Annotated in this window: 90 protein-coding genes and 3 pseudogenes; 51 read left to right on the forward strand and 42 right to left on the reverse strand. The window is 50.9% G+C overall.

Features of this window, described 5'->3' with window-relative positions; genetic code table 11:
• Positions 1 to 739: 739 nt before the first annotated feature.
• Both SJI19_RS15645 and SJI19_RS15650 read right to left on the reverse strand, forming a co-directional pair.
• A complete protein-coding gene (locus SJI19_RS15645) occupies positions 740 to 1483 on the reverse strand; it encodes a carbonic anhydrase family protein (RefSeq protein WP_323479202.1) in 744 nt (247 codons plus the stop codon).
• Positions 1484 to 2282: 799 nt separating this feature from the next.
• On the reverse strand, positions 2283 to 3395 hold the full coding sequence (locus SJI19_RS15650) for a L,D-transpeptidase family protein (RefSeq protein ID WP_323479203.1): 1113 nt from the start codon (positions 3393 to 3395) through the stop codon (positions 2283 to 2285).
• A 294-nt stretch (positions 3396 to 3689) separates the two neighbouring features.
• Between SJI19_RS15650 and SJI19_RS15655 the strand changes: the two genes are divergently transcribed.
• Together SJI19_RS15655 and SJI19_RS15660 are read left to right on the forward strand one after the other, a co-directional pair.
• Entirely contained in the window at positions 3690 to 4301 is a 612-nt protein-coding gene (locus tag SJI19_RS15655; RefSeq protein ID WP_323479204.1) for an alpha/beta hydrolase, read from the forward strand.
• A gap of 207 nt (positions 4302 to 4508) precedes the next feature.
• Positions 4509 to 5204 (forward strand): phosphohydrolase, encoded by a 696-nt coding sequence (locus tag SJI19_RS15660; protein ID WP_323479205.1) that lies wholly within the window; start codon positions 4509 to 4511, stop codon positions 5202 to 5204.
• A gap of 86 nt (positions 5205 to 5290) precedes the next feature.
• Here the strand turns inward: SJI19_RS15660 and SJI19_RS15665 are convergent, their stop codons facing one another.
• Positions 5291 to 5761, reverse strand: coding sequence for a hypothetical protein (locus tag SJI19_RS15665; RefSeq protein ID WP_323479206.1), 471 nt, complete (start codon positions 5759 to 5761; stop codon positions 5291 to 5293).
• A gap of 645 nt (positions 5762 to 6406) precedes the next feature.
• On the opposite strand from SJI19_RS15665, the gene SJI19_RS15670 reads away from it, so the two are divergent.
• Complete coding sequence (locus SJI19_RS15670; RefSeq protein ID WP_323479207.1) at positions 6407 to 6580, forward strand: hypothetical protein; 174 nt, start codon at positions 6407 to 6409, stop codon at positions 6578 to 6580.
• Positions 6581 to 6650: 70 nt separating this feature from the next.
• Here the strand turns inward: SJI19_RS15670 and SJI19_RS15675 are convergent, their stop codons facing one another.
• Positions 6651 to 7841 (reverse strand): beta-glucosidase, encoded by a 1191-nt coding sequence (locus SJI19_RS15675; protein ID WP_323479208.1) that lies wholly within the window; start codon positions 7839 to 7841, stop codon positions 6651 to 6653.
• Between the two features lie 758 nt (positions 7842 to 8599).
• Between SJI19_RS15675 and SJI19_RS15680 the strand changes: the two genes are divergently transcribed.
• The 3 genes from SJI19_RS15680 to SJI19_RS15690 all read left to right on the forward strand — a co-directional run bounded on the left by SJI19_RS15680 (position 8600) and on the right by SJI19_RS15690 (position 13081).
• Positions 8600 to 10108, forward strand: a complete 1509-nt coding sequence (locus tag SJI19_RS15680) for a glucan biosynthesis protein G (RefSeq protein ID WP_323479281.1) — start codon at positions 8600 to 8602, stop codon at positions 10106 to 10108.
• On the forward strand, positions 10101 to 12620 hold the full coding sequence (gene mdoH / locus SJI19_RS15685) for a glucans biosynthesis glucosyltransferase MdoH (protein WP_323479209.1): 2520 nt from the start codon (positions 10101 to 10103) through the stop codon (positions 12618 to 12620). Before SJI19_RS15680 ends, mdoH begins: the two co-directional genes overlap by 8 nt.
• A gap of 230 nt (positions 12621 to 12850) precedes the next feature.
• On the forward strand, positions 12851 to 13081 hold the full coding sequence (locus SJI19_RS15690; RefSeq protein ID WP_323479210.1) for a YceK/YidQ family lipoprotein: 231 nt from the start codon (positions 12851 to 12853) through the stop codon (positions 13079 to 13081).
• A gap of 53 nt (positions 13082 to 13134) precedes the next feature.
• On the opposite strand, the gene mdtG is transcribed toward SJI19_RS15690, so the two are convergent.
• The 3 genes from mdtG to SJI19_RS15705 all read right to left on the reverse strand — a co-directional run bounded on the left by mdtG (position 13135) and on the right by SJI19_RS15705 (position 16775).
• Positions 13135 to 14361 (reverse strand): multidrug efflux MFS transporter MdtG, encoded by a 1227-nt coding sequence (gene mdtG, locus SJI19_RS15695; protein ID WP_323479211.1) that lies wholly within the window; start codon positions 14359 to 14361, stop codon positions 13135 to 13137.
• A gap of 214 nt (positions 14362 to 14575) precedes the next feature.
• A complete protein-coding gene (locus SJI19_RS15700) occupies positions 14576 to 15499 on the reverse strand; it encodes a Kdo(2)-lipid IV(A) acyltransferase (RefSeq protein ID WP_323479212.1) in 924 nt (307 codons plus the stop codon).
• A 178-nt stretch (positions 15500 to 15677) separates the two neighbouring features.
• Positions 15678 to 16775: an NADH:flavin oxidoreductase/NADH oxidase gene (locus SJI19_RS15705; RefSeq protein ID WP_323479213.1), complete on the reverse strand. Its 1098-nt coding sequence runs from the start codon at positions 16773 to 16775 to the stop codon at positions 15678 to 15680.
• Between the two features lie 243 nt (positions 16776 to 17018).
• Here SJI19_RS15705 and SJI19_RS15710 point away from each other — a divergent pair, with 243 nt between their 5' ends.
• On the forward strand, positions 17019 to 18053 hold the full coding sequence (locus SJI19_RS15710; protein WP_323479214.1) for a rhodanese-related sulfurtransferase: 1035 nt from the start codon (positions 17019 to 17021) through the stop codon (positions 18051 to 18053).
• A gap of 42 nt (positions 18054 to 18095) precedes the next feature.
• Here the strand turns inward: SJI19_RS15710 and solA are convergent, their stop codons facing one another.
• From solA to rne, 6 genes are all read right to left on the reverse strand, one after another.
• Entirely contained in the window at positions 18096 to 19223 is a 1128-nt protein-coding gene (gene solA / locus SJI19_RS15715; RefSeq protein ID WP_323479215.1) for an N-methyl-L-tryptophan oxidase, read from the reverse strand.
• A gap of 163 nt (positions 19224 to 19386) precedes the next feature.
• The gene (gene bssS / locus SJI19_RS15720; protein ID WP_323479216.1) at positions 19387 to 19641 is read right to left on the reverse strand and encodes a biofilm formation regulator BssS; all 255 of its coding nucleotides are present in this window, start codon (positions 19639 to 19641) and stop codon (positions 19387 to 19389) included.
• A 169-nt stretch (positions 19642 to 19810) separates the two neighbouring features.
• Positions 19811 to 20089 carry a hypothetical protein gene (locus SJI19_RS15725; RefSeq protein ID WP_323479217.1) on the reverse strand — a complete coding sequence of 93 codons (279 nt, stop codon included), beginning with the start codon at positions 20087 to 20089 and terminating at the stop codon, positions 19811 to 19813.
• A gap of 154 nt (positions 20090 to 20243) precedes the next feature.
• Positions 20244 to 20483, reverse strand: a complete 240-nt coding sequence (dinI, locus tag SJI19_RS15730) for a DNA damage-inducible protein I (protein WP_323479218.1) — start codon at positions 20481 to 20483, stop codon at positions 20244 to 20246.
• A gap of 75 nt (positions 20484 to 20558) precedes the next feature.
• Positions 20559 to 21605, reverse strand: a complete 1047-nt coding sequence (pyrC, locus tag SJI19_RS15735; protein WP_323479219.1) for a dihydroorotase — start codon at positions 21603 to 21605, stop codon at positions 20559 to 20561.
• A gap of 136 nt (positions 21606 to 21741) precedes the next feature.
• A complete protein-coding gene (gene rne, locus SJI19_RS15740; RefSeq protein WP_323479220.1) occupies positions 21742 to 25428 on the reverse strand; it encodes a ribonuclease E in 3687 nt (1228 codons plus the stop codon).
• Between the two features lie 565 nt (positions 25429 to 25993).
• Here rne and rluC point away from each other — a divergent pair.
• Entirely contained in the window at positions 25994 to 26950 is a 957-nt protein-coding gene (gene rluC, locus SJI19_RS15745; protein ID WP_323479282.1) for a 23S rRNA pseudouridine(955/2504/2580) synthase RluC, read from the forward strand.
• Positions 26951 to 26967: 17 nt separating this feature from the next.
• On the opposite strand, the gene SJI19_RS15750 is transcribed toward rluC, so the two are convergent.
• Entirely contained in the window at positions 26968 to 27552 is a 585-nt protein-coding gene (locus SJI19_RS15750) for a nucleoside triphosphate pyrophosphatase (protein ID WP_323479221.1), read from the reverse strand.
• A 140-nt stretch (positions 27553 to 27692) separates the two neighbouring features.
• Between SJI19_RS15750 and yceD the strand changes: the two genes are divergently transcribed.
• The 22 genes from yceD to SJI19_RS15860 all read left to right on the forward strand — a co-directional run bounded on the left by yceD (position 27693) and on the right by SJI19_RS15860 (position 46639).
• Complete coding sequence (yceD, locus tag SJI19_RS15755; RefSeq protein ID WP_323479222.1) at positions 27693 to 28214, forward strand: 23S rRNA accumulation protein YceD; 522 nt, start codon at positions 27693 to 27695, stop codon at positions 28212 to 28214.
• A 17-nt stretch (positions 28215 to 28231) separates the two neighbouring features.
• Positions 28232 to 28402 (forward strand): 50S ribosomal protein L32, encoded by a 171-nt coding sequence (gene rpmF / locus SJI19_RS15760; protein ID WP_162364591.1) that lies wholly within the window; start codon positions 28232 to 28234, stop codon positions 28400 to 28402.
• Between the two features lie 15 nt (positions 28403 to 28417).
• Entirely contained in the window at positions 28418 to 29452 is a 1035-nt protein-coding gene (gene plsX / locus SJI19_RS15765) for a phosphate acyltransferase PlsX (protein WP_323479223.1), read from the forward strand.
• A gap of 6 nt (positions 29453 to 29458) precedes the next feature.
• The gene (locus SJI19_RS15770) at positions 29459 to 30412 is read left to right on the forward strand and encodes a beta-ketoacyl-ACP synthase III (protein WP_323479224.1); all 954 of its coding nucleotides are present in this window, start codon (positions 29459 to 29461) and stop codon (positions 30410 to 30412) included.
• 18 nt (positions 30413 to 30430) lie between these two features.
• Positions 30431 to 31360, forward strand: coding sequence for an ACP S-malonyltransferase (gene fabD / locus SJI19_RS15775; protein ID WP_323479225.1), 930 nt, complete (start codon positions 30431 to 30433; stop codon positions 31358 to 31360).
• 14 nt (positions 31361 to 31374) lie between these two features.
• Entirely contained in the window at positions 31375 to 32109 is a 735-nt protein-coding gene (fabG, locus tag SJI19_RS15780) for a 3-oxoacyl-ACP reductase FabG (RefSeq protein WP_323479226.1), read from the forward strand.
• Between the two features lie 154 nt (positions 32110 to 32263).
• Entirely contained in the window at positions 32264 to 32500 is a 237-nt protein-coding gene (gene acpP / locus SJI19_RS15785; RefSeq protein WP_323479227.1) for an acyl carrier protein, read from the forward strand.
• Positions 32501 to 32580: 80 nt separating this feature from the next.
• Complete coding sequence (gene fabF, locus SJI19_RS15790; protein WP_323479228.1) at positions 32581 to 33822, forward strand: beta-ketoacyl-ACP synthase II; 1242 nt, start codon at positions 32581 to 32583, stop codon at positions 33820 to 33822.
• A 79-nt stretch (positions 33823 to 33901) separates the two neighbouring features.
• A complete protein-coding gene (gene pabC / locus SJI19_RS15795; protein WP_323479283.1) occupies positions 33902 to 34705 on the forward strand; it encodes an aminodeoxychorismate lyase in 804 nt (267 codons plus the stop codon).
• A 12-nt stretch (positions 34706 to 34717) separates the two neighbouring features.
• A complete protein-coding gene (mltG, locus tag SJI19_RS15800) occupies positions 34718 to 35731 on the forward strand; it encodes an endolytic transglycosylase MltG (RefSeq protein ID WP_323479229.1) in 1014 nt (337 codons plus the stop codon).
• Positions 35721 to 36362: a dTMP kinase gene (gene tmk / locus SJI19_RS15805; RefSeq protein WP_323479230.1), complete on the forward strand. Its 642-nt coding sequence runs from the start codon at positions 35721 to 35723 to the stop codon at positions 36360 to 36362. Before mltG ends, tmk begins: the two co-directional genes overlap by 11 nt.
• On the forward strand, positions 36359 to 37363 hold the full coding sequence (gene holB, locus SJI19_RS15810) for a DNA polymerase III subunit delta' (protein WP_323479231.1): 1005 nt from the start codon (positions 36359 to 36361) through the stop codon (positions 37361 to 37363). The genes tmk and holB overlap by 4 nt, the downstream gene beginning before the upstream one ends.
• Positions 37364 to 37374: 11 nt before the next feature.
• Complete coding sequence (locus tag SJI19_RS15815; protein ID WP_323479232.1) at positions 37375 to 38172, forward strand: metal-dependent hydrolase; 798 nt, start codon at positions 37375 to 37377, stop codon at positions 38170 to 38172.
• 322 nt (positions 38173 to 38494) lie between these two features.
• Positions 38495 to 39934 carry a PTS glucose transporter subunit IIBC gene (gene ptsG, locus SJI19_RS15820; protein WP_323479233.1) on the forward strand — a complete coding sequence of 480 codons (1440 nt, stop codon included), beginning with the start codon at positions 38495 to 38497 and terminating at the stop codon, positions 39932 to 39934.
• 199 nt (positions 39935 to 40133) lie between these two features.
• Positions 40134 to 40484, forward strand: a complete 351-nt coding sequence (gene hinT / locus SJI19_RS15825; RefSeq protein ID WP_323479234.1) for a purine nucleoside phosphoramidase — start codon at positions 40134 to 40136, stop codon at positions 40482 to 40484.
• Entirely contained in the window at positions 40481 to 40903 is a 423-nt protein-coding gene (locus tag SJI19_RS15830; protein ID WP_323479235.1) for a YcfL family protein, read from the forward strand. The genes hinT and SJI19_RS15830 overlap by 4 nt, the downstream gene beginning before the upstream one ends.
• Positions 40904 to 40920: 17 nt before the next feature.
• Positions 40921 to 41493 carry a penicillin-binding protein activator LpoB gene (gene lpoB / locus SJI19_RS15835; RefSeq protein WP_323479284.1) on the forward strand — a complete coding sequence of 191 codons (573 nt, stop codon included), beginning with the start codon at positions 40921 to 40923 and terminating at the stop codon, positions 41491 to 41493.
• A 4-nt stretch (positions 41494 to 41497) separates the two neighbouring features.
• Positions 41498 to 42340, forward strand: a complete 843-nt coding sequence (locus tag SJI19_RS15840) for a phosphotransferase (protein WP_323479236.1) — start codon at positions 41498 to 41500, stop codon at positions 42338 to 42340.
• 43 nt (positions 42341 to 42383) lie between these two features.
• Positions 42384 to 43427, forward strand: a complete 1044-nt coding sequence (gene nagZ / locus SJI19_RS15845) for a beta-N-acetylhexosaminidase (RefSeq protein ID WP_323479237.1) — start codon at positions 42384 to 42386, stop codon at positions 43425 to 43427.
• A gap of 157 nt (positions 43428 to 43584) precedes the next feature.
• Positions 43585 to 44127, forward strand: coding sequence for an alpha/beta hydrolase YcfP (gene ycfP / locus SJI19_RS15850; RefSeq protein WP_323479285.1), 543 nt, complete (start codon positions 43585 to 43587; stop codon positions 44125 to 44127).
• Between the two features lie 234 nt (positions 44128 to 44361).
• A complete protein-coding gene (locus SJI19_RS15855; protein WP_323479238.1) occupies positions 44362 to 45666 on the forward strand; it encodes an NAD(P)/FAD-dependent oxidoreductase in 1305 nt (434 codons plus the stop codon).
• Between the two features lie 433 nt (positions 45667 to 46099).
• The gene (locus SJI19_RS15860) at positions 46100 to 46639 is read left to right on the forward strand and encodes a glycine zipper 2TM domain-containing protein (RefSeq protein ID WP_323479239.1); all 540 of its coding nucleotides are present in this window, start codon (positions 46100 to 46102) and stop codon (positions 46637 to 46639) included.
• Between the two features lie 81 nt (positions 46640 to 46720).
• Here the strand turns inward: SJI19_RS15860 and mfd are convergent, their stop codons facing one another.
• Positions 46721 to 50170 (reverse strand): transcription-repair coupling factor, encoded by a 3450-nt coding sequence (mfd, locus tag SJI19_RS15865; protein WP_323479240.1) that lies wholly within the window; start codon positions 50168 to 50170, stop codon positions 46721 to 46723.
• A gap of 211 nt (positions 50171 to 50381) precedes the next feature.
• On the opposite strand from mfd, the gene lolC reads away from it, so the two are divergent.
• The 6 genes and pseudogenes from lolC to pepT all read left to right on the forward strand — a co-directional run bounded on the left by lolC (position 50382) and on the right by pepT (position 56874).
• Positions 50382 to 51584 carry a lipoprotein-releasing ABC transporter permease subunit LolC gene (gene lolC, locus SJI19_RS15870; protein WP_323479241.1) on the forward strand — a complete coding sequence of 401 codons (1203 nt, stop codon included), beginning with the start codon at positions 50382 to 50384 and terminating at the stop codon, positions 51582 to 51584.
• A complete protein-coding gene (gene lolD / locus SJI19_RS15875) occupies positions 51577 to 52284 on the forward strand; it encodes a lipoprotein-releasing ABC transporter ATP-binding protein LolD (RefSeq protein WP_323479242.1) in 708 nt (235 codons plus the stop codon). The genes lolC and lolD overlap by 8 nt, the downstream gene beginning before the upstream one ends.
• Positions 52281 to 53528: a lipoprotein-releasing ABC transporter permease subunit LolE gene (gene lolE / locus SJI19_RS15880; RefSeq protein WP_323479243.1), complete on the forward strand. Its 1248-nt coding sequence runs from the start codon at positions 52281 to 52283 to the stop codon at positions 53526 to 53528. Before lolD ends, lolE begins: the two co-directional genes overlap by 4 nt.
• Positions 53529 to 53561: 33 nt before the next feature.
• On the forward strand, positions 53562 to 54392 hold the full coding sequence (gene cobB, locus SJI19_RS15885; RefSeq protein WP_323479244.1) for a Sir2 family NAD+-dependent deacetylase: 831 nt from the start codon (positions 53562 to 53564) through the stop codon (positions 54390 to 54392).
• A gap of 876 nt (positions 54393 to 55268) precedes the next feature.
• Positions 55269 to 55442 (forward strand): annotated as a pseudogene (locus tag SJI19_RS15890) (transposase); the annotation flags it as partial.
• Positions 55443 to 55632: 190 nt separating this feature from the next.
• Positions 55633 to 56874: a peptidase T gene (gene pepT / locus SJI19_RS15895; RefSeq protein ID WP_323479245.1), complete on the forward strand. Its 1242-nt coding sequence runs from the start codon at positions 55633 to 55635 to the stop codon at positions 56872 to 56874.
• Positions 56875 to 56963: 89 nt separating this feature from the next.
• On the opposite strand, the gene SJI19_RS15900 is transcribed toward pepT, so the two are convergent.
• From SJI19_RS15900 to rluE, 8 genes are all read right to left on the reverse strand, one after another.
• The gene (locus SJI19_RS15900) at positions 56964 to 58085 is read right to left on the reverse strand and encodes a cupin domain-containing protein (RefSeq protein WP_323479246.1); all 1122 of its coding nucleotides are present in this window, start codon (positions 58083 to 58085) and stop codon (positions 56964 to 56966) included.
• Positions 58086 to 58238: 153 nt separating this feature from the next.
• Complete coding sequence (phoQ, locus tag SJI19_RS15905; protein ID WP_323479247.1) at positions 58239 to 59705, reverse strand: two-component system sensor histidine kinase PhoQ; 1467 nt, start codon at positions 59703 to 59705, stop codon at positions 58239 to 58241.
• Between the two features lie 5 nt (positions 59706 to 59710).
• The gene (gene phoP / locus SJI19_RS15910; RefSeq protein WP_323479248.1) at positions 59711 to 60382 is read right to left on the reverse strand and encodes a two-component system response regulator PhoP; all 672 of its coding nucleotides are present in this window, start codon (positions 60380 to 60382) and stop codon (positions 59711 to 59713) included.
• A gap of 177 nt (positions 60383 to 60559) precedes the next feature.
• Positions 60560 to 61930: an adenylosuccinate lyase gene (gene purB / locus SJI19_RS15915; protein WP_323479249.1), complete on the reverse strand. Its 1371-nt coding sequence runs from the start codon at positions 61928 to 61930 to the stop codon at positions 60560 to 60562.
• A gap of 24 nt (positions 61931 to 61954) precedes the next feature.
• The gene (gene hflD, locus SJI19_RS15920) at positions 61955 to 62581 is read right to left on the reverse strand and encodes a high frequency lysogenization protein HflD (protein WP_323479250.1); all 627 of its coding nucleotides are present in this window, start codon (positions 62579 to 62581) and stop codon (positions 61955 to 61957) included.
• 218 nt (positions 62582 to 62799) lie between these two features.
• Entirely contained in the window at positions 62800 to 63921 is a 1122-nt protein-coding gene (gene mnmA / locus SJI19_RS15925) for a tRNA 2-thiouridine(34) synthase MnmA (protein ID WP_323479286.1), read from the reverse strand.
• Between the two features lie 99 nt (positions 63922 to 64020).
• Positions 64021 to 64467 carry an NUDIX hydrolase gene (locus tag SJI19_RS15930; protein WP_323479251.1) on the reverse strand — a complete coding sequence of 149 codons (447 nt, stop codon included), beginning with the start codon at positions 64465 to 64467 and terminating at the stop codon, positions 64021 to 64023.
• 59 nt (positions 64468 to 64526) lie between these two features.
• Positions 64527 to 65168 (reverse strand): 23S rRNA pseudouridine(2457) synthase RluE, encoded by a 642-nt coding sequence (gene rluE / locus SJI19_RS15935; protein WP_323479252.1) that lies wholly within the window; start codon positions 65166 to 65168, stop codon positions 64527 to 64529.
• A 467-nt stretch (positions 65169 to 65635) separates the two neighbouring features.
• Here rluE and SJI19_RS15940 point away from each other — a divergent pair, with 467 nt between their 5' ends.
• The gene (locus tag SJI19_RS15940; RefSeq protein WP_323479253.1) at positions 65636 to 65908 is read left to right on the forward strand and encodes a YdgH/BhsA/McbA-like domain containing protein; all 273 of its coding nucleotides are present in this window, start codon (positions 65636 to 65638) and stop codon (positions 65906 to 65908) included.
• Between the two features lie 116 nt (positions 65909 to 66024).
• On the opposite strand, the gene SJI19_RS15945 is transcribed toward SJI19_RS15940, so the two are convergent.
• The 4 genes and pseudogenes from SJI19_RS15945 to SJI19_RS15960 form a co-directional block, all read right to left on the reverse strand.
• Complete coding sequence (locus SJI19_RS15945) at positions 66025 to 67149, reverse strand: mechanosensitive ion channel family protein (RefSeq protein ID WP_323479254.1); 1125 nt, start codon at positions 67147 to 67149, stop codon at positions 66025 to 66027.
• Between the two features lie 116 nt (positions 67150 to 67265).
• Positions 67266 to 67412: pseudogene (locus SJI19_RS15950) on the reverse strand (IS110 family transposase); the annotation flags it as partial.
• Positions 67413 to 67546: 134 nt separating this feature from the next.
• Positions 67547 to 68665, reverse strand: a complete 1119-nt coding sequence (locus SJI19_RS15955) for a nickel/cobalt efflux protein RcnA (RefSeq protein WP_323479255.1) — start codon at positions 68663 to 68665, stop codon at positions 67547 to 67549.
• A 15-nt stretch (positions 68666 to 68680) separates the two neighbouring features.
• Positions 68681 to 68950 (reverse strand): metal-sensing transcriptional repressor, encoded by a 270-nt coding sequence (locus SJI19_RS15960; protein WP_323479256.1) that lies wholly within the window; start codon positions 68948 to 68950, stop codon positions 68681 to 68683.
• Between the two features lie 400 nt (positions 68951 to 69350).
• Between SJI19_RS15960 and SJI19_RS15965 the strand changes: the two genes are divergently transcribed.
• Both SJI19_RS15965 and SJI19_RS15970 read left to right on the forward strand, forming a co-directional pair.
• A complete protein-coding gene (locus tag SJI19_RS15965) occupies positions 69351 to 70307 on the forward strand; it encodes a 2-hydroxyacid dehydrogenase (protein WP_323479257.1) in 957 nt (318 codons plus the stop codon).
• Positions 70308 to 70406: 99 nt separating this feature from the next.
• On the forward strand, positions 70407 to 70943 hold the full coding sequence (locus SJI19_RS15970; protein ID WP_323479258.1) for a GNAT family N-acetyltransferase: 537 nt from the start codon (positions 70407 to 70409) through the stop codon (positions 70941 to 70943).
• A gap of 50 nt (positions 70944 to 70993) precedes the next feature.
• On the opposite strand, the gene SJI19_RS15975 is transcribed toward SJI19_RS15970, so the two are convergent.
• The 4 genes from SJI19_RS15975 to SJI19_RS15990 form a co-directional block, all read right to left on the reverse strand.
• Entirely contained in the window at positions 70994 to 71851 is an 858-nt protein-coding gene (locus SJI19_RS15975) for a toxin glutamine deamidase domain-containing protein (protein WP_323479259.1), read from the reverse strand.
• 697 nt (positions 71852 to 72548) lie between these two features.
• Positions 72549 to 73886 (reverse strand): argininosuccinate synthase, encoded by a 1338-nt coding sequence (gene argG, locus SJI19_RS15980; protein ID WP_323479260.1) that lies wholly within the window; start codon positions 73884 to 73886, stop codon positions 72549 to 72551.
• 880 nt (positions 73887 to 74766) lie between these two features.
• On the reverse strand, positions 74767 to 76554 hold the full coding sequence (locus SJI19_RS15985; RefSeq protein ID WP_323479261.1) for a sensor histidine kinase: 1788 nt from the start codon (positions 76552 to 76554) through the stop codon (positions 74767 to 74769).
• The gene (locus tag SJI19_RS15990) at positions 76554 to 77204 is read right to left on the reverse strand and encodes a response regulator transcription factor (RefSeq protein ID WP_323479262.1); all 651 of its coding nucleotides are present in this window, start codon (positions 77202 to 77204) and stop codon (positions 76554 to 76556) included. The genes SJI19_RS15985 and SJI19_RS15990 overlap by 1 nt, the downstream gene beginning before the upstream one ends.
• Before the next feature lie 431 nt (positions 77205 to 77635).
• On the opposite strand from SJI19_RS15990, the gene SJI19_RS15995 reads away from it, so the two are divergent.
• Complete coding sequence (locus SJI19_RS15995) at positions 77636 to 78058, forward strand: DoxX family protein (RefSeq protein ID WP_323479263.1); 423 nt, start codon at positions 77636 to 77638, stop codon at positions 78056 to 78058.
• Positions 78059 to 78142: 84 nt separating this feature from the next.
• On the opposite strand, the gene ppk1 is transcribed toward SJI19_RS15995, so the two are convergent.
• The 7 genes from ppk1 to opgB form a co-directional block, all read right to left on the reverse strand.
• Complete coding sequence (ppk1, locus tag SJI19_RS16000; protein ID WP_323479287.1) at positions 78143 to 80185, reverse strand: polyphosphate kinase 1; 2043 nt, start codon at positions 80183 to 80185, stop codon at positions 78143 to 78145.
• Between the two features lie 488 nt (positions 80186 to 80673).
• The gene (locus tag SJI19_RS16005; RefSeq protein ID WP_323479264.1) at positions 80674 to 81840 is read right to left on the reverse strand and encodes a permease; all 1167 of its coding nucleotides are present in this window, start codon (positions 81838 to 81840) and stop codon (positions 80674 to 80676) included.
• A gap of 401 nt (positions 81841 to 82241) precedes the next feature.
• Positions 82242 to 82925 carry an amino acid ABC transporter permease gene (locus SJI19_RS16010; protein WP_323479265.1) on the reverse strand — a complete coding sequence of 228 codons (684 nt, stop codon included), beginning with the start codon at positions 82923 to 82925 and terminating at the stop codon, positions 82242 to 82244.
• A complete protein-coding gene (locus tag SJI19_RS16015; RefSeq protein WP_323479266.1) occupies positions 82922 to 83737 on the reverse strand; it encodes an amino acid ABC transporter permease in 816 nt (271 codons plus the stop codon). The genes SJI19_RS16010 and SJI19_RS16015 overlap by 4 nt, the downstream gene beginning before the upstream one ends.
• Positions 83737 to 84519 carry an amino acid ABC transporter ATP-binding protein gene (locus tag SJI19_RS16020; protein WP_323479288.1) on the reverse strand — a complete coding sequence of 261 codons (783 nt, stop codon included), beginning with the start codon at positions 84517 to 84519 and terminating at the stop codon, positions 83737 to 83739. Before SJI19_RS16020 ends, SJI19_RS16015 begins: the two co-directional genes overlap by 1 nt.
• Positions 84520 to 84567: 48 nt before the next feature.
• Complete coding sequence (locus SJI19_RS16025) at positions 84568 to 85362, reverse strand: ABC transporter substrate-binding protein (RefSeq protein ID WP_323479289.1); 795 nt, start codon at positions 85360 to 85362, stop codon at positions 84568 to 84570.
• A gap of 341 nt (positions 85363 to 85703) precedes the next feature.
• Positions 85704 to 87575 (reverse strand): phosphatidylglycerol--membrane-oligosaccharide glycerophosphotransferase, encoded by a 1872-nt coding sequence (opgB, locus tag SJI19_RS16030; protein ID WP_323479267.1) that lies wholly within the window; start codon positions 87573 to 87575, stop codon positions 85704 to 85706.
• A gap of 1189 nt (positions 87576 to 88764) precedes the next feature.
• Between opgB and SJI19_RS16035 the strand changes: the two genes are divergently transcribed.
• Both SJI19_RS16035 and SJI19_RS16040 read left to right on the forward strand, forming a co-directional pair.
• The gene (locus SJI19_RS16035; RefSeq protein WP_323479268.1) at positions 88765 to 89034 is read left to right on the forward strand and encodes a helix-turn-helix transcriptional regulator; all 270 of its coding nucleotides are present in this window, start codon (positions 88765 to 88767) and stop codon (positions 89032 to 89034) included.
• A gap of 293 nt (positions 89035 to 89327) precedes the next feature.
• Positions 89328 to 89967: pseudogene (locus SJI19_RS16040) on the forward strand (TonB-dependent receptor plug domain-containing protein); the annotation flags it as partial.
• Between the two features lie 118 nt (positions 89968 to 90085).
• Here the strand turns inward: SJI19_RS16040 and SJI19_RS16045 are convergent.
• Positions 90086 to 91420 carry an MFS transporter gene (locus tag SJI19_RS16045; RefSeq protein WP_323479269.1) on the reverse strand — a complete coding sequence of 445 codons (1335 nt, stop codon included), beginning with the start codon at positions 91418 to 91420 and terminating at the stop codon, positions 90086 to 90088.
• A gap of 633 nt (positions 91421 to 92053) precedes the next feature.
• Positions 92054 to 93460, reverse strand: coding sequence for an NAD-dependent succinate-semialdehyde dehydrogenase (locus SJI19_RS16050; protein WP_323479270.1), 1407 nt, complete (start codon positions 93458 to 93460; stop codon positions 92054 to 92056).
• Positions 93461 to 93674: 214 nt separating this feature from the next.
• Here SJI19_RS16050 and SJI19_RS16055 point away from each other — a divergent pair, with 214 nt between their 5' ends.
• From SJI19_RS16055 to SJI19_RS16080, 6 genes are all read left to right on the forward strand, one after another.
• The gene (locus SJI19_RS16055) at positions 93675 to 93950 is read left to right on the forward strand and encodes a metal/formaldehyde-sensitive transcriptional repressor (RefSeq protein WP_323479271.1); all 276 of its coding nucleotides are present in this window, start codon (positions 93675 to 93677) and stop codon (positions 93948 to 93950) included.
• 53 nt (positions 93951 to 94003) lie between these two features.
• On the forward strand, positions 94004 to 95113 hold the full coding sequence (locus tag SJI19_RS16060) for an S-(hydroxymethyl)glutathione dehydrogenase/class III alcohol dehydrogenase (RefSeq protein ID WP_323479272.1): 1110 nt from the start codon (positions 94004 to 94006) through the stop codon (positions 95111 to 95113).
• 436 nt (positions 95114 to 95549) lie between these two features.
• Positions 95550 to 97694 carry a methylmalonyl-CoA mutase gene (gene scpA / locus SJI19_RS16065; RefSeq protein ID WP_323479273.1) on the forward strand — a complete coding sequence of 715 codons (2145 nt, stop codon included), beginning with the start codon at positions 95550 to 95552 and terminating at the stop codon, positions 97692 to 97694.
• Positions 97687 to 98682, forward strand: a complete 996-nt coding sequence (meaB, locus tag SJI19_RS16070; protein ID WP_323479290.1) for a methylmalonyl Co-A mutase-associated GTPase MeaB — start codon at positions 97687 to 97689, stop codon at positions 98680 to 98682. The genes scpA and meaB overlap by 8 nt, the downstream gene beginning before the upstream one ends.
• A 12-nt stretch (positions 98683 to 98694) precedes the next feature.
• Positions 98695 to 99480: a methylmalonyl-CoA decarboxylase gene (gene scpB, locus SJI19_RS16075; protein WP_323479274.1), complete on the forward strand. Its 786-nt coding sequence runs from the start codon at positions 98695 to 98697 to the stop codon at positions 99478 to 99480.
• A 35-nt stretch (positions 99481 to 99515) separates the two neighbouring features.
• On the forward strand, positions 99516 to 100994 hold the full coding sequence (locus SJI19_RS16080) for a succinate CoA transferase (protein WP_323479275.1): 1479 nt from the start codon (positions 99516 to 99518) through the stop codon (positions 100992 to 100994).
• Here the strand turns inward: SJI19_RS16080 and srsR are convergent.
• Positions 100989 to 101903 (reverse strand): LysR family transcriptional regulator SrsR, encoded by a 915-nt coding sequence (srsR, locus tag SJI19_RS16085; RefSeq protein ID WP_323479276.1) that lies wholly within the window; start codon positions 101901 to 101903, stop codon positions 100989 to 100991. The genes SJI19_RS16080 and srsR overlap by 6 nt on opposite strands.
• A gap of 204 nt (positions 101904 to 102107) precedes the next feature.
• The gene (locus SJI19_RS16090) at positions 102108 to 103292 is read right to left on the reverse strand and encodes a sugar transporter (protein ID WP_323479277.1); all 1185 of its coding nucleotides are present in this window, start codon (positions 103290 to 103292) and stop codon (positions 102108 to 102110) included.
• Positions 103293 to 103521: 229 nt separating this feature from the next.
• On the opposite strand from SJI19_RS16090, the gene SJI19_RS16095 reads away from it, so the two are divergent.
• The 3 genes from SJI19_RS16095 (at position 103522) to SJI19_RS16105 (ending at position 105376) form a co-directional block, all read left to right on the forward strand.
• Positions 103522 to 103668: a hypothetical protein gene (locus SJI19_RS16095; RefSeq protein ID WP_323479278.1), complete on the forward strand. Its 147-nt coding sequence runs from the start codon at positions 103522 to 103524 to the stop codon at positions 103666 to 103668.
• A gap of 227 nt (positions 103669 to 103895) precedes the next feature.
• A complete protein-coding gene (locus SJI19_RS16100) occupies positions 103896 to 105128 on the forward strand; it encodes an MFS transporter (RefSeq protein WP_323479279.1) in 1233 nt (410 codons plus the stop codon).
• A gap of 11 nt (positions 105129 to 105139) precedes the next feature.
• Positions 105140 to 105376 carry a hypothetical protein gene (locus SJI19_RS16105; protein ID WP_323479280.1) on the forward strand — a complete coding sequence of 79 codons (237 nt, stop codon included), beginning with the start codon at positions 105140 to 105142 and terminating at the stop codon, positions 105374 to 105376.
• The last annotated feature ends 271 nt before the right edge of the window (positions 105377 to 105647 follow it).

The following is a 105647-nucleotide window of genomic DNA, read 5'->3' on the forward strand; positions in this document are numbered from 1 at the left end:
TGTCCATGGGGGCAGATGTCGGTATGGGAAGGTACTACCCGAAGGAATGACGCGGCACCATCGCTACAGCCGGTGCTCATCAATAGGCATAGTGATAGGAAAACCATGCTTAATTTCATCGGCACTCCGTAATGTAATGCGGGTAGTTGAGCAAATTATAGCACGTCTGGTATTATTGAATGTGGCGATCCGTAGGAAGTGGAAATAGTTGGGAAATTATATTTACTGATAGCTAACATCCACTATCGGTATGTTCCACAACCTTCAGAGCATTGCACTAAAGTGACTGTATATCATGGCTAATAAAATGGCCAGAGGCTAAAAATAAATCAACGTATTACCAATACATTTTCAACAAAACACCACAAAAAATTATCCCGAACAAAACTAAGAACCAACAAACTTTTAACAACCGATCATCCGTTTTTTGTGTCACGTCCATATTTTTCCCCTTACAATAAATGTGATGTACATCACGCATTTTACGTGTCACATGACCATTAAATAGTGATGTTCATCACATTTATAAGATTCATCATACAAATTTTTGGGAATGTGTTTGCGAAAGCACCTGTGGTTTAGGTGAACTATACCTCATGAAGTTAAGTGTTAAAACCTAATGCCAATGATGAATGCAAAGAAATAGCTAGCATGATAAATAAAATCATTTAATTAACTATTTATGAAATTAATATTTTGGGGTGGGTTAACAGTCTGGTCAGGCTGTTAACCACCGTGTTTACGCGAAAAAATCTACTTTTCCACCGGCTAAATTATACATGGCACCAATTATTTTTATTTTACCATCAGCTTCAAGTCTATTAAGAATATCGCTTTTGCGTATTTCCTCAATGGTAAGGTTTACATTGGTTTTAGCCACGGCATCCACAAATTCCGGATTATTACCGGTCCTTTCTTTGTTGTATTCCGTTTTTTCGATGGCGGGTTTAATTTTATTTAACAATCCGGTCAAATGACCCAATTCTACGTTATCAATCGCGCCTCTTACCGCGCCGCATGCGGTGTGCCCCATGACCAAAATGACTTTGGCTCCGGCCGCTGCGCATGCGAACTCTAAACTACCGAGAATATCATCATTGGAAATATTGCCGGCGATCCTACCATTGAATGCTTCACCAATACCGGTATCAAGCACTATCTCAGCGGGTGCTCTGGAGTCGATACAACTGAGTATCGCTACGGACGGAAATTGTCCGGTCTGGCTGGCGCGTTTTTGCGCGAGATAATCATGTTTTTGTGGTTTACCCGTATGGAAACGAATATTACCTTGCTTTAATCCTGCAATGACTTGATCCGGTGTCAGCTTATCGCGTGCTTCTTTGGTCATTGCAGCGGCGTAAGTAATAGAGGCAGAACCCAAGGCTGCCATACCGACGATACCTAAAATAGAAAGTCCGGCTGCCCCCTTTAACAGTCTACGGCGTGCGGGTTCTGGTGATTGCTGTGTCGTCTTTTGCATCATTAGCTCCTATAACGTGGAGATTCCCAACGACTCATACTTGCGGATGGGATAGTGAAAAGCAATTGGCTAGGTACATATATTCATGCACATATAAACCTTAATCGAAATAACCGCGACAATAAGTGATAAAGGTTGTTTTTTTGATATTTTTTTTGCGTATGCGTCGGTGAAAAAAAAGTGGTTTTACTGTTTGCCGGCTTTGCTATCCATTAGTACTAAAGATATCTACTGTTTTGATGTGATTATCTTAATTATCATTGATAGCTAACAATTAAGATAATTAATTATATTGTATGCATTCTATTAACTTTTTTTTACGTTTCGAACCGAACCATTAACCGATTTGTGAAAAATATCTTGAGGTAATAGGGTTTGATGTCACGGCTGCTTATGTGGGGCTATTTTATCAGGTTGATTTTTTTTGATGATTAAATAAAATTAACTAAAAAAATTACTATATCCAATAGATTTCGAGTTGCAGGAAGGCGGCAAGCGAAAGGCAAATCTGTCGGGAACAGATTTGTCTTTCGCTTGCGCTGGCTTGAAGGGTGAGCCTCAGGATGAGGCTTATAAATCCCGATGAGCTTATATAAGAAAGTGATTCAGGTGAACGAGTGCAGCCAACGCACCTGCGGCTTGAAAGATGATGGGTATATGGCATTAGATGTAATAAGGGCGTTTTTTGTGGTTTATCACGACGAGGGTGCAGAGATAAAGTGTATAGAGAACGCGGGATAGGTCAGTGGAAACGACTGACGACGCGTCGTTTCCACTGGAGCAGGCCTAGACCTGATTCACACTATTGTTGTTGCGCGGCGACAGGCGCTACGGTCGAAGCAGGATTGGCTGCCTGAGTGTTAGTGGCCACAGGGGTGGCAACTGCTGGCGTCACTGTGGCTGCATCAGCGGCCGGTGTTGTCGCGTTTGTGGCGGCATCCGGGGCTGTTGTTGCGGTATTTTCCGAAGCGATGGTCGGCTCATTAGCGGTAGGCGCGGTAATATTTACTGGCATACCAGAGCGATTTTGCAACGCGACGTTAACCGTATTCTGGTTGACGAGCTGGCTCACAATGACTTTGCTGACCATGGCAGGAATAGTAATGGGTACCGGCACGTCCGAATGAAATTGTTCTTCGGTGGAAGACAATGGGTCATGTACCTCCAAATAACGCGTACCGTCCGGCTCGATGGCCGCTTTCACCGGTTCGTCGATAAACTGTACTCGGGTACCCACCGGCACATGGTCGAATAAATATTTGATGTCAGCGGCGCGTAAACGTACACAGCCATGACTGACGCGTAGTCCGATGCCAAAATTGGCATTGGTGCCGTGGATGGCGTACAGGCGACCGACATACAACGCGTATAGACCCATAGGATTATCGGGACCTGCGGGGAACACTTCGGGCAGTGATTCACCTTGGGCGGTATATTCAGCGTGCATCGCTTTGGTCGGGGTCCAGGTTGGGCCGTTTTTCTTGCGTTGAACTGAGGTCACCCAGTTCACCGGGGTATCTTTGCCTAATTGACCGATACCAATAGGCAATACCACGACGGTCTTGGTGCCTTTAGGGTAATAATAAAGGCGCATTTCGGCGCTGTTAACCACAATACCTTCATGAGGCGTGTCAGGCAGGATGAGCTGTTGTGGAATGATCAGTTTACTGCCCGGTTTTGGCAGGTAGGGATCGACGCCCGGATTGGCCTCGAGCATATTGCTCAGGCCCATTTGGAACTGTGCGGCAAAATGCTCCAGCGGTAATTTGCTATCCTGAGGAATATCAATTTCCAGATTTTGTCCCACCAATCGACTGTTGCCGGCTGGGAGGGGGTATACCACGGCAAATGCCGACTGGCTGATCGCAGCCAGTGCCAGAATCACCGTATAGATTGCGCGCATATTCATTTTCATAGTTATGTCAGATGTAATCGCCACACAGGCAGTAATAAGAGAGTTTATGTCAGGTCGGGAATGACCGGATGGGCATTATATGTTCACAAGGGGCTCGGAGGGAAATAATATGTGTAACCTTGGGTACAAAAAAGGTAACGGTATTAAGACCGTCGTGTCCGCAGAACCTTCGCCATTAATTTATCACGTCCGGTGGGCACCTTTGATATGCTGAGTGCTTTGGTGCAGCAGGCGTCGGGGCGTGCCCTGGCTGTTTACGCCTGACCACGCTGACCATAATAAAGGGGTAGTTTGATGAGTAAGAGTTTAGTGATTATGTTGCACGGCGTTGGTAGCTGTGGTGACGATTTGGTACCGCTTGGCCAACTGTGGCGTGCCGAATTGCCGGATACCGTGTTTGCCGCGCCGGATGCACCGTTTCCTTTTGACCCGGGTACCGGTCATCAATGGTTCAGCATTGCCGGCGTTACCGAAAGCAATCGCCCGGCAAGGGTGGCGGACGCGCGCGCCGCTTTTGATGCGACGCTGTTACGACTGATGGCAGCGAATGGGCTGGCTGACTGCCCACAACGGGTGGTATTGGTGGGGTTTTCGCAAGGATCGATCATGGCTTTGGATGCGGTGGCTTCCGGACGCTGGCCGTTAGCGGCCGTGGTCGCCTTTTCTGGTCGATTGTCTTCTCCCTTGCCGTTGGCTCCTTCTTCTGGTGTGCCGGTTTTATTAATTCATGGTGCGCAGGATCCGGTTATCAATTCGCTGGAAACCGAGCGTGCTGCGGCCACACTGCGAACCTTGGGTGTGGCGGCACAAGACATTATTTTGCCCGGACTTGGGCATAGTTTGTCCAGTGAGGGTGTGGCGCTGGCCGGACATTTTATCGTGCAGACACTTGCGGAAGTGGGATAATCGTTAAACACGCTTCTTGTATGATGTATTCCGCTTGAAGCACACAACCCGATGTGGCTTAGTACAGTGTGTACCACCATCATGTTTAAACGCCGTGGTTACAGGGAGACGTCATGGGGGACCCACATCGCACAGGTTTAACCGGGTTCCCTAATGACGGGACACTGGCGATACATGACATAACGGCTTACAGCTGCAGGAGAAGTTATGGAATTAGAACAATGGGAACGACGATTCAAGGCGTATCTGGAACGCTATTTTTCACAGGATGACAAAGCGCACGATGTAGCCCATTTCAGCCGTGTTTGGCAAACCGCCCGTAAACTTATGCAGGGTTCATCAGCCAATGAATTATGTGTACTGACAGCCTGTTATTTCCACGATATTGTCAATTTGCCGAAAAATCATCCTGAACGTCATCTGGCCTCAACACAGGCGGCGCAAGAAACATTGAGAATTCTGGCAGCACATTTTGCTGATTATCCGGTCGCCAATTATCCCGCAGTGGCGCATGCCATCGCCGCCCATAGTTTTAGTGCTGGTATCGCGCCCGAGACCATTGAAGCGAAAATAGTTCAGGACGCCGATCGACTTGAATCACTCGGTGCCATTGGCTTGGCCCGAGTATTTCACGTTTCTGGCCAGCTCGGCCGCGGGTTGTTCAATGCGCAGGACCCTTTGGCCTTGCATCGTCCGCTGGATGATGTCCAGTATACCTTCGATCATTTTCAAACCAAATTATTAACCTTGGCTGACACGATGCAAACGGAAATGGGCCGAAAAATGGCGGCTTACAATATTGACTATCTCGTGACATTCATGAGTAAGCTTTGTGCTGAGCTAAAAGGGGAGTATTGCCAGTTAGATAGCGAAACCCTGGCACGATTCAGAGTTAAATGCTAATACACCAATGATAAGCCATGAGGCCACAAAGGACGTTTATTCCGTCCAGCGCGTGGCCTAACGCAAAAGCGAATTCATCACGAATTTTATTTAAGCAGTGGGGGTAATTGATGATTTAACGGAGCATTGGATAACCCAGATAGCACGGAGACCCACCGATCGCCATTCCAGGTGTCGGTGGCTTGTTGTGGGGCGTTAAGCGTCACCGAAGCCGGTAGCTCCGCAAGAGAATTGATGTGGACAACACTGCCGTCGCTGATCAGGTAGCCGGTTTTACCACGCAAATCCGTCACCGCTTGCCAGTGTTGGCCATTGGGTGAACGAATTACGGCCAGGTCACCTTGAGGCAGTTCGGGTTTGTCCTGGTAACTGTGGCAAGGAAGGTGCGCACCAGCGCATAAAAATTCCATCGTGGCGCAGAGATATTCCTGTGTAATCGGATGGCAGCAGTAGGCCACTATCCAACCAGAGTGCAAAGCGAAACCGTCGCAATCCAAGGTAGCGCGGGCAAACTGGGTGGAGTATTTATTTGCGTGTCGCAGGGGCTTTAGTATCATCGTATATTACGCTGAGGGTTATTAGCCCACCGCATCACCGAAAAAGTATAAACATGACTTAAGTATCTGGCTAATTAACAACTCTGTCATTAAATAATTAGCGATAAAATCGGGTTATTCAAAAATAGTATAATCAACCCAATGCCACTGAGTGTCCTTACTGCGCCAACAACAAGTTAGTTCTTCGTAATGATCGGTTTTTCAGCAGATTTATTCAACCAGGCAGTCAATAGTTTACCTTACCTTTAGTTAACAACGTCCAGAAGGTATTGACATACACTGGCAACGTTTTTACGTTGAGGAATAAAGGGGGTGGGTGGTGTGTGCTGCGCAGCAATGTCCCTGGAGATCAATATCCATGACATCAGTGGCGCTACTTGCAAAAAACTAAGGATTCGCCTATTTTGTAAGCAGGTTTGTACGGGATTTTTTTGCTCAGTAGCATTGTTGAAATTTAATCAATTATTCTCACTCAAACCGTATTTTTGTGAAAAGAAACGCCATGTTCATCGCGACAGAATGTATCGGGAAACACGAAATGATGGCCACGTTGCCGCCTTCCTGACACGCGAATTATGTAGACTATATCGTTTTAGTGACACTGTGGATGAGCTGATGTCAGAGGGCCGAAAGGAGGGAGTAGACATGGAAAACAGTAGACTGGATGATACCAAATTACTTGCCATTATCGGGTTATTACTCTCGTTCTTAATCGTCGTGTCGGTATCGTTTGGGCTTGCCTATTTTTATGATGTTAAACATAACGGCGGCGTGGATGTGGGTTCCTGTATTTCTGTGTCAACGTCGCCTTCACCGTAAGCCCGAGACGGATACGTACCCTACCGGCACAACCGTCATGGGCGAAATACACCTGCTGGATTGGCGAAGACTAAGCTGGTTGAGCTTTAGGATCAGGCCGCCCGTCTTCACGCAAACTCTTTAAGCGTATTTGCTGACTGTGGATTTCCAGGGCCAGTGGTTCAAACAGCGAGCGGTTTCCATTCACATCCTGCATGCCCAATAAACCGAACGGCAAGTGTTTTTCCCCGCTCCAACTACGATAATCTGCTACCGGGTAGATACAGATGCCTTCAATGGCGACACCGTTTTTCATGCTCTGAACGCATTGCTCAAAGATATACCGCATCCATGGCACGCGTAAATCGCTATTGGCGCCGGTTTCGGCAATGAGCAGTGGGCGATGGTAACGCTGGTAGACTTCCTTGAGGATCGCGGTGAAAGGGCGATAATGCGTGTCATCGAAAGGAATCAACCCACCTTCATAGAACCATTGATTGTCTGGGTGATAGCTAATGCCGATGATATCCAGATAGTCGTACCGACCGCCCAGTTCGGGCAGAGATTTGCCGCAGATCATATCCCAAACCTCAAATTGCGCCATCCGCAGGGCCTCAGCGGCGACTTCCATCTCCGGCTGGCCTTCTGGTGCGTTGATATGTACGACGGGTTCCGGTTGCAAAAAGCGGGCAGTATTGTCCACTGCGCGAATGGCATCAATAGCGGCCAGGGTAGCGCGCACCATTTGCAGCTTCAACGCTCGGCCTTGTTTCGACGCCATGGGTTGGATATGGGCGATATCGCCGCCGGCCCAAGCCAGGAAGGATATGGCGTTGATTGGCGTAAAATACTGTCCGGTGACACCCTCATCGCGCATCTTGGCCGCCACCGCCCCGGCAAAATGGGCAAATTGCGCAACAAATTCTGGCTTCCATACATCAACATGATCCGGCCAGCCAAAATGGCAGAGGTCCCAAATTATCTGCAGGTGATTCGCCTGAGCAGCATGAAACATTGATAGAAAGCTAGACCAGTCATAGTGTCCTGGACTGGGCTCGATCAAGTGCCAGCGCACGCCGTCACGTACGGTGGTTATATTTTGCTCAGCCAATTGGGCATAGTCTTTTGATGCCAGCATTTCATGTCCGCTGGCATTGATGATATCAATGCGTCGCCCGTCGCCCCGGGTTTCCGTTGAACAATCGAACCCGCCCTGGAAAAAGCTTTGGAAAATTGAGGGTTGGTAGATGGGTGATATCCCATGATTGATTTGATCCTGCATTGGGCTTCCCCTTTTTTTGTGTGTGTAAGGCCGTGGGTGCCAGTACTGGCCGAACCTCTTACCCTTTAAAGATAGTTAGGCAAGGTATAATTGATGTTGCTAAACGCGGATTTTGCGGTATTGATAGCAATCTTAATAGATCAGAGAACCGCAAAAAATCAGGTGAGTCAACGTTTGACTTTTCAGCAACGTGAAGATGGGCAACTCGTCACATATTCCACAACGTCATTTAGCGCCTGAAATTTGTCATTTTCTGGTGGGCTGGTTATTCGTGAGACAAAAGATTTTTCATCAATTTTAATAAGTTAATGTAATAAGAATTTTCCTATAAAGCCGATAAAATTAATTTATGTTTCGCTACTATCCCGGTTAAGGAAAACACTTTGCAACTGTTTTTTGCCTTAACACATCAAATGGAGCCCTTAAACATGCTCTTTTTTAATAAGATCAACTTTAGTGTGAAAAATGATTAACCCCCCGCTGATGGCTAATGTAAAATCAGCGGGCGGTACTGATTGTTGGAATCTGCGGTTATGGACTATCTTTTACCGGTAGATGCGCTTGCTTTTTAGCCTATGGATTACACATTGGGTCGGTAGGGTTAAGGTGAGTCACCATCGTTGTATCACGTGTCTGGAAAGTGATTTATCAATTAAAATTGCTTTGAATGATTAAGAGCACAAGCATAGGGGGGGGATGTGCCAGATAATAAATTTTTAGGTAAGCTACCTAGAGTGAGTTTCCGTTTGCTAGGAGCAATGGTGTTATTGTCGTTATATGCATTGCCTGCATCGGCGTTTTCTATTGACGATGTGGCTAAACAAGCGCAAGAACTGGCTAGTAAGGGGTACGAGGCACCAAAAAGCAATTTGCCTTCGCAATTTCGTGAAATGAAATTTGCTGATTACCAGCAGATTCAGTTCAATCATGACAAATCTTACTGGCATGACGATCCCACCCGCTTCAAGCTAGAGTTTTATCATCAGGGCATGTATTTTGACACGCCGGTCAAGATCAATGAAGTGACCGCCACCACGGTTAAGGATATTAAATATTCTCCCGATTTATTCAACTTTGGCTCGGTAAAGCACGATCCTGATCTAGTGAAAAATCTGGGGTTTGCCGGATTTAAAATCCTTTATCCGATCAATAAAGCTGACAAAAGCGACGAAATCGTCAGTATGCTGGGCGCTAGTTATTTCCGCGTTATAGGTAAAGGTCAGGTCTATGGGCTTTCCGCGCGTGGTCTGGCTATCGATACCGCGCTGCCCTCTGGAGAGGAGTTCCCGCGTTTTCGTGAGTTCTGGATTGAACACCCCCATCCAAATGATAAACATTTGGTGTTTTACGCACTGCTTGATTCGCCACGCGCCACAGGCGCCTATCGTTTTGTGGTCTATCCTGGGCGCGATACCGGCGTAGAGGTACAGGCCAAAATATTCCTGCGTGATAAAGTAGGTAAACTGGGGATAGCGCCATTAACCAGTATGTTTCTTTTTGGCCCGAACCAGCCTTCTCCGACCATGAATTATCGCCCGGCTTTGCACGATTCCGATGGTTTATCTATTCATGCCGGCAACGGTGAATGGATTTGGCGTCCGTTAAATAATCCGCGGCATTTATCGGTCAGCACCTTTCAAGTTGAAAACCCGCGCGGGTTTGGTCTGCTACAGCGTGGCCGCGCCTTTTCGCAATATGAGGATCTGGATGAGCGCTATGATTTGCGCCCAAGCGGTTGGATAGAGCCTCATGGTGACTGGGGTAAGGGACACGTTGAGTTGGTTGAAATCCCTACGGCGGATGAAACCAATGATAATATTGTGGCGTTTTGGACGCCGGAAAAATTACCTGAAGTGGGTAAACCGTTCGATATTGCCTATCGGATGACCTTTACCCGTGATGAAGAGAAGATTCACTCCCCGGACGTAGCTTATGTTCAGCAAACGATGCGTTCAGCCGGAGACGTAAAACAGTCCAATCTGATTCGTAAGCCGGATGGCACCACCGCATTTGTGGTGGATTTTATGGGTCCGGTGCTTAAAGCGCTGCCCGAAAATACCCCAGTGGCGTCCCAGCTAAGTGTGGGCGCAAATGCTGAAGTGGTAGAAAACAATGTCCGTTACAATCCAGTGACGCATGGCTGGCGTCTGACCCTGCGCCTGCGCGTGAAAGACGAAAAACAACCCACCGATATGCGTGCCGCATTGGTAAACGGCGATAAGACATTGACTGAAACCTGGAGCTATTTGTTACCTGCTAATGAATAAATCAACTGAATCAAGCCTCGATTATATCGAGGCTTTGCCTCTTTCTGCCGAGCAGAAAAGCACGTTGCGCGCCAGTGTGCCGTCGGATGGCGGTCAGTCTCTCGGGGCGCTGCATGCCGATATCGGGGGCGTGACACCCGCAGTTAACCCTAATCCGGCACCGGATGATGCTGCGCTGGATTCGGTCAAATCGCGGCTGAGCATGGCCTGGCCGGAAACCGCCACTCAACAGGATTTGGTGGTAGCGGATAGCCAGGGTCGTACGGTGATTAAAGCCATGCCGACGGTCACTCGAACGCCAATGTTTCCCGAACCTTGGCTAACCAACCCGATAGTGCGGTATTGGGACGCCCTGCGCGGTCACACCCGCGCGCCGCGTCACAAGCAAGAAGCTGCCCGGGAAAAGGGTAACTGGCGCCGGGTCGGTACGATGCGTCGCTATATTCTGTTGGCACTCACGCTGTTTCAGACCGCCATCGCGACCTGGTATATGAAAACTATCCTACCCTATCAAGGGTGGGCGCTGATTGATCCCATGGACATGCTGCACCAGAATTGGTGGCAGTCGGTGATACAGTTATTGCCGTATGTCCTGCAAAGCGGCATTTTGATTCTGTTCGCGATTCTTTTTTGTTGGGTCTCCGCCGGTTTTTGGACCGCCTTGATGGGGTTTCTCCAATTACTTATTGGTCATGATAAATACAGTATTTCGGCCAGCACTACTGGCGACGAGCCGCTGAACATCGAGCATCGCACCGCGCTTATCATGCCCATCTGTAACGAGGATGTGGAGCGGGTATTCGCTGGGCTGCGCGCTACGTATGAATCGGTGAAAGCGACCGGCCAAATCGAGCATTTTGATTTCTATGTTCTCAGTGACAGCTACAACGCCGATACCTGCGTCGCAGAACAAAAAGCCTGGATGGAAATTTGCCAGGAAACCGGTGGTTTTGGCCGGATATTTTATCGTCGCCGTCGTCGTCGGGTGAAACGCAAAAGCGGCAATATTGATGATTTCTGCCGTCGTTGGGGCAAGCAATACAGTTATATGGTGATCTTGGACGCCGATAGCGTGATGAGCGGAGACTGTCTAACCAATTTGGTGCGGCTGATGGAAGCCAATCCCAATGCGGGGATTATCCAAAGCGCGCCCAAGGCCTCCGGGATGGATACGCTGTATGCCCGCTGCCAGCAGTTCGCCACGCGGGTTTACGGGCCGCTATTCACTGCAGGTTTGCATTATTGGCAATTAGGTGAGTCCCATTATTGGGGCCATAATGCCATTATCCGGGTAGAGCCCTTTATCAAGCATTGCGCATTGGCCCCCTTGCCTGGAGAAGGTTCTTTTGCCGGTTCAATCCTGTCTCATGACTTTGTTGAAGCCGCGTTAATGCGACGTGCTGGCTGGGGCGTGTGGATCGCCTATGATTTGCCGGGCAGTTATGAAGAACTGCCGCCTAACTTACTTGATGAGCTTAAACGTGACCGTCGGTGGTGCCAGGGCAACCTGATGAATTTCCGTTTGTTCTTGGTTAAAGGAATGCATCCGGTTCATCGAGCAGTATTTCTAACCGGCGTTATGTCCTATTTATCTGCACCATTGTGGTTTATGTTTTTAGCCTTATCCACCGCGTTGCAGGTGGTGCACAGTTTAATGGAGCCGCAATACTTTCTGCAGCCTCGCCAGCTGTTTCCTGTCTGGCCGCAGTGGCGTCCCGAGTTGGCGATAGCGCTGTTCTCCACGACTATGGTACTGCTATTTTTGCCCAAGCTTTTGAGCGTTATCTTGATTATCGCCAAGGGTGCCAAGGAGTATGGCGGGGCGGTGATTCTGTTTTGTTCTATGCTATTGGAAATGTTATTTTCGGTACTGCTGGCGCCGGTACGCATGTTGTTCCATACGGTGTTTGTCGTGAGTGCGTTCTTGGGGTGGTCGGTGCAATGGAACTCGCCACAGCGGGACGATGATGCCACACCTTGGAGTGAATCCTTCGTACGCCATGGCCCACAAATGCTGCTGGGGTTGGTCTGGGCTGGTGGTATGGCCTGGCTGGATTTACGTTTTCTCTGGTGGCTGTCGCCGATTGTATTTTCACTGATCTTGTCGCCTTTGGTTTCAGTGTTCTCGAGTCGCGCCAACTTGGGGCTGGCTTGCCAGCGTGTCAGCCTGTTCCTGATACCGGAAGAGTATTCGCCGCCGAAAGAGCTGGTGGATACGGAAAATTACCTGCGCTTCAACCAGGCGCGGGCGCTGGCGGATGGTTTTCGCAAGGCTGTAATCGATCCGGCTTACAATGCATTGGCGGTAAGCATGGCCACCGCCCGACATGGTATCAGTCCGGCTATCGAAAGTGTGCGTGAGGACCATGTGGAACGGGCCCTGGAAAGTGGCCCGGCCGAATTAAACGGCGCGCAGCGCTTGGCGATAATCAGCGATCCGGTGATATTGTCACGGCTGCATCTGCGGTTGTGGTCACTGCCGGCCACGTTGGCGGCCTGGAATAAGAAATAACGCTTTAGAGTATGATCTTGATAAGAGCCGCCCCGGTTTCGAGGCGGTTTTTTTATGTTTCGCTGTTCATTATTTTTCGCTTATACCCGAAATAATCCGAGTTGCAGCAAAACCAACGCGCATGCAACATCAAGCATCACGGGGATATATCCGTTATGCTCGTGTCGCCGGGTGGGGCAGGGTGTCGTTGCTATAGCCGATGTATGTCAACTCTAGGGGTGGTAAATCAAATGCGTAGGATGTGTTTACTGATGGTGGCCGTTTTAACCCTGACCGGGTGCGGTAGCATTATCAGTCGTACGTTCCCAGGTCAGGGACATGGCCACCAGTATTATCCAGGCGTGCTGTGGGATCTGCGTGATACCCCTTGGAAATACATCACCATTATTGACCTGCCCTTGTCGATGGTGGTTGATACCATCTTATTGCCAGTGGATATGCGACACGGACCCTACCGATAAGTCTTTAGGGGAGTGGGTGCGACCAGACGCACCTGCGCCTAAGGGCAAAAGGATCATTCGCTCGGCAGATGTAGCCTAGACGGCCCATGCTGCAGGCTCCACCATGAATAAATCACGTTAAACAGCACCACTAATGCGGTGACACAAAATACTGCACGATAGCCATAGCTGGCAGAGACTACGGCACCAATCAGCGGGCCGCTGACGTTACCTACGTCACGGAACGACTGGTTGTAGCTAAAAATGCGGCCAGCGACTTGGTTGGTGCAGTTATAGATCAGTAGGGTCTGCACCGCCGGCAGCAATGCGCCGTCAGTGGCACCTAACAAAAAGCGCAGAACACCCAGTTGCCAAGGAGATTGGACAAACGCCATCGGAATCAACAACAGGATAGACAAGGCCAGCATAGCGATGAGAATCCGCTCCGGGCCGATTCGATCCCCAAGGCGGCCGAGTCGAGGTGCGCTGATCAATGCGGCGACACCGGGCACAGCGGCGATTAAACCGCTAACAAACGCCAGATTGTGAATATTACCCGCCAGTTCGCGCACATAAAGCGTCAAAATGGGTGCGATGGAGCCGGTGGCAATCTGGATGATCATGGTGGTAACAAACAGGCTTAAGACCAGACGCGGTTTAGTCAGCGATGCAAACACCTGCCGTCCGCTGAGCATGTCCTTTTTCAGTACCGGGGTAAATCGTTCATCGACGTAAATTAACGTAGTGATAAAACAGATAAATAGTACGAGTGCCGTAATATAAAATACCAGCCTCAGACCATAATGGTCGGCGAGAAAACCGCCGATCAGCGGCCCGATCAATGCGCCGCTAACCGCGCCGGTGGACAGCGTACCTAAAGCCCAGCCGCTTTTATTGCGCGGTACTTGGGTGGCGATCAGGGCATTGGCGTTTGGTACAAAACCGCCCAACAGGCCTAACAGCGCCCGCAGCGCTAAAAATTGCCAGATATTTTGCGCCATGCCCATCAGGGCCATTACGATGGACATGCCCAGCGCTGATCGTAGCAACATCAGCTTACGCCCGCGGCGATCGGCCAGACTACCCCAAAATGGCGACGCGATGGCGGAAAACAAAAAAGTGATGCTAAATACCGCCCCGGACCAGATATTCAATTGCTTGGCATCGGTAACACCGAGCATTTCCACATAAAGTGGCAAAAAAGGCATAATCAGACTAAAAGCTGCACCGGTAAGGAAACAACCAAGCCATGCGATGTAGAGATTACGCTTCCAATTAATGGGTTCTGGTACCGACGTCATGACATCCTAATAAGAATTGATAATAGCTGACAAGTGTCTATACCCACGGTGAGCGGCGGAGTAGGGGAATGTGTTAATTATGCCGTGAAAGTGGTGTAGCGGCAATTTTAGCGGCATGTTTTGCACCAATCGACCGGCTAATACCCGATATAACTGCTTTTGATCAATGAGCATAACCACGTCCCTGTAACTTGAATGATAAAGGGTATGGCGATCATGAGTATAACGAGGGCTGTCCAGGGGGCCGGGTCTTAAAACGGCGATGCAACCACATATACTGATCGGGCGCCAGCAGGATGGCTTTTTCCAGCACTTTATTCATGTAGGTGGCTGTGGCGATATCGCTCTCGAGTGGCACGTCGATTTGATCGGGCTGGATGATAAGTTCATAACCCTGGCCGTTGGGTAATCTACGGGGAACAAACGGAATAACGGCCGGCTTGGCCAACCGGACCAGCACATGGGTCCCGGCAGTGGTGGCGACTTGCTCCATGGCAAATAGCGGGGCGAACACACTGCTTTTCGGGCCATAATCATGATCAGGGGCATACCAGATAATTTCGCCATTTTTCAATGCGCGGATCATGCCTTTGATATCGGACCGATTTAGCATGGATTTATTGGAGCGCATCCGTCCCCAGGTTTGCAGCCAATCCAGCAGCCTATTGTTATTGGGGCGATAGACCCCGATACCGGGATTTTTAATCCCAAAGATGCGTGCGCCTAATTCCAGCGATAGAAAATGGAGCCCAATTAATAACACGCCTTTATGCTGTTGCTTGGCCAACTGTATGTTTTCCAAGCCTGAAATGTTGAACCAGCGCTGTACCCGCCGATCTGACCAGAACCAACCCATGCCAGTTTCTATCAGCCCCATACCCACTGATTCAAAATTTTTGATCAACAGTGTTTCCCTATCCTTAACCGAACAATGGGGAAAACAAAGCTCAATATTACGCCGGGCGATCTTAACCCGCCGCGGGAGAAAACGCATCGAAAGGCGACCCAAGGAGGTACCGATACGGTACAACCAAGGATAAGGCAACAATACAACAAGATATAACAAGCCTATGCCAATCCATATCGGCCAATAGCGCGGATGCAGCAGAGATCGAGTAAATGTTGGTATATTTGTCATGGGTTCTCTTTTTTATAAGGTGTAGACGGCAAAATAAGGGATTAAAAGCCGTTTTTTTTCCAATACTAGATTTATTTTGGCATCATTTTTAAAAATGAGAAATAAAGTAGCGCGCAAAAAAATTAAAAAATTTCGAATGTGCACGCTAATTATTTGTTTAACAATGCTATTGTTGGGTTTATTCCTTTAAAAAAAGATCTTTTATATAATGAGGTTCACAGCGCCAGTATTGTCGTGGTCCATTTACCTTTGCACCGAGTTTAACCGCCGCATGCCAAGGCCAGCGGGGGTCGTACAATACGGCGCGTGCCAGGGCGACCAGATCGGCATCCCCGGTTCCCACGATGGCTTCTGCCTGCTCGGGTTCGGTGATCAGCCCGACGGCAATGGTGTTAAGTCCAGTTTGTTCTTTAATCCGCCGAGCGAGCGGGACTTGATAGCCGGGGCCAACCGGGATGTGTTGTTGAGCTGATAATCCGCCGCTCGACACGTGGATATAGTCACAGCCTTGCGTTTTTAATGCGTTGGCCAGCACCACCGATTGTTCAATATCCCACCCGCCGTCAACCCAATCGGTTGCGGAAATCCGTACTCCGATGGCAATCTGTTTTGACACGGCCTCACGTATCGCGTGGAAAATATCTAGCGTCAGACGTATACGATTTTCCACGCTGCCGCCATAATTATCTTGGCGGTGATTGGCCAGTGGTGAAAGGAATTGATGCAGAAGATAACCATGGGCCGCATGCAGTTCGATAACGTCAAAACCAATATGCTCGGCGCGTTTGGCCGCAGCGACAAAATCCGCTTTTAAGGCACTGATATCGTTTTGGTCCATCACCTGCGGCGGAAAATCGGTGCTGGCATAAGGAATGTCCGATGGCGCCAACGTTTGCCAGCCACCGTCGTTTGGGGCAATATTTTTCCCCCCTTCCCAAGGAACGTGAGTCGATGCCTTACGCCCAGCGTGGGACAGTTGTATGCCCAGTGCAATGGGTGAATGCTGCTTAATGTGTTTAACCACGTCCGCCAGGGCGTCGTGTGTGTCGTCATCCCATAAACCTAAATCCCGGGGCGAAATACGTCCAGCGGGGCTAACCGCAGTCGCTTCAACAATCATCAGGGCCGCGCCTGACAGGGCCAGATGGCCGAGGTGGATCTGATGCCAAAAGGTCGCTTTACCTTCATCGGCTGAATACTGGCACATAGGCGCGATCACTATGCGGTTAGGCAGCGATAGACTTCCTATGGTGAAACCTGAAAATAACTGACTCATTACATTGCCTCGACGTTGGCAGTTGGAATACCCATAGCGGGTTAACAGCGTTAGCCATATAGGTATAACGACAATTTATTAATCTGATGATAACTAACGTTAGCAATTTAATCGGCTGTTAACTCAGCGATAAATGCTATTTATTGTTAAATTTTGGCAAAAAAAATAAGGTGTATTTTGAAAAATGTTAATCAATTGCGGTATGATTCGCCGCAACCTCAACCACCACCAGGAACGAGCACCATGCCAGTGTTACATAACCGGGTTTCCAATGACGAGCTCAGAGCACTGATGCTGGCCGAGACCGAACCACGTATCACCCTATCGTTTTATAAATATTTCCGATTGGACGCGCCTCAGGCATTTCGCGATGCGCTTTATTGCGCCATGACCAAGTGGGGGGTTTTTGGTCGAGTCTATATCGCCAGCGAAGGTATCAACGCCCAAATCAGTGTGCCGCAGAGCCATTTTGAGATCGTAAAAACCATCTTGTACCAAGCCCATCCGGCATTGGATGGGCTTAGGTTGAATGTGGCGCTTGATGACGACGGAAAATCCTTCTGGGTTCTGCGTATGAAGGTGCGAGAACGCATTGTCGCCGACGGTATCGACGATCCGTCTTTTGACCCATCCGATGTGGGTCACTATCTCACCGCTGAGCAGGTGAATGGCATGGCCGACGATCCGAATACACTTTTTGTGGATATGCGTAATCACTATGAATATGAGGTGGGTCATTTTGACCATGCCGTGGAAATTCCTTCCGATACCTTTCGCGAGCAGTTGCCGATGGCTGTGGAAATGCTAACGCCGGATAAAGACAAAAATATTGTCATGTACTGCACCGGTGGCATTCGCTGTGAAAAAGCCAGCGCCTATATGCGACACCATGGTTTTGCCAACGTCTATCATGTGGAGGGCGGAATTATTGAGTATGCACGACGCGCCCGTGAACAAGGTCTACCGCTGAAATTTACCGGTAAAAATTTCGTCTTTGATGAACGGCTCGGTGAACGTATCACTGATGATGTGATAGCGCACTGTCATCAGTGCGGTACCTCGTGTGACACCCATGTCAACTGCGCCAATCAAGGGTGTCATTTGCTGTTTATCCAGTGTTCGAGCTGTGCGGAACAATACCAGGGTTGTTGCAGCGCCATCTGTTGTGATGAGTTGGCGCTACCGTTTGAACAACAACGGGCGCGTCGGGCTGGGCGTGAAAATGGTATGAAAATTTTCAATAAATCCCGACAGAGGCTGTCGTTAAAGCGCTCCTAGGCAGCGTTCTTGCGGTTTTATGAGCGCTGCGGCGCTCATGGGTTAAGCTAGCGAAGCAAAACGGCTTAAGGCGAAGGGGGCAAGATCAAATGCACAGCGATGACCTGCGGCAAAACCGGCGGCAATTTCTCCCAGCACGCTGGCAAATTTAAATCCGTGACCGCTCAAACCGGAGACAATAAGCATATCGGGATTATCAGGCAGGGTGTCGATAATAAAATCCTCGTCTGGAGAGAGGTCGTAGGTGCAGCTATCCCCGTTCAAACACACCCCGACGCCCGGCAAAAAATGGCGCAAGAAATCGAAATTCTCGCTGCCGTCGGTGGGGTGGCTGCCGAAAGGTGTGCGTTGCTCCGCACGGTCAATGGGCTGTCCACCGTCGTGCTTACCTATTTTTAGCGCGTTTTTATCTGCCGGAAATCCATAATAGTGGCTATGATCGGGCGTTTCTAGGGTAAATGCCGGGAAATGGTTATCTTCGCTGAACCGACCGTCTGCCTGATGCCATGAAAAAACCTTTCGCACTGGGGTGATCGGCAGGGAAGGGATGAGTTTTTTCACCCATGTGCCAGCTGAAATCAGCAGCTTATGTCCCTGATAGTGGCTGCCGTCGAGAGTGGCAATGTCAAACTCGCGGCCTTGGCGTTCAATAGCGGTGACTGCGCAATTAAATAACTGCGCGCAGCCCGCTTGTTCTGCCAAACGGATATAGTTGGCGATGGCCAGTTCGGATTTTAAATATCCCGCTTGCGGTTCAAATACCCCAAGATAGTCTTTCGGCAGGGTAAATTCTGGCCAGCGGGCGGTGATTTGGGCGGTATTTAATATATCGCAATCGAGCTGATATGCCTGGCTGCTGCTGATGGCATTGGTAATAAAATCGGATTGGTGCGGGCCAAGATTCAACACACCACTGCGATGAAATAGCCGGGTATCGCTACGAATTGCCAGCTCGTCCCATAAGGTTTGTGCACGGAGCAGTAGCGGGACATACTTTTTCCCTTCGCCGTAGGCGTGGCGAATAATCCGGGTCTCCCCGTGATGGCTGCCAGCGTGATGTGGCGGAAACGCAGCATCAACCATCAGGACATTCAAACCGGCTTCTGTAGCGTAAAAACCCGCGGCTGAGCCTACTGAGCCGCTACCGATAATAATTAAATCATAAACCATGCGGATTATTCCTGCTAAGTCCCGTTTACCGGTGAAGATGAACGCGAGTAGTGCGTGCTGCCACGGCGGGACATTGTGTCATCAGGCGGTAACAATGGATTAAGATGATAATAAAAAAAACACCCGATGCAAAGCAGCGGGTGCCTGTGGACTAGCGTTAAGATTAATGCCTTTTGCGATCAACATCTTGGTATTCCGTCGATTCAATTTTTGCGATGCCCGCTTCCAAAATGGATATCAGCTGTTTCGCAACATCGGTGGTCAGCCACAAAGTTCTGTCAACCTCAGCATCCTCTTCGGGCTGGTTGGTTGAATTGATGTAGTGCAGGCGGATCATCATGGCGCTGTAAGCGTCTACGGTGCTGATGTCCCATCCGACCAGTGGGTGGGTATGGATAATTTCGTTTTTGCTGTCCATAAATACCCCTTTTCTGACTCGTTTAACAACAAGAGTAACTTTGAGGTTTAATGCGGCTCCTTTTAAGCAAGCCCTTTAAGTATACCTCTCTTCTTGTCACTTTTTTTGCTAATTAACCGATTTTTTTTAACTTATTTGTGGGGGCATTGTCGGCTAACCCTATCCCGACTTAGTCATCTTGTTGCGCGATGGGGGAGGTGTCGGCATTCATGCGTTGAGCCATGTCATTGGCCAACTGAGCAAAACAGGCTTGCGTACTGGCGTCACGGGTTTGGTTCTTGGCTTCAAGCGACAGGTTATGTATAAGCAACTGGGTAGCCTTCTCATCGAGGCTGAACGAGAGGTAGGAAAAGGCAACCTCCAATACGCTAAGTCGGCGTTGTTGCTCACTGATGACGTCCAGTAATTCGCCGAAGGTCATCGCTTCTTCCGGCTTGTTGGTGACCATGATCAATCCCTCCTCAGGCAGTTTATGTTACGTGTCTGAAATGAATTACAGTCTAGAATGCACCGTTTGCCAATAGAGAAACGGCTTATTTTGTGGTATCGGCCCATAAAAAAACCGGGGTTAACCCCGGCTAAGCGACAGTACAGACAGTTTATTATTGGGGATCAAACCAGTCATCGGCACTTTCCCACGTTTCCTGCAGGATGTCGGTAATGAGCACCTTGTCTTCTTTAGAGCCACCCAAAACACTGATGCCGTTTGCGCCAGCGTAGCGCACCTGTACCTGGGAGTCGGAAAATTGTTTATCTATTCTTGTGGTAAATTCTTTAGTCAATGCCTCAAGCGCGCCTGCGGGCAGCGGTGACGCTTTGGCAAGAGTAATTTCGATACGCATAATTTTTTCTCATAGTATCAACGCCTGTTTATATATACAGTATAACCATTTGCAGCGCAAGTACCAGCGATTTCTTTACGCCTTAATGGTCCAATTGAGCGTTTGGCCAGCCAGGAAAGGCACTAACGTGTCGTTGCTCAACGCGATATTCTCCGGCTGTATTTGCGCAATGCGGTGCAATTCAATGAAATCCTCGTTGACCGGCAGACCGTAAAAACGAGGGCCATTGAGCGAGCAAAATGCTTCAAGATGGGCGAGTGCGTCAAGTTCCTCAAAAACCATGGCGTAGGCAGCTAAGGCGCCAGGGGCATTAAATACGCCGGCACAGCCACAGGCGGATTCTTTATTGTGTTGCACATGTGGCGCGGAATCGGTACCGAGGAATAAGCGATCACACCCGCTGGCGACTGCCGCCCGCAGCGCGGCCTGGTGGATATTGCGTTTTAAGATCGGCAAACAATACAGATGAGGGTGTACGCCACCTACCAACATATGGTTGCGATTAAACATCAGGTGCTGGGGCGTAATGGTCGCCGCCAAAAAGGGGTCTCCTTCCAGTACATATTGCGCGGCTTCCCGGGTGGTGATGTGTTCGAACACTATTTTTAATGCTGGGAAATGCCGGCGAATAGGATCCATGACCCGATCGATAAATACCGCCTCGCGATCGAAAATATCGACATCCGGCGCTGTGACTTCGCCGTGGATCAATAATGGCATGCCGATCTGCTCCATGGCGGCAAACAGTGGGTATATGGCAGTGATTTGTGTTACGCCGTGGCTGGAATTGGTGGTGGCATTAGCAGGATATAATTTGGCAGCGGTAAAAATACCTTGGGAAAATCCTTCAATCAACTGTGATTTTTCCAGCGTATCAGTGAGATAGCAGGTCATCAGCGGCGTAAAAGTATGGTCGGTCGGCACGGCCGCGCGGATACGTTCACGATAATCTACAGCCTGCGCCATGGTGGTGATCGGCGAGGAAAGATTCGGCATCACGATGGCCCGGGCAAAAACCTGGCTGGTATAGGGCAGCACCGCACGTAGCATGTCGTGATCGCGCAGATGCAAATGCCAGTCATCGGGACGGCGCAGGGTGAGAACGTTTGGCGTTGAGGTCATTGGACATGGCTCCGGCTAGGAATGTGCGAATCAAAGATCAAACTCAGGGTAACGGCGGGTTATAAGAATAAGCGTATAGGAGGGAAGTTGCATCATAAAAAAACCCGCCGAAGCGGGTTTGTTAGTTGAGCTTTAATCAGTTGTCGTCTTGTTGAGCCGGTTTGGTCGCCGGTGCCGCAGCCTGATTGGCAGCCGCATGGCCACCGGCGGAGCCGCGTCCTTCAAAATGGTACCCCGGGCGCTGCCATTCACCGGTTGTGTCCGGTTCAGGAACATAATCCGGCGCCGGGGCCTTAGTCATAGGCGCACTGGCATGGTGTTTGACCGGTAGCGGTGCGTCATTGACCGGGCTGGCAGCGTCGGGCGCTGGCGTTACGTCCGCGTCGTGGTGCTGTTCCGTCTGACTTTGTGCGACAACAGCCGATGCGGTCGATGTCACGTCTTGACCGACAACCTGAGCGGCTGGTGTGGATTGGTCCAACGCGGCCAAGGTAGCAGTTTTTAAGGCTTGGAGCGCGGCGAGCACATCGTCGGACAGCAGGGAAACAGACTTTGACGGCTGTTGCTGTGGTGCCACAGTTTCAGTCACGTCTGCTTCATACTGTGACGGCGTGGGTGCCACGCTGTCATCCGGTGTGGCACGGGGGGTCATATCAGTCAATGAGCTGCTCCCGTCAGTCTGGGTGCTGCTCTCGTGGATGACTGTATTATCCGCAAGCGTAGCAAAGGAGACATTTTCAGCGACAGGTGCCGTGACGTCCGCAGCTTGAGTCGGCTGCGTTTGGACCGGGCGGGCAACAGGAGTTGATGCTTCGCCAGGGATTGCCGCCGCAGAGTGAGCATGTTCCGTTTGCTGTTTGGCTACCGCCCTATCCGCAGGCTCAATCACCTCAGGCACTGCGTCAACAGCAGCTTCCTGGGCGACGGAAGTCTCCAGTGGTACCGGTGTGGTATCAGGTTGGTTTTGCGGATCGAGTGCCTCGGAGTGTGCTACACCCAATGCGTCAGGTGTGTGCTCCACTGCGTGCTCGCTCACCGGCATTGCAGTCGGTGCATCGGCAACCGGCGCCTGGGTGGCCACCGGGGCTTGCGTCGCGACAGGCTGCGGTAATTCGCTGACCGGCGATGGATTTTGTTCAAAACGTTCGATTGGGGTGATGGGATAGCTGACCCACACCTTACCCGACGCCATCTCAGGAGACGCTACCGCGCTGTACAGCGGTGCGGGCGACTGACTGAGATAACGTTCGTCACGATAGCGGCGGCGACGCTGACCGCTGACGCGCAGATGACGCGGTGAACGGCGCGAACGACGTGGCAGACCTGCTTCATTACCGCCATTGCGGTTGTTATCGCTGTGATTGTCGGTAACCGGGTTTTCATGAACTTCCGTGACGTTGCCGCTTTCCTGAGGTTCAGTTGGTGCAACAATCAGCGGCAGCGTGCTAACCTCGTTTGGTGCCTGCTCACTCACTGAGGCCGGGGCGGCGTTTTGCGCCGCGTCATCAGTATAACGGACTTTTTGCGTCAGAGTACGCCGCTGGCGGCGGGGTATGATCGGCGTGGGTTTATCTTCATCGGCGCTGACCTCGGCAACCACCGGTTCCTGCGGTTCGACGATCTCTTCCGGTTGGGGTTTCACCTCGGCCTGCGGACGTTTATCCTCTTGGCGACGGCGTGGACGATCGGCGCGCGGCTCGCGACGCGGTGCCGGTTCGTTGTCAACGAGCTGCGGCTGTTCTACGATATTGCTATCCAGCGTTTCCAGTTCAGCCGGCGTATTTTGGCGTTTGCCCCTGCGCTGATCGTCTCGAGGTTCGCGACGTTCGCGTGGCTCGCGTGGTTCTCTTGCCTCACGTGGTTGGCGTCCTTCCTGCGGTGCTCGCTGCTCGCGTTCGCCGCCGCGTTCACCGTTACGATCCCGGCGAACATTTTGACGACGCTGACCACGTCGATCCTGGCCTTGGCCTGCACGGCGCGGAGTTTCTGTCGTTTCTGCCGCTTCTGCCGCAATCTCTGCCGGTTGTTTGGCGGGCTCGACACGAATGTCATCCTCTTCAGGTACGCTAAACCAGCCTTTTAGTTTGCCGATGGCACGAGTAAATAGGCCGGGTGTCGCGGGAGCAACTGAAACCGGCTGGCTAATCGGGGCGATGGTGCTTTTGGCCGCGACCGGAGACTCAGCCACGGCCGTCTCGCTGGGCTGCGGTGGGCTATCTGGCATCACAAAGGCGGCCAGGGCCGGTTGTTCCGGTAATTTACGCTCGGCCAACGGCTCTTCCGAAGGTTGGAGCATCTCCGCTTCGTGCAACTGCGGCAGCAGATAGCTCAGCGTCGGTACTTCCTCACCCTTGCGTACGCGCAATACCGCATAGTGCGGCGTTTCCATTTGATTGTGCGGTACAATGATCGCACGAACTCCGCCTTGGCGGCGTTCGATAGCATTGACTGAATCACGCTTTTCGTTAAGCAGATAAGACGCAATCTCCACCGGCACGATAGCATGTACTTCATGGGTGTTCTCTTTTAGCGCCTCTTCTTCAATCAGGCGTAAAATAGACAGTGACAGCGACTCGTTATCACGGATGGTTCCGGTACCACCGCAGCGTGGACAGACGTGATGACTCGATTCACCCAGCGAAGGACTAAGCCGTTGGCGAGAAAGTTCCAGCAGGCCGAAACGCGAAATACGGCCAATTTGAATGCGCGCGCGATCCTGGCGAACGGACTCGCGCAGACAGTTTTCCACTTCACGCTGATGGCGTACCGGGGTCATATCGATGAAATCGATAACGATCAGCCCGCCGAGATCGCGCAGTCGTAACTGACGGGCAATTTCATCAGCAGCTTCGAGATTGGTGTTAAATGCGGTTTCTTCGATATCGCCGCCGCGGGTGGACCGGGCTGAGTTGATATCAATGGCGGTGAGTGCTTCGGTACTATCAATAACGATAGAGCCGCCGGAAGGCAGGCTCACTTCACGTTGAAAAGCGGATTCAATCTGTGATTCGATTTGATAATGGCTGAACAGAGGAATTTCACCACTGTAAAGCTTAATTTTGCTACTGAAATCAGGACGACCCAGCGAGGCAATATGCTCTTTGGCCTTTTCCAGCACGATGGGGTTGTCTATCAGAATCTCGCCAATGTCTGGGCGCAAATAGTCACGAAACGCACGGACGATAACGTTACTTTCCTGGTGGATTAGAAACGGTGCCGGGCGCCCTTCGGCGGCCTTCTTGATCGCTTCCCAATGTTTGAGGCGAAAGGCTAAATCCCATTGCAACGCGTCGGCGGATTTACCCACCCCGGCGGTGCGGACAATCAGTCCCATACCGTCAGGCAATTCGAGGGATGACAAGGCTTCTTTGAGTTCGGTGCGATCGTCGCCTTCGATGCGGCGTGAAATCCCACCAGCTCGTGGATTATTTGGCATCAATACTAAATAACTGCCGGCGAGGCTGATAAATGTGGTTAGTGCCGCGCCTTTGTTACCGCGCTCTTCTTTGTCAACCTGGACAATAACTTCTTGGCCTTCACGCAGCACGTCTTTGATATTCGGACGGCCATGGGAGGCATATTGTGCTGGAAAATATTCACGGGAAATTTCCTTTAAGGGAAGAAATCCGTGGCGTTCTGCTCCGTAATCGACAAATGCTGCTTCCAGGCTAGGTTCTATTCGGGTGATTTTACCCTTGTAAATATTAGCCTTTTTCTGCTCATGACCCGGACTTTCAATGTCCAGATCATATAATTTCTGGCCATCTACCAGAGCAACCCGCAACTCTTCCTGCTGAGTTGCGTTGATTAACATTCTTTTCATCTTAACTTACTCTTTTTTATGCATTGGCATCAGAGCTGCGGGCAAAAAAACGCATGACCGGGCAATCACCGACGGCCCCGTGACTTGTCGCAAAACCGTCAACCTCACGGTTGTCGCTCGCAGAGGGGCGCATTATTTCGGTAGCCTGTTATTCTGAAGGAAAAACAGCGCATTTACAGGGGGAATAGCGTCTGATAACGTACGCCAGAACGAATTCCTTTTACCGGTCAAGCTGCAATCCGCAGCCCGCTAACTGCCTGATTAATCAATACGTCTTACGCCATTGCTGCGTGTATGGTTAACCCGGCAAATTTAAAAATTCCACAAATTTTCGCCTTTAATAAGCGCAGTGCGGAAAGTTACTGCATTATTCCACTGCTGGTACTCATATAGCAAGGCGACTTTACCTCTTGGCAACAAGATTCCGACTAACGGTTGCCCTCCTTTCCGACCTACTGACTGTCGCAGCGAAATCAACCCGAAAAACTTTCTTACCAATTAAAGCACAGTTAAGCACAGAAAAAGGAGTGGCGCTATGCTGGCGGTATATTTAGAATCGCCTACCATGAATGAAAATAATGTTAGCGTACAGTTTGTAACCATTTCTGCCGATGAAGCCGGTCAGCGGATCGACAATTTTTTGCGTACCCGATTAAAAGGGGTACCGAAAAGTATGATTTATCGCATCGTGCGTAAAGGAGAGGTGCGCGTCAATAAAAAACGGGTAAAACCGGAGTATAAATTACTGGACGGGGACGAGTTACGCATCCCTCCGGTGCGCCTGTCTACGACAGAGCAAACCCCAGTATCTCCACTGTTGGGCAAGGTCGCGGCCTTGACCGACGCGGTGTTGTACGAAGATGATCACCTACTGATCCTCAATAAACCCTCCGGAACGGCGGTGCATGGTGGTAGTGGGTTAAGCTTTGGTGTCATCGAGGGGCTACGCGCCCTGCGTCCCGATGCGCGTTTTCTGGAGTTGGTTCATCGCCTTGATCGCGATACCTCCGGCGTGTTGTTAATCGCGAAAAAACGCTCGGCCCTGCGTTTGCTCCATGAGCAGCTGCGCATGAAAGGCATGCAAAAAGATTATTTGACGCTGGTGGCTGGAGAATGGCCGTCGCAGACCAAACTGGTTTCTGCACCGCTGTTGAAAAATATTCTAGCGAATGGTGAACGTGTGGTCCGGGTGGGCAATGACGGTAAACCCTCGGAGACACGTTTCAAAGTGGAGGAACGGTTTCTCCACGCGACCTTGCTCAGGGCCAGCCCACTCACCGGGCGAACTCATCAAATCCGGGTGCACGCGCAGTATGCCGGTCATCCCATTGCGTGTGATGACCGTTACGGTGATCGGCAATTTGACCAGCAGCTAAAAGGCAGCGGTTTGCATCGTTTATTTCTGCATGCCGCCGCTTTGCGTTTCGAACATCCCGCCACGGGCGAGACGATGCGCATAGAAGCACCGTTGGATAAGGCGCTACACCACTGCCTGCTGTATCTGCGGGCCAATGATAAATAGTCCTCCTACGAACATGCTTAAGGCGTTAATGGATTGACGCCTTCGTTGCGCAGCATGCGGGTCAGGGCGATAAGCGGCAGGCCGATGAGCGTGTTGGGATCCCGGCCGCTGAGGGAGTCGAAAAGGGTAATGCCCAACCCCTCACATTTAAAGCTGCCGGCGCTGTACCACGGTTGTTCTTGACTGACATAACCTTCTATTTCGCGATCGCTGAGGGTGCGAAATACCACATGGTAGGGTTCCACCAGCGCCTGTAGATGCCCGGTGCGGCTATTGAGCAACGCCAATCCGGTATAAAAAGTGACCCGTTTTCCGCTGGCCTGGCGCAGTTGTTCGATGGCGTTGTCATGGGTATAGGGTTTGCCGGTTATCCTACCGCCCAGTACGCAGCATTGATCCGAGCCGATAATCAAATGTTGGCTATAATGACCCGCCAGCGCCTGGGCCTTAGCACCCGCGAGACGCAGCACCATAGCATCGGCTGCTTCCCCTGCCAGCGGCGTTTCGTTGATATCCGGTGCCTGGCACTGAAACGGCAAATTCAGTTTTTCCAATAAGATTCGGCGAAACGGCGACGAGGATGCTAAAACAATTTCACACATATTTTTTATTCCGGTAATGGCGTATTTCCGCGCGCCATTTTAAACTGTTCATCGCTTAAGAAGCGAATATTGCTGAAAGGCCGGCAAAATCGGCCTTTTTCTTTGACTCTATGTCGTTACAAAGATAATATGCGCGCCCTATGCAAAAAGTAAAATTACCCCTGACCATTGATGCGGCACGTACTGCACAGAAACGCCTGGACTATGTTGGTGTCTATGCCCCTGAGCAGGTTATGCGTATTGCCGAATCCGTGGTAAGTGTGGACAGTGATGTCCAGGTTGCGTTGTCATTTAATATCGACAACCAGCGTCTGGCGGTGATTGACGGCAGCGCCGACGTAGCGGTAACGCTAACGTGCCAGCGCTGCAGCCAGCCGTTTGCTCATCAGGTACACACGACATTTTGTTTCAGCCCGGTTGCCACTGACGAGCAGGCTGAGGCATTGCCGGATGCGTACGAAGCGGTCTATGTCGATGGTTTTGGCGAAGTAGACCTGCTGGCGATGATTGAGGATGAGGTGATTCTCTCTCTGCCTATCGCTCCGGTCCATGATAATGAACACTGTGAAGTGTCCGACGCGGAACAGGTATTCGGCAAATTGCCGTCTGAGGTTGAGAAACCTAACCCGTTTTCCGTATTAGCCAGTTTAAAGCGAAAGTAATTTAAGGAGTAAGGTCCATGGCCGTACAACAGAATAAACCCACCCGTTCTACCCGTGGCATGCGCCGTTCACACGACGCGCTGACCACTTCCACTGTGTCTGTGGACAAAGTCTCCGGTGAAACCCACCTGCGTCACCACATCACTGCCGACGGTTTCTACCGCGGTCGCAAAGTTATCGCCAAGTAATCCAAAGGCGATACATTGACACGTCTAACCCTGGCGTTAGATGCAATGGGCGGCGACTTCGGTCCCGCCGTGACAGTGCCTGCTGCATTGCAGGCACTGGCTTATCATCCGCAATTAGAATTGCTGCTTGTCGGCAGCCCCGCTGCGATTAATCCTTTACTGGCAAAAACAGATTCCGTTCTGCTAGAGCGATTGACGGTAGTTCCCGCCGAATCTGTTATTGCCAGTGACGCCAAACCTTCGCATGCAATCAGGGCCAGCCGTGGTAGCTCCATGCGCATCATGTTGGAGCTCGTTAAAGCGGGTCGGGTTCAGGCGTGCGTCAGCGCTGGCAACACCGGTGCATTGATGGGCCTGGCGAAAATGTTGCTCAAGCCCCTGGAGGGCATTGAGCGTCCGGCGCTGATGACAGTGTTACCCCAGCAACACGGGGGTAAAACCGTCGTGTTGGATCTGGGTGCCAATGTGGAGTGTGATGGCGCCATGCTGGTTCAGTTCGCCATTATGGGTGCCGTGGTGGCAGAAGAGATCGTGGGCGTCGTCAATCCGCGGGTGGCCTTGCTGAATATTGGCGAAGAGGAGACCAAGGGTCCCAGTAATATTCAACTGGCTTCAGCCCTGTTGGGACGTATTTCGTCGATCAACTATATCGGTTATCTTGAAGCCAACGAATTGCTGACAGGGAAAACCGATGTGCTGATATGCGATGGGTTTGTCGGCAATGTCACATTAAAGACCATGGAAGGGGTGATAAGACTTTTTCTGTCTTTGCTAAAATCCTCAGGGGATGGCGGCAGGCAGAGTTGGGTGATGAAAATTGTTAAGCGTTGGGTGCAAAAGCGCCTGGCGCGCCAATTCGGCCATCTTAATCCTGACCAGTATAATGGCGCTTGTCTGTTAGGTTTGCGTGGCACAGTGTTTAAAAGCCACGGGGCGGCAAATCAGCGCGCGTTTGCCGTCGCTATCGAACAGGCAATGCAAGCGGTGGAGCGGCGTATTCCCGAGCGGATCGCCGCACGCCTAGATGCGGTATTACCCAAGAGTGATTAAGCGTACATGTATACAAAGATTCTCGGCACCGGCAGTTATCTACCGGTACAAATAAGGTCCAATGCGGACCTGGAAAAAATGGTGGACACGTCTGACGAATGGATTGTGAGTCGGACGGGTATTCGCGAGCGCCGTATTGCCGGCGTCGAGGAGACCGTGTCGACCATGGGGTTCACCGCTGCTCAGCGTGCGTTGGAAATGGCGGGTATAACGGCGGATAAAATCGGTCTGATCATCGTCGCCACGACCTCGTCAAGTCACGCTTTCCCCAGCTCGTCATGTGAAATTCAGCAACATTTGGGTATTCGCGACGCTGTTTCTTTCGATTTAGCCGCCGCTTGCGCCGGTTTTGCCTACGCCCTGAGCGTGGCAGACCAGTATGTCAAACATGGCACGGTAGATTATGCGCTGGTCGTGGGTTCGGATACGCTAAGCCGTACGCTTGATCCCTCCGATCGCGGTACGCTGATACTGTTTGGCGACGGCGCCGGTGCCGTGGTCCTGGGCCGTTCAGAACAGCCGGGGATCCTCTCGACCCACATTCATGCCGACGGCCGTTATGGCGATTTGTTGACCCTGCCGTATCACAATCGGCTCGATCTCACCCAACCGGCCTATTTAACCATGTCGGGCAATGAAGTCTTCAAAGTGGCGGTGACTGAACTGGCGCGTATTGTCGATGAGACGTTGGACGCCAATCACCTTGACCATGCCGAGCTTGACTGGTTGGTGCCGCACCAGGCCAACCTTCGGATCATCACGGCCACGGCCAAACGCTTACATATGAGCATGGACAAGGTGGTGATAACCCTGGACCGGCATGGTAATACTTCTGCCGCCTCGGTACCGCTGGCGCTGGACGAAGCCGTGCGTGATGGTCGGATAAAACCGGGCCAGTTGGTCTTGCTCGAAGCGTTCGGCGGCGGATTTACCTGGGGTTCGGCACTGTTTCGGCTTTGATTTTACAGGAACATCAACATGACAGAATTGGCAATGGTATTCCCGGGACAGGGATCCCAGAACGTCGGTATGCTGGCCGACTTGGCGGCGCAAAATCCGTTAATTGAGGCCACTTTCGCAGAAGCATCGGCTGCGTTGGGGTATGATTTATGGCAATTGACCCAACAAGGGCCGATAGAAGAACTGAATAAAACCTGGCAAACGCAGCCTGCGCTACTGACTGCCTCGGTGGCCTTATGGCGCGTCTGGCAACAGCAGGGCGGCAGGCAGCCGTCATGGTTGGCGGGGCACAGTCTAGGTGAGTATTCGGCACTGGTGTGCGCCGGAGTGATGGATTTCGTCCCGGCGGTTAAGTTGGTGGAACTGCGCGGTAGATTGATGCAAGAGGCGGTGCCAGTCGGTGTGGGGGCGATGTCGGCCATTATTGGCCTGGATAACGACGCCATTGTGAAAGCCTGTGCTGAATCAGCTCAGGGGCAAATCGTCTCGCCGGTGAATTTCAATTCTCCCGGGCAGGTGGTTATTGCCGGCCATAAAGAAGCCGTTGAGCGTGCCGGTGCAGCCTGCAAGGCCGCTGGTGCCAAGCGTGCCTTGCCGTTGCCGGTCAGCGTGCCGTCCCACTGTGCGTTGATGAAACCTGCAGCGGATAAGCTGGCGTTGGCACTGAAAAAACTGACTTTTTCAGTTCCAACCGTGCCGGTCATCAATAATGTTGATGTACGGGCTGAAGTTTCCCCCGACGCCATACGTCAGGCTTTAGTGCGTCAACTGTACAACCCGGTGCGCTGGACTGAAACCGTGCAATATCTCGCCGCCGAGGGTGTTGAGGTTTTACTGGAAGTCGGGCCTGGCAAGGTGCTTACCGGCTTGACCAAACGCATTGCCGACACCGTTTCCGGTACGGCGGTTAACGATCCTGCGTCGCTGGCAGCGGCACTGGAACTGTAAAAATGAGGAATGCAATGAGCTTCGAAGGTAAAATTGCTCTGGTAACCGGCGCAAGTCGGGGAATTGGCCGAGCCATCGCTGAAATGTTGGCTGAACGTGGGGCCAAGGTTATCGGCACCGCTACCAGTGAGCAGGGCGCCGACGCTATCAGCGCCTACCTCGGCGATCGGGGCAAAGGTTTGCAGCTGAATGTCTCGGACATCGCATCTATTGATATTCTTTTAGATAAAATGCGGGTAGAATTTGGCGAAGCTGATATTTTAGTGAATAATGCCGGCATCACGCGTGATAATCTGCTGATACGCATGAAAGATGATGAATGGCAGTCTATTCTAGATACAAATCTGACATCCGTGTTCCGCATGTCGAAAGCGGTCATGCGAGCGATGATGAAAAAGCGCTACGGCAGGATCATAACCATTGGTTCGGTTGTAGGCTCTATGGGCAATGCAGGGCAAGCTAATTATGCCGCGGCCAAGGCTGGATTGATTGGTTTTAGCAAATCGTTGGCTCGTGAGGTCGCTTCGCGCGGTATTACGGTTAACGTGGTTGCCCCCGGATTTATTGCCACCGATATGACCAACGCGTTGACAGATGAGCATCGTGCGGACATTCTGTCCCAGATTCCGGCAAATCGTCTCGGCGATCCGAAAGAAATAGCCAGTGCTGTTGCTTTTTTCGCCTCTGAAGAGGCGGCATACATTACGGGTGAAACGATACATGTCAACGGCGGCATGTATATGCTGTAAAAAGCACGAAAATCATTTGCGTTATTTGTGGTAAAAACCGCAAAATAGCATAAAATCGTGGTTTGACCAGCCGGGATTTAGTTGCATCTTTTTCAACATTTTATACACTACGAAAACCATCGCGAAAGCGAGTTTTGATAGGAAATTTAAGAGTATGAGCACTACAGAAGAAAGGGTTAAGGAAATCATCGCTGAGCAACTGGGTGTTAAGAAAGAAGAAGTCGTGAACAAGGCTTCTTTTGTAGATGACCTTGGTGCTGATTCTCTCGATACCGTAGAGCTGGTAATGGCGCTGGAAGAAGAATTTGATACTGAAATTCCGGACGAAGAAGCTGAAAAAATCACTACTGTTCAGGCAGCGATTGATTTTATTCAGGCAAGCCAGCAGTAAGCGAACATCCCTAGGCGGTCACTCGACCGCCTACGTTTTTTGTCCCACAGTGTCCTATTTTCCCTCCGTGGAGGACAAACGTGTCTAAGCGTCGAGTAGTTGTGACCGGACTTGGCATGTTGTCTCCTGTCGGCAATACCGTAGAATCTACGTGGAGCGCGCTCCTAGCCGGACAGAGTGGCATCATACCGATCGACCATTTTGATACTACTGCCTATGCAACACGTTTTGCTGGCTTAGTGAAAAATTTTAATAGTGAAGATTATCTTACGCGTAAAGAAGCACGCAAGATGGATATTTTCATTCAATATGGCATTGCCGCAGGGATTCAGGCAATGCGTGATTCAGGGCTGGTTGTCACCGAGGAAAATGCGCCGCGTATTGGTGCGGCAATAGGTTCTGGCATCGGGGGACTGGGTCTTATCGAAGACAACCATTCCGCATTGATGAGTGGTGGTCCGCGTAAAATAAGTCCATTTTTTGTGCCCTCAACCATTGTCAACATGATCGCCGGTCACCTGACAATCATGTGCGGGCTGCGAGGCCCCAGCATCTGTGTGGCCACCGCCTGTACCACTGGCGTGCACAATATTGGCCATGCTGCACGCATCATCGCCTATAACGATGCGGATGCCATGCTGGCCGGCGGCGCTGAAAAGGGAAGTACTCCTTTAGGCGTCGGCGGCTTCGGCGCCGCCCGGGCGCTGTCCACCCGCAACGATGATCCTCAGGCGGCCAGTCGTCCGTGGGATCGGGATCGCGACGGTTTTGTTCTGGGCGACGGCGCCGGCGTCATGGTGCTCGAAGAATATGAACACGCTAAACGACGCGGTGCAAAAATATACGCAGAAGTGGTGGGTTTTGGTATGAGCAGCGATGCCTATCATATGACTTCTCCACCGGAAAACGGTGCCGGTGCGGCACTGGCCATGGTGAACGCGCTGCGGGACGCGAATATTGTTCCGGCGCAAGTGGGTTATATCAATGCCCATGGCACCTCTACGCAGGTGGGTGACAAAGCCGAAACCCACGCGGTCAAATCAGTATTTGGCGAACATGCCTATAACGTCATGATCAGTTCCACCAAATCCATGACCGGTCATTTGTTGGGGGCCGCAGGGGCGATAGAGTCGATTTTCAGTATCTTGGCGTTGCGTGATGGCGCTGTGCCACCCACCATCAATCTGGATAATCCTGACGAAGACTGCGACTTGGACTTTGTGCCCAATGAAGCGCGTCAGTTGCCCGGGCTGGAATATACGCTTTGTAACTCATTTGGTTTTGGCGGTACTAACGGTTCGCTGGTATTCCGCAAGATATAAACGTAGAGTTAATCCTAATGGCCCGTATATCGGGCCATTTTTTTATTATCTTTTTAGGCTGTGACCACGGAGGAAAATGATGTTCTGGATCAACGGACAGCCGCAGCAGCACTTGCCATTGGACGATCGCGCCATTCAGTTTGGCGATGGTTTTTTTACCACCGCCCGGATTAACCAGGGGCGCATTGAACATTTGCCCTACCACATGGAGCGCCTGATAGATACGGCCAAACTGCTATTGTTTACCACGGTTGACTGGTCGTCTTTAATCCAAGAAATGCTCCGGTTTGCGGAACTCCAGCAGGAGGGTGCGCTCAAAGTTATCATCAGCCGCGGTAGCGGCGGGCGAGGTTACAGTCCGGCAGGCTGTACCGAGCCAGTCCGTATTCTTAGCCATCGCCCTATCCCGGCAGAGTATGCCACGTGGCGCGACGAAGGGGTGATGTTGGCGAAAAGTCCTGTCCGGCTGGGCCGTAGCTCAATGTTGGCTGGGGTAAAACATCTTAATCGTTTGGAGCAGGTGATGATCCGCGCTTACCTGGACCGCCAAACCGAGGCGCAAGAAGCCCTGGTGCTGGACGACGAGTGTAATGTGATCGAGTGCTGCGCGGCCAATATTTTTTGGCGTACCGGCGATGATGTCTTCACGCCCGACCTGCGCTTCGCCGGTGTGGCTGGTATCATGCGCAACCATATACTGCACCTGCTTCGCGGCTCGCCTTTTGACGTGCATATGGGGGAGGCATTTATGTACCAAATTAAAGAAGCTGATGAAGTGATTATTTGCAACGCGCTGATGCCGGTATTGCCGGTGAACCGTATTGATGAACAATGTTACACGGGTGCCAGGACCCTATTTGATTTTATCAGTCCAAACTGTTAATAGAGTTATTGCATGAAGAAAAAGTTGTTGTTGATTGTCGTTATCCTACTGGCTGCCGGTGCGTTTTGTTTGTTCCAAATTAAGCATTTTGCCGCTTCTCATTTGACCATTCGTGAAGATACCCTATTTACCTTGCCCGCCGGTACCGGTCGTGATGGGCTTAAAATCGCGCTGAGCAAGCAACATATCGTCAAACGTACCCGGTGGTTACCCGGCCTGTGGCTAGTTGATCCGAAACTGGCCAACTTCAAAGCCGGCACCTACCGTTTTACCGTTGGCATGACGGTGCGCCAGATGTTGGAGCTGCTGGTAAGTGGCCGTGAAGCGCAATTTTCCATTCGGTTTGTCGAAGGGTCGTCGCTCAAGGATTGGCTGGCAATTTTGGACCAGGCGCCTTATCTTGAGCATAGCCTGCGTGACGTGGCGTTAGATCAACTGGCCAGCCGACTGGGCGAGTCGCCATCAACCTCACTGGAGGGCCGTTTTTATCCCGATACCTATCTTTATACCGCGAAGACTCAAGATGTCGCGCTGTTAAAGCGCGCCGAGCAGCGGATGGATAGCATCTTGGAGCAGGTTTGGCACGATCGGGCTGAGGGTTTGCCTTACAAAACGCCAGCGGATTTGCTGACGATGGCCTCCATTGTGGAAAAAGAGACCGGCGAGCCTGACGAACGGGCCAAGGTGGCATCGGTATTTATTAATCGGCTACGCCTTGGCATGCGGTTGCAAACGGATCCGACCGTGATTTATGGCATGGGGGAGCGTTATCGCGGTACTATTGGCAAACAAGATTTGATCACGCCGACGCCGTATAACACCTATGTCATTACCGGGCTGCCTCCTACGCCGATTGCTATGCCGGGCCTGGCCGCGCTGGATGCTGCCGCGCACCCTGCCAAGACCTCCTATCTATATTTTGTCGCCAGCGGCAAGGGTGGCCATGTATTCAGCAACAATCTGGCCAGCCATAACCGGGCAGTACAGCAATATCGTGAAAGCGTTAAGGAAAACAATGGACAGTAAATTCATCGTGATCGAAGGGCTAGAAGGGGCCGGTAAAACCAGCGCCATCAATGTGCTGGTCGAAACGCTTGCTCGCCATGGTGTGCATGATGTGGTTTTTACCCGCGAACCCGGTGGTACGCCGTTAGCTGAGGTGTTGCGTCGGTTAATCAAGGATGGTATCGATAACGAGAAGGTGACGGATAAAGCGGAACTGCTGATGTTATACGCCGCACGGGCCCAGTTGGTTGATAATGTGATAAAACCGGCATTAGCACGCGGTGCGTGGGTCATTGGCGATCGACACGATCTCTCGTCCCAGGCGTATCAGGGCGGCGGGCGAGGCATCGATCCGACGTTGTTGTTAGCCCTGCGCGATTTGGTCCTGGGTGATTTTCGTCCCCATTTAACCTTGTATCTCGACTTGCCCCCTGCGCTGGGACTACAGCGGGCCAGAGCCCGGGGTGAGCTTGATCGTATCGAGCAGGAATCGCTGGCTTTTTTTGAACGCACTCGGTTGCGCTACCAGGCGCTGGCCGCAGGTGACCCCACTATTGTCACCCTGGATGCTAGCCAATCGCTGGCCCAGGTGAGCGATGCTTTGCGTGAACGACTCAATACCTGGTTTCTCCTGCAGGAGTCGGGTTCGTGAAATGGTATCCTTGGCTGAATGCGCCATATCGGCACATTCTGGCCCGTTACCAGGAAGGGCGTGGTCACCATGCCCTGCTGATCCATGCAGCCAAAGGCAACGGCGAACCGTCGCTGTTTTATGCCCTGGCGCGTTGGCTGATCTGCCAACAACCGCAGGGCATTAAAAGTTGTGGTCACTGTCATAGCTGCAGATTGATGTTGGCCGGCAATCACCCTGATTTTTATCAGCCGGAGCCGGAGAAAGGTCGATTGAGCTTAGGGGTGGACGCCATTCGCCAGATCATCGACCCCTTGTACAACCATGCCCAGCAGGGAGGGGCGAAAGTGGTATGGTTGCCACAAAGTGAGTTACTTACCGAGCAGGCGGCTAATGCGCTGCTAAAAACGCTGGAGGAACCCCCCGAGCGGACCTATTTTTTGCTGGGATGTCGCGAACCATCCCAGTTGCTGCCGACGCTGCGTAGCCGCTGTCTTTATTGGCATTTGGCGCCGGTGGACGAAGCAACGGGACTACTGTGGCTACATCAGCAAGGTATTGCATCCGAAGAGCAGGCACGTACCGCGTTGCGTCTGTCGGACGCGGCACCCCTTGGCGCCCTTGAACTGCTGCAGCCCGCGCGGTGGACGGAACGTTTGGCTTTGTGCGCGGGTCTTGAGCAGGCCATCACCCAGCAGGATTTCCTGCTGTTATTGCCCTTGCTGAACAAAGACAAGGATGATGAACCGTTGTATTGGTTGCTGAGTTTGCTTACCGATGCGTTGAAATGGCAACAAGACGCCGGGCGTTTTATAATTAATCAGGATCAAAAGCGCTTGGTGAGTGAACTGGGTGGCCGTTATCAGGCCGGGACCTTGCATCATCAGCTGCAACAATGGCTGCACTGTCGCGGCCAATGGCAAGCCATCGCGGGAATCAACCGCGAACTGTTGTTAACCAATCAATTGCTTAACTGGGAAAATGATGCGCTGCACGAGCGTATGCATCCCTGGACTTTATAAAAGGTATAGTCATGTTTTTAGTCGATTCCCACTGCCATCTGGATGGATTGAATTATGAGACGCTGCATCGCGACGTGGCCGATGTGGTCGCTAAAGCTGGCGCACGTGATGTCCATCTGATGCTAGCGGTGGCCACCACCTTGGCGGGTTTTTGTCGTACGCGTGATCTGATTGGCAAGCGTGACGACGTTTTACTCTCCTGTGGCATTCATCCCCTTAACCTGGATGAACCCTATGATTTTGCAGAATTACTGAAATTGTCCGCTGATGATGAGGTGGTTGCTTTGGGGGAAACCGGGCTAGATTACTATTATCAGCAGGATAATAAAGCCGAGCAACAGACGTCTCTGCGTGAGCATATCCGCATTGGCCGGCAACTGAATAAGCCGGTGATCATCCACACCCGCGCAGCGCGGGAAGACACCCTGGCAATCCTGCACGAAGAGCGCGCTGGCGAGTGTGGTGGGGTATTACATTGTTTTACCGAAGACATTGAAACAGCCAGAATTTTGTTGGATTTGGGATTCTATATCTCGTTTTCCGGCATGGTAACTTTTCGTAACGCCGACGCGTTGCGCGAAGCTGCACGTTATGTGCCGTTAGATCGTCTGCTGGTGGAAACCGATTCACCCTATTTGGCGCCGGTGCCTTTTCGCGGTAAGGAAAATCAGCCCGCCTATGTGCGTGATGTGGCCAATTTTATGGCCGAGCTTAAGGGCGTGACGATCGAGACATTGGCTGAGGCCACCACGGCTAATTTTGGTCGTCTGTTCCATATCGATTCCGTTCGTTTAACCCGCCAGGTTTGAACCTTCGGTTACGCCATATTTTCCTCTCGTAATCCCCGTTAATTCGCGTTACTCTTGCGCCGCCAAATAGGGGCGCTGGCATGAAGTTGCCGCCAGTCTAGCTCAACGCTTCGTCTCATTGAGTGCGATGATGCCCTAAAAAGCAAGCGCTTAGGCGCGAAACGTGACTGGTATCAAATACTGTCTTAATGATTTATTTTACTCTCCATAATAAATATAAAGGCCATGGGGGCCTGCAGATCAAAAGTCCCAAGAGGCTTTTGCACCCGTAGCATTGCGCACTAACTTCAGCATTATTTTATCTTCAGGAGTAACACTTATTATGTTCAAAAACGCATTTGCCAACCTGCAGAAAGTCGGTAAATCGCTTATGCTGCCGGTATCGGTATTGCCTATCGCCGGGATTCTTCTAGGGGTCGGTTCAGCCGATTTCAGCTGGATACCTGCGGTCATTTCCCATGTAATGGCCGAGGCCGGCGGATCGGTATTCAGCAATATGCCACTGATTTTTGCCATCGGCGTGGCGCTTGGTTTTACCAATAATGACGGCGTAGCGGCATTAGCTTCGGTGGTTGCATACGGCATTATGGTGAAAACCATGCTGGTGGTTGCACCATTGGTGCTGCATTTACCACCGGCAGAGATCGCCGCTAAACATCTTGCCGATACCGGCGTATTGGGCGGTATTATTTCCGGTGCCATCGCGGCCTACATGTTTAATCGCTTTTATCGCATCAAATTGCCGGAATACCTGGGGTTTTTTGCTGGTAAGCGGTTTGTGCCGATTATTTCAGGGTTGTGCGCCATTGTGCTGGGCGTGGTGCTTTCCTTCATTTGGCCGCCTGTCGGCTCAGCAATCCAGGATTTCTCTCAGTGGGCGGCGTACCAGAATCCGGTGGTTGCTTTTGGCATTTATGGCCTGGTTGAACGCGCACTGGTGCCTTTTGGGTTGCACCACATTTGGAATGTGCCGTTCCAAATGCAGGTAGGTGAATTTACCAATACCGCCGGTCAGGTATTCCATGGCGACATCCCGCGCTATATGGCGGGTGATCCGACTGCAGGGAAATTATCCGGCGGATTTTTGTTTAAAATGTACGGCCTGCCCGCCGCCGCGATTGCTATATGGCACTGCGCCAAACCGGAGAATCGCGCGAAAGTTGGCGGTATCATGATTTCCGCGGCACTGACCTCTTTCCTGACGGGCATTACCGAGCCGATCGAATTCTCGTTTATGTTTGTGGCGCCGATCCTGTATGTCATCCACGCCATCTTGGCCGGGTTGGCATTCCCGTTGTGCATCCTGTTAGGCATGCGTGATGGCACCAGCTTTTCCCACGGTCTGATCGATTTTATCGTACTCAGTGGTAACAGTAGCCGGATCTGGCTGTTCCCGCTGGTTGGGGTTGGTTATGCCCTGGTGTATTACACCATTTTCCGGGTACTGATTATCAGGCTGGACCTCAAAACACCCGGACGGGAAACCACCAGTCAGCAGGTCACCCAAGCTCAAGGCGGCAGCGAAATGGCTGGTGCGCTGGTTAAGGCGTTTGGTGGCAAGGAGAATATTACCAATTTAGATGCCTGCATCACCCGGCTGCGGATAAGCGTAGCGGATATCTCTAAGGTTGACCAAGCCGGTTTAAAACGCCTGGGCGCGGCGGGAGTGGTGGTAGCGGGGTCTGGTGTACAGGCGATCTTCGGCACCAAGTCCGATAATCTGAAAACCGATATGGACGAGTATATCCGTCAGTTTGCCTGAGCAACGCGCGCATGATGGGCAAAATGACGAGATGCCGTAAATCCATTTCTGGGTGTTAGGGCGCGAGAGGGGGGTTCTTATCAAGAGGAACCTCCCTCTGATAGCATACCCGTTAATAAAACCATCCTGAGGTTGAAAGAAAGGGCATAAGTCGCTCATACTCCATGCACTAACCTGTTTTGATACAAGGAAAGATGTCATGGCCGAAGAAACTATTTTCAGTAAAATTATTCGCCGGGAAATTCCCGCAGATATCGTTTATCAAGATGAACTGGTTACTGCCTTTCGCGATATCTCCCCCAAAGCACCCAGCCATATTGTCATTGTGCCCAATGTTCTGATCCCAACCGTTAATGACGTCACCGCCGTGCATGAAGCGGCGTTGGGACGGATGTTTACCGCCGCAGCGAAAATCGCCGAGCAGGAAGGCATTGCCAAAGACGGTTTTAGGCTGATTGTTAATTGTAACCGTGATGGTGGCCAAGAAGTTTATCATTTGCATATGCATCTGTTGGGTGGTCGCGCGCTTGGCCCATTGGTCTCGTTTTGAGTGCAACCCTGCGCCTGAACATTACCGGGTCGGGTCGAACCCTGCGTTTTGTACTGCCGTTATTGACCGTATTGCTGACGCTTGCGGGCTGCGGGCAAAACCCAAAAGACACGCTGATGATTAACGATCGACAGACGCTGATTATGGATCCTTCGGTCATGACCGCAGGTATCAGTGTTGGCAAGCCGGAAATGAGTGACGATAAGGGGCGTCTGCGGGCGCAGTCGGTTATCCATAACCGGCAACATCATGCTGTCACGATACATTATCGGTTTTATTGGTATGACGAGCAGGGGCTGGATATTTTGCCTTTCGCCGATGTTCGTACGGTGACGGTTCCCGCCGGTGCTGATGTTAGCCTGGATTCTGTCAACGGTAATCTTGAGGCTAAGCGTGTGCGCCTGTCTCTTTTCTTATGATTTTTGAGTGCAAGATGATGAAAAAGTCTCTATTTATCTTATTGGCCACGTTGGTGTTGACCGGCTGTCCAACACGTACGCCGGAACCTCAGCAGCCGCCCGCCACCGTGGAGCCGATTCAAACACCGCCACCTGCGCCGCCAGAGTCGACGCCAGTACCGATGCCGCCTAAGATGCATACCCTCGACTGGCAGGCGAGTGTCGCGCCGCTGATTCAGCAGATGCTTGGCGTGCAAGGGATAGCGCCTGGCAGCGTACTGTTGATCAATTCGGTGAAAAATAACACCAACGGCAGTGTTCAGACCGACAAAGCCACCGCGGCGTTGTATAGCGCACTGGACTCTAATCACCAGTTCACCTTGATTGGCCAGAATCAACTGGTCTTGGCTAAGCAGACTCTTGGCCTGTCGGTGGACGATAGCCTGGAGTCGCGTTCCAAGGCGATTGGCTTGGCGCGTTATGTGAATGCGCAATATGTGTTGTATAGCGACGTCAGCGGCGATGCCAAGCTGCCAGAGCTTGAGCTACAGCTGATGCTGGTGCAATCGGGCGAAATTATCTGGTCGGGTAAAGGGCTTGCGCAAGAGTGACGTTATGCTCGATGAGCTGCTAAGTCGGATGTGGCCTGGGGTTAATCGTAACCAGTACCATATCGAACCGGTAAACGGACTGACGGGAGAAAGCTGGCGGGTTCGCGCACCGGGCAACGACTGTCTGGCGCGCGAAAACACGCCGCAAAAGCGGGTGCTTGGGGTCGAAAGGCAGCGAGAATACCGTATCTTGCGCCAGTTGCTGCCCAGCAAACTGGCGCCGAGGCCACGCGGCCGCTGGGCGCAATGGCTGCTGGTGGATTGGCTGGCGGGAGAAAACCTGTCGCCCGCCCTATGGCAGGACGAGCTGAGCGGCGGCGGACTGGCGCGCCGGTTACGGCAGCTCCACCGGCGTCCTCTTTATGGTTATCCCCTCAATCTACGTGCCCGTTACGCCGTTTACTGGCAGGCCAGCGACCCGGATCGCCGCTGTCCTGCCTGGTTACGCTTGCAGCAGCGATTTATGCGCCAAAAGATGCCAGCGGCTTTGCATATCGCCCCTTTGCATATGGATCTGCATCCTGGCAATGTGCTACGCAGCGTTGACGGCGATCTATTACTGATCGATTGGGAGTATGCCGCAGATGGCGATATTGCCCTGGAATTAGCGGCATTGGTTCGAGGTAACGACTTGAATGCGTGCGAGCAACAGGCTTTGCTGCGCACCTATTGTGCCAGCGGGGCCGGTTATGGCGCACCGGTGCTGCAACAGCGGATCGCTGCATGGGCGCCTTGGGTCGATTATCTGATGATGATGTGGTACGAAGCTCGTTGGGGGCAGACCCGCCAACAGCAGTTTGTGACGGCAGCTACGCCGCTGCGACGGCGTTTGGGGCTGCCGTTTTGATCGGCAGGTAAGTTTTATCAATACGTTAAGGGTTGAGGTCGGTGTGGGTCCATTGATGTTAGATGTCGCCAGCTATGAGCTGGATAACGAAGAACGCGAAATACTGCAGCACCCTACGGTGGGCGGTGTCATTTTGTTCACCCGTAATTACCACGATCCCGAACAGTTGGCGTCGCTCATCAAACAGATCCGCCAGGCGTCTCGCCAGCGGCTGGTGGTGGCGGTGGATCAAGAGGGCGGCCGGGTACAGCGTTTCCGCGACGGGTTTACCGCGTTACCGGCCGCCGAGTCCTATGCGGCGCTGCATCCGATGCCGGAAGCCATCGCACTGGCGCAGGATGCCGGTTGGTTGATGGCGGCTGAAATGATCGCCATGGATATCGACATCAGCTTCGCGCCGGTGCTAGACATTGGCCACGGCAGTGCGGCCATTGGCGAGCGCGCCTTTCATCACTTGCCGGAGCCGGCCATCACGCTGGCGGAAAGCTTTATTAGCGGTATGCATCTGGCGGGAATGAAAGCCACCGGCAAGCATTTCCCTGGCCATGGTGCAGTCAGCGCGGATTCGCATAAGGAAACGCCGCGGGATGGCCGTTCGCTGGCAGAGATTCGCGCTAAAGATATGCAGGTGTTCTCTACGCTTATTGCGCGTGGTGCACTTGACGCTATTATGCCGGCCCATGTGATCTATACCGAAGTCGATGATTTACCCGCCAGTGCGTCGGCAAAATGGCTAAAAGAGATGTTGCGCCAGGAATTAAAATTCAACGGCATCATTTTTTCCGATGATTTATCGATGGAAGGGGCGGCAATAATGGGTGGGTACGCCGAACGAGCCCAGGCGTCGCTGAGCGCCGGTTGTGACATGATACTCGTCTGTAACAATCGCGCCGGCGCAGTAACGGTGCTTGATAATCTGTCTGCGATCAATGTTGAAGGCCTCGATGCGTTATATCATCAAAGAGTCTATATTTGGAAAGAATTGCTGGCATCCCAGCGCTGGCGGGAGACTCACCAACGGCTGACCCGGTTAACGCAGCACTGGGCTGAAGAAAAGCAGCGACGAGAAGACCTCCACGGCCGTTGAGGCCAGCGGTCAGACTTATTTATCGACCTATTGGATTTTGAGGCGCGGGTAGGCGGCAAGCGTAAGGTGCTACGACTTACTCAGGTAAGTGGTTAGGTACATAAGCGTTGCCAACCCACCTGCAACTTGGAGATAACGGGTAAAGGCGAGGATAGTGATGATCATCTATTTGCACGGTTTTGATTCGAACAGTCCCGGTAACCACGAGAAAGTGCTGCAACTGCAGTTTATCGATCCGGATGTGCGTTTGATTAGCTACAGCACTCTTCATCCACGCCATGACATGCAGCATCTACTCAAAGAAGTGAATAAGATGCAGCAATTGACCGATGACGAGCGTCCATTGATTTGCGGCGTTGGTTTAGGCGGCTTTTGGGCGGAACGTATCGGTTTTTTATGTGACATGCGTCAGGTGATCGTTAATCCCAATTTATTTCCGCAGGAAAATATGCCGGGTAAAATCGATCGGCCAGAAGAGTATGTGGACATCTCGACGAAGTGTGTGGAAAATTTCCGCGACAAGAATCGTGATCGCTGCCTGGCGATACTTTCCCGTTTGGATGATGCGCTGGACAATCGCCGTAGCGCCGAGTTGCTTGGCCAGTATTATGAAATTATTTGGGATGAAACCGAAGGTCACAAATTCAAAAATATGGCGCCTCATCTGCAACGTATGCAAGCGTTTAAAGCCTTGGGCTGATAGCTTCAGTCGGCAGCTATGATGCTGCGGTCCTCATTGGTGGCCTTGCTGCAGATCGCTAGCGCGATGGGGGGCGTTAAAGCGTAAAATTGATTTATATCAATTTTGGTGTGACCAAATGACCTGACATGATAATCTGACGCCTGGCGTCATTTTATGTAATGTAACCACGTGTTTTATAAGGGTATTTTTATTTACTCTTAGTTAACGAGTGGTTTACAATTGGAGGTTATTTTGTCATCACCCCTGAAAAAAATTGTTATCGTTGGTGGCGGTGCCGGCGGCCTGGAGTTGGCTACCCGTCTTGGGTCATCCCTCGGGCGCGGTAAAAAAGCCGAAATCACCCTGGTAGATCGTAATCATAGCCATCTGTGGAAGCCGTTGTTACATGAACTGGCTGCGGGTTCGCTCGATGAAGGTGTTGACGCCATCAGCTATCTGGCGCATGCCCGTAATCATCACTTCCATTTCCAGTTGGGTAGCCTGACGGATATCAACCGGCAGGAAAAAACGCTGCTGCTCGGCGAAATCCTCGATACCCAAGGGGAGCGTCTGGTAGAGGCCCGTCAGTTGTCCTATGACATCCTGGTGATGGCGCTCGGCAGTGTTTCCAATGACTTCGGTACTACTGGGGTAAAAGAGCACTGTATCTTCCTCGATAGTCCGACCCAGGCCCAGCGTTTCCATAATGAAATGCTTAATCTGTTCCTACGCTTTTCCACCCATGCCTCGCCTGATGACCGGGTGAATATCGCCATCGTAGGCGGCGGAGCCACCGGCGTTGAACTATCGGCCGAGTTACATAATGCGGTACAAGAGTTGCACAGCTACGGGTTTAAAGGACTCAATAGCCAGGCGCTTAACGTGACGTTGGTTGAGGCGGGAGAGCGTATTTTACCGGTTTTGCCGGTGCGTATTTCCACATCCGCACATCAGGAGCTCAGTAAAATGGGCGTCAGAGTACTGACCAACACCTTGGTAACCCGCGCGGAGCCCGGTGGCCTCACTACCAAAGACGGTGAATTTATCCCGGCGGAATTAATGGTATGGGCGGCAGGGATCAAAGCTCCAGATTTTCTCAAAGATATCGGTGAGCTGGAAACCAATCGCACCAACCAATTGGTGGTAGAACCCACGCTGCAAACCACCCGCGATCCGGCTATATTCGCCATTGGCGACTGTGCCTCATGTCCACAGGCAGCAGGAGGGTTTGTGCCGCCGCGTGCACAGGCAGCTCACCAGATGGCCACCAAAACCTATAGCAATATTCTGGCGCTGCTCAAGGGCCAGGCGCTTAAGCCTTATGTATATAAAGATCATGGTTCGCTAGTATCACTATCTCGCTTCAGTACGGTGGGTAGCCTGATGGGAAATCTTATGCGCGGTTCCATGATGGTCGAAGGGCGTATCGCGCGGGCGGCCTATATTTCACTGTATCGTATGCACCAAGTGGCGCTGCACGGTGTGATGAAAACCGGTCTGATTATATTGGTGGGACGGATTAACCGAGTGATTCGTCCGCATTTAAAATTGCATTGATGATGCTTCCCGCGCGGTAATAGCATCGCTAGGTGATGCGTCGAAACGCGGATTGTAGCGTTCGGCGCACACCCGCGGTGATCTCCTTTTCATGTATAGATTGTCGCCTACCGGTGCAATCATTGACGCAGACCAACCTATTCGTTTGAGCAACCACTTGGCCTCGTCGTAGGAATTTTCTCAAATACCGGCCTAATGACATGTTTGTCATCTGTTTTCGCTATTCGTCTGATTGTGGTGCCTAACCGCTTCGTGCAGAGTACGTATTATCTGACCGGTGATTCACGCGCGCCGAGCTAGAGGAGTCATGTAAAATCAAACGGGTATTGCCTATCAACAAAGCGATTCCCTGCAAGCGGCTGGTTTGACGGGGGCGGGATGGGGCAACCTGAGGTGAAATAAACGCGTGGGAATGACGTCTGGAGGATTTTCCATGAATAAATCAATGTTAGCCGGGGTCGGTATTGGGATTGCGGCGGCTTCAGGCATCGCGGCAGTGGCTGGTCTGGATCTCTTTTCATCCGGCCCGCAATATGCCCAAGTGGTCACGGCTACCCCCATCAATGAAACCATTAAAACCCCGCGTCAACAATGCCGTAATGTTACCGTAACCCATCGTCGGCCGGTACAAGATGAAAACAAAATCGCGGGATCATTGTTGGGCGCGGTGGCGGGCGGGGTACTGGGTCACCAGTTCGGAGGCGGACATGGTAAGGATGTGACGACGGTGGCCGGTGCATTGGCTGGAGGGTACGCCGGTAACCAGGTACAGGGCAGTTTGCAGGACAGAGACACCTATTCCACTAGCCAGCAACGCTGCCAGACGGTTTATGATAAATCGCAAAAACGGATCGGCTATGACGTGACCTACAAAATAGGCAATCAGCAAGGCAAAATTCGCATGGATCACGATCCAGGCACGCAAATTCCCCTGGATAACCAAGGTCGGCTGGAACTGAATACATCGGCATAATCGATTGTCCCAGGTGCTCGATCGGCACCTGGGACGTGTGATGCCCATGATACGCCGCGTGTTGGCGCAGTTTGACTGGCGTCAGGCCGGTAGCCTATGCTGATTAAGCTCCTCTAGCAGATGATGGACATATTTCAAACGCTCAAGGCGATCGGGCAGCGGGGTGATAAATTTCAGCCGCGTGGGCCCGTCCAGACGGAACGTCTGGTAATCCCGCTGCAGCAACCCAATCAGATAGACCGGATCGACGCAGTTCTTCTCGCTAAATTCAATGAAACCCCCTTTCTCATTGCCTTCGATACGCTTAATGCCCAGCCCGCGGGCCTGCTGGCGTAGGACGGCGATTTCCAGCAAGTGTCGTGCCGCATCGGGCAAGAGACCAAAGCGATCGATGAGTTCGACCTTGAGTTCATCAATGTCTCGCGTATCCGCCGCGCTGGCAATACGTTTGTAGAACGACAGCCGGGTGTTCACATCAGGAATATACTCTTCCGGCAGTAGGGCCGGCATGCGTAGCTCGACATCGGTGAGCTGACTGGTTAAATCGTCCAACGAGGGTTCGCGTCCGGATTTGAGCGCCTCTACCGCGCTCTCCAGCAGTTCCATGTACAGTGAAAAACCGATGGTTTGCAACTGGCCGCTTTGGTCTTCGCCCAGCAGTTCGCCTGCGCCGCGAATCTCCAGATCGTGCGTTGCCAGAGCAAAACCGGCGCCTAAATCTTCCAACGAAGCAATAGCCTCCAACCGTTTCAAGGCATCCTTGCTCATGGCTTTAGGTGGTGGCGTCAGCAAATAAGCATAAGCCTGGTGATGGGAGCGTCCCACGCGTCCACGTAGCTGATGAAGCTGGGCCAGTCCGAAGTTGTCGGCACGCTCAATGATAATGGTATTGGCGTTGGCGATATCGATGCCGGTTTCGATGATGGTGGTACACACCAGCACATTAAACCGCTGGTGATGGAAATCGTTCATCACCCGTTCCAAATCCCGCTCGCGCATTTGTCCATGGCCGATGGCAATACGTGCCTCGGGCACCAGTTCTTGCAGGCGCAGGGTGGCCTTTTCGATATTTTCCACGTCATTATAAAGATAATAGACCTGACCGCCGCGCAATACCTCACGCAGGATCGCCTCGCGTATTACCAGGCTGTCATACTCCCGGACAAAGGTTTTTACCGCCAGGCGGCGCGCTGGCGCGGTGGCGATAATCGACAGATCGCGCATGCCGCTCATCGCCATATTCAAGGTGCGCGGAATCGGGGTAGCGGTCAGGGTCAGGATGTCCACGTCGGCGCGCATGGCTTTGATACGTTCCTTATGACGAACCCCAAATCGATGTTCTTCATCGACCACCAACAAGCCTAAATCGCGCCATTTAATATCACTTTGCAACAGCTTATGGGTACCGATCAGGATGTCCACCTTGCCTTCTGCGGTTTGTTCAATCACCTGGGCCTGATCTTTGGCGCTGCGAAAGCGCGAAATCATCTCGATGCGTACCGGCCAGTTGGCAAAGCGGTCGCGGAAATTATCGAAGTGCTGTTGAGCGAGTAGGGTAGTCGGTACCAGCACCGCCACCTGTTTATGATTCTCAATCGCCAGGAACGCGGCGCGCATCGCGACTTCGGTTTTACCGAAGCCCACATCACCACACACCAAGCGGTCCATGGCCAGCGGTTGGCACATGTCGCTGAGCACGGCATTGATCGCCTGTGCCTGATCCGGGGTAGGTTCGAAGGGAAAACCTTCGCAAAACAGTTGGTAATTTTCGCGGTTCTGTCGAAAGGCGAAACCGACCTTGGCGGCGCGCTGGGCATAAATATCCAGCAGTTCGGCCGCAACGTCGCGCACCCGCTCCGCGGCTTTTTGCCGCGCCCGCGACCAGACATCACCCCCAAGCCGATGCAAGGGTGCATTTTCTTCCGCACCACCTGCGTAGCGACTGATTAAATGCAATGAAGATACCGGCACATACAACTTATCGTTGCCGGCATAGGTGAGAATCAGGTATTCAGCCTTGATGCCACCGGCTTCGAGTGTGGTCATTCCGGCGTAACGGCCGACACCGTGCTCCAGATGGACCACCGGCTGGCCGGGATGAAGCTCAGCCAGATTGCGAATCAGCGTATCGGCATTGATGGTTCGGCGATTATCCTGGCGTCGGCGACTGACGCGTTCGCCCAGTAAATCCCCTTCACAGATCAGGGCGCGTTGGCGGTAATGGTCGATAAAACCGCGCTCACTGGCACCGATAATCAAAAAATGGCCAGGGCGGTCGATATCGTCGAGCCGAGCGATCAATTTGGGGTTGAGCTTGATGCGAGCCAGCAGTTCCTGCAGGGTTTCGCGTCGGCCTTCACTTTCCACCGAAAAAATGATGCTGCCGTCGAATGCTTCGCAAAACTGGCGCAACTTATCCATGGGCGCTTTATTTTGCGCGTCGACCGCCAAATCCGGCAGCGGTTGATACTCCATATTCACGTTAGCGGCTTTGTCGGCCAGTTTTTCGCCGATCAACTGCACGCGTGGCCAGTTTTTCAGTTCATTGAACAATCCGTCCACGCGTAGCCATAACGTTTCGGGTGCCACCAGTGGCCGCATGGGGTCTACTCGTCGATTCTCGTAACGCTGGCTGGCGTCATGCCAGAACCGTTCGGCGCCAGCGGCCAGATCGCCGGTATTGATCAATAAGGTGTTGGCTGGCAAGTAACTAAACAAGGCGGGCAGCGGTTCGCTAAAGAATAGCGGTTGCCAGTATTCGATGCCGGCGGGTAGCATTCCTTTGCTGACCTGCTGGTAGATATGCTCCCCGTCGCGCCTGACGTCGAACTGTTCACGCCACTGGCTGCGGAACAATTCAATGGCGGTTTTGTCGGTGGGGAACTCATGGGCCGGCAGCAGATTAATGTGTTCCACTTCGTGTAAAGTACGTTGGGTATCCACATCAAAGATGCGTAGGCTATCGATTTCATCATCGAAGAAATCAATGCGATAGGGTTCTTCGCTGCCCATGGGGTACAGATCGAGCAGGGCGCCACGGGTAGCAAACTCGCCGTGTTCCATGACCTGATCGACGCTACGATAGCCGGCTTGTTCCAACTGGGTGCGCAGCTTGTCCCGCGACAGGCGCTGCCCTTTTTTCATCAACAGCGCGTGGCCATGAAGGAAGGAATGTGGGCATACCCGTTGCATCAGGGTATTAATTGGCAGGATAATAATCCCGCGTTCTGATGACGGCAGCCGGTAGAGCGTCGATAGCCGATCGGAAATGATCTCCTGATGGGGAGAAAAATTGTCGTAAGGCAATGTTTCCCAGTCGGGCAAGGTAATGACCGGATGGCGCGTGAACTGCCGGATTTCGTCGTGCAGGCGCAGTGCATTTTGCATGTCGGGCGCGACCAGCATTACCGGGCCGGGGTAGCGTTCGACAATAGCGGCGCATTCCACGGCGCAGGCGGCGCCGGTGAGTTGGCCCAATAAACGCTGCTCACCGGGCTTAGTGGGTAAGGTATATCGATAATGTTCGGACATAAACAGTGGTTAGATCTCTTCTCTTGCGGCCTGGGGCCAATACGCGATGGCCTGCGGCAAAACGGTCATGCAGTAAGCATGATGGCTCATGTTCGGCGGCCTAACAAGAATAAAAGCCGGTTCTAGAGGTGGTTAGTGGTTCCATAATAGGGTACGACCCTTTATTATCCTTGATCACTTTGCTTTGGCAACCGCATCAAAACGGAATTCAATGTATCAACCTGTCGCATTATATATCGGCCTGCGTTACATGCGTGGGCGGGCATCAGACCGATTCGGGCGCTTTGTCTCCTGGTTATCCTCCATCGGCATCACGCTGGGCGTTATGGCCCTGGTCACCGTCTTATCGGTGATGAACGGCTTTGAGCGTGAGCTGGAAGGCAATATCTTGGGCGTCATGCCCCAGGCGTTAATCACCACACCCAGCGGTTCACTGGATCCTAAACGCATTCCGTCCTCGGCGCTAGAAGGACTTAAGGGTGTTAGCCGAATCGTGCCGTTAACCACCGCTGATGTGGTACTGCAAAGCGCGCGCAGCGTAGCGGTGGGCGTGATGCTGGGTGTGAATCCTGATGATCCTGAACCCTTGGCACGTTATTTGGTTAATGTGCGTTTGGATCAGTTGCAACCGGGCGGTTATCAGGTGATCCTCGGCGAGCAGTTGGCCAGCCAACTCGGCGTGAAACGCGGCGACCAGGTGCGTTTGATGGTGCCGGGTGCCAGCCAGTTTACCCCGATGGGGCGCATCCCCAGTCAGCGATTGTTCACCGTGGTGGGCACCTTTGCCGCCAATAGTGAAGTGGACGAATACGAATTGCTGACCAACCAACAGGATGCTTCGCGCCTGATGCGTTATCCGCTCGGCAATATTACCGGCTGGCGCCTGTGGCTGAAAAATCCACTAGACGTTGAATCGGTTAGCCGCCAAACGTTACCCGCCGGGACCGAATGGAAAGACTGGCGTGAACGTAAAGGTGAGCTGTTCCAGGCGGTACGGATGGAAAAAAACATGATGGGATTGCTGCTTAGCCTGATTGTCGCGGTGGCGGCGTTTAATATCATTACTTCGCTAGGCCTGCTGGTGATGGAAAAACAGGCCGAAGTGGCCATCTTACAAACGCTGGGGCTGACCCGCCGTCAGGTGATGCTGGTATTTATGGTGCAGGGTGCCGGTGCCGGTGTTATTGGCGCGTTGCTGGGTACCGGCCTGGGCCTGTTGCTAGCCAGCCAACTGAATAATTTGATGCCGGTGATTGGCTCGTTCCTCGATGGTGCCCAGTTGCCAATTGATATCGAACCGCTACAGGTGGTCACCATTGCTCTATTGGCGATGGTGGTGGCGTTGTTATCCACGCTGTATCCTTCCTGGCGCGCGGCCGCCGCACACCCCGCTGAGGCTTTACGTTATGAATAATGCTCCTTTGTTGCAATGTAACAATCTGAGTAAGCGTTACCAAGAAGGCAAACTCTTCACCGACGTACTGCGTGACGTCACCTTTTCCATGCAGCCGGGCGAAATGATGGCGATTGTCGGCAGCTCCGGTTCCGGTAAAAGCACCTTACTGCACCTGTTGGGGGGGCTGGATGCACCCACTTCCGGAGAGGTGATTTTCGAAGGCCAGCCGCTTAACAGCCTCTCTTCTCAGGCACGTGCAGAAATTCGCAATCGTCGTTTGGGTTTTATCTATCAATTTCACCATTTGCTGCCGGATTTCAGCGCGATGGAAAATGTTGCCATGCCGCTTCTGATCGGCGGCACCACGCCACAGCAGGCCAAAGCTAGCGCCAGCGAGATGTTGGCGGCGGTGGGGCTGGAGAAACGCGGCCATCATCGTCCTTCGGAGCTCTCAGGCGGTGAACGCCAGCGGGTCGCCATTGCACGGGCATTGGTCAATCACCCCGCCCTGGTATTGGCTGACGAGCCAACCGGTAACCTGGATCAGCGTACCGCCGACAGTATTTTTGAGCTACTCGGTGAACTGAATATGCGTCAGGGCACGGCGTTTCTGGTGGTGACGCATGATTTGCACTTGGCGCGGCGCCTGAATCGTCAGTTGGAAATGCGAGACGGCCAGTTGCAACCAGACGCCGATCTGTCGGGAGTCCGTGGATGAGAGGTATACCACTGGCGTTACAGATTGCACTGCGCTTTAGCCGTGGCCGGCGCAGCGGTGGTATGGTTTCGCTGATTTCGATTATTTCCACCGTGGGTATTGCTCTGGGCGTGGCGGTGCTGATTATCGGTCTGAGCGCCATGAACGGGTTTGAACGCGAGTTGAACCATCGTATTCTGGCGGTGGTGCCCCACGGGGAGATTGAACCGGTGAACCCGCCGTTTACCGGTTGGCCGGCCATTTTGGCCCGAGTGGAAAAAGTACCCGGTATCGAGGCGGCCGCACCTTACCTGAATTTCACGGGTCTGGTGGAACGTGGCGCGAAGCTAAAAGCTATCCAGGTGCGCGGGGTCAATCCACAGCAGGAGTCGCATTTAAGTGCGCTGCCTTCGTATGTGCAGAATAATGCGTGGCAGAATTTTTCCGCCGGCAAACAACAGATTATTATCGGCCAGGGTGTCGCGGTAGCCCTTGGTGTTAAACAGGGGGACTGGTTAACCATCATGATCCCCAACAGCGATCCCGAGATGAAGTTGCTGCAGCCTAAGCGTATCAGGCTGCAGGTCAGCGGTATTTTGGCACTCAACGGTCAATTGGATCACAGTTTCGCCATGGTGCCGCTGGCCGATGCGCAGCAATATTTGGACCGCGGGCATGACATCAGCGGCATTGCCATTAAAATGGCGGATCCTTTTGCTGCCAATAAGTTGGTGCGTGACGCGGGAGAGGTGACGCAATCGTATGTCTACATCCGTAGCTGGATCAACACCTATGGTTATATGTACCGGGATATCCAAATGATCCGGGCTATTATGTATCTGGCCATGGTGCTGGTGATTGGTGTAGCCTGCTTTAATATTGTTTCCACTCTGGTCATGGCGGTGAAGGATAAAAGTACCGATATCGCCATATTGCGCACCCTGGGTGCTAAAGACCGGCTAACCCGTGCTATTTTTATTTGGTATGGCCTGCTGGCCGGTTTAACGGGCAGTGTCAGCGGCGTGGTGGTTGGCGTGGCGGCGGCGCTGAATTTGACGTCATTGGTTAAGGGCATTGAACACCTGCTCGGGCATAATCTGCTTTCCGGTGATATTTACCCCATCGATTTTTTGCCTACCGAGCTGCATTGGCTGGACGTGGCGATTGTATTAGGTACGGCGTTATTGCTGAGTTTGTTGGCCAGTTGGTATCCGGCCAGACGTGCAAGCCGTATCGACCCGGCGCGGGTTCTAAGTGGTCAATAAGTCGGTTTTGCCAGGTTTTAAGGAATCAGTAGCATGCGTATACATCGCCGGTTAATGCAGTTTCGTAAAAGTAAACGATTAAGGCAACAGCGTTTGCGTTCACGTATTTTTCATCGTGACACCATGGCGGTAACCAAAATGAAAAAACCTTTTGTAGTGGTCTTAACCGGAGCGGGTGTTTCCGCTGAGTCCGGTATTCGTACCTTCCGTGCGGCAGATGGTCTGTGGGAGGAACATCGGGTTGAAGACGTCGCCACGCCCGAAGGCTTCCAGCGCGATCCGCAACTGGTACAGGCTTTTTATAATGCTCGACGTCGCCAGTTGCAGCAGCCAGAGATCAAACCCAACGCCGCCCATCTGGCGTTGGCAGAGCTAGAACAGGTGTTGGGCGATCACTTTTTGTTGGTGACGCAAAATATTGATAATTTGCACGAGCGTGCTGGCAGTCGACGCGTTATCCACATGCACGGCGAGTTGCTTAAGGTGCGCTGTGTCAACAGTGGTCAGGTGTTCGAATGGACTGAAGACGTGACCGAACACGATCGTTGCCATTGCTGTCAGTTTCCCGCCGTGCTGCGACCACACGTGGTCTGGTTTGGCGAGATGCCTCTGGGCATGGATGATATCTACACGGCTATTGGTCATGCTGATTATTTCCTGTCTATCGGTACCTCCGGGCATGTTTATCCTGCAGCGGGTTTTGTACACGAAGCGTGCTTGAGCGGTGCCCGAACGGTGGAACTCAATCTGGAGCCCAGCCATGTGCAAAGCCAGTTCGAGGAGCATATTTACGGCCCGGCTAGCGTTTGTGTACCGAAGTATGTGGATCAGTTTATTGAGGCGTTAGCCGCACAGCGAGGGTAACGGGGGGAGTTTCGCTTGCCTCGATGGGGGGATCCATGGGGCATGGGGGTATTTACTGGCAGATGATTTGCTGCTCGAGCCAATACGTCGGCGGTAATGGTGATCCCTACGCCTACAGGTGGTGGGATCATGCGCATCGAACTCGCACCGACACCGATCACTAAGGGCCCAATTCCATTTGAATTCCACTGGTTAGGTCTGCTCTGGTCTGGTTGGTTCGGTTGGTTCGGCGCCGGGTTAGCATTGATGCCAAATTGTGGTCTAAACATTTATATCTCCTTTAATTAAATATTCCGTTAAATAAGTTTGGATTTTATAGCTACCTGCATTACACTTTCTTGAAATAAAATACGATCGCCACCATTGCCACAATAATGCTGGCGGATAATATCACTATGATTCCATTGAGTGGAATAGTTATCGATTGTGCAATAAAATCATAATTTTCAATCACTATTTCGATAAAGAACAATAAAAAACTGACACAAAAAACATTAATAAACACTATGGGAGTTTTCTTTTCAGTTACATTTTTATAGTAAAAATGCAATGCTACCATTACTGGCAATACATAAAAAAACGTCATACAAAATCTTCATAAAATGGTTATAACCAAACATATATATTTCAATGGTCCATGTCAATGGTAAATTTAATACGTTTTATCCAACAATGCTTTCAACTATAATTTCTATTATTAATAATAATGTTTTTGGTTATAACCAAAGGACTTATTATTTTTGGCTGGTGTATATGTTACGCAAAATGCCTGCGCCTAATACCGCGCCACTTTTGCTCGCACATGTCCGTTACTGGGTAATCAAATATCCGTATTTGAGGCCATTTATGCCGGCGTTGGCGAATACAGCGACTTAAAGGCTCTTTGACGGGCACATGATTGAGCCGCTACGTGAGGCGTTTTGTTCCGCGTGTGAAAAGTGTGAATGTGAAATTATTGAGATGGACGGTGAATGCGACCCTGTACACCTGCTGATTGCCTACCCGCCGACGCGGGCTGTAAGCATGATGGTGAATAGTGTAAAGTCGGTTTAGTCGCGTCTGCTTCGTCAGCAAAATACGCATTTGCGGATGCAGTTCACATTGGGCGAGGGTTTACGGCGGATCTCGCTGAGGCAATCTTGCTTTTTTTTCGGTCAAAACAGTGAAAAATGACCTGACACAATATTTGGATAATCATCGCTACCCATAATGGGCGCTAGTGATGCGACAGGCGGAAAAAATGGATAAATTACTCGATCGTTTTCTGAATTATGTCTCCTTTGATACCCAATCGAAACCAGGGGTTAAGCAGGTACCCAGTACCGAAGGACAGTGGAAACTGGCGCGGGCATTACAAGATGAGCTGACCGCGTTGGGATTTGAACAGGTGACGTTAAGCGATCATGGTTGTTTGATGGCCACGTTGCCTTCTAATGTCGCCTGGGCGGTGCCAACCATTGGTTTTATTTCCCATATGGACACTGCGCCGGATTTTTCCGGCAAACATATCCATCCGCAAATCGTGGAAAATTATCGTGGCGGCGATATTGCCTTGGGCAACGGTGATGAAATTCTATCGCCGGTCATGTTCCCGGTGTTGCACCAGTTGTTGGGGCACACGCTGATAACCACCGACGGTAAAAGCCTGCTAGGCGCCGATGATAAGGCCGGTATTGCGGAAATAATCACGGCGATGGTGCGGATCAAACATCAGCAACTGCCCCATGGTGACATCCGCATCGCTTTTACGCCGGACGAAGAAGTTGGCAAAGGCGCGCAGTTTTTTGATGTTGAACGTTTTGGCGCCGAATGGGCCTACACAATGGACGGTGGCGGTATCGGTGAATTGGAATATGAAAATTTCAATGCTGCCTCGGTACTGGTAAAAATCGTCGGCAATAATGTCCATCCTGGTTCTGCCAAGGGTGTTATGGTTAATGCATTGACCCTCGCCACACGGTTTCATCAATTAATGCCGGTTAACGAAACGCCGGAAACCACCGAGGGTTACCAGGGTTTTTATCATTTGAACACCATGAAGGGCAGTGTCGATCGGGCGGAAATGCACTATATTGTGCGCGATTTTGATCGTCTTAATTTTGAAGCACGTAAGCAGTTTATGATTAGCGCCGCCGAAACATTGGGCAAAGGACTTCACCCGGATTGCTATATTGAATTGTCCATTGAGGACAGTTATTACAATATGCATGAGCAGGTTGCCAAATATCCGCATATTATTGAGCTGGCCCAACAGGCTGTGCGCGACTGTGGGGTAGAGCCGGTGATGAAACCGATACGTGGGGGGACCGATGGCGCTCATCTGTCATTCCGTGGTTTACCTTGTCCGAATCTGTTTACCGGCGGATATAACTATCACGGCAAACATGAATTTGCCTCTCAGGACGGTATGGAAAAAGCGGTACAGGTGATTATGCGTATCAGTGAGCTGACCGCGTTGCGTTCGAAGGCAACATCACATTAGGGGCGCTCGTCCAGATTGAGCTATCAAGGTAAACAACGCGAAAATGGGTGTCTTTTCGCGTTGTTTAGCCGTGCTAAAATGGATAAAAATTAGTTTTTAAAATACCAGTAACCGTTATTGATAAGCGAAGTCAGTAGCGCCAGGAACGACGCATCGTCCAATGCCTCGCCAAGCTGCACGGCATCGATAACGTTAGCGCTGGCGAGGGTCGCGACCGCTTGTTGGTGCTCAGTCACCAACCGTTCCCCATTGGCGTAACATTCCGCGCCGATTTTGACCACTCGCAGCCCACCTAGCCGTTGCAGTTTGTCGCCCTGACGGAGCAAATCATAAATTTCACCAGCTTGATAGGGCGGTTCTGGTGGCGCCAGATCCAGTTCATGGCGGGATTGGGAAATAAATTCACCAAACCAATGATTAAACTGTTCCGGTTGCTGTACTAAATCGAGCATCATATTACGTAACCCGTCGATCTCCCCCGGCAGGATTTCAGCTGGATCGGGCCGCAAGGTGACGTCCGGATCGCTATAGCGCATGCCGCCCAATTCCTGGGCCAATACATAATCGGCAAAACCGCTTACCAATTCCCGGCCGTTTGGTGCCCGGAAACCAACCGAATAGTTAAGGGCGTTTTCCAATGAATAGCCTTCATGAGGGAATCCGGGTGGGATATACAGCATATCGCCAGGCTCCATTTCCTCATCAATAATGGCGTTGAATGGTTCCACCTGCAGCAAATCGGGATGAGGACAAAGCTGTTTGAGTATTTTTTTATCACCGACGCGCCAGTGACGCCGTCCCGAGCCCTGAATGATAAAAACATCATATTGATCGAGATGGGGGCCGACACCACCACCGGGTACGGAAAAAGAAATCATTAAATCATCAATGCGCCAATCGGGCAGTTGCCGGAACGGGCGCATCAGCGCGGCGGATGGTTCGTGCCAATGGTCCACTGCCTGTACCAGCAAAGACCAGTTATTTTCGCCCAGGTGGTCGAAACTCTCGAACGGTCCGTGGCTGACTTGCCAGCGCCCCTCATCGTGACTGACCAGGCGGCTATCCACTTCGGTTTCCATTGCCAGCCCGGCCAGTTCATCCGGTGACAGCGGATCGATAAAATCTTTGAATGCGCGTTTGATGATTACCGGTCGTTTTTGCCAGTAACGCTGTAAAAAATCATTCCAGTCAAGATCGAGTTGATATTCCATAGCCTTTTCCACGTAAGGGACCTTGACTGGATTATAACGGAAGCGGAGGCATGGCGGAGGGGAATTTATCTGACAGGCTGCAAAATAACGAGATGAAATTTTCTGATTCGACCGTTAATTATCGAAATATATTACTCTTGACTCTAATGAAAGTTAATCATCATCCTGATAACCTTGCTGACGTTTAAATACCACTTCAACTAATGCGCCGCCCAGGGCGCTATCGCCAACAATGATCTCGCCATCGTACTGCTCCAGAATTTCTGCCGCCACTGACAGCCCCAGTCCTTGTCCGGGACGCAACGTATCCGCCCGTTGTCCACGTTGAAAAATCAGGGTGCGCTTGGACGCAGGAATACCCGGACCGTCGTCCTCAATAAGCAGATGCAGCTCTTTTTCGCTGGCGCGCGCGCTGACTTCGACAAATTCCAGGCAGTATTTACAGGCGTTATCGAGAATATTGCCCATGACTTCCATAAAATCGTTTTTTTCGCCAATAAAGGTTAATTCGGGGGAAAGGTCCAATGAAATAGAAACACCTTTGCGTTGGTAGACCTTGTTAAGCGCTGAACACAGACTGTCGAGTTGTGCGGGAACAGAATGCAGTTCGCGGCTGAGCACATTATGATCGGAATGTACGGTAGCGCGATGCAGGTAATAACCAATCTGCTGGGAAATCCGGCTGATTTGTTCGAGCATGATCGGCTCGATTTGTTCGATATTGGTATCCTTGCCGGTACGCAGCGACCTGAGGGTGGTTTGCAGTACCGCCAGAGGGGTTTTCAGACTATGAGTCAGATCGGCCAGTGTGGAGCGGTATTTTTGGTAGCGCTGACGTTCGTTATTGAGCAGAATATTCAGGTTACGTACCAGTATCCCCAGTTCGCGAGGCGGATTTTCATCCAGGCGCTCTCTTTCACCCCCTTCCAGCTCCCGTACCTGTTGGACTAAATCCTTGATGGGCCGCAAGCTCCAGTGTGCCGCCAGCCAAAGCAGCGGCACCACCAGCAGAAGGTTGGCCAACAAGACATAGCTGAACCACTCCCACACTAAATCTGTGCGCTGTAGCTCGTGGGGAATGGTATCCACCACCACGATGGTCAGTGGTGGCAGACGATCGGTGGCCGGGTAGAGATTGACGGCCACCGAGTGGGTGAGGGCGCTGCTGTCGCTGCTGTCGAAATCCTTCAACCGACTTTGCGCGCTGGGGTTGTCCCCTAGCACGGCGCTGCTGGTACGGGTATCGGTATCCATTTCGAAGTAGCCGGTCTTTTGCAGCCACTCCGGTTTTAGCCTGGACTCTAGCGCCGGCACATACCGCTGCCGCCAAAGAATGCGCCCCTGGTCGTCATAAATCAGCACCAGAGCGGCAAAATTGATGTCAATGTTGGGGGGAACCGCAATGGTCAGTCGATGGTCCTTCCACTGGGCCAGACTGAAAAAAAGATTGCTCTCGCCACGTAACAGACGAAATGACGTTTTATCAAAACTGACGCTGTAGCCGATGACTGCCACCATGCCATAGCAGAGGGATAGCGCCAGGACCACGCAGGCGGTAGCCAGCAGAAATCTGACGCGAAGCGAAAAGGGCTTTTTATGATATAAAAAAGAATAAGCCATAAAACTTAATTAACATCAAAACGATAGCCCTGCCCACGAACCGTTGTAATCACTTCAGCCGGATAATCGACCTGCATTTTTTTGCGCAAACGCCCCATCAATACATCGATAGTATGGCTCTCACGCAGTTCTGCGTCGGGGTAGAGTTGCAGCATTAACGAATCTTTGCTGACAACTTTACCGGTATTGCGGATCAACGTCTCGATAATCGTATACTCAAACGCCGTCAGTTTAATATGTTCATTGTTGATCATGAGCTCACGCCGCGAGAGGTCAATTTGGAACGGCGGCAGTGTAATGACCTGCGATGCCAACCCGCTGTTACGGCGCATCAGTGCCTGCATTCTCGCCACCACTTCTTCAAGATGAAAAGGTTTGGTGACGTAATCGTCTGCGCCGGCTTCCAGCACGGTGACCTTATCCTGCCAGCCCTCGCGTGCCGTGAGCACCAGAATGGGAATTCTAACCTGGTGGCTCCGCCACCGACGGATCAGGCTTAAGCCGTCTTCGTCGGGTAACCCAAGATCAACAATGGCAATATCTGCCGGATGCTCATGTAAGAAATAATCAGCCTCTTTGGCGTCGGCGGCGGCATCGACCTGATGACCCATTTCGCGCATTTGTACTGTCAGGTGATGACGAAGAAGAGAATTATCTTCTATAACCAGAACTCGCATCGCAACTCCTAAGTTAAAGCATCAGTACGAGCCGAAACTACTCGTCCTAGTAAACCTGTAAAAGCAATCCCCTGCTGATGGGCGTCTTTTGGGAGAGTATCCCAGAGAAAGACTAAACTTATCTTAAACAGAGCTTTAACCGGAGTCGTCTAGGGGAAACCGGTCGTCAGGTGTTAATTATTTCAGTTCATCCACCATGGTCGTAGCCCGACCAATGTAATTTGCCGGTGTTAAGGTCTTAAGCCGGGTTTTTTCGTCCTCGGGTAACGGTAAACTGTCGATGAAAGCCTGTATGCCGGCCGCGTCAACGCGTTTACCACGAGTGAGCTCCTTAAGTTTTTCATAAGGTTTTTCAATCCCATAGCGGCGCATTACGGTCTGGATCGGTTCCGCCAGTACTTCCCAGTTCTGATCCAACTCCGCCAGCAACCGGTCGGCGTTGACTTCAAGTTTACTGACGCCTTTTAGTGTCGACTGATAGGCAATTAAGGCGTATCCAATGCCAACACCCAAATTACGCAATACGGTAGAATCGGTCAGATCCCGTTGCCAACGGGAAATGGGCAGTTTTGCCGCCAGATGGCCCATTATAGCGTTAGCCATACCGAGATTGCCTTCTGAATTTTCAAAATCGATCGGATTAACCTTATGGGGCATGGTGGATGAGCCAATCTCGCCGGCGACGGTGCGCTGTTTGAAATGGTTCAGCGCGATATATCCCCAAACGTCACGGTCAAAATCAATGAGGATAGTATTGAACCGCGCCATGCAATCAAACAGTTCGGCAATATAATCATGAGGTTCTATTTGTGTAGTATAGGGATTCCAGCGAACACCCAGCGAAGTCACAAACTCTTCGCTGAACTGATGCCAATCCACCGCCGGATACGCGACAATGTGGGCATTGTAGTTGCCCACGGCACCGTTAATTTTCCCCATGATCTCTACCTGCGAAAGCTGCAGATATTGACGTTCCATACGGTAGGCTACGTTAGCCATTTCTTTGCCCACCGTGGAAGGCGTGGCGGGTTGGCCGTGGGTACGTGACAGCAATGGAATGTCGCGGTAAAGCCGGGCCAGTGCCTTGATGCCATCAATGATTTGCCGCCAATAAGGCAGGATCACGTCCTGGCGTGCGGTTTGCAACATCAGCGCATGGGAGAGATTGTTAATATCTTCGGATGTGCAGGCGAAGTGGATAAATTCGGAAACTGCATGCAACGTCGGCTGTGTCGCGACTTTTTCCTTAAGGAAATATTCCACCGCCTTCACGTCATGATTGGTGGTGCGTTCGATGGTTTTAATCCGTGCGGCATCCTGCTCGCTGAAATTGGCGACGATCTCATCGAGGTAACCGTTTGCGTTGCTATCAAAGGCTGGAACTTCGGTGATCCCTGCGCAAGCAGCCAGTTTTTGCAGCCAGCGCACTTCCACCTGGACGCGGTATTTCAGTAAACCGTATTCACTGAAAATTGCGCGCAAGGCGCTGACTTTGTCGCCATAGCGGCCGTCAACAGGGGAAACGGCGGTCAGTGAGGATAATTCCATCAGTTGCAACTCCTGGGATAAATTTCAACATAGTGCAAGAATGTGCTGTGCTTGCTTCATTAGGCGATTGCGGCCGAACATCAATTGTAAACGGCCCCCGCCCACCTGCTGCCAAAGCACGGCGGAACGAATACCGGCCAGTAGCGCGGCGCGTACTTTGGCCTGTATCTGGATGTTTTGTAGCATGGACGGATTGCCGGTCACCTGAATGCGCGGGCCCAAGGGGCTGATGACGTCGACATAAATGGCGGCCATTGCACTAAAAAGGGTGTCGGACATGAGCTCAAAATGGGCCAACTGTCGCTGCAATTGATCTACGCGCTTACCCAGTTCATCGAGTGCCGAGGTGCTGGCATTCAGCTTACGTTCCAGGACCATCAGGCTCAGCGTGTAACGGGTCAGTTCGGCTCCGGGACCTTGGCGCGCGGCATTAAGCATACCCAATAGCCCCTCAAGGCCTAACTTCACGTTGACCGCCTGATTACCGTATACTGCAAGCGTCGAGGGAGGGTTAAGATCAAGCACACTGCGTAATGACACCTCAAGCAGCGTATCGTCGCATCCTCCCTTATTCGCCAGTTGCTGAACCAATGCAGCGCTTTGACAAATGCCGGCCAAAGCCAGCGTAATATCATAATAATTCTTAGCCAAGATGACTCCTGTACACGTCCCTGATATGTCATGAGGCATAACGATACGCCAGCGGCATGCGCGCTCTTGCCCCTCTCCGGTGTTCATGGACGTCGACATGATAATTGCCGATCATGCCACAAAATGGCGGGTAAACCCAGATCAGGACACCGGCGGTGTGACGTTAGGTGGCGTGATGCATTGTCCGGTGGTCGCCAAGGCGTTCCGCCGGGGTTACGTTACCCCACTAACGGCAGGCGGGTTTCAATCACGCCGCCGCCCAGGCAGAGTTCATCACGGTAAAATACTGCCGATTGACCAGGCGTTACTGCGGCGACCGGCTGATCGAACAGTACCCTGATGGTGCCAGCCTCCATGGGCTCAACCAGGCAGGGAATGTCCCCTTGGCGATAACGGGTTTTTACCACACAGCGCAGCGGAGCATCCAAGGGCAGGCGATCCACCCAGTTTAGCTGCCCGGCAATCAGCCCCACCGACATCAGGCGCGGATGTTCATGACCTTGAGCGACGACCAGCACGTTGTCGGCAACCAATTTGTCCACCACGTACCAAGGCTCTTCGCTACCTTCTTTTGTGCCGCCGATGCCAAGTCCCTTACGTTGTCCCAGAGTATGGTACATCAATCCTTGATGCTCGCCGACAGGTTGGCCGTCGACGGTGACAATCGGGCCGGGTTGCGCGGGCAGATAGCGGCTCAGGAACTCATTAAACCGGCGCTCACCGATAAAACAGATGCCGGTAGAGTCTTTTTTGGCGGCGGTCACCAACCCCAGTTCGGCGGCAATGCGACGCACTTCCGGCTTGGCCAGTTCACCCACCGGGAACAGACAACGGGCTAATTGCTCATGGCCAAGGGTATATAAGAAATAGCTCTGGTCCTTGTTATCATCCAGTCCACGTAGCAGACGGCTCTTGCCCATCAGATCTTGCCTGCGCACATAATGGCCAGTGGCGATAAAGTCGGCGCCAAGATCCTCGGCGGCGAACTCAAGGAACGCTTTGAACTTAATTTCTTTATTGCACAGCACGTCAGGATTGGGCGTGCGGCCGGCTTTATATTCCGCCAGAAACAGTTCAAACACATTGTCCCAATATTCGGCGGCGAAATTCACTGTATGCAGTGGAATGGCCAGTTTATCGCAAACGGCTTGGGCATCGGCTAAATCACTGGCTGCGGTGCAATACTCCTCATTGTCGTCCTCCTCCCAATTTTTCATAAACAGCCCCTCCACCTGATAGCCCTGACACTGCAGCAAATAGGCAGAAACGGAGGAATCGACGCCGCCGGACATACCGACGATCACTTTACATTGACTGTTTTCTGACATGGGGGTTCTCACCAACGGGGTAATACACAATATGATATAAGGCGGCGGATTTTACCACGATCGACCCCAGCCGCGCCACCGCCCCATGGCAGTGGCAAGCGCGGTTCCGTGCTAAAACGGGCACTGAAAGGCATTAATGACCTCAAGGGGATAGCGTTGACCCTGCTGGTAGCAGAGTATGCTCTGCGTTACCAACGGTGAGCGCAGTTGATCCGATGCCAAAATGTCATTCGCCGTAAGCCAGAGGCAGCGATCAATATCGTCGTCCTGGGGAATGGCGGTGATACGGGCGGGCAAATCGATAACAAATAAAAAACGTAGAAACGGCGTTTTGTCAGGCGCAACCCATTGATGTACACGCAGTAGGGCTTGGGGTTGTGCGTGAATGCCGGTCTCTTCCCACAGTTCACGTTGCGCGGCCTGGATAACCGTTTCATCTGCTTCCAGATGACCCGCCGGCTGGTTCCAACGTGGATTACCGTGAATAGTTTCTTCGACGATAAGAAAATGGTTTTCCGCCTGGACAACACAGGCGACGGTAACATGCGGCTTAAACATGCGCGCTCCTTAACGCTAAACAATGCGGTAGATACCCGGCGGCGGGTATCAGTTCTCGCTTAAATCTGGACTTCGCGCCACTCTCCCGGTGCGAGATCCTCTAACGTGTGCTCCGCCATTTGGTAACGAATCAATCGTAGCGTCGGGTGGCCAATGTGTGCGGTCATACGCCTGACCTGACGATTCCTGCCTTCATAAAGCGTAATTTTTAGCCAACAGGTAGGGATGGATTTGCGTTCCCTGATTGGCGGAATGCGCTCCCAAAGCCAGCGGGGTTCCTTAACCCGTTGGGCACCGGCGGGTAACGTCGGACCGTCGTTTAAGGTGATGCCGGTGCGTAATGATTTCAACGCGACGTCCGTCGGTTCACCTTCCACCTGTACATAATAGATTTTAGCGGTTTTTTCGCCGGGTTGCGTTAAGCGGGTCTTTAATTTGGCGTCGTTGGTCAGGATAATCAGTCCTTCACTATCCCGGTCAAGCCGCCCGGCGGCATAAATATCCGGAATGGGGATATAGTGCTTGAGCGTTAAGCGGCCAGCATCGTCGGTAAACTGCGGCAATACATCGTACGGCTTGTTGAAAAGAATGACCCGACGCGGTCCCCGCATGGGAGCAGGTGGGCGGCGAGGGCTAAAGCGTGCAAGGCTGAGATTTTTAATAAGAGACTCGTCAAGGTAGATGCTACTGTTATCATTCATAACATTATACAGCAAGTCAGGGAATGTCGGGCCAGGATTTTTAGCGCCAGTGACGCAGCAATAGCATGGTAGTCATTTTTTCTGCTGATTTTTTTTGGTGCTGCGCTGGGCAACACCCACGAGGGTACATATCGGTTAATATAGGTAATGTTTCTTGGATTTATGTATAGAAAAATAAGCCAAAACGAGTAAGCAGTGTCTATTTATTATGATTATTGTAATCGCGTTGATGATGGAATTAATCAGCGGTTTTTAACCAAGAAATAATCTAATTACATTCAAGCGATTAGGCTGTCAAAAAAAAGAAAACCTGTGTATTTTGTCTGCGTTGTTATTTATGATGTATCTAGCCCGGCGATGAAAGTAAAACAAAGTTACAATGGTAGCGTGGTGAATGTTTTTATTTTGATATACTGTTTTAAACATATCAACCAGCAAAACATATTAATCCACAAGAGGAATGCAATATGAAGATAATACCTTATATAGTAGCGTCGGTAATCGCAGGTGTTTCATTTAGTAGCCTGGCAGCATCTCGGGAAATTGATCAACAGCAAGCGTTGGCGCATCAAAGCATCGGCGTAGTGTCGGTTTACGATATTTCAGGGCCATTAGACCATGCGGACCATGTGTTAGAGAAAAAAGCGAATGCAGATCATGCCCCGTACTATCGAGTCATTGGGCTTAGCAGTTCGGGTGATTCTGGTAATTATTCCGGTGAGGCGCAGCTTTATCGATGATGACCAAGGATATATCACCGAAGCGGGGGTAAACGGTAACCCGCAATCCCCCCTATCCGGGTGCCATTTATCCGTGTTGTGGCACTCGGTTTTCGTTAAAAATTCAGGCGTTAATCTTATCCCTGCGCCTCATGCCCTTGGGCTTTTAATCCTGATTCGAGAATTTTAAGCTGCGGGAATTCCTTTTCGGTAAAAAGAATGTTTTGAGTAGGAATTGCCAGTTTGATATCCATTTTTTCCAGTTCTTCCATCAACCTGATATTTATCTCCTGCTGAATATCCATATATTGATTATAATCAGCGCTGGCGACGATATGCACCACTTCAAAAGTGAGGCGATAATTATCGAAAGACAAAAAATGTGCCCGGTCAAAACTGGTTTCTTTTACTTCCTCGATGATGCTTTTGAGCATTGGACCTACGTTGCGCAGTTTCTCCGGTGGCGTTGAATAGGCCAGGCCAAAGGTAAATACAATCCGGCGGGTCTGCATACGCTTATAGTTATGAATGGTTTGCTGGAGCAAAATAGCATTAGCACACACAATCTGCTCACCGCTCAGGCTACGGATACGGGTGGTCTTTAAACCGATATGCTCAATGGTGCCGGCAATGTCGTTAAATACCACAAAATCGCCAATGACAAAGGGTTTATCAAAACCAATCGCCAGTGAGGCGAACACATCGCTAAGCACAGTTTGTATTGCTAAGGCGATGGCGATACCACCGACGCCGAGACTGGCCACCAATGCGGTGATATTGACCCCGATATTGCCAAGTATCGACAGTAACATCAGTGCCCATATCAGCAACCGTATCATGACACCGAGAATGACCATGGTAACGGTATTACGCACGGCTCCCGGTTGGTTGATCATATGATGTGACCAGATATTCAGGGCGCTATCCAGCCAAAGGGCAATTTGTATTGCAAAGAGCAGAAACCAACCGTGATCAATTGCGCTTTGCCAAGAAATGGACAACTCAATGAAATGTAGGCTAACAAGAAATGCGGTGAAAAAAATCAATATCCTTTTGGTATTATCCAGCATTCCCACTGCCATTTTATACAGGGCACTGTGTTTTCCCGCGCTCCAGTTTTTGAGCCGTTGCCCCGTGAACATAATGACTTTGGTGATGACCAAATATAATATGATGGTGGTTGCGAAAATGATGGCAATATTTAGCCAAAAATCGCCGGAGGTGATAAGCCGGAAAAGGTCTAAATTCCTTAGCGTCTCCATTCAGTGACTCCCAAGTATGATGTGCAAATATGAGGAATATAATTATTTATATTGCTAGTAAAGGTGGCACAGAATTCCCGAGGCGGCAACTTTACCGCTAAACGGTCTTCTTTCCTGTTGTCGATGCTTTTTCTGCTCTGTGGATGAGAGGGACAACGGCGATTACGCTTGGCGACCAACATGTGATTCCGTTGGCGACGAAGGACGACCATGGCGTTGAGAAGGGCACGCGATTCGTCAGGCAGTGCACGGATATTACGGTTGGCGTGTCCGGTTGAAAACCAAGAAGTCGAACCGAGAACGTCAGAAACAGCCTGAAATAGCGCTAATATGACGTGATTTCGGCGTTCGCCTGACGCCAAGTTGATGCATAGTTTAACCTTACCTCGCGTGATGGTCACATCAAGGCATGCAAGCCTTGATAGCCGACATACAGCCCGACCAAAACAATCAACGAGCCCGAAAAATACGGAGCTTTTCTGGCAAATTCACCAAAGCCGCCCCAGCGCTTGGAAACGTGCTTCACACTCAGGGCTGCCAACGCACCAGAGGCGACCATCGTGAGCGCCAAACCGATACTAAAACACAGCACAAGGGTGGCCCCAAGGGCGATTTTTTTTAGTTGCAGGCACAACAGTAGCACCGTGATCGAAGCCGGGCATGGAATCAGGCCGCCCGTCAGACCGAACATGATGATCTGGCCGGTTGTGACTTCCCGATTGGCAAAACGGTGGCGAATGTCATTAGCATGAGCCTGCGCATGCGGGTCTTGATAGCCTGGTTCCGATACGTCCAGTCCTTCATATTCCTTGATGGCGTGGTGATGGTCGTCATGCTCAACGAACTCAACGTCATAGTCGTGGCTGTGATGCTCATGGCCCAAGCGCAGACGGGCTACAAACTCGTGCGGCTCAGGAATTTCCTGCGTGGACTCCACAAAGCCATCGCGCTGGATGAAGGTGAATACCTGACTGCTACCATCCGGTCTTTCCGTTTCGATCCGTACTACATCTGCGGTCCAGATGTGTCCGTGTTTGCTTTCACTAAATAGACGAAAGCGAGGCGGAACGCCATTCTCGAACACGTCAAGGCGCACAACACCGTGACCCGTGTCGATGTGCTTAGCCTGATCATTGTGGTGACCGATGTCATGACTGTGCTCGTGAAAACCAGCGCGTTGCTGCCGCCAGGTGCGCCAGATCATCCATAGCGCCACGCCAATGATGAGCACCGCCGAGACTACTTGGAAATAGGGTTCGGTCGCTACAGCGTTCCAGTTGCTGCCGAAGTACAAACCTGCCATGGCGACGGCCCACACGACCGCAGTGTGGGAAAGGGTCGCGGACAGCCCCAGCAAAATTGCCTGCGTCATCGTGCCGCGAATGGCAACGATGAATGCCGCCATCATGGTCTTGGAGTGGCCGGGTTCAAGGCCGTGCAGAGCACCTAGCAGGATCGCACTGGGTATGAATAGCCAGGCATTGCCTTGCTGCATTAGAGTGGAAAACTCAGTCAAAGGAACGCGCCTCTTTTATAAATATTTGGTGATGGCTTTGAACTCGTGAATGGTTTCGTCCGTGCTTTGCGTACCTTCACGCACGGCATGTTCAAGGCAATGGTCGATGTGGTCATGAATCAAGGTTTTCTTGGCGTTGCCAACGGCGCTTTCGACCGCTTGAAGTTGTTGGGCAATGTCCAGACATCCGCGCCCCGCTTCCAGCATGGTGATGATGCTTTTGAGGTGGCCTTCGGCTCGCTTGAGCCGCTTAACGATGTCGGGGTGTGATGTGTGTGTTGTCATTGAGTAATATCCTATCCTAGGGGATAGGATATTACAGCAAGAAAGAAATTGTTGCCACTCAGCCAAGACCAGAGCACGTCTTAACGTGCTTTATTTAATGAGATGGTCACTCCCTCCTTCACAGCAGTATGCTGAGAGCAGGCTTAAGAATGATGGTTTCCTTGCCGGTGGGCTTAGGCTCCGGGTTCGCTCGTGCTAGATGAATCCCGCAAAATCTGACAACACTAAGTTTACGCCATCTTCCAGATATAAGGGGATGCGGTAATGCGCAGCATCGAACAACGTTTCTTGTGTTGAATGGGCATCATCAAAGGGTAATCGAAAATTAACATTCATATCTTTTGCGAATTATATAACTGATGTATGGTTATATAATTCAAGGTTTTTTGGTCTCACCATTATGCGCATTCCACTGCTATTACATGTCGATATTCCATCCACGTTGCGTGTGGGATTTGAACAGGCGGGTTTTAGCCTGGTGACTATGCTGCGAGAGAACGATCGAAGCCCGATCCTGCCCGCAGGTGGGGCTCCGGGCGTTAAGGCGGTACTGACCATTGGTTCCATTGGGCTCAATGCGTCTGAGATTGCGGCACTGCCCGATCTGCGGGTTATTTGCTGCCAAGGGGCGGGCTATGAAAAAGTCGACCTCAAGGCGGCACAGGCGCGGGGGATTCAGGTGACCAATGGTGCTGGGACTAACGATACGAGCGTTGCTGACCATGCCATGGCTTTGCTGGCATCGATAGCGCGTAATATCACCAATTTGGATCGAGGGGTGCGGCACGGTATCTGGCAACAAGCACGGGTAACGCGCCCCCAACTCACCGGCAAGCGGGTCGGCATAGTGGGCCTGGGCAATATCGGACAGAAAATTGCCCAGCGTTGTGCTTTGGGGTTCTCGATGACGGTGGCTTATCATAATCGCCATGTTCGGCAAGAGTGTGATTGGCTTTATTGCGCCAGCGTGAGCGAACTGGCGCAGTGGGCGGACTTTCTCATCGTCTGTACGCCCGGTGGGGCTGGAACCCGGCATATGATCGACCGCCAGGTATTGGCGGCGTTGGGGCCAGAGGGTTTTTTGGTCAACGTGGCCCGTGGCAGCGTTGTGGATACCGGCGCGTTGATCGAGAGTTTGCAGCGCCGCACGATCGCCGGCGCTGCACTGGATGTGCTTGAGGATGAACCTCTGGTGCCTGCCGGGTTACTGGGTTTGGACAATATTATTATCACCCCGCACGTAGGGGCGCGATCACCCGAGGCGCAGACGGCGATGTTCGCTTTGGTGTTGGAAAATCTGACCCGCTGTTTTGCTGGTCGACCATTATTGACGCCGGTAGCTGAATTGCCGGCGTGATCCTCAGAAGTTTACACAGGTAAATGACCGGGGTGATCGAGGAAAACCCACGCATCTGCAACGGGGAAATATGACGGGTATCACTATCGGAGACGGCATATGGATTACCAAGAGTTAGCCATTCCACCATCCCTTCGGCTTTCGTTGCCACGAGAAGACGACGCCGAGGATCTGTTTTTGCTGGTGCAGCAGGAAAAAACACGACTCAGTCAGCATCTATCATGGCCGCCATTAATTAACGACATTAAGGATACGCTGGCCAATATTCGGCAAAATCGCGCTGATTTTGCCGATGGGCGATCGGCGGTATATGTGGTGCGCTGGGACGGCAATATTGCAGGGATAGTCTCCTATAACACCATTAACGATAAACAAGCGGAGATCGGATATTGGTTAGCCACCGCGTACCAGGGCCAGGGGGTGATGTCCCATGCGGTTACCGCTCTAATGGACTGGTATGAGGCTGCTGGCAAACTGGATACGTTCATTATCCGCTGTGGCGCTGGCAACCGGCCTAGTAACCGGCTAGCTCAGCGCTTGGGGTTTGTTTTTGATTATTGCCAGGTGCGGGCGGAGAAAATCGGCGACCATTATGTTGATCATAATGTCTACTGTCGCCAATATATCAATCGCTGAATCTGTCTGTTACCCGTGTAAAATTAACCCGTTGCCGGAACGCTCAGCTGTTAAAAACCGATATCCCGCAATTCCAGCGCCTGGTCGCTCGCCGCTACTGGCCCAATAAAATGCGCCAGGCTGTGTAGCCACTCGGGTTCAAACTGAACCTGAGACCCGGACATCGTCGGTTCACCAGCGTGGGTGGTTTGATGGCCTGTGGTCGGGTTGATCGCACTGAACATGGCATTTGTTTTGTTTTTCATAGGAATATCAACGGTGATATGGATTCTTTTTTGGCTATCAACCAAATGGAGCGCCGAACCGATTTTGATCAGGTTGCAGGCATGTCCATCCACCGGGCTAACTATTTTTCGCCACCAGGACTTGGGCCGGACGATGGTTAAGATACCGTTAATGTCTTTGGGGTCGCTGACGAGTTGTTGTAATAGTGCGTGTGCCGAGGGATAGAGCTTACCCTCGGTATGCTGGGCATGCTCAAATTCACTGATTTTTGCCCCTTTCAGGTTGGGGATGGCACGATAGGCCACGCCCTGCTTGAGGGTATCGGCCACTGCGGTGGCACAGGACACGCAGTTGGTTTGGCCTACGCCATGTATGCCCAGCCATCCGCACACGGCTGCCAAGGGCCTTAACGCCCACGATGCCCTACCTTGATGATTCACGTCGTGCAGCAGTTTATCTTCAATATAACGGGTTAAGTGTTCGGCATAGACGGTTTTATCTGCCGCCGGACCGGGATATCTCGGGAGTGGCGTTTGTGGTTCAGGTGCTTTAGGATTGCAACGCAACGTTGTGGTGCCGAGGTGACTGTCAATGTCGCCAACATCGTCAATACGATCGAAATCATCAACGCACTCAACATCATCAATGTGTTTAAAATGATCAACGCTATCAACATGAGTCACGTTGCCTATCTTGTGGCAAGACTGGCTGTTGGATTGATTAACGGGTGTAACATGTCCAGGGAGCTTGCCGGTGGGCTGTGACGCGGAATGCACATTGTATAGCGTAGATAATGATTTACTAGCGTCAGCCAATTTATCGCCAGATCCCGCTGAAAGTACGGGGAGAATATCATTTTTTTTGACTGAAATAGCGACATCAGACGTATTATTCCGTACAATTTTTAATTGCGGTAATAATTTAGTGACTATTGACTTCGATGCATTAATTACATCACTTACATTCACTAATACGTGTGATATACGTTGAGGGATAGATAAGAATGAATTAGTTATCATATTATTTACTATGTTTGCATTTGGTGGGTTACTCTTTTAATACCTAAAAAAAAGATAAAAGTAAAATAAATCGGGTTTCCGGTAAAGCTATTTTCTAGGCCAAAAAATAGAAAAATAACACCATAAATCGACTGCTGGAGGGCACAATCATGGTGACGATGGGGATTGACGGGAGCGGGCTATAATGAACGTTAATGACCGGGTATTACCCCCGTCGTTTATCTGTATAAGTGTCTGAGGATGGCTGAATCTCATCCTTGAGGTTCAGCCTTTGGGCCAGCGTATGCGCAGTTCAACTCTGTTCCAGACCGATTTGAGCTGCGTTGCTGCCTTCGAGAAACTCGAATGATCGCGTTATAGGTTATTTGCGGTTTTTATCCTGCAACTGCGGCAGGCCGCTGTTGTCAGAGGCGGACAGCAAGCCGGTACTCATATAGTTAATCAATTTTTCGCGGGTATCAGCGATATCCAGATTACGCATGGTCAACTGGCCGATTCGGTCTTCTGGAGAAAAGACCGAATCGCCTCTTTCCATGGTAAGCCGTTCTGCCATATAGGTAAGGTTATCCGATACGGTATTAAGAATCGAATAGTCGTTACCGCGGCGCAGTTCAAGGGTCACCTCACCGGTGATTTCACTGGCAATCCAGCGCTGGGATGAGTCGCGCAACATCAGAGCCTGGGAATCAAACCAGCGGCCCTGATAGAGCAGGCGACCTAGCTGACGGCCGTTGGCGTGGTATTGTGCGATGGTATCCTCGTTATGGATCCCGGTCACCAGGCGTTCATAGGCAATGTACAACAATGCCATACCGGGGGCTTCATAGATGCCACGGCTTTTTGCTTCGATAATGCGGTTTTCAATCTGATCGCTCATACCCAGGCCATGACGACCGCCGATCCGGTTGGCTTCTAGCATTAGTTCAACCTGATCGCTGAACGCGATGCCGTTGATGGCTACGGGCAAACCACGTTCAAAACGCAATGTCACTTCTTCCGCCACCACCCGAACACTCTCATCCCAAAATTTTACGCCCATGATGGGATTGACGATTTTAACGCTGGAATTAAGGAACTCCAGTTCCTTGGCTTCATGGGTGGCACCCAGGATGTTTGAATCGGTAGAGTAGGCTTTTTCCGTCGACATTTTATAGTCAAAACCCGCCTGAGCCATAAACACTGACATTTCATGGCGTCCGCCCAGTTCATCGATAAAATCAGTATCCAGCCAGGGTTTATAAATTTTCAGTTCGGCGTTGGTGAGCAATCCGTAACGGTAAAAACGCTCGATATCATTACCTTTATAGGTACTGCCGTCACCCCAAATGTTGACACCGTCCTCTTTCATGGCGGCAACCAGCATGGTACCGGTGACCGCCCGGCCCAGGGGAGTGGTATTAAAATAGGTTACGCCAGCGGTGCTGTTATGAAAAGCGCCACACTGCAGGGCTGCAATTCCTTCTGCGACCAGTTGCTTGCGGCAGTCAATCAGTCGGGCTTTTTCCGCGCCGTAGGCTAGGGCTTTGCGGGGGATCTCTTCGTAGTCCTCTTCATCCGGTTGGCCAAGATTCGCGGTATATGCGTAAGGCACCGCCCCTTTCTGACGCATCCAGAGTAACGCTGCGCTGGTGTCCAATCCGCCGGAGAAGGCGATACCCACTCGTTGGTTGACCGGGAGGTGCCTGAGAATTGTTTCCATTAATATGAGCCCTATAAGAGAAAATATACTGCAAACTGTTTATTACCTGGTGTCGCAAACGAGCGTAGGCTCGGTTGCTGACCAAGTCTTGTTGCATTCAGTTGTTAACTTCATCCTGGCCACACGCAATGGTTTGCCCGTTAGCCCACAGTTCGGAGCCCTGTATGACGATGGCTATCGCCTTGCCGCCTCGGATGAAAACGCTATGCATCGCAGGGTTCATCTTAAGGAAACTCAAGCCAGAACGCTACCCTGTAAATCATTGCATTTTACGCGCAGGAGATCGACGAGTTTACCCCATCCCGATGTGCAAAGGTGATAACGGCGAAGTGAGACAGTTTAGCCGCATCGGTAGTTTGGCATCGGCAGGGTACTGTGTGCGTTGGTGGGATCATCATTGTGATGGCTAACTGGCCGGATACCCGGCGATACTTGCGGCGTAAATTAACCCAGCGATCGGTACACGGGTTTAATACTGCATCTGATACAGGTATCAGATGCAGAAAGGGTTCTGGGAATACCCGCCGTTTAACGGAATAAACGCAGTTTTTTTTTGCTTCTAAATTCCGTATATCGATTGGGAAGTTTGGTTCTACTTTTATTTTTTTTGTGCATTAACAAGGAGAAAACCATTAATGCGACCAGTAAAATCAACCCCACTACGGGTAGAATGATTTGCATTTTATCACCTGGTATAAAACGACATGTATTTACTGTGTGTAAGTTGTTACCCATAGCTGTGTTAACCGGTCTGCGCCGGATAACACGACTTCACCTATAAAATGACGCTGATTCTTTACACTAACGCCGAGGTTAGTCTACGACGTTAACGCAAGATATACATACCTTGTTTAGGGTATTTGACGCGGAAATGTGATCCTTATGGCTGATGAGGAATAAATAGCGCCACTTCGGTGCCGCCTGGACCACCTTGTATTGTTAAGCGCAGTCCGAGTTTCTCGGCCCGGGCATGCATCCCCGACAGCCCCCGCGAGCTGGGTCTGATGGTTCCTGGCAAGATGCCGTGGCCGTCATCCGTTATCCGTATGGTGACTCCGCTATCGTCTGGTCGCACCCCGATGTGAATATGTGTGGGCTGCGCATGTTGAAGGGCGTTATTGATGGCTTCTTGCACGATCCGCAGAATTGACAGGGCGGAAGCGGGGGTCAAATAGGGTAACGGGGGAATAGGAATCACGTCCCATTCCAGGGTGATCCCCAAGGATTGCAGGCGGGGTTGCAACCGAAAGCGTAGATTTCCCAATAGCGGTAATAGGTCGTGTTCGGTTAAATCCAGTGAGTCGATAATTAAGCGTAAATCCTGCAGGGACTCTTCAATATGACGTGCCAGTTCCTCCCGACAATAATCCTTGCTGCGAGCCAAGCGCAGTGCAGTGATCAACTGGGCGCCCATCCCATCATGCATATCTTGTAAAATGCGTGCACGTTCGGCGAGGATGGCGTCCTGCATCTCCAATTGGCTAAGTTTCCGGTCGATAATAAATCGCTCGACAAAAAAATAGGCCAAAACGATACAAAACGGCAATGCGCCAGCAAAATTCCAGCGAAAGCTGTCCCAGGGCAACTCATCCATGATAATGAGGTAGGACTGGCACACCGTAATCGTCCACAACAGTGCCGTCAGCGACAATGCGGTGTATTTCAACGAGTGTTGCCGCCAACCAAGATGCAATAACAGGCCAATGGGGACGAGTCGCAGCAAAACATGGGGCCAGGTGAGCAGCCAAATCTGATCCGTTGGCACACCGAACAGCATTATGAGGGCGCTGACGGTTAAGGTGAGCATGGTCAAGCCGTGAAGCACCGGTTCAAACCAAGGCAATCTGGCACCGGAAAGCCGGTATCCGGCGAGACACAAGACCCAATTTAGGAGGGTGGCGGACATCATCCGTAATGCCTCTTGGGTCCCCAAAGCAACGGTCAAATCGGCAAGATAGAACAAGAGAATAATAAGACAGAATAACAACGCAAACTTAATAATTAACAGCCGACGTTGTCGCCACGTATAGGCCACTAAAAAACATAAAGAGCCTGAAATTAGAAAAAAGATAGCATAACGCGCCACATCTTGGGCTAAATATCGGTTAAACCACTGAGTATATAACGGAATAGCTGAACCCAGATGGATCACCGACAGCCCGCTGCGTTGCGCACGATCGCCTTGTATCTTGATAAACAGCTGGTTGTCACCGATATGAAATAACCCTGATGGCAGCACTAAATAGAGTGGAGCATCATTCATGGGGATAACGTCAATACCACGGCCGCGGTTAAAGCGTACGCCAGGGTTAAGTAATGAGCCGTTCAGCCAGACTTCCCCCGCCACCGAAAGATGTGGTACATAAAGTGCCAGGGGTTGCCTGGGAATGTTGTTTAAACAAAAATGCAGCCGATACCAGGCAAAACCGCTAAAACCGGGAATTCGTCGCCGCCAACTATCCGGTAGCGCCACGCTGAGGCCGGCTTGTCTGGGCGGTCTATCCTGATTGGAAAAAATAAATTCGGCGTGATCGAGCAACCGGGTATTGTCAGGGGGCAAGATCACATCGGGTAGGGGATGAGCCGAGCATGGCGAGGCTGATAATAGCAGCCAGAACACGGTGGCTAAGCACCAGCCAAATCGCGATGGCGGTGTGTCTGTTTGCATTAAAGCAAACCCTGCTGCTTGGCCTGAATGATGGCCGCCACACGATTATGCACTGCCAGTTTACTGTAAATATTTTTAATATGGGTGGATATGGTGTGAGTTGAGAGCGTTAACCTGCGTGCTGATTCAGCTACGGTAAAACCCTGTGAAATAAGTTTAAGGATATCTATTTCGCGTGTGGTGAGGATCTGCGCCTTGGCGGCGGCAGTCAATTTCTCCGCCGGTCCCAAACGTTTTAACAAATGTTTGGCGATTTGCGGTGATAATGGTGCACCTCCGTCATGCACCAACTCCACTGCCCGTGAGAACTCCTCTATGGAGGTGTCTTTGAGCAAATATCCCCGAGCCCCTGCTTCGATAGCACGAATCACATGGGCCTCATCGCCAAAGATGGTGGCGACCAGAACCGCCGTGGGGTAACCGCGTTGTTGCAATGATGTGATCAGATCAACACCATCCCCGTCGCGCAAACCTAAGTCGACAATTGCCACATCGGGTATGGTGTGACGTAACACTATCCAAGCATCAGCCAGGGTAGCCACACTGCCGACCAGGCTAAGTTTGCTATGGGATGCCACCATGGTTTCAAATTCCAGGCGCATGACTTCATCGTCTTCAACCAGTAACACCTTAATGCTGGTAGTCTTCATTATTTCTATGACGCCGAGGTAGTGGCTCTGTAAACAGAGCCAAAGTCTACATAATGGCTCAGGCGGTTAGGCACCACCGAACAGGATTTTATTGTGGGTTAACGATTAAATTAGCTGATATTCAGTTTTGCATTTTATCAACGAATTGGGAAGTGCTGCCGAAAAAGAGCCCGGCTTTTTTGGAAACCTCACCCAGCAGAGCATTGACCTGCGGGTTATTATTTCATTTTAAATACGATTTTTCTTACTCGATCCAGTGTGTCGGTCACAATACCTGCCAGTTGCGTCCTATTTATTCTTTTGGTGGCTATTCTTTTGCCGGCCTATGCATGCTTTTTGACTTTCTTATTCAGTTTTTTTGATTAGATACGCCGGGCAATGTCGGTTAAATTAACACTACAATTTACCTGATATCATAGAAGATTGATCTTATGCTTACTGCAATTAATAATGGATTTTCTCGGTTCGTGGACGGACAGGATGCGGGTAAGCTGCTGTTGCGCTTGACCTTTGGTATCCTAATGTTGTTCCATGGTTATGCAAAAACCCAACATGGTGTCAGCTGGATTGTTGATCTGCTGCAAAGTCATGGGCTGCCTGGATTTATTGCGTACGGCGCGTTTATTGGCGAAATTGTCGCGCCTATTATGATTATCGTCGGTTTTATGACCCGTTTTGCAGGATTGGTTTTTGCCTTTAATTTGTTGGTGGCCACGTTATTGGTGGGTATGGGACATTTTTATACGCTGACCGAGGTGGGCGCTTGGGCGTTGGAAACGGAAGCACTGTATTTCTTTGGCGGCCTTATTATTATGCTGGTGGGGCCGGGTAAATATGCCATGATGAAAAACTGAATATAAGGTTTGCGCAGTGGAATAACAAAAGAATGTTATTCCATTGTGTTTTTTACCGATATCAGGATCACCTCGCAGGGTTTTTCAATTATCAGCCCACTCAGCCTTTTGCAGGTAATGGTAAACCGCATTCTGGCCACGCACCTTACGACGTCGTACACTCTTGACATAACAATTACTCATTTCCTTATCAAGAATGCGCGCTTTTACCGTGTCGTTAAACAGCAGGTCGAGAGTATCATTCACCTGGCGGCGTACCGCGTCACTGAGAAGCTCCACACCGACTTCGATACGGTTATCAATATTGCGGGTCATCCAGTCGGCTGAGGAAATGAATATCCGGGGGATGCCGCGGTTATGGAATTGATAGACCCGGTCATGTTCCAGAAAACGATCGAGGATGCTGATAACCTGGATATTCTCGCTGATATCCGGCAAGCCTGGCGCCAAGGTACACATGCCGCGCACCAACAGATTAACGGGCACACCGGCGGCAGAGGCGGCGTACAGTCGCTCTATCAGTCCGGTGTCCACCAGATTGTTGATTTTAAGCCTGATCCCCGAGGGTTGGCCGGCGGAGGCGGCGGTTATTTCAGCATCGATGAGCTTATACAACCGGGCGCGTGCATTTAACGGCGAAACGATCAGCCAGTGAAACTTCACCGGTCGGTAGGGGTTTTCGATAAAACTGAATACTTGACGCACTTCGTTGGTGATGCGTTCATCTTTGGTGAGCAGCGCATAATCGGTATACAGCCCGGCGGTGCTTTCATTAAAATTGCCGGTACCTAAATGGGCATAACGCACCAGTTTGCCGGCTTCAAGACGACTGATCAGAAATAGTTTGGAATGAATTTTCAGTCCAGGTACCGAAAAAATAACCTGTACACCCGCATTTTTCAGCCGGCGCGACCATTCCAGGTTGGCCTCTTCGTCAAAACGGGCCTGAAGTTCCACCACCACCGTGACCTTTTTACCGTTGCTGGCCGCATGGATCATGGCGTCCATGACCCGCGATTGCCGTGCTACCCGGTAAATATTGATCCTGATGGTCACCACCAAGGGATCAAACGAGGCATGACGCAGGATCTCAAGCGTGTGCTCAAAGGTATGGTAAGGATAATAAAGCAGAATATCCCGCACGCTAATGGCATCGAACAGATTGCGATAACCGGTGAGATGCGGGTGTTGCAACGGCGGCATTGGCGGATTGAGCAGATTTTTTCTGCCCATAGCAGGAAAACGGATGAAATCACGAAAATTATGATAGCGTCCCCCGGCAATCACCGAGTCGTAATCCTCAATGCCTAGTTTGTTATAAAGCATGGTCAGCATGTCTGGCGGCATATCGCGCTGATAGGTCAAACGCACCGGCTCGGCCTTGAGACGCTGCCTGAGCCCGGAAGACATCATCTCGGGCAGGCTGGTGTCGGTCTCCATGGACAGATCGAATTCAGCATCCCGCGTCATTTTCATCGAACAGGCCTGAATAGTGTCGTAATCGAAGAAAACGCCGAAAATATCATCCAGACACAGGCGCATCACATTATCCAGCAGGATAAGCGGCTTGCGGCGCCGTGAACCGGCATCTGCCGGCAAGGGGATAAAGCGCGACGTCTTATCGGACGGGATTTCCAACATGGCATAACGTACCCCGGTACCCTTGACCATTTCCACGACCAGGTAGGTATACTCATCGCGCAGAAAGGTGACCAGGCTGGTATCTGGCTCAATGAGAATAGGGAAGATGAGTGTGCGCAGCGACTGGCGAAAATAGTTTTTAATCCAATCACGCTGCGATTCGGAAATTTGCTGCTCATTGAGAAGGAATATCTGATTTCGTGCCAATTCACGCAGCAGGTCATTATACAAGGCGTCAAATTTTTCATTGGTTTGTCTGATACGTTGCTGCACCTCGTTCAACAGCCAGGTATCGGCATCACCTCCCAGCGCTTCACTGATGAGCCGCCGACGCCGCAGATCGGCAAAGCGGACCTTATAAAACTCATCACGGTTACTGGAGTAAATACCTAAAAAGCGGATACGTTCTACCAGTGGGTTTCGGGGGTCCTCTGCTTCCTGCAATACCCGTTCATTAAAGGTAAGCCAGCTCAGTTCCTTGTCCATATGAAAAATAGGCGACACGACAACTCCTTGTGATAACAGTCGATAATGACCGCTTATTATGAGATTTGTTGATGACAATTATTCGCGTCTTGGTTTTTTTGTACATAACGTTGCGAAATTTTTTCCGTCAGGTGCTCGGTCGTGACGGTATACACCAGTTTTGGCGCGAAAGCGGTTTTTATGCTTCATCTTCATATGGGGGGCGAATGGCGTTTCGCCGGATAAACCGCGAAGGGGTATTTTACGAGTATTGTAACCGCGGTTTTCGTGCCGGGATCACTTTATTGTTGATGGCTGAATAAGTGTTGTGCAACGCCACTGTACGGACTGGAAAGGTTTGGCGCCGCCGCTTATCGCGTTGTCCTGGACCTGCGGAAAAAGCGGCGCAATGAACGGATCCTGGTCTTACCTCCTGGCCAGGACCGGTCTGTGTGATGGTGGTAATTGCGGCTTGCCGATTCTCTTATCGAACAGACCACCTATTGCGCTTAGCCATGGTGGTGTGTTTCCCCATGTTGTTGCTTATTATTAGGTTTATTCATCATCTTCATCATGGCCGGCCCACCACTTTTCAGAAATACAACGATAAGTATCAGTGAAATCAGAAAGAAAATGATATTCAATACGGCAGTATAATTGAGTTCAAAATTAACCTGGGTTATCGACATATCACGCTGCTGGGGTATCATTCCTAAAAGGGAAAAAATGATCTGCACCAGTGCGCCGGCTCCGACCATGGCGATATAAAAAATCGCAAACAAATAAGCAGCCATTTTTGCGCCATAATACTTACGATAAATATTAATAATTGGAGGGATAATCAGATCTGCAAATATAAAAGCGGCCACACCGCCGAAACTTAACCCACTATGCCATAGGATGACCGCCAAGGGGATGTTGCCGATGGAGCAGGTAAAGGAAATAATGGCGATTAAAGGACCCAATAAGATACCCCAAACGACAGCAAGCGTTGGGTGTCCGAGTAAAAAAAGTGATGACCAGAAATCTTTCGGTACCCAAGCGCCCAACATGCCGGCAATCAGTAATCCGACACCGATATCTTTCCATAGCATGGACCAGTTCATCACAAAATAATGGCTGATGGCGGTCCAGCCTTTAGGTGATAATAACCGTTCCTTCCAGCCCCCTTCACGCTGACCCATAGACATGGCGGCATGGCCGTCCATGGGGCCGCTAACATCGCTTTCCGCGTGGTGGATGGCCTGCTTTTTCAGGCCCTTTCCCGGAAAGGTATGAAATAACGCGACAATGATGGCAACCATAATAAAGCTTCCGACAAACTCAGCCACCGCAAATTGCCAGGACAAAAGTAGCCACATTAATATCATCAACTCTAACACTAGATTGGTCGCCGCCAGTTGAAACACCATAGCAGATACAAAATCGCCACCCTTACGTACGATAGAACGGGCCATCGCTACAGCAGCATAGGAACACGAAGACGAGATGGCCCCCAGGGACATGGCCTTCAATAACGAGGTGACCCGTGAATCGGGTAACAGCTTGGACATTTGGTTTTTCGATATAGCGACTTCAATGATTGCTGAAAACAGGAAGCCCAGAGAAAGACCCCAAAATATACTCCACAGCATATACAAAGACATACTCATAGCATGCCAAATTTGGTTCACCATAAACAGGGCCCCTTTGTTGATATATTTAAAACGAACGTTGATCGGCAATATACTGCAATATTGAAACTGATGTTGGTCGTAGTCTTTTTTTTAGTCTTTAATCGCCATGAGTATAATAATTAACCATGTCTGCATATGACACGATGATATTTGGCTACTATTAATTAATCACGTAACCCTTAACTTTAGGCTAAGCATCATTTAAGGATAATCTATGAATTTCATTGAGTCGACTATTTGGGCGTTTTTTTTCGATCGACTGGTAATGTCTTACCTGCGGGGGATGTCAATCTGTCATCAGTGAGTGAAAGACAGCGCCAGGAATAAAAAAGCCGTCATCGACGGCACAGCGTGAGTCCCCCTTCAGGGTATGGTGTTACCCTGAAGGGGCAGGGGATCAACTAGACGAGTTTATGGGTACCCCATTTGCCGGCGAGTGCCGATAGGCCATAACAAAGCAGATAATAGATCACGCCAATAAACACAAAAATTTCAGTAGAATAAATTTGCTCGCGATTATTAACCTGGCTGGCGACGGTCGTTAATTCAGGCACGTTGACAATAAAAGCCAACGAGGTATCTTTTATCAACGCCACCATCAAACCGATATAAGAGGGCCGGATGTTTGGCATCGCCTGGGGCAATAATACCCAGCGCAGAATTTGCCATTCACCCATACCTGACGCGAGGGCCGCGTCTTTTTGCCCGTCCGGCAGGGCATTCAGCCCGGCAAGCGTCGTATGCATCACCGCCGCCGAGGTAAACCACGCCAGGGCCAGGATCACCGTCAGCGGGCCGGGCACCGAAGCGCCCAACACGATAGGCATAAGAAAAAACATCCAGAAAATCACTAAAATCAGCGGAATACCACGGATAAACTCGGCCCAGATAAATAACACCCGGCGTGGCCAGCCGGGATAACGCCAGGCCAGACAGGCCAGGATCACACCTACCGCCAGCGCCAGTACGCCGCTGGAAACCGCCATGATAAGCGTCAATAATACACCTCCTGGCTGACCGTCGGCCAAACGCCCCCATAACAGGTAGGTTAGATTATTCAGGATGACATCTATATTAAAGGTCATGGAGCACCTCTTTTATTGCTATCTGTGCCGGAGCTGAACACCGCGTGGGTCACCTCTTGCATGGGCGCCAATCGTGGCCGGTTGCGGTCCGGGCGTTTGGGGCCCAGCAATAGCATCAGTGACCCCATCAGTAATCCCAACAGTAAATATAACCCGCTCCCGATGGCAAAGGCTTCCAGTGCGTGGGCATTGTAGCTTTCCACATGGCCAATCTGGTAGGTCAGCTCGGCAAAACTGATGCCGCTGGCCAGAGAGGAGAGTTTCATCAGATTTAGGTATTGTCCCACCAGCGGCTGCCAGGCGTTAATCAGGCCTTGGGGCAATAACACGTGGCGTAAAATCTGCCATGGATGTAAACCCTGTGAAAGCGCGGCTTCGGTTTGCCCGCTCGGTACTGAATTTAATCCGGCCTGGATTTCTTCGATTAAAAATGCCGCACTAAACCATGCCAATCCCCAACTAGCACAAAGAAATTCCGGTGCCAGCCAGGCAACATCACCGGGCAATATCGCCCAAAGATGGATGTCGCCAATATAAAAACGCCAACTCTGCGGCAGAATGCGCCAAGCAGCAAAATACCAGAACAGCAGTTGCACCAGCAATGGTGTGTTACGGAATATCGAAATGTAGAGGGACACCAGGCCGCGGCCCAGCCGACCTGGTGTCAGACGTAGGCTCAGCATCAGTAAAGTGACCAGAGTCGCCAGAATACTGCCGATCAATGTGATATAAAGCGTTGCCAAAAAACCTGAAATAATCCAGTGCAATGGCTGACCGGTCAGTACGCCGGCCCAATCCAAATGCCAGGCCATCAGGCGTCCTCCACCCGTGCGTGCAAGGGGTTTAACACCTTGTGTAAAAACTGCTGGGCGCGCGGGTGAGTGGGGGCGGTAAAAAATGTCTCCGGGGTGGCTTGTTCTAATATGGCGCCGCCATCCATAAAAACCACCCGATCGGCGATCTCGCGTGCAAAGCTCATCTCATGGGTGACCACGATCATCGTGATACCGCTGTGTGCCAGTTCCTGCATGACCTGCAATACCTCACCGATCATTTCCGGGTCCAGGGCTGACGTCGGTTCATCAAACAAAATCAAACTCGGGTCGGTCGCCAGAGCGCGAGCAATGGCTACGCGCTGCTGCTGTCCGCCCGAGAGCTGAACCGGATAAAAGGATGCTTTATCACCCAATCCGACCCGTTTGAGTAAGCTCAGTGCTTTGGCATGGGCTTTACCCTGCGGCCAGCCGTGCACGTTAATCAGCGCCAGGCTGACGTTGTCCAGCGCGCTGAGATGGGCATACAGGTTGAACTGTTGAAAGACAAAACCGATATGAGTACGCAACTGACGCAGCGCTTTACCCGTCAGCGCCGAGGTGGGTCGCCCATCGATAAAAATCTCACCGCCGCTGATAGGTTCCAATTGATTGATTAAGCGGATTAAGGTTGATTTCCCTGAGCCAGATGGGCCACAGATGGCCACCACCTCACCGTGTGCGACGCTAAAATCAACCTGATGGATAACCTGATGGGGGCCAAACGATTTGTCGACCTGGCGGAATTCAACGGCAGCGACAGCACCTGCACCGCCATCCATCGCGCAGGGGGTGACATGGTCAGAATTGTGATCTTGGGATTGCATTAATTAAACCTGGTTATTAACGGTAATTTCAAACAAACGCGGCTGGGGGGATGCCGTCTGCGGTCCGAACCAATGATGATAAATAGCGCTCGCTTGGCCGTTTTTTTCCAACTGCAGCAGTTGATTGTTAACGAAGGACAGTAAGGTGGTTTCGCCCTTTTTTACCCCAACGCCGATCGCTTCTTTAGTTAATAATTCTGGCAAGACTTTATAGTGGGTTTTATCCGGTGCGCTGTTAAGTAAGCCAGCCAGAATAGTGCAGTCTTGGGTGATCGCCTGAACGTTGCCATTGCGTAGGGCCGATAGCGCCAGGGGAATATCGTCATACGCCAGTACCCGGGAATCAGGAAACCGGTGATGTAGCTCTTGTTCGCCGGTCGTGCCCTTCACTGCGCCGATGCGGGCATGGGCATAATCGACGAGTTTATCGGGCGATTTAACCGGTACCAAAAACTGTTGCCCGGTCACGAAATACGGTACCGAGAAGTCAATGACCTGCGCCCGCTCCGGTGTAATAGTGATATCCGCCACAATAAGGTCGACCTTACCTGATTGCAGCAATGGAATGCGGTTGGCGGGGTTCGTCGATACCAGTTCCAATTTCACCCCCAGTGCATCGGCCAGAGCGTTGGCAAAATCAACGTCATAACCGACGATATTGTGGTTTTTTGCGTCAACCGAACCAAATGGCGGATTGGAATCGAAAGTCGCGACACGGATAACGCCCGCATGCTTAATATCGTCCAACCGATCGGCATGGGCTGCCTCACTGGCAATGCCGGTCAGCGCCGATAGCATGAAGATCGATAAAATGGAAGTGTGCTTATTGTTTAATACTTTCATATTTCGCCCAACATTAATTATATAATTAGGTAACTAGTTCAATAGCTTACCCATTGACGTTAGCATTATGCGGGGGAATATTACATAGGCATGAAGAATTAACTACTGTAAAAAAAGCATATGTTTATCACTGCTAAGTATAAGAACAGCCTATGGCCTCGAGCCGGTCAAAACGGCATCTTGCGTTGCCGACCCCGACCCGACTCCGGATCAGAACCGGGTCGGGGTCAACGCAGCGTATCATTTTGCAGCATCATTAACCGGCCCGAAAATAATATTTGGACAGTCAATTGCCATCAGTGGGGTGCTGGTTCGGGTAAATTTAACCTGCCGACGGTTTGTTCAAACAGTGCTTCGTCGCCTTGCGGCAGTGTGTTGGATGATACTTGGCCATGATATATGTCACTGTCGATTTTAATGATCTGCGGCTGCGTACTGAGATTACCGATGGCGACGCAGTAGTTGGTGATCCGACTGAGCGACGCATCCCACACATCGGCCATTTTATTACAGTCATCGATCCACAAAAATTTGTCCTTGGCACTTAACTTGGCCAATTGCTGCTTTAACGGTACGGATAAATAGACATCAAACATAGGTTGAACAGCATTGCTGTCGATTTTAAGGATCAGCGGAATCTTGAATTTAACCCCGGAAAATCCAATGGTTTTATCATTAATATCGACTTGGTATTTTTTTATCTTGGTCGGAAAATTCCATAACCTGATGATATCCGGTATCCAAGAATTAATTTTATCATCGATATTGGGTAAAGCAACTGACAACGACGTGGTAGACAAACTGCTGCGGCCTAATCCTAACATGTTATCGCCTCCCAACATATCCAATACGGTGGCGCCATTATCCAGCGTGCTGCGCCTGACATTATTCACCAGCCGATCTTGTCCGTCGCCACGAATAACAAAAAATAGACCCTTACGATCCTGTTTGTTCAATATGCCGTAGGCTGTATTATTCATGGCCAAATGATCGGACGATACGACAATAATCGTGTTTTTAAAATACTCGGATTGCCTGATTTTTTGGATAAGTTTGGCGATATGTTCTTGGCTACAGGAGACGGCGCTTAACGATCTATTCTCCTCATTATTATAACGATAGGTGCGGTTTACGCAGGATTGGGAAAGATACCCGTCGGGATGGTGTGTGTCAACAGTCAGGGCAAACAACGCAAATCGCTGATTATTTTGCGATAACTCAACAAATTTATCATAAACCACATCAAGCAGGGTATCATCATACCAGCCCCATTCGTTTCGATAATCAGGGTCCTTAACGACGTCCTTTAATTCGTTCAGTCCATACAGATGTTCAAAACCATGGGATTTTAAAAACAGTCCTTTGCCTGCAAAAGCCAGATCGGCACCTTGGTAAAAATAGTTGGTATAACCGGCGTCATGTAAAATATCGCCGAGACAAATATTTTGTGGATAAAATGTGGATACTGAGCTTGATGCGTTACCGTCAAAGGGGGCGAATAAAGGAATGCCACATTGGGAAGCCACCATCCCGGCAATGGTGTAGCCGGTGCCCGGTAATTGAATGGTATTGCTAAAATCAATTGAATTTTCTTTCTGGCTATTGAGTTCATTGATTAAACCAGGAAAAACATCTTGATTAAAATAGGTTCTTTCAAGGCTTTCAGCATAGATATAAATTAAATTGGGTTTTTCCCCTGACAGCAGTTTATTTGGGATTTTGTAATAACGACTAAAATCTGTGCTGCCGCTCGCTAACTGGGATCTAATCAGACCAGCGATCTCTGCGCTAGCCGGTGTTGTTGTTACTGCAGCAATGGCCATGACTAGTGCCATCAGTCCGTACGACGTTTGTCCGCCGCCCTGTTTTTTGGACAACAGCAGCCACGACATCAGGGAAAATACCAACACCGACGTCAGCAAAAATCCGGCAAACGGCATAATATATTTGCTCAACCCGGCACCGGTTAAACTACTACTGATAGTATATAGCACAGAATCATTGATACCTGCTCCGGTAAAATAATTACTGGCCGCCCTAATCAGGTTGAGCAAAATATAGATGCCTAAAAAAAATAATACCAATATAAAAAAATATGTATTACGTTTAGCTTTGACTGAATAAATAATAACAGAGGCTAAAAATAAACCTATAGATAGGGTTTCCATAGGTAAGTTACCTCCTTTACCAAACTAATAAAATACCCGTCATCTTTCACGCTGCCGGTGTGTTGGCTGCATTCTTTCACCCGAATCATTTACCAATAGTAAACTCATCGGGTTCTCTCATTTGCCGCCGGCCTGCCACGCGAAATCTATTGGGTATACCCGTCATCTTTCACGCTGCAGGTGTGTTGGCTGCATTCTTTCACCCGAATCATTTACCAATAGTAAACTCATCGGGTTCTCTCATTTGCCGCCGGCCTGCCACGCGAAATCTATTGGGTATACCCGTCATCTTTCACGCTGCAGGTGTGTTGGCTGCATTCTTTCACCCGAATCATTTACCAATAGTAAACTCATCGGGTTCTCTCATTTGCCGCCTGCCTGCCACGCGAAATCTATTGGGTATACCCGTCATCTTTCACGCTGCAGGTGTGTTGGCTGCATTCTTTCACCCGAATCACTTACCAACAGTAAACTCATCGGGTTCTCTCATTTGCCGCCGGCCTGCCACGCGAAATCTATTGGGTATACCCGTCATCTTTCACGCTGCAGGTGTGTTGGCTGCATTCTTTCACCCGAATCACTTACCAACAGTAAACTCATCGGGTTCTCTCATTTGCCGCCGGCCTACGGCAACTTATAGCAATTTATTGAGGACGGCGCGAGAGATTATTACAGTATTGTGACAGAAGGGATAGATAAGCACCCTCGTCGGGCCAATCACCATGATTCGCGCTGCATTTCCGCCCAAGGTGGAACTAACGCATGAGGTTTTAAGCCGCTAACGAGATTTGCAAATAATCAGAGAAATGTCGTTTGAGGAGTATTTTTGTGCTTTTTTTTTTGCTAAAACTGAGTGGTGTGTTGTTCACTATTTGAGCAGTGACGACTTCGGTATAGTGTAGGATAATTCAGAGGGCAAGATCTTTTATTTTCAAGCTCCAAAAAAATCATGCAACTAACTGTCGTCAACGCACCGATAAAATTATTCAACGTGCCGGTAAAAATCGATTTCCGACATTTTAACGCGGGTAATGAGCGGGTTACGGAGAAAAACAAATCGGGCCGGCAATGACCGGCCCATACCCTGGTGTTTGTTCTGTTCTTGTTATTTGTGTTTAGTAACTCTAAACAACTACGATGTTAAGTGATGCTAAACAGAATAACAAGTTAACATTAATAATGTATTGAGATGATTTCTAAACGCCTGAAAGAGGCCCGGAATCGGGCAAAACTGACTCAGGAGAAACTGGCGGTCATGGCTGGTATCGACGAATCGACCGCTCGTTCCAGAATCAGTCAGTATGAGAACGGTATCTACCGTCCTAATTTTGAAACCTGCTGTGCGTTCGCCAAAATACTGAACGTTCCAGAGTGCTATTTCTACACCGTTGATGACGATTTTGCCCTCGCGTTATTGCAACTGTATAGCCTCTATAAAACACAGCATCACATTGAGTGATCCCTGTTTTGCTGCGCGACGGTTCGGTTGCTGAATTTGAGCCGTGTGTAGATCCGCGTCGGTCATATTTTCCCTCTTCTATTTGTGATTTTTTTATCCCCCTGCCTGGCCTAAGGCGTTGAACCCTTTTGATTGCTTTTGAAAGCATTTCTTGTAACATTAATTAATAAAGATAATAATTCTCATTCCTATTAAGCTTTTATGTAACCGGATTTGTCTCTTTCCCGCCACCACGCTGACGTTTTTCCGCTGAAGCTGGCGGGTGTTATCTCAATACCAATGGAAAGGAAAACATGAGCAGGTTTTTTAGCTGCCAGCGTCCCGCTCTGCTGTGTTCGCTGGCATTGACCGCACCGTTGTTCACTCACGCTGAAGATACTCTAGTGGTTAGTGCCACCAAACCTACGGACAATGCCGACTCACTGACCCAGGGTTATATGGCGACCACCAGCCGTGGCGCGACTAAAACCGATAAGCCGTTACTGACCACGGGTCAGTCGGTCTCGGTGATTACACAACGTCAAATGGATGATCAAGGTGCCTTGACGGTGAATAGTGCGCTGAACTACACCCCTGGGGTGTTCACCAACTTTGCCGGCGGATGGCAGTCTGTACGCCAGCAGTGGCGCCACGTTAAGCCGTGGATTTTTTGACGGGGAAAGCAGCCTTAACTCGTTCAAACGGCGTGAGTAAATCTACGGTTATGCCTTTTTCCACCAGATTGACGATGTTTGGTCATTTCGGTCCAATGCCAGTTATACCCACTCCGATGTCGACCAGCAGCAGGTTTACCAAATTGGCTGGAATCACGATCGCAGTGCATTGAATCGCTATTACAGCGGTGAATCATCTTCTCTGGTCGCCTATGCCATTGATAATCAGCTGGTGGCGGATTTTAACACCGGCGGACTACAGCATCGGGTGGTGTTGGGGGGGCTAGCGTTCAGTTGTTGCTACCCTGGGCTACGATTTTTAACCTAAGGGTGCGCTTAACCAGCCTAGGGTTGCGTCCTGACCTACAGTTAGTGACGCGACCCTCGATCTGAGATTATTATTCCGGTACTTTTTTCAGCTCTAGCCGCTGAATTTTACCCACCACCAGCAGATAGCAGAGCATAGACATAATGGCTGAGCAGCCGACAAATATCAGTGCGCTATTGAATGAATGGAGATTTTTAACCAAATAGCCAATGAGTAGCGGTGTGACAATGGAGGCCACATTACCAAAGACATTAAAGATCGCTCCGCATAAGCCAATCACTTCTTTCGGCGCGGTATCGGCTATTACCGGCCAGCCAAGCGCCCCGAATCCTTTGCCGAAGAATGCCAATGCCATCAAGGCGACGACCAGTACCGTATCGTTGGTGTAGTTACACAATATCATGCTCGATGCTAGCAGCATGCCAAATACGATGGGTGCTTTACGGGCAAAGGTTAAAGAAAAGCCGCGTTTCAACAGAAAATCCGACACCACACCGCCGGATATGCCGCCAACAAACCCGCATAACGCCGGAATCGAGGCGATAATACCTACCTTTAGGATGCTCATTCCCTTTTCCTGTACTAAATAAATCGGAAACCAGGTCAGGAAGAACCAGGTAATGGTGTTAAGGAAATATTGCCCGAAAAAGATGCCCAGCATCATACGACTGGTGAGTAATTGTTTAACATAGTTCCATTTTGGACCGCTCTTGGTACTCTTTTTTTGGTCCATATTTACCACTCCGCCACCTTGTTCGATGTAATCAAGCTCGGCTCGATTGACATACGGCGATTCAAATGGGTTGTGGACGAATTTAATCCATAGAAAGGTGAGTACAAAACCGATGATACCCATGACCGTAAAAACATGTTTCCAGCTCCAGGCATAGACCAGCCAGCCGAGGAACGGAGAGAACAACGCGAGGGAGAAGTATTGTGCAGCGTTAAAAATCGACGAGGCGGTTGCGCGTTCTTTGGCGGGAAACCAGGCCGCGACGATACGCGCATTGGCGGGGAAGGCCGGCGCCTCGGCAAAACCCAGCAAAAATTGCAGCATGAACAGCGATAAAATTGCCATGGGAATGGATAGCACACCGACAAAACCCTGTAGCAAGGTGAATAGCGACCAGAAAAACAGACTGTAACTGTAGACTTTGACCGATCCGAATTTGTCCAACAACCAGCCGCCAGGAACTTGCATCAGTAAATAGGCAATGCCGAATGCCGAGAAAATTTGCCCGAGGTTCACCACGTCTAACCCTAAGTCGTGGGAGACGGCCACGCCGGCGATGGATAACGTGACTCGGTCGGCATAGTTTACGGCTGTGATAATAAAAATAAATAGCAGAACAAGGTAACGAACGTGTGTTCTACCGTTATTCTCCAAAGTGGTTTCAATCGACATTATGGTTCTCCGCGTTCATGCTATTAGCCGATGGTTGCTTGCATAGTAAAATAAACTGCGGCAGCCATTGGCCAAAAAAATAGTTTTCAGTAGGAATCTGAAAATTAGGAAAGTTTAAGCAGCGAGATATTAGTTACTCGAAAATATCAATCGTCATAAAGATCCGTGATTTGCAGTATAAAAATCACAGCGGGGTAAGTCATTGTGCAAATGACTAATATTAGGTATATGAATGAGGATATTTTTGGATGGATGAACGAGAGCGGGAGGAGAGTATGTATTTTGTTTTAGGTATATTTTATCATAATTGTGATTCAAGTCTCATTCTTTTGGGCTGATGCCCATAAGAAAATGGTTATTTAGTCAATATATTCATATATGCCCAAAAAAGGAGATTGTTATAATGTATAACAAGGTATAACTTTTATTTAATAAATTAAATGTATTTATTTAATATTGTCAGAATCCCAGTATTTTCCGATGCCAATAGCCAAAAATCAGCAGCGAGGGGACACTTGCCGTGGTGCAGCCCCAGGTTACTGGGGCTTGATACGTCTAGGTTATCCCATCTGGGGCGATGGACCCCAGATTGGATACTTGCGTAATCAACCAGGATGAGCACTCAATTGCGTATCAATAAGGTGCGTCGGGTGTGGTAATGCGAATCAGTTTTTCATTCACAAATTCATGGATGCCAGAAGGGGATTGTTCTCGGCCATAGCCAGAGTTTTTGGTGCCGCCAAACGGCAGTTCAGGGGCAATGCCGGTGGTGTGGTTGATGTACACCATACCGGCGTCGATTTGTCGCGCCACGGCCACGGCCTTGGCGGTGTCGGTGCCAAATACACTCCCCCCCAAGCCAAACTCGGTATCATTAGCCAGTTCGATGGCCTGAGCTTCATCCTTGACGGCAAAAATACACAGCACCGGCCCAAAGATCTCTTGTGAATAGGCGGCTGTGCCGGGTTTGATGTTGGTGAGTATGGTGGGTTCCATATAGGCACCGGCACGATCCAGACGATGACCACCATAGACCAGGGTAGCACCTTCACGCACCGCGATTTCTACTTGTTCAACCACTTCCTGCACCGCTTTTTCACTGCTCAAAGGCGCCAACTGGGTGGAGGGATCGAGGGGATCGCCCACCTTGATTTGCGCATAAAGAGCCCGCGCTTTACTGATAAATGCGTCAGCGACGTCGGCCAATACGATAATACGTTTTGGCGATACGCACACTTGGCCTGCATTCCATAACCGGCCCATGGCGGCGGTATTCACCGCCAGATCCAGATCGGCATCTGCCAGGACGACAAATGCATCACTACCGCCGAGTTCTAGCGTGGATTTTTTCACGTATTTGCCTGCTTCGGCGGCAAAGCTGGATCCCGCAGTTTCGCTGCCGGTAAGCGATACGCCTTTGATGCGTTTATCGCCGATGAGATTGGAAACTTTGGAACCCGGGACAAACAGGTTGGTATAAACCCCTTTAGGCGCGCCGGCCTGAGCAAAAATATCCTCCATGATCGCCGCACACTGCGGCACATTGGAGGCATGTTTCAACACCATGGTGTTGCCGGCCATGATATTTGGCGCGGCTGAACGGGTGATCTGATAAAACGGGAAGTTCCAAGGTTGTACGCTGAGCAGTACGCCAATCGGCTCATAGGTTAAAAAAGCACTGCCGATGGGGGTGTCCAACGGTTTATCGGCCAGAAACGCTGTACCGTGATCGGCATAATAATCAAAAATATTGGCGCACAACTCCACTTCTCCAATGCCTTCGGCCAACCGCTTTCCCATTTCAATGGTGCAAAGTCTGCCCAATGTTTGCTTTTGTTCACGCATGATTGCCGCCACTTTATGTAACAGAGCGGCTCGCTGGGTAAAGGGGGTGTGTTTCCACTGGCTAAACGCACGATCGGCGTTGGCCAGCAGGGTTTCAATCTGTTCGTCGCTCATGACCTCGAACTGTTTTTCAATTTTATTGGTGGCCGGATTGACGGTTTTAATGGATGACGGTGTTGCTTTAAGTACACTCATGATAACGAATATCCTTATTGAATAGATGTAACTTAGAGAGAACCAAGCATCTCGTCATGGCATTATAGGCCGGTGAAAAGTTATTTCTTATCGTCTGCAACTATCAAAGCCATAGGCTAGGGTGAGCGTTGCGATAACCGCCAGTGGTTGATCTTTTGCTTACACTTGATACTATACCCCCCCTCACTATATGTTACTCTCATCGGGTGGAGTTATGCCGCGTTCATCAGAAGATAAAAAACGTATGTTGCTTCGGGTTCGACGAATCAAAGGCCAGGTCGAAGCGTTGGAGCGGGCGTTGGAATCCGGGGTTGACTGCGACGCCCTGTTGCAACAGATTGCCGCAGTGCGAGGTGCGTCCCACGGCTTGATGTCAGAGCTTATGGAAATCCATATCCGCGACGAGCTGGGCCAACCGGATTTGAGCGATCTGGAAAAAATCGCGCGGGTTAATGGTGTCGCCAGCCTGGTGCGGTCATATTTAAAGTAGTCCGTCCACTAGCCTATAGTTGTGTTGAATGTCTTTATTTTTGGAGAAACCTTATGAAATCTCGTGCAGCCGTGGCTTTTGCACCGGGTCAGCCGCTCAAAATCGTTGAAATTGATGTCGCACCGCCGGAAAAAGGCGAGGTATTAGTTAAAATTACCCACACAGGCGTGTGTCACACCGATGCGTTCACCCTGTCCGGGGACGATCCTGAAGGGGTGTTTCCCGCAGTGCTGGGGCATGAGGGCGGCGGTATCGTGATGGAAGTGGGCGAAGGCGTGACCAGCGTCAAGGTTGGCGATCACGTGATTCCGCTTTACACCGCTGAATGCGGCGTGTGTAAATTTTGCACCTCGGGTAAAACCAATCTGTGCCAGGCGGTGCGGGCCACTCAGGGAAAAGGGCTCATGCCTGACGGCACCACCCGTTTTTCCTATAACGGTCAGCCGGTATATCACTATATGGGCACCAGTACCTTTAGTGAGTATACCGTGGTGGCGGAGATTTCCCTGGCAGTGGTCAATCCTAAGGCGCCGCTGGAGAAGGTGTGTTTATTGGGCTGCGGTGTGACCACCGGTATCGGCGCGGTGCATAATACCGCTAAGGTCAAGGCCGGAGATACCGTGGCAATCTTTGGTTTGGGCGGAATCGGCCTGGCGGCTATCCAAGGGGCAGTGCAGGCAAAAGCGGGTCGGATTATCGCCATCGATACCAATGCGGATAAGTTTGCCCTGGCTCAATCCATGGGCGCGACAGAGTGCATTAACCCGAAGGATCACGCGCGGCCAATTCAGGAGGTGATTGTCGAATTGACCGATGGCGGGGTGGATTTCAGTTTTGAATGTATCGGCAACGTGGATGTGATGCGCTCTGCGTTAGAATGCTGCCATAAGGGGTGGGGGGAAAGTATTATTATTGGAGTGGCGGGCGCGGGTAAGGAAATCAGCACCCGTCCTTTCCAGTTGGTTACCGGCCGGGTTTGGCGCGGCTCGGCTTTTGGTGGCGTCAAAGGACGCAGCCAACTGCCCGGTATGGTAGAGCAGGCGATGTCCGGAGAGATCGATCTCGACCCGTTCATTACCCATACCTTGCCGCTGGAGCAGATTAACCAAGCGTTTGAGCTGATGCATGAAGGGAAGTCGATTCGCACCGTTATCCATTTTTAAGCCAAAGGTTGCGCACCTGCATTACGGGAGTCGGGACATCGGTGATGCTTAGCAAGGCTTATGGGCAATCGCCGTCGGGTACTTTAGGGCATTGGGGGGAGAGATTTTAACCCCTTCGTGCCCGCATGACTTTCCTCCGCCAAACCTCCTCCTGGCCAGCAAAATGCCCATGCGGCAAATAATGATTGCTCAGCATGCATATTTTGAGGCTGCGCCATACTGTGGAAGGTGGTATTTATAATCTCAGGTATTTTATTTAGCAATAAGTGGATGGCAAAGACAAAATAACCGCAACGGATCATAATCCGATCAGCAACGTGAAGTATGACGGATATAAGTTATTACCGAATGACTCTATTTGGTAAGGGGACTTGTTATGCCGCCACCAAGGTCTGAATAAAATAAAAAAATTATATATTCTATCCGGAGAAAAATAATGGCTCAGTCAGAGGTATGGGAAAAACTTGCCAATAAAGAATTGGCGAGATTGGGAAAGAGCGTGGCGGATCTTAGCACCGAGACGCCGGAAGAAATTACTATTAAACCGCTTTACACTGCTGACGATCTTAATCACCTTGAGGTGACCGGCTCATTGCCGGGCATGGCACCTTTTGTGCGCGGCCCTCGGGCGACCATGTATGCAGCCCAGCCGTGGACGATTCGACAATATGCCGGTTTTTCAACAGCTACCGAGTCCAACGCTTTTTATCGCCGCAATTTGGCCGGTGGACAAAAGGGATTGTCGGTCGCGTTCGACCTGCCTACGCACCGGGGTTACGATTCTGATAACGATCGGGTGGCTGGCGATGTTGGCAAGGCCGGTGTGGCTATCGATAGCGTAGAGGACATGAAGATTCTCTTTGATCAGATCCCGCTGGATAAGATGTCGGTTTCCATGACCATGAATGGCGCGGTTATTCCGATCATGGCCTTTTATATTGTCGCTGCTGAAGAACAGGGGGTTGCCCCGGCCCAGCTTACCGGTACCATTCAAAATGATATTTTGAAAGAATACCTGTGTCGTAATACCTATATTTATCCGCCAAAACCGTCGATGCGAATTATTTCTGACATCATTGCCTATTGTTCTAGCAATATGCCGAAATTTAATACCATCAGTATCAGTGGCTACCATATGGGGGAAGCTGGCGCCAATTGCGTGCAGCAGGTCGCGTTTACCATTGCCGACGGTATTGAATATATCCAGGCGGCGCTGGCTGCCGGTCTGGATATTGATGATTTTGCTCCGCGGCTGTCGTTTTTCTTCGGCATCGGTATGGATCTGTTTATGAACGTGGCTATGCTGCGCGCCGCGCGTTATTTATGGAGCGAGGCGGTCAGCAGTTTCGGTTCCACCAATCCTAAATCCCAGGCGCTACGGACCCATTGTCAAACCTCCGGCTGGAGCCTGACGGAACAAGACCCCTATAACAATGTGATTCGTACGACCATTGAGGCCTTGGGGGCCACTTTGGGCGGGACCCAGTCGCTGCATACCAATGCGTTTGATGAAGCGTTGGGCCTGCCTACCGATTTCTCCGCACGTATCGCGCGTAATACCCAGATTATCCTGCAGGAAGAGTCAGCAATCTGCCGTACGGTGGATCCACTGGCGGGTTCCTATTATGTCGAAAACCTGACCGACCAAGTGGTTAAGGCGGCGCGGGAGATTATCCATCAAATTGGTGACGTGGGTGGTATGGCCAAGGCCATTGAAGCCGGTTTGCCCAAACGGATGATCGAAGAAGCGTCCGCCCGCCAGCAGTCACTGATTGATCAAGGAAAACGGGTGATCGTCGGGGTGAATAAATACAAGCTCGCCCATGAGGATGCCACGTCGGTGTTGGAGATCGACAACGTTAAGGTACGGATAGAACAGGTTGAGCGCTTAAGGCAGATCCGTGCTACCCGCGATAGCGCAGCCGTGACCGATGCGCTGGCTGCCATCGGACACGCGGCTCGCGACGGGGGTAATTTGTTGGATGCGGCGATTCACGCCGCGCGGTTGCGCGCCACGCTGGGTGAGATTTCCACGGCGATTGAAGAGGCTTTTGGTCGTTATCTGGTTCAAACCAACTGTGTTACCGGCGTTATTGCCAATAGTTACCATCAGAGTGCTGAAGGTACGGCGGAATTTGATCAGATAAAAAACATTACCGATCGTTTTCTGGCGGAGCAGGGCCGCAGACCACGGATCCTGGTGGCAAAAATGGGCCAGGATGGCCACGATCGCGGCGCTAAGGTGATTGCCAGTGCCTATTCTGACTTGGGTTTTGACGTGGATCTCAGCCCGATGTTCTCCACCCCGCAAGAGATTGCCAAACTGGCGGTGGAGAATGATGTGCATGTGATTGGCGCGTCGTCGCTGGCTGCCGGGCATAAGACACTGATCCCGGCGCTGGTGGAAGCCCTGGCGGATTATGGCCGGGCGGATATTAAAGTGGTGGCCGGCGGAGTGATCCCGCCCCAGGATTATGACTACCTGTATGCCCGCGGTGTGGTCGCGATTTATGGACCCGGCACCCCGATGTTGGCCAGCGTGCGTGATGTCCTTAGCAAAATCAGTGACTGCCATGATTAACGTCGGGCAGATGGACAGCCTGGCCACGCAATTGATCGCTGGCGATCGGGTGGCGCTGGCACGGGCTATGACGCTGGTGGAGAGTATCCATCCGCTGCATCAGGAATCGGCCACGTTATTGCTCGATCGGATTATGCCTCATACCGGTAAGGCGAAACGTTTGGGCATCACCGGAGTGCCCGGCGCCGGTAAAAGTACCTTTCTTGAGGCTTTGGGCGGCTATTTGCTCACCCTTGAGCTGAAGGTCGCCATTATCGCCATCGATCCCAGCAGTCCACTGAGCGGCGGTAGCATCCTGGGGGATAAAACCCGCATGTCGATGCTTTCCCGGGCAGAGCATGCTTTTATCCGGCCAGTTCCCACCGGCGGTTATTTAGGGGGAACCAGCCGTCGGACCCGAGAGCTGATGTTGTTATGCGAGGCCGCAGGATATGACGTGGTGATCGTCGAAACGGTGGGGGTTGGGCAATCCGAAGTGGATATCGCCCATCTGGTTGACTGTTTCCTGTCGCTACAAATTGCCGGTGCCGGTGATGAACTACAAGGGATTAAAAAGGGCATCATGGAAATGGCGGATATTGTGGTGATCAATAAGGACGATGGTGAAAATCACGCCCGGGTGATGCTCACGCGCCAAATGTACCAGTCTTCGCTGAGCATCATGCGCCGCAAATATCCTGAGTGGGCACCGAGGGTCTTAACCTGCAGTGCGTTGCTTCAGCAGGGGATCGCCGAAATTTGGTGTGACATCGAGGATTTTTATCGGCAAATGACGGTCGAGGAACGGCTAACGGCGCTGCGCAAACAGCAGCAGCTCGACGCAATGCGTAAACAGATTGAGGAACAGACGCTACAGGCGCTGTTTGCCCGAGCAGATGTCCAGGCACGTTATAGTCAGGCATTGCAACAGGTGGAAGGGCACCATGCATCCCCGCGCGGCGCCGTTAACGATGTTGCCCACTATATTATTGAAAAATTAAACCATTAAGGGAAAAGAATCATGGCGTATGAATTTGTCAAAGTGCTGATAGAAAATCGAGTGGGTATTATTGAATTCAATTATTCCAAAAAACTGAATGCGCTGAGCGCGGTATTTATTCGCGATATTCTTCAAGCACTGGAAGATTTGAATAATATCGATATCCGCTGTGTGATCCTGCGCGCGCCGCAAGGTACCAAGGTATTTTCCGCTGGGCATGATATCCATGAATTGCCAAAAACCCGGCGCGATCCTCTGGCTTATGATGATCCACTGCGGCAGATTACCCGAGCCATTCAGAAATTCCCAAAACCGATTATTTCTATGGTGGAAGGTAGCGTCTGGGGCGGTGCGTTTGAACTGATTATGAGTTCCGACATTATTATCGCCAGTAATTTGTCCACCTTCTCAATGACGCCGGTTAATCTGGGGGTGCCGTATAACCTGGTGGGGATCCATAATCTGATCCGTGACGCCGGTTTCCATATCGTCAAGGAGCTGATCTTTACCGCCGCGCCGATCTCGGCCGAACGGGCGTTAAATGTTGGCATTCTCAACCATATAGTTGACCCCGCCGATCTGGAGACATTTACCATGCGTATGGCCTGTACCATTGCGGAAAAAGCGCCGCTGGCGGTGGCGGTGATTAAGGAAGAGCTGCGGGTGCTGGGCGAAGCGCACACATTGAACTCTGATGAATTTGAACGCATTCAGGGATTGCGGCGGGTGGTATATGACAGCCAGGACTATCAGGAAGGGATGGCGGCGTTTATGGAAAAACGCAAAGCAAATTTTATCGGCCATTAAAGCCGCCCGGCAAACCGGCGAAAGGAGCATGTATCATGAGTGATTATACGGTAATGACGGCGGATGAGGCTGCGGAGTTAATTTCCCATGGCGATATGGTGGCGTTTAGCGGTTTTACCCCCGCCGGCGCGCCGAAAGCCCTGCCCGAGGCGCTGGCTCGACGGGCGACTGAACTGCATCGGCGTGAGCAACCGTTTCAGATAAAATTGCTGACCGGTGCATCCATTGGTGCGTTGGCGGATAACCAGTTGGCGGAAGCGGAGGCCGTTTCTTGGCGGGCGCCGTATCAGACCGCCACGGTACTGCGGGAGAAAATCAACCAAGGCGCGGTCAACTTCGTCGATTTGCACTTAAGTGAAGTGGCGCAAATGGTGAATTACGGCTTTTTTGGCCCCATTGATATTGCGGTGATCGAAGCGTCGGCCGTGACACCAGAAGGGCGGGTCTATCTCACCAGTGGCATCGGCAACTCGCCGGTCTATTTGCAGCAGGCGCGGCAGGTGATTATTGAGTTGAACGACTACCACTCCCCACGCATTAGGGAGATGAGTGATATCGTCTCACTTGGCGCGCCGCCACTGCGCTCGATGGTTCCGGTGTTCCATACGCTCGACCGGGTAGGCGAGAATTATGTACAAATTGATCCGAAAAAAATCGTGGCGGTGGTGCCTACCCACCTGGCGGATCAAATTACCGAGTTTGGCAACGAAAACCCCCTGTGTAGCGCCATAGCCCATAATGTGGAACAGTTTTTGCTGGCGGAGTTGCACGCTCAGCGGATACCCGCCGGTTTTTTACCGCTGCAAAGCGGCGTAGGAAACATTAATAACGCGGTGTTAAAAGCACTGGGAAAAAATCCGGAAATTCCGCCGTTTATGATGTATTCCGAAGTGCTGCAATCATCGGTGATCGACTTACTGGAACAAGGGAAAATCCTCGGTGCCAGTGCGTCCAGCCTGACCGTGCCGCCGGCGATATTGCAGCATATCTACGGCAATATGGATTTTTTCAGCGAGCGGATTGTGCTCAGGCCACAGGAGATTTCCAATAACCCAGAGATCATTCGTCGGCTCGGGGTGATAGCGCTAAACGTTGGGCTGGAGTTCGATATCTACGGCCATGCCAACTCTACCCATGTGGCTGGCGTGAATTTAATGAACGGTATTGGCGGCAGCGGGGATTTTGAACGAAATGCTTATCTGTCGATCTTTATGGCGCCTTCCATTGCTCGAGGCGGCAAGATTTCCACCATTGTGCCCATGTGCTCCCATGTAGATCACAGTGAGCACAGCGTAAAGGTGATCATCACGGAAAATGGCGTGGCCGATTTGCGTGGTCTGTCGCCGCTGCAACGGGCGCAGACCATTATCGAGCACTGCGCGCACCCGATGTATCAGGAGTATCTTTACCAGTACCTGGCCCGGGGCAAAAGCGGTCATATTCATCATGATCTGGCTCATGCCTTCGACCTGCATCAAAATCTGATCGAGCATGGCAGTATGCTGGCTCTATAGCGCCAGCGGGTCGTCAGGGTTGCCGTTGCGATCGTGTTCAATCGCTTCCACCAGGCGACCAATCATTTTGCAATTTTTCAACGAGTAGAGATATTCCGGCATATACATGGGCTGATTAGGGGCATCGAAATACTTAAGGCAGGCTGGATTAACAAAACGGTAGGCAAAATGGGGAACCACCGTCAGAAATTGCCCCCGACTGACAGCGCTGATTTTGGCCAAAAAACTGTACGGACGGTAAATAATGGTCGGTGTGATGCCTGCATAGCGAAAATGCGAGTCGATCAATGATTCAAAATTGGCCCGGTGTTGAAAACGCATTTGCAACCACGGCAGGGTGTGCAACAGTTCGCTGGCCGGCACATTATCGTGAATACGTGATGCCAGAAATCCGAGCCGCAGCGGCGGCAGCGCGGTGATCAGCATGCTGGATATTTCCGCAATCCGCGTGGAGGTCTGCTGCGGGGAAATAATCATATCCACATTATGATCTAGCAGTCCGGAGACCAAATCGTTTTCGTTAAAGTCGAACGGTTTGGTGGTAAAACCGTCAAATTTATCACCGAAGCTGATGAGTTGGTCGAAAATCATGGTGGGGTAGGCAGTGTCGATACCGATGACGCAATTTTTTTGATGATGATTTACCGCGAGCATAATATCCGTATCGATGCCGGCCAGGCGCTGGTAAATCGGGTAAAGCATCTGATAAAGCTCCTGTCCTGCTTTATTCAGGCTGATGCTGTTATCCGTGCGTGAAAATAGCTCGTAACCTACCATTTCCTCGAGCGCGGCGATGCTTTTGCCAAAAGGCGATGCCGTCATATGTAATTTTTCGGCGGCTTTAGCAATATTATTGGTTTGCGCCAACACGATAAAATTAACTAATTTTTTTGAAACGAAAATACTCATAGTGACCACTCGAGCTCAACAACCCATGCCTACACCCTGGCGATGTCATGATAAAAAACCACAACAATAGGGCGCCCATGCACCCTAGGATAGAATTAGCAAAATACCTGCAGATGAAACGAGAAGTGAGTCACAGATTGTCGCCTTACTGCGACGTGAAAGCGATGGGCTAACCTGGCATCTCTCACGTCGCAGTGGCGTTGACTACGCCCGGCCCAATTGCTCAGGGTAGTGGCGGAAAATATAGATACACCAACCCAGTGAGGCGGCAGCGAGTATGGCGCCAAGATAGCCGATATTGCTGATATCGGCCCGCAGGATAAACTGATTGCCCAGTAGTGCACCCGCGCCGATGCCCAGATTAAAAATTCCGGAAAATAACGACATGGCAACGTCTGTGGCATCCGGTGCCAAGGCCAGGACTTTCATCTGCATGCACAGGCCTATGGCCATGAACGCCATGCCCCAGACCACGCTTAGCAAGGCAAAACCCGTCCGACCGGCGGCGGCGAAATGCAACCCTAACAGACACAGGACCACCAGCATGATGGCGGTGATCAGCAGCGCGGTAGGGTATTTGTTGCTGAACAGGCTGAATATGATACTGCCGATGATGCCAGAGCCGCCAAAAATCAGCAGCAAAAATGTGGTGTAGTCATCACCCATGGCTGCCGCACTGCGGATAAAGGGTTCGATATAGCTGTACACCGTGTAATGGGCGGTGACGATCAGCACCGCCAGCAAATACAGCGAGACCAGCGCCGGACGCCGGAATAATAAGGGTACGCTCTTCAACGATCCTGAATGTTCGCTGGGCAGTTTGGGCAGCAGCCGCATAATGAATACCAGCGTGCCGAGAGCGAATCCACCGATCACCAGGAAAGTGACCCGCCAACCTAACAGTTGACCGATCACCCGTCCCAACGGCAAACCCAGCACCATGGCCAGTGCGGTGCCGGTGGCCAGCATGCTGATGGCCTGGGTCTTTTTGCCCATGGGCGCCACACGAATGGCCAAGGAAGCGGTAATTGACCAGAAGATGGCATGAGCCATGGCAATGCCGATGCGCGCCAGCACCAGGATCCAGAAATTCCAGGCAATAAACGAGAGCAGGTGGCAGGCAATAAATAAAATGAAAATTTTCACCAATAGGCCACGGCGCTCGACATTGCTGGTCATCAGCATGAAGGGCAGAGACATCAGGGCCACCACCCAGGCGTAGATGGTTAACATCAATCCTACCTGGGCGGTCTCCATGGAAAAACTGTTACCGATATCAGTCAACAGGCCGACCGGAACGAATTCGGAGGTATTAAAGATAAACGCGGCAAAAGCGAGGGTAACAACCCTCAACCAGGCGGTCGAACGGGAAACTTCAATTTTATCCATGGAAATAATCAGGCTATATGATGGCGATCGATGGGGTTAACGTTCAATCAGGTTAGAAAAATCCAACAGTCCGACCTGCGAGACGAAAGGCTGGGACAGCATAGTGCGGTAATATTATACTAAAATGAGCGGACACTGGATAGCGAACAATAATGATAAAACCAGCATGACGTGCCGTTGCCAGCATATCTGTTTTTTATGATATTCATTCTAAAGGGGATGAGGGTCAATGGAACCAAAACGTGCCCTCAGCAGCGAAACCATCATTAACATCCTGATTAAAAAACTTAAATTCTTCTTCAAAACCGCACGAATGCGTCACTTCACTCCAGCCTCACTGGTAAACCGCGGCTCAACGCCAAACGCATCAGCGTGACTGTTCCATGAACAGTCAGGTAGGGTGGTCATATTTGTCGACCACATCAATTTGAAACTGATGATGTTATCTCCACCGCCTAGTTACGCGGGTTGTTTGATCGTCTGACATTGCTTTCACTACCAGCACCTTATGGTAAAGCGTTAGCAAATTGAGATGCTTATGCCTTTTCTATGGGTTGGATTTCGGCTTATCTGGCAGATAAGCCGTTTAATATTGAGGTTAATATGACTGATAGTATGTCTCCCCTTGCCTTTAAGGCCGTACTACTCGCGGCCTTAATTCAATTGGTGAATGCGCTCGACTTCATGATGATTATGCCTTTAGGCCCAGATCTGGCTCGCGACCTGGGCATTTCACCGGCTTGGATCGGCTACCTTGGTGGCAGTTATACTCTGGCCGCCGCGGTTTCTTCATTGCTTACCGCCAAAATTATTGATCGTTTGGATCGTAAGAACGTCGTGCTGGTGGCGTTAACCGGATTATCATTGTCAACGCTGTTCTGTGCTTTTGCTTGGAATATGCCAAGCCTGTTTAGCGCCAGAATTCTAGCCGGGCTATTTGCCGGGCCTGCCACCGCCATTGCGCTGACGATTGTAACCGACCAGGTGCCCGTTGCCCAACGAGGGAGAGCCATGGCGATCGTTATGGGCGCGTTTTCTGTTGCCGCTATCGCCGGTGTTCCTTTCGGGTTAAAACTGTCGTTGCTGTATGGCTGGGCTGCCCCTTTTTTTGTCGTCACAGCATTGAGTGCGATGACTCTGATTACCATTTGGCTATTATTACCGAATATGACAACGCATCTGAATTCCTCTGCACATACACCGACTACAGAAGTCTCGCTGCTAGCCTTGCTGAGTAACAATCTGGTTATTAATGCTTTCATGTCTATGGGTATCGCTATTTTTAGTACTTTCCTTATTGTTCCTAACCTTGCTGCATGGTTGCAATTTAACCTTGGGGTTGAGCGTGATGCAATGAGCTTTTATTATTTGATTGGCGGTATTGCCAGCTTGATCGTGTTGCAGTGCGGTGGTCGACTGACCGATAAACTGGGTGCGTTACCTGTTACCATCCTCATCGCGGGTGTGATTATTTTCTTGCTGCTGGATGGCTTTATGCATAATCCGTGGTTGCCACCCCTCGTGATTTTTACGTTGTTTATGGCATTGACGGCAACACGTACCATTGTAGCAGCCGCGGTGAATACTCAGGTGCCACACCCTTGGGAACGCGCAGCATTTATGTCTTTGCAAAGTGTCTGTCAGCATGTGTTCAGCGGGTTAGCCGCAGTGCTATCGTCAATGATACTGATCGATGTTAATGGTCGTCTGGAAAATATTGCGCAACTGGCAAGTGTTTCGATGTTGTTAACGATGATTCAACCACTGTTTTTATTCTGGCTGCTAAAAAAGCTGCATAGTCCGCATAAGGCAGTGAAAGAGATAGCAGAAAAATAACATGCTATGAGATGAAAATTAATGATAAGAGTCAAATCTGGAGGAACGCTCGTTCGTCTGGCTTAATGTTGAAAAAAGCAGAACGTCTCAGATCTGTGGAATCGGACCGGCGTGAACGTCTGCTGATCGATGAAGTGTCTGCTAAGGAAAATTCACTGGCCGAGTTCGCCGGTGTCGAGGCATATGAGGCCGCAGGAGGCGAAATGTGCCAAGATCTGCTGACAGAAACCGGGAGTACGTCGATTTAACGGCGTTTACCGAACATCTGGTGTGCTGCAATACATTTTACTTAAAATGCCGTCCTTGCGAGCCTTGGGTAAACCTGACATAGAGATACTTTGCCCCCTGGATTGAGGATAAAATCCCTACAAGGGCATCGTCTCAACGACTCTGACATACGGGGCAACCCTCAACTCGCGAGCATAGGCTTTTTAAACAGCGAATAAAAATAGCGGTTATTGCAGATCCATCAGACTATCCAACTCTTGATCAGTCAGCCCGGTAGAGTGCTTAACTATT

The organism is Acerihabitans sp. TG2 (assembly GCF_035013185.1).
GTDB lineage: Bacteria > Pseudomonadota > Gammaproteobacteria > Enterobacterales > Enterobacteriaceae > Acerihabitans.

What these genes read in the sequence shown, in the direction of transcription:
- SJI19_RS15900 (WP_323479246.1), bottom strand. Translation starts at nt 58,085, where the DNA reads ATGGAATATCAACTCGATCTTGACTGGAATGATTTTTTACAGCGTTAC.
- SJI19_RS15990 (WP_323479262.1), bottom strand. Translation starts at nt 77,204, where the DNA reads ATGAAGACTACCAGCATTAAGGTGTTACTGGTTGAAGACGATGAAGTC.
- pabC (WP_323479283.1), top strand. Translation starts at nt 33,902, where the DNA reads ATGTTCTGGATCAACGGACAGCCGCAGCAGCACTTGCCATTGGACGAT.
- rluE (WP_323479252.1), bottom strand. Translation starts at nt 65,168, where the DNA reads ATGAATGATAACAGTAGCATCTACCTTGACGAGTCTCTTATTAAAAAT.
- SJI19_RS15710 (WP_323479214.1), top strand. Translation starts at nt 17,019, where the DNA reads ATGCCAGTGTTACATAACCGGGTTTCCAATGACGAGCTCAGAGCACTG.
- rluC (WP_323479282.1), top strand. Translation starts at nt 25,994, where the DNA reads ATGAATGAAAATAATGTTAGCGTACAGTTTGTAACCATTTCTGCCGAT.
- purB (WP_323479249.1), bottom strand. Translation starts at nt 61,930, where the DNA reads ATGGAATTATCCTCACTGACCGCCGTTTCCCCTGTTGACGGCCGCTAT.
- SJI19_RS16090 (WP_323479277.1), bottom strand. Translation starts at nt 103,292, where the DNA reads ATGGATAAAATTGAAGTTTCCCGTTCGACCGCCTGGTTGAGGGTTGTT.
- SJI19_RS16055 (WP_323479271.1), top strand. Translation starts at nt 93,675, where the DNA reads ATGCCGCGTTCATCAGAAGATAAAAAACGTATGTTGCTTCGGGTTCGA.
- ptsG (WP_323479233.1), top strand. Translation starts at nt 38,495, where the DNA reads ATGTTCAAAAACGCATTTGCCAACCTGCAGAAAGTCGGTAAATCGCTT.
- ppk1 (WP_323479287.1), bottom strand. Translation starts at nt 80,185, where the DNA reads ATGGACAAGGAACTGAGCTGGCTTACCTTTAATGAACGGGTATTGCAG.
- SJI19_RS16060 (WP_323479272.1), top strand. Translation starts at nt 94,004, where the DNA reads ATGAAATCTCGTGCAGCCGTGGCTTTTGCACCGGGTCAGCCGCTCAAA.
- SJI19_RS15670 (WP_323479207.1), top strand. Translation starts at nt 6,407, where the DNA reads ATGGAAAACAGTAGACTGGATGATACCAAATTACTTGCCATTATCGGG.
- meaB (WP_323479290.1), top strand. Translation starts at nt 97,687, where the DNA reads ATGATTAACGTCGGGCAGATGGACAGCCTGGCCACGCAATTGATCGCT.
- mdoH (WP_323479209.1), top strand. Translation starts at nt 10,101, where the DNA reads ATGAATAAATCAACTGAATCAAGCCTCGATTATATCGAGGCTTTGCCT.
- pepT (WP_323479245.1), top strand. Translation starts at nt 55,633, where the DNA reads ATGGATAAATTACTCGATCGTTTTCTGAATTATGTCTCCTTTGATACC.
- phoQ (WP_323479247.1), bottom strand. Translation starts at nt 59,705, where the DNA reads ATGGCTTATTCTTTTTTATATCATAAAAAGCCCTTTTCGCTTCGCGTC.
- SJI19_RS15945 (WP_323479254.1), bottom strand. Translation starts at nt 67,149, where the DNA reads ATGGAGACGCTAAGGAATTTAGACCTTTTCCGGCTTATCACCTCCGGC.
- SJI19_RS16050 (WP_323479270.1), bottom strand. Translation starts at nt 93,460, where the DNA reads ATGAGTGTACTTAAAGCAACACCGTCATCCATTAAAACCGTCAATCCG.
- SJI19_RS15655 (WP_323479204.1), top strand. Translation starts at nt 3,690, where the DNA reads ATGAGTAAGAGTTTAGTGATTATGTTGCACGGCGTTGGTAGCTGTGGT.
- SJI19_RS15660 (WP_323479205.1), top strand. Translation starts at nt 4,509, where the DNA reads ATGGAATTAGAACAATGGGAACGACGATTCAAGGCGTATCTGGAACGC.
- yceD (WP_323479222.1), top strand. Translation starts at nt 27,693, where the DNA reads ATGCAAAAAGTAAAATTACCCCTGACCATTGATGCGGCACGTACTGCA.
- ycfP (WP_323479285.1), top strand. Translation starts at nt 43,585, where the DNA reads ATGATCATCTATTTGCACGGTTTTGATTCGAACAGTCCCGGTAACCAC.
- SJI19_RS16105 (WP_323479280.1), top strand. Translation starts at nt 105,140, where the DNA reads ATGAAAATTAATGATAAGAGTCAAATCTGGAGGAACGCTCGTTCGTCT.
- SJI19_RS15645 (WP_323479202.1), bottom strand. Translation starts at nt 1,483, where the DNA reads ATGATGCAAAAGACGACACAGCAATCACCAGAACCCGCACGCCGTAGA.
- mfd (WP_323479240.1), bottom strand. Translation starts at nt 50,170, where the DNA reads ATGTCCGAACATTATCGATATACCTTACCCACTAAGCCCGGTGAGCAG.
- rne (WP_323479220.1), bottom strand. Translation starts at nt 25,428, where the DNA reads ATGAAAAGAATGTTAATCAACGCAACTCAGCAGGAAGAGTTGCGGGTT.
- SJI19_RS15725 (WP_323479217.1), bottom strand. Translation starts at nt 20,089, where the DNA reads ATGGTCACCAACAAGCCGGAAGAAGCGATGACCTTCGGCGAATTACTG.
- SJI19_RS15970 (WP_323479258.1), top strand. Translation starts at nt 70,407, where the DNA reads ATGGATTACCAAGAGTTAGCCATTCCACCATCCCTTCGGCTTTCGTTG.
- SJI19_RS16010 (WP_323479265.1), bottom strand. Translation starts at nt 82,925, where the DNA reads ATGACCTTTAATATAGATGTCATCCTGAATAATCTAACCTACCTGTTA.
- SJI19_RS16045 (WP_323479269.1), bottom strand. Translation starts at nt 91,420, where the DNA reads ATGTCGATTGAAACCACTTTGGAGAATAACGGTAGAACACACGTTCGT.
- SJI19_RS16100 (WP_323479279.1), top strand. Translation starts at nt 103,896, where the DNA reads ATGACTGATAGTATGTCTCCCCTTGCCTTTAAGGCCGTACTACTCGCG.
- SJI19_RS15965 (WP_323479257.1), top strand. Translation starts at nt 69,351, where the DNA reads ATGCGCATTCCACTGCTATTACATGTCGATATTCCATCCACGTTGCGT.
- scpB (WP_323479274.1), top strand. Translation starts at nt 98,695, where the DNA reads ATGGCGTATGAATTTGTCAAAGTGCTGATAGAAAATCGAGTGGGTATT.
- SJI19_RS16020 (WP_323479288.1), bottom strand. Translation starts at nt 84,519, where the DNA reads ATGGATGGCGGTGCAGGTGCTGTCGCTGCCGTTGAATTCCGCCAGGTC.
- lolE (WP_323479243.1), top strand. Translation starts at nt 52,281, where the DNA reads ATGAGAGGTATACCACTGGCGTTACAGATTGCACTGCGCTTTAGCCGT.
- SJI19_RS15840 (WP_323479236.1), top strand. Translation starts at nt 41,498, where the DNA reads ATGCTCGATGAGCTGCTAAGTCGGATGTGGCCTGGGGTTAATCGTAAC.
- SJI19_RS16015 (WP_323479266.1), bottom strand. Translation starts at nt 83,737, where the DNA reads ATGGCCTGGCATTTGGATTGGGCCGGCGTACTGACCGGTCAGCCATTG.
- SJI19_RS15860 (WP_323479239.1), top strand. Translation starts at nt 46,100, where the DNA reads ATGAATAAATCAATGTTAGCCGGGGTCGGTATTGGGATTGCGGCGGCT.
- SJI19_RS15995 (WP_323479263.1), top strand. Translation starts at nt 77,636, where the DNA reads ATGCTTACTGCAATTAATAATGGATTTTCTCGGTTCGTGGACGGACAG.
- lolD (WP_323479242.1), top strand. Translation starts at nt 51,577, where the DNA reads ATGAATAATGCTCCTTTGTTGCAATGTAACAATCTGAGTAAGCGTTAC.
- acpP (WP_323479227.1), top strand. Translation starts at nt 32,264, where the DNA reads ATGAGCACTACAGAAGAAAGGGTTAAGGAAATCATCGCTGAGCAACTG.
- SJI19_RS15700 (WP_323479212.1), bottom strand. Translation starts at nt 15,499, where the DNA reads ATGACAAATATACCAACATTTACTCGATCTCTGCTGCATCCGCGCTAT.
- dinI (WP_323479218.1), bottom strand. Translation starts at nt 20,483, where the DNA reads ATGCGTATCGAAATTACTCTTGCCAAAGCGTCACCGCTGCCCGCAGGC.
- fabG (WP_323479226.1), top strand. Translation starts at nt 31,375, where the DNA reads ATGAGCTTCGAAGGTAAAATTGCTCTGGTAACCGGCGCAAGTCGGGGA.
- solA (WP_323479215.1), bottom strand. Translation starts at nt 19,223, where the DNA reads ATGGTTTATGATTTAATTATTATCGGTAGCGGCTCAGTAGGCTCAGCC.
- SJI19_RS15960 (WP_323479256.1), bottom strand. Translation starts at nt 68,950, where the DNA reads ATGACAACACACACATCACACCCCGACATCGTTAAGCGGCTCAAGCGA.
- mltG (WP_323479229.1), top strand. Translation starts at nt 34,718, where the DNA reads ATGAAGAAAAAGTTGTTGTTGATTGTCGTTATCCTACTGGCTGCCGGT.
- SJI19_RS15770 (WP_323479224.1), top strand. Translation starts at nt 29,459, where the DNA reads ATGTATACAAAGATTCTCGGCACCGGCAGTTATCTACCGGTACAAATA.
- SJI19_RS15705 (WP_323479213.1), bottom strand. Translation starts at nt 16,775, where the DNA reads ATGAGTCAGTTATTTTCAGGTTTCACCATAGGAAGTCTATCGCTGCCT.
- phoP (WP_323479248.1), bottom strand. Translation starts at nt 60,382, where the DNA reads ATGCGAGTTCTGGTTATAGAAGATAATTCTCTTCTTCGTCATCACCTG.
- SJI19_RS16005 (WP_323479264.1), bottom strand. Translation starts at nt 81,840, where the DNA reads ATGGTGAACCAAATTTGGCATGCTATGAGTATGTCTTTGTATATGCTG.
- SJI19_RS15940 (WP_323479253.1), top strand. Translation starts at nt 65,636, where the DNA reads ATGAAGATAATACCTTATATAGTAGCGTCGGTAATCGCAGGTGTTTCA.
- pyrC (WP_323479219.1), bottom strand. Translation starts at nt 21,605, where the DNA reads ATGACCTCAACGCCAAACGTTCTCACCCTGCGCCGTCCCGATGACTGG.
- SJI19_RS16035 (WP_323479268.1), top strand. Translation starts at nt 88,765, where the DNA reads ATGATTTCTAAACGCCTGAAAGAGGCCCGGAATCGGGCAAAACTGACT.
- SJI19_RS15690 (WP_323479210.1), top strand. Translation starts at nt 12,851, where the DNA reads ATGCGTAGGATGTGTTTACTGATGGTGGCCGTTTTAACCCTGACCGGG.
- SJI19_RS15750 (WP_323479221.1), bottom strand. Translation starts at nt 27,552, where the DNA reads ATGTGTGAAATTGTTTTAGCATCCTCGTCGCCGTTTCGCCGAATCTTA.
- lolC (WP_323479241.1), top strand. Translation starts at nt 50,382, where the DNA reads ATGTATCAACCTGTCGCATTATATATCGGCCTGCGTTACATGCGTGGG.
- SJI19_RS16025 (WP_323479289.1), bottom strand. Translation starts at nt 85,362, where the DNA reads ATGCTATCGGCGCTGACCGGCATTGCCAGTGAGGCAGCCCATGCCGAT.
- opgB (WP_323479267.1), bottom strand. Translation starts at nt 87,575, where the DNA reads ATGGAAACCCTATCTATAGGTTTATTTTTAGCCTCTGTTATTATTTAT.
- SJI19_RS16080 (WP_323479275.1), top strand. Translation starts at nt 99,516, where the DNA reads ATGAGTGATTATACGGTAATGACGGCGGATGAGGCTGCGGAGTTAATT.
- SJI19_RS15930 (WP_323479251.1), bottom strand. Translation starts at nt 64,467, where the DNA reads ATGTTTAAGCCGCATGTTACCGTCGCCTGTGTTGTCCAGGCGGAAAAC.
- SJI19_RS15665 (WP_323479206.1), bottom strand. Translation starts at nt 5,761, where the DNA reads ATGATACTAAAGCCCCTGCGACACGCAAATAAATACTCCACCCAGTTT.
- bssS (WP_323479216.1), bottom strand. Translation starts at nt 19,641, where the DNA reads ATGGACAGCAAAAACGAAATTATCCATACCCACCCACTGGTCGGATGG.
- lpoB (WP_323479284.1), top strand. Translation starts at nt 40,921, where the DNA reads ATGAAAAAGTCTCTATTTATCTTATTGGCCACGTTGGTGTTGACCGGC.
- SJI19_RS16095 (WP_323479278.1), top strand. Translation starts at nt 103,522, where the DNA reads ATGGAACCAAAACGTGCCCTCAGCAGCGAAACCATCATTAACATCCTG.
- mdtG (WP_323479211.1), bottom strand. Translation starts at nt 14,361, where the DNA reads ATGACGTCGGTACCAGAACCCATTAATTGGAAGCGTAATCTCTACATC.
- SJI19_RS15650 (WP_323479203.1), bottom strand. Translation starts at nt 3,395, where the DNA reads ATGAAAATGAATATGCGCGCAATCTATACGGTGATTCTGGCACTGGCT.
- argG (WP_323479260.1), bottom strand. Translation starts at nt 73,886, where the DNA reads ATGGAAACAATTCTCAGGCACCTCCCGGTCAACCAACGAGTGGGTATC.
- SJI19_RS15675 (WP_323479208.1), bottom strand. Translation starts at nt 7,841, where the DNA reads ATGCAGGATCAAATCAATCATGGGATATCACCCATCTACCAACCCTCA.
- hinT (WP_323479234.1), top strand. Translation starts at nt 40,134, where the DNA reads ATGGCCGAAGAAACTATTTTCAGTAAAATTATTCGCCGGGAAATTCCC.
- srsR (WP_323479276.1), bottom strand. Translation starts at nt 101,903, where the DNA reads ATGAGTATTTTCGTTTCAAAAAAATTAGTTAATTTTATCGTGTTGGCG.
- SJI19_RS15985 (WP_323479261.1), bottom strand. Translation starts at nt 76,554, where the DNA reads ATGCAAACAGACACACCGCCATCGCGATTTGGCTGGTGCTTAGCCACC.
- SJI19_RS15680 (WP_323479281.1), top strand. Translation starts at nt 8,600, where the DNA reads ATGGTGTTATTGTCGTTATATGCATTGCCTGCATCGGCGTTTTCTATT.
- tmk (WP_323479230.1), top strand. Translation starts at nt 35,721, where the DNA reads ATGGACAGTAAATTCATCGTGATCGAAGGGCTAGAAGGGGCCGGTAAA.
- scpA (WP_323479273.1), top strand. Translation starts at nt 95,550, where the DNA reads ATGGCTCAGTCAGAGGTATGGGAAAAACTTGCCAATAAAGAATTGGCG.
- cobB (WP_323479244.1), top strand. Translation starts at nt 53,562, where the DNA reads ATGCGTATACATCGCCGGTTAATGCAGTTTCGTAAAAGTAAACGATTA.
- SJI19_RS15815 (WP_323479232.1), top strand. Translation starts at nt 37,375, where the DNA reads ATGTTTTTAGTCGATTCCCACTGCCATCTGGATGGATTGAATTATGAG.
- fabD (WP_323479225.1), top strand. Translation starts at nt 30,431, where the DNA reads ATGACAGAATTGGCAATGGTATTCCCGGGACAGGGATCCCAGAACGTC.
- rpmF (WP_162364591.1), top strand. Translation starts at nt 28,232, where the DNA reads ATGGCCGTACAACAGAATAAACCCACCCGTTCTACCCGTGGCATGCGC.